Here is a 113,345-nt window from a genome sequence, read left to right as displayed (position 1 = left end):
ATCAGCAAGATCGCAGCCGATTGGCCCGCCACCCGCTGGGACGAACTGCTCCCATGGAATTGGCAGCCACCTGTCGATCAGCCCATCGCTCAAGCCGCCTGAACCGCGGCCTCCAGGCCACGCTTACCGCTCAACGGCAGGCCATTGACGTGCATATTCGTCATTGATGCTGTTGAATGGTCCGCGGACCTTCAAGAGTTGGATCAAATGGCCCAAAACTCGCCTGGCGGTTTCTGGTCGATCGGATCGCAAACTTCGGGCGCCGCCCGCAGCCCTGAACTGACTCGTCGCCTGAGCAATTTCCGGCGTGACGCCTAGACGTGCCTCTGCGACCTTTTCGCAACCTTCACGTGCCTTGCACCTGCCGCAGCGTGTTTCAACAACCCGTCCACGCGCCCAGCGCGCAGGTTCCACACCATGAACGATCCAAGCAATCGGATTGCCAAAGCAAGGCCTGCCGCCGAGGCGTGGCATCCTCGTGACGTTGCCATCGACGATGTTTACGTCTTTTCTAAAGATGATGGTCTCGGGAAGGCTCATCCCGTTCAGGGATTTTCAAGCTGCGCGGCCCATTGCAATTGCTGGTCGTAAGGCAAGTTCTGGAGGCGCTCAATCTTATCGAGCCGGGCGGGGTCCGATTGCGACATTCGTTTGCTCAAGGCGACAGGAGGCGCTTTCCTAACCGTAATCGCGGTGCGCGCAACCCTCATCAGAGCTCTTTAATGCGACGGGCTCTAAGCTCTGCTCTTCCTACAATGGCGCTTCCAACGTCGCCGGCAACGCCGATCGTCGGGACGCAATTGACGATACGTGTAGAGATGCGTTCTATCCTCTGTCTAACGAGACGCATTGACGTTCTACTCGTCTCCGCGAAATTCGCCCATGCATCGTCGTCGATCTCACTGATCGTCCCGGCGCCTCCCAAACGCATGGCCATACGTGGACTGAGGTCCGGCCAGTGGATGGTCGAGAGGAGATCGTAGAAGGGCGCCAGCCTTGGCCCACTATGGTCGAGCAGGAAGGAAAAGTTCTTCCCGTGGGCGTCCGCGTTCCCGATGATCAGATTGAAGATCGTGACATCCAGCAGGTTGAGCACGGCTGGGGCTGGCTGCCGAACATAGTCTCTCACCAGACTAAAAAGATCACGGAACGATGGTCCGCCCTCGGCGGCGTATTTGCGTTCTGGAGGCACGCCAAGCGCCTGGCAGGCATCTTCCTGATGAAGGCGGAAGGTAAGGCCATCCGCACCAGTCAGTCGGTCATAGCGTTCCACCAATAGGTAGCGACGGTCCTCTGCGATCCGCGCCTCGGCGTGTGCAACAGGTAGTCCCACTCGCGCGGCCAAAGCCATGCAGAAGGCTTCGTTCTCGACCGATCCTGGGAAGTGCTCGATCTCGGGCTTGATGATGTGCGTCGTGGGCTGCCCCGGCGATGGTAATGCCGGCTGTCCGTCCAATAGCACGACGGGTAGCTTTGCCTGGGCTCCCGCAAGGCTGAGGCGCAGCCCTTGCTCTCCGGCGAGTAATGGCCGTGCGGGGAGGCGCCGGAGCACGCGAGTCAGGTCACGCTCCGTCAGTGGTCTCGGATCGTATCGCGTTGCGGCCGGTAGTGGCTGCTGACCTTCGGGAAGCAGCGTCAGCGCACCGGCAACATCTCCCCCCAGTCGGTCGAGCAGGGCAAATTCATTGGCCGACGAAACACCGAGCGCTCCGGCGGCCAGTTCACGTTGGCCGGCTTCGGGCAGGAGACCGCCGAAGAAGGGGCGACACTCGGCGCGACTGAACAGCTCCTCACGCAGTGGCAACGAGCGGGAGAGTGCCGGCTTGCCAGCGCGTAGCCATTCGATGTCATACACGAAGCCAAGATCGCCGTGACGATCCTGCGAGAGTGTCCCGGCGATGGTGTCGTCCCACCACACTTTGAGCGTGCGGTCGATCATCTGCTCTCGACGGCGAGTGTGAGGCCGAGCGCAGCGAGCACGGCCATGATCTTGCCGACTTGCATGGTCTGCTTGCCGGCCTCGAGTTCGATGATGAACCGGATGCCGACCCCTGCCACGCCGGCGAGCTCGTCCTGGCGTAAGCCCTGCTGCTTGCGGGTAGCGCGGATGATGGCCCCGAGATCGGCCGGAGAAGTAAGGGCTGTCGTCATATTCCCGACCGGGGTTATTATCAGTTATATGCCGCTTTGTCGATATAAATGTTACCGATCGGGAAATTTAATCCCCTCAGGCCGAAAATAGTGGCGGCAACTTCCCGGTCGGTAATGTCGTGGCCGCCATCCTAGACTTTGTCTCGAACGGGATTACCATTTCGAGACAAGCTTCTATGGGTAATGTAGTCCTGTAACGAAGCCACCCGCGTCCAGGGAATCAAGCTGTCACGGTCACCTCGTCAACAATCAACGAGGTGACCTGATGAAAGCGTTTGAAGCAGCGACGATTGAGGGGTTCGAAGCGACGATATTTGCCGCCAGTATCGACGAGGCTGCGCGCCTCTTCTGCACTCATCACGAGATATACATGGGGCGAATGCCCCCGGAGTTTACCGTCGGAGCAATACGACGACCCCGCGTAGGCATGAAGCGCCGACATCTGGCCGAGGCGATCGAGCGGGGGTTTCCGGGTGTTGGCTATTATCTGGCGGGGAGAGGCTGGTCCGTGATTTCGGCCGACCTGCTGGTGACATTGGTCCCGCAATGGCCTGCTTGATTTCTGCGCTGCGGCGGAGCCGCGTCCTGATTGGACGCGGCTCCAGGAAATTCCGCTATTCACGGCGGGTCTCAAATATCGCGGATTTTGGTCAATCTTGAAAAGAACCAAGGTTGATGGATGTTGCAGCTAAGTTGACGCGAATCGCCCTTTTCAAAGGTTGATATCAAAGCCTCGGATCGACCGGCTCACTCTCCATCGCCAGCACGCCGAACACGCATTGATGCACGCGCGTGAGCGGTGCGTGTTCGACGAAGCGGTGGAGCGCCTCCAGCCCGAGCGCGAACTCACGGAGCGCCATCGAGCGTTTCGTGCCAAGACCGCGCTTCTTCAAGCGCGCGAGGTTCTCCGGTCGGTCGTAATCTGGGCCGTAGATGATCCGCAAATATTCGCGGCCACGGCATTTGATCGCAGGCTGGAGCAGCCCCTTGCGGCCACGTGCAATGAACTGAAGCGGTTTGACCACCATGCCCTCACCCCCCGCCTCGGTGATCTCTTCCCACCAGGCGATTGCATCGGCCGCCTGCTGGGCATCCTCGATATTGATGACGCGATATTGCGTCGCCAACAGCAATGCGGGGTCGGCGGCAGCCAGCCGGTGCGCGGCAACCATGTGCCAGCCATGATCCTTGTCGTCATGCACTTGGCCTTCGCTGGCGAGCAGATGAAAAGGCGCGATGCGGAGGTCATCGATCCCTGCGAACGGCGCGACATAGCGGTTATAGGCGGCACGATAGCGCGTTGCGTCGTCAAGCCGCGCGTCCGTCCTTGCCTTGAGTGCGGCGACATCGAGACCGTGCGTCTTCGCCACGTCGAGGGCCTTAGACAGCGGAGCCAAGCCGCTGATCGCCGCAGCGCCGACGGCTGCATACTGCCCGCGCACGAGACTCCCGGCCTTCATGCTCCATGGAAGGATTTCGGAGTCCCACAAAACCCAGTCGCTGTTGATCTCACCCCAAAGACCAGACGCTTCCATCCCTGCATCCAAGCGACGCAGTGAGGCGGCCTCCAACGCGGGATCGGTGAAGAAGCGACGACCGGTACGCGTGACGATCACCCCGCGTCCGCCATCCTCGATCCCGAAACGCCGCGCGGCGACCTCCTGCGTGCGCGCAAGCAGCACGAGCCCTCGCGAGCCCATATGCTTCTCCTCGGCGACGAGCGTGGTGACTCCCTGCGTCGCATAATAAGCGAACGCTTCTTCGGGACGCTCCAGCCAGCCGTCGAGCGCGCTCGTCTTCGCCGGCGACATGGTCGGAGGCAAGTGGATCAGCCAGCGTGGATCGACGGCGTGCCGGCTCATCACTTCGAGCGCGGCCGCGGCATTGTCCTCGTGTACGATGACCTTGCCGTAGATGCGGGTGTCGATGATCTGCTTGCCCAGCACGTCCGCGATATCGAGCTGGCGCGATGCCGTCTCACCCGTTGCCGGCGACGGCTCGGTCAGTGGCCTGATCGGCTCGTAATAGGTTTTCGCTGCGGGCACCGAGACCAATTCAAGCTCGGGATAGCGTAGCGCGGTCAGCTTGCCGCCGAACACGCAGCCGGTGTCGATATCGATCGTGCCGTTGACCCAATTGGCCTCGATCACCGGCGTGTGCCCGTAAACGACCTTGGCGCGGCCCTTGTAATCGGCCGCCCAATCGAAGCGCACCGGCAGGCCGAACTCGTCGATCTCGCCCGTGGTCTCGCCATACATGCAAAACTCGCGCACGCGGCCCGATGCGCGGCCCTGCATCTCTTCCTTGAGACCGGCGTGCGCGACAACGAGCTTGCCGCCATCGAGGACATAATGACTGATGAGCCGATCGAGCCAGTCGCGCATTGAGGCGACGAACTCCGGCGGCTCCTGCGCGAGCTGTTCGATCGTCTCGGCGAGGCCATGGCCGATCTTGACGTTGCGGCCAGCGAGATGCCGATGCAGCTTGGCATCGTGGTTCCCGACCACGGCGAGGGCGCTTCCATTTTCAACCATGTGCCGCGCGATACGCAGGACATCGGGCGACCGCGGACCACGATCGACCAGATCGCCGATGAACACGGCCTTGCGGCCCTCGGGAGGCGTCACCGACACCTCCTTCCCATCCCAATGCACTTGATAGCCGAGCTCGGCCAGCAATGTCTCGAGCTCATCGGCGCAGCCATGGACGTCGCCGATGATGTCGAACGGGCCCTCGTCCTCGCGCTGGTCATTCCACAGGCGCGTGCGATCGATCGTGACGGCGTCAACGTCCTCGACCGATCGTAGCCGATGAATGTAACGGATGCCCTCACGCCCCATGCTGCCCAGCGAGCGCTTGAGGCTTTGCATCTGTCGGCGCACCGGTCCCGCACCGAACTGGCGATCGGGACGCTCGGCATTCCGCGCGACCGCAAGCGCCTCGGACAGATCGAACACGATAGCGACGGCGAGCGCGTGCCATTTGCGCGCCAGAGCAACCAGGCTGCGGCGCGCCTCGGGTTGCACGTTGGTCGCATCGATTACGGTGAACCGGCGTACCTTGAGCCGCTTCTCGACGACGTAGTGGAGCACATCGAACGCATCGGCCGTGGCGCTCTGATCGGTCTCGTCATCGGCCACCCAGCCGCGCATGCGGTCCGAGGAAATCACCTCGGTCGGCAGGAAATGCTTCGCCGCGAAACTCGACTTGCCAGTGCCTGACGCACCGACCAACAACACAAGCGCGAACTCGGGAATCTCGATCTTCATGCCGCCACCTGCACGTCCTGGACGCGTGTGAACACGACCACCTGGGTGGGGTGCCCGTGGGTCGTATCCTCAATCCCGATACCTTCGAAGCGTACCGTATAGCCGTGCGCTTGAGCGACGCTCTCCGCCCAATGGCGGAACTCGGCGCGAGTCCATTCGAAGCGATGGTCGTGGTGCCGGAAGCGATCTGCGGGGAGCGTTTCGAACAGAGCGTTGAACTCACGATTGGGCGTGGTGACGATCACCGCGCCCGGCTTGGCGAAGCCGAACAATGCCGCCTCGAATGCGGGTAGCCGCTCGGCATCCATATGTTCGATTACTTCGATGACGGCTGCCGCATCGAATCCCTGCAACCGGCTGTCGCGATAGACCAGCGAGCCCTGGAGCAGCTCGACTCGCTGCCGCTTCATGTCGGGCATGTTTTCGAGGCGCAGCTTGTCATCCGCGGCCGCGAGTACGCGCGGCGCCACCTCGACGCCGACGATACGGTTGAGGCCGGGGACCTTGAGCAATTCGCGGATCAGCCGGCCTTCGCCGCAGCCGAGATCAAGCACGGTCTTAGCGCCAAGCTCGCGTAACAACGACGTCACCCGCTCCATGCGCTGATCATTGAGCCGGATCGGTTTTTCGATCGTCTGCTCCTCGGCATCCTGCGCGGCGTGCTCCTCGGCCGGCTCGGCATCGACGCGGTCTTCGAGCGCGGCACGGGCGCGCTGCATCAGGCTGCCGAAGCGGAGATAGCGCCGCACGATCAGCTCGCGATCGGGATGGGTTTCCAGCCAGCCTTCGCCCTTGCGCAGCAGCTTCTCCACCTCGGCCTCGCCGATGTAATAATGCTTCTGGTTGTCGAGTACCGGGATCAGCACGAACAGATGCGTGAGCAATGCGGCCAAGCGCACCTCGCCCTTGATCGTCAGGCTGACATAAGGGCTCTCGCCCCAATCGGGATGCGTGGGGTCGAGCGCGATCGGCTCGGCATGAACTTTGTAGCCGAGTGGCGCGAACAGACGCTCCACGATGTCCGAGCCGCCGCGGGCGGGGAGGGGAGTGATGCTGGCCTCCAGCGGGATGGCGGTGTCAGCGAGCGCTTGCCGATCCCTTGAACGACCAGACATCGCGGTGTTCAGCAGCCGCCCGAGCGCGACGCTCAGCAGCGACGAGGCCGCATAGGGGCGATCGTTGACATATTGCTCCTCGACCGCGCCCTTGCCGCGCACCAGCTCGATCGGATCGACCTCCAGCGTCATCGCCGCCGTGCAGCGCTCCGCCGACGCCTCCGGGTAGAACAGGGTAGCGCGCCCGATGTTGAGATCGACCGTCTGGACGTTCGCCGGGTTCTTCATCAGCAGAAAGCCGAGATCGGTCGCCGGGTGATGGGTCGTTGTGATGGTGAGAAGCATCAAGGGTGTCCAGAAATGAAAAAGCCCCGTCGATCGGGATCGGCGGGGCTGCGGTCATGGTCGGAAGGTGAAGCGATCTGTCATGGCGCAGCTCAAGCGTTAGGGCGCAGCAGCAGGGCGTAAAAGAGCATGGCGCAACGATGCGCACCCGAGAGGGCGTTCGGCATGATGACGCTGGTGGTCGACGCGGTCATGGGCGCTTCATCGGCGCGCAGCCGAAACGAGTCAATTGGGTGCAATAAGTCGAACTCCTCGAAATTGCCCGGAATTTCAAAAGCCGTGAGAAATCTGGATACGGCTGAGCTTGCATATTAAGGTCGCGGTTCAGCCAGCTCGGAAGAGAGAAGTCGTAGGAGCCTGCTATCCGACGCATCCGGGTGATGCTGATTTGGGGCGGGTTCGGATACAGGAGCCATTCACAGGGGCAGAGTTCGCCATCCAGGTGCTCCGCAGCGAATAAATGGGCAATGCCCGCAAACGCTTGCCGCATGGGAACTTGGCGCTAGTGTCGCGCCATGCCGACGCCTGAACAACGCGCGCGAAAATTGATCGATGCCCAGCTCATGGCGTCGGGCTGGGCCATCCAGGATCGCGATCAGCTCGATCGCCGTGCGTCACTCGGCGTGGCGGTGCGGGAATATCCGCTCGCCGCCGGGCCGACCGATTATCTGCTGCTGGTGGATAGCAAAGCGTGCGGCGTGGTCGAGGCCAAGAAGGAAGGGTTCACGCTCTCGGGCGTGACCGATCAGGCGGTGGGCTACAATGCCGGCGCATCCGACGCGCTGGCGAATTGGGGGATGCCGCTGCGGTTCGATTACGAAGCCAGCGGCTCGGAAATTCTTTTCTCGGACCGCCTCGATCCTGACCAGCGTTCGCGGCCGCTATTCGCCTTCCACCGGCCCGAAACCATGCTCGAATGGCTAGAACGCGCATCGAGCGTGCGCGCCCGCCTGACCGGACTGCCGTCGCTCATCGCTGACGGCCTGCGCGAGTGTCAGGTCGAGGCGATCGACGGCATCGAGCATTCGCTGGCGCAGGGGCAGCCGCGCTCGCTGGTCCAGATGGCGACCGGTGCGGGCAAGACCTTTACCGCGGCGACGCTTTGCTACCGGCTGCTGGCGCACGCCGACGCCAAACGCATCCTGTTCCTGGTCGATCGCAACAACCTCGGCCGGCAGACGCTCAAGGAGTTCCAGACTTATCGCCCGCCGGGCACCGGCCGCCTGTTCACCGAGCTTTACAACGTCCAACGGCTCGGCCCCGCCGGGCTCGATCCGCCGGCCAAGGTGGTCATCTCGACGATTCAGCGCGTCTTTTCGCAGCTTGCCGGCACCGAGCTCGACGAGGACGACGAGGAGCAGGGCGATTTTGAGACCGCGCACGCGCCCACGCGCCCGGTAATCTACAATCCCCGCCTCCCGCCGGAGACGTTCGATTTCATCATCGTCGACGAATGTCATCGTTCGATCTACGGCAGCTGGCGTCAGGTGCTCGATTATTTCGACGCGCAGATCATCGGCCTCACCGCGACGCCGTCGCCGGTGACGCTCGGCTTCTTCAACCGCAACCTGGTCGCCGAATATCCTTACGAGCGGTCGGTCGCCGACGGCGTCAACGTGCCGTTCGAGATTTTCCGCATCCGCACCCAGATCGGCGAGCATGGCGGGCGCGTGTCCGCCGGCTACAGCGTGCCGCACCGCGATCGCCACACCCGTCGGCAGCGTTACGAGCAGCTCGACGACGATCTCGTCTATTCGGGCGCCGATCTCGATCGCTCGGTCGTCGTCCCCAACCAGATACGCACCGTGCTGGAAACCTATCGCGACACGCTGTCGACCGAACTGTTCCCCGGCCGCGCCGAGGTGCCCAAGACGCTGATCTTCGCCAAGGACGATCACCACGCCGAGGAGATCGTGATGATCGCGCGCGAGGTGTTCGGCAAGGGCAACGATTTCGCCAAGAAGATCACCTACGCCGCCACCGAGCCCGAGAAGATTCTCGCCCAGTTCCGCACCGAATATCTGCCGCGCATCGCGGTGACGGTGGATATGATCGCCACCGGCACCGACGTGAAGCCGATCGAGGCGCTGATCTTCATGCGCGACGTGCGCTCGGCGATCTATTTCGAGCAGATGCGCGGCCGCGGCGTGCGCTCGATCCCGGCGGGCGACCTCGCGCGCGTGACGCCGGATGCTCCGGCCAAGGAACGCTTCGTGCTGATCGACGCGGTGGGCGTGACCGAAAGCGACAAGACCGTCACGCAGCCGCTCGAGCGCCAGCGCCAGGTCTCGTTCGACAAGCTGCTGGAGAATGTCGCATCGGGCGCCAGCGATGAGGACACCGTCTCCAGCCTCGCGCATCGCCTTTCGGCGCTCGACCGCAAGCTCACGCCCGAAGATCGGCAGAAGGTGATCGAGGCGGCGGAGGGGCGCTCGCTCAACGAGCTCGCCGGCGCGCTGGTCGATGCGCTCGACTATGATTGTATTACCTTCGCGAGCGACCCCGAAGCAGAAGGCCGACGGCAGCGCGAAGAGGCGTTGCGCCCGTTCGACAAGCCGAGTCTGCGCACCCTGCTAATCGAGCTCAAGCGCGCCAGCGAATTGGTGATCGACAATCTGTCGAGCGACGCCGTCATCTCCTCGGCGTTCGATCCCGCCGCGGCGGAGCGCATGACCAGCAGCTTCCGCGCGTTTCTCGACCAGCAGCAGGACGAGATCGTCGCGCTCCAGATTCTGTTCGGCCGCCCGGCGGCGCAGGCGCGGCTCACTTATGCCAGCCTGGAGGAATTGCGCGCCGCGATGCTCCGCCCCCCATGGCTTTTGCAGCCGCTGGAGCTATGGAGCGCGTATCGCAGACTCCAGGGGGACAAGGTGCGCGGCAATCCCGCCAAGGCATTGACGGATATCGTCGCGCTGGTCCGCTTCGCGATCGGCCAGGCGGAGACGCTCGCGCCGCTATCGAGCGAGATGGCCGGCCGCTTCAACCTGTGGCTGGGCCGCGAGAAGCAGGCCGGGCGCGACTACAGCCAGGCGCAGCTCGGCTGGCTGGAGGCGATCCGCGACCACCTCGCCGCCAATATCGAGCTGCCGCTGAGGGACTTGCAGGAGCTGCCGCAATTCGAACGCCGCGGTGGCATCATCGCCGCGCGTGCGGCCTTTCCGGGGCGGCTGGATGCGGTGGTGGATGAGCTGACGACGGCGTTGGTGGCGTAGGTGAAGGGTTCGATTGCGGGCGGCAAGCCATGGGCCTTGCCCGGAGGATGGCGATGGGAGCGCATCGAAGATGTCGCGCCGGTCAATCCCAAACGAAAATTCGGCAGCACCAGCGATGACGAACCAATGGCATTCGTGCCGATGGCGGCGGTTGCCGAAGAGTCCGGTAAGATCGATGTCAGTCAGTCTCGACCCGCTGTCGAGGTGCGCAAGGGATATACGCGGTTTCAGTCCGGTGACGTGATCTTCGCCAAAATCACGCCCTGCATGGAGAATGGCAAAATCGCCGTCATCCCGGAACTCCGGTCGTCCTTCGGCACGGGATCGACGGAGTTTCATGTGCTGGCACCCGAACGCGTCGAGGCGCGGTTTCTGTTCTATTGGCTGTCGCAGCGCCAATTCCGGCAAGAAGCTGAGTTCAACATGACCGGCACGGCGGGCCAGAAGCGTGTGCCGCTGGACTATCTACGCAATGCCTCGATTCCGGTGCCTCCGTCCGAAACCCAGCGCCGCATCGTCGCGCGCATCGACGAGCTGTTTTCCGAACTCGACGATGGCGAGGAGGAACTGGCGCGGGCGCGCGCCGATCTGGAAACCTACCGCAAGGCCCTGCTCAAGGCTGCCGTCACCGGCGAACTGACGGCGGATTGGCGGGAAGGTAACGCCCCGGAAGGCGACGGCACAGCGTTCCTCTCCCAGCTCCGGGCGAACCGCGAACCGCCAGAGGGACGCCGCCGGCCACGTTCTGGCCGAACGTCCTCGGCCGATCCTGCGATACTACCGACATTGTCCGAAAGTTGGGCCTGGGCAACGCTCGGCCAATTGATGACTCACATTGAAGCCGGTCTGAACGTGAAAGCGCAAGGACGCCCGCCAGAACCCGGTGAGACCGGCATCGTCAAAATCAGCGCCGTCACTTGGGATGAATTTGATGAGACGGAGAGCAAAACCCTGTTCGCTGATACGGCGATCCGGGAGGCGAACCTGATCCGACCCGGTGATCTGCTGCTCTCGCGTGCAAACACCTTGGAGCTTGTTGGAGCACCTGCGATCGTCGGACATATCGGCAGGCGCCTGGTGATTAGCGATAAGGTGCTTCGGCTTCATGTGGATGAGACGGTGAAGCGGTGGGTTTATTATGTGCTCAAGTCTCCGCTGGGCCGGAAGCAAATCGAAGCAGCGGCGACGGGAAATCAGCTGTCGATGCGGAATATCTCCCAGGATTCGCTGCGTGCACTGGCTATCCCGCTGCCGCCTCGACTCGAATTGGATGAAATGATGTCGCGAATCGACGCAGGCTGGCTGGGTCATATCGATATGAAGGAGGCGCTGGAGGAAACAGACGCGAGCACCCTCCGCCAATCCATCCTCGCCGCCGCCTTCCGTGGAGAACTCGTCCAGTGAACGAACAGGTGCTCGTCTCGAAGGTCTGGAACTATGCGCACGTGCTGCGTGACGAGGGCGTCTCCTATGGCGATTATCTCGGCCAGATCAGCTTCCTCCTGTTTCTCAAGATGGACAAGGAGCGCGCCGGGGCGCTCGGCGAGCCCTCGGCGATCCCGGTGGATTGCAATTGGGACAGCCTGCGCGCGCTCTCCGGCGCCGCGCTCGACGCGCATTACAAGGAGGTGCTCGCCAAGCTTTCGAAGCGCGACGACATCGTCGGCACCTTGTTCCTCAAGGCCGAGAGCAAGATCGGCGATCCCGCGCGGCTCCAGCGCCTGATTCAGCTGATCGACGCCGAGACCTGGATGGGGCTCGACGTCGATGTGAAGGGCACGATCTACGAGGGGCTGCTCGAGCGCAACGCCGGCGAGGTGAAGTCCGGCGCCGGCCAGTATTTCACCCCGCGCCCGCTGATCGACGCAATCGTCGAGGTGATGGACCCGGAGCCCAACGAGTCGATCCACGACCCCGCCTGCGGCACCGGCGGCTTCCTGCTCTCCGCCTATGAGCATATGCGCGCCAAGCCCGCAGCAAACGACAAACGGACGGCGCGCCGACTCAAGGAAGAGATGCTGTCGGGCAAGGACATCGTGTCCGAGGTCGTGCGGCTGTGCGCGATGAACCTTTATCTGCACGGCATCGGCGGCGCGCACTCGCCTGTGCAGCAGGGCGACGCGCTGATCGCTGACGACGGCGGCCGCTACGATCTGGTGCTAACCAATCCGCCGTTCGGGAAGCGCCAGTCGTTCCGCATCGTCAATGCGGAAGGGGCGATCGAGACCGAGCGGCAGGATTATGTCCGCGAGGATTTCACCGTCACCACGGGCAACAAGCAGCTCAATTTCCTCCAGCACATCATGACGATCACCACATCGTCCGCCGCGGTGGTGTTGCCGGACAACGTGCTGTTCGAAGGCGGGGCGGGCGAGGCGCTGCGCCGCAAGCTGCTCAAGGATTTCGATTTCCACACCCTGCTGCGCCTGCCCACCGGCATCTTCTACAGCCAGGGCGTGAAGGCCAACGTGCTGTTCTTCGACCGCGCGCCGCCGGGCGATCGAGTGAATACCGAGGCGCTGTGGGTCTATGACCTGCGCACCAACCAGCGCTTCACGCTGCGCGAGCGCCCGTTGAAACGCGCTGACCTCGACGATTTCGTTCAGTGCTATGGCGCCAAGCACAAACGCCACGAACGCACCGAGAGCGAGCGCTTCCGCTGCTTCGCCTACGAAGAGCTGGCGAAGCGCGACAAGCTCAACCTCGACATCTTCTGGCTCAAGGACGCCAGCGCCACCGATCCCGACAGCCTGCCCCCGCCTGAGGAAGTCGCGGTGGAGATCGTGGCGAGCCTGGAACTCGCGCTGGAGAAGTTCCGCAACGTCGCGGCAAAACTCGGCGCGGGCGAGCCGGCGGAATAGGCCGTCGCTTCGAGGCGGGAACGTATTATTCTTTGACTTCAATGGACTGTTTATGGTTGCTTCCTAACCGGGGATGCTAAGTTCGCTTGGGGGAAGCGAAGGGTGGACGTGGGGGAGTTCCGGCGCAGAATCGCCGCTGCGGAAGGTGATCCCGCAGAGCTCGGCAGGATTGCCGAGGAGCTGCGCGTCATTGGCACGCCCAAGGCCCTACGGTTGCGGCTGGTGACGATTTCGAGGCTGGTTGTCGCAAAGGCGGCTCAAGGGTGGATTCGGAGCGCCCCGCGCCATCCTGCACCTGTCGCCAGCTGGCTGACGGACCTAAGCATCGAAGCAATCGATGGCCGGCCTCTCTATCGATATGGAATTTCGGAAGACGGCTTTCGTGCGCTCAAAGAGCGGTTGTGCGAGCGCCGCGCGGCGCTTTCGGTAGCGCCAAGCCGCGACCTCGCGGGGCAATTCGTGTTGTGGGCCGCCGAATGGTTCAGGCGCTGCTACAACGGAACGGGGCTGAATTGGGAGGCGCTGAATGCGGAACTCGGCGCTCCCTGCGAATGGCGGCATTGGCGCGACCTGACCGACGAAGGAATGCGGTTCTGGCGCCTCGAGCCCCTGCGTCTCAACGGCACGCATCACCGTCTTGCCGCGATAGCGCGGCAGGGTGGATTCCCTGTCGCGGCACTCGAGCGCACACAGGGCGGCTGGGCGCAACGTTATTTGGAAACCCTGGTGGGGACGCTGGCTGCCAACCCTCTGCCTGACTTCGATGCCGCCAAGGCGGTTGCCGAGCGGCTGATCGAGATGGTGCCGCCGACCTGGCAAAACGAGGGGATGCGGATCGTTTCCGCCGAACTCGCGACGGAGGTCGTGCGCCTTCGGCAACTCGCGGAAGCCGATGGCGTGCCGGCCGGCGCCCTCGTCAGCCCGTGGCTGGATGAGCATCTGCCAGGCTGGCGCGACGAGCTCCCGCTGTCGGTCGGCTCGGAAGCAGGCCGGACACTGATCGACGGCCTCATGCGCACCGTTGTCCTCCGCGGTGGGTATGATGCGGTCAAATGCTATCGTTGGCTTGAGATCGGACCCGATGGCCGGCAGGAGGGCATCACGCTCGAACTTGCAGGGCTGCTGGACGGCAAGGCGATTCCGGGCAATCTGGCGGCGGATTGGAGTCGGCTGCGGCTATATCCCTCCGGCTCGTTCGCCCAGCATGTGGTTGGCGAACTGGCGGTTGCCGATCCAGACGAAGACGGAGCCTGGCGCGCGCGTCCGTCAATCCACAGGACGGACTTCGCCGTGCCCGCAAGTGTCCCGATCGCCGCCGAGCTCCGCGGTGACGGGCAGCGCGTTGGAATGCCCTTTGTGATGGCGGGCGGCGACGCTGTCACTGGTGATCTTCGGGTTTACGTGATCGAGTGCGAGACCGAAGAGGCGATCAGGCTCAGACAGATCGGTTCGGCCAGCGGCGCTTTTCGCGACGAAGCGCTGGTGGTGGATACGCCGGCAAGCTGGTCGGTCGAGGCGCACGGGGATGGCGCTGCCTGCGAGCCGTTTACGGCGGGGAAATCCGCCGAGCGGACAATGGCGAAGGTTTCCGGCGCGGCGGTCGTCACGAACGCGCGTGGCGACTGCTATTTGCTGCGCGCCGGCCAAAAGGCTGCGACCCGCGATCGGCTGATTGTGCATGCAAGCAATTGCTCGTTCGGATTGGCCGATCCGACGAGCGTGTTGATCGTTGGAAAACCATCGGCGCTTGTTGAAGAGCGAGCGCGCTCCAGAAGTGCAGGTCGTGACGAGCTCTTCTGGAGGCCCGCCGGAACCAGCGGCTGGCGGCCGGGGGTTTCCGGCGCGGAACTCGGCCGATGCGAGTTTGCCTGGCGCGATCAACGCACGGGCCACATCCGAGATCGTCGAGATGTAGTGGTGTTACCGGATGGCTTTGATGTTCGCCACGCGGTCGTCGGCAATCAACAGGAGATATCCATTGTCGGCTGGCTTGATGGAGCTTCCGCTCACGACGGCATACCTCACGGCCCAAAGTGTTGGCGCCTTCACGCCAAGGGCGACACGCGTTCGCGCTTCGTCGTAACCCTGCGCACGGCCGGCGGCGATGCCTTCGATATCGTCATTCCCCTGCGCCACCAAGCATGGATCGAAAGCTGGACAGAAGGACCTACAAGGCAGGGAGCGCGTCTCTCTCTGTCGGTAATCAACCGGTATGTCGCGCGAACTGCCCAACGTTGCGAGCTGATGGCTGACCTTCTCGATGAGAACCGCCGCCCGGTGCCTCAGGGGCATGTCCGATGGTGGGTTGATGGCGAAATGCCGCTATCGACGGTTCGCGACGATCTCGCCGCTCTCCTGCGTCCAAGCGGCAAACTGCGGACCACGATTCAGCTGAATTTCAACGACGCGAATGAGGACTATTGGTTTGTCGGCGAGTTCGAGCACGAACTCAGCGACGAGCGCGGTGGCCTGGTTCCCAATCCGGCTGTTGCAGAAGAGGGCGCGCGAATCGTTCGACGAGCGATTCATGACCCAACCCGCGAGCATGACTTGGGACGATATGATCTGCTCGACAGCATCAACCATCATCCGATCGTCCTCCCGCGTCAGTATGGCGATGCGCTGATTTACCTGCGAGCCGACGATCGGGTGCTGAGCGCACCGCGCCTCATGGCCGGTTTAATCGACAATCAGGCGCAAAACCCTCTTGGGCGTGCGATGAGCGTGGCGGCCAAATCCGACCGTCAAGCCGCTTTGGAACTCCTATTCTCCCAAGCGGCGGCAGAGCCGACGAGCGGGAGCGCTCGCGCGCTCATCAGACAGCTCATCGACCTCACCCTTTCGCTGGACGGGCTCCCGCCGGGGACGTTCGACGCGTTGCTCCTGTTGCCCCAATATCCAGAGATCGCGACGCTTATGTTGTTTCAGGCGCGGCGGGACGAGTTGGAGCCGCTGTTGCGACTGGCCGAGGGTTTGCCTTTCGCATGGTGGTTGGTGCCAAAGATGCACTGGAACGCTGCAGCAAAAGCCCAGGCCGACTATCTGTTCGATCGCCTCCCCGACGAGTTTCAGCTCGTTGCAGGAACGATAGGCGAGACACGCACAGAGCTGTCGCTGCTGGAACCCATATTGGCGCCATTGTTGGAGCAGTCGGTGCCGAAATGTCCGCTCGATGTAGCGGTCAATTCATTCTTGAACCGTTCGGGCGATCGTATCGCCGCCAAGAACCCAAATCCTTTTCGCTCGCGGCACGATTCAGACTTACCCGCCTGGCGCTACGACGAGCAATTTTGGCGCTCGCTCGACGCGCCGCTCGTGGCGGCTTTGGCTGCTCGGGGAAAGACCGAACTCGATGCGCCCGAGCTTATGGCTGTCAAGGACATAGCAAGGCGCCATCCTCATTGGTTTCGCGAAGGTTTCGCGGCTGCGCTCAAGGAGATGTAAATGGCCGAGGCGGATCCAGCGCAAATTCATCGTCCCACGCCGCTCGATATCGACGCACGATTGCGCTCGCGCGTGACGGAAGCGGTGATCGCGCAAGGAGGCATCCGGCATGAAGCTCTTAACGCTTTTCTGCGCGAGCGGCTGGCGGGAACCGATGTGGCCGGGGGTTCGCTATTCGCCGAACCCACCATAGAAGCCGCATCGGGCTATGAAACATCGGGAAAGACGCCGCGCGACTTGGAGGGTTCTCTCCTTCATTCCCGACTTGTCGCCGCCCTCACTGACGGCGAAGAAGGCGATGATTATCGATTTACACACCCTGCCTATCAACATCAGTTAGAATCATGGCGGGCGTTGAGTAGACCCGAGCGCCGCTCGGTGCTGGTCTCCAGCGGCACCGGTTCAGGCAAAACGGAATGTTTCCTCGTGCCTATGCTTGATGATCTCGCCCGCGAGGTGGATCGGAAAGGGGGCAGGCTCACCGGTGTGCATGCGCTCATGCTTTATCCGCTCAATGCCCTGATCGCCAGCCAGGAGGAGCGGCTCAAACGCTGGGTGCGGCCCTTCCACGGCGATATTCGGTTCGCCCTCTACAACGGGCTCATGGGGGACGCGCGCGAATCAGAATGTGAACAGGCCGTCCGCGATAGGCCCGAGCAGGTGATCTATCGCACGACGCTTAGGGACGATCCGCCGCCCATTCTGGTCACCAACAATACGATGCTCGAATATATGACGATCCGCCGGGCGGATCGGCCTATTGTCGAAGCGTCGCAAGGTAAGCTGCGATGGATCATCATCGACGAGGCGCATAGCTATGTCGGGTCCGCAGCAGCAGAAGTCGCCCTGCTTCTGCGACGTGTGATGGAGGCGTTCAGCGTCGATCCTGCTCAGGTCCGCTTTGTGGCTACGTCGGCCACGATCGGCGAAGGCGAAGGGGCAGAACTCGATCTTCGTAAATTCCTGGCGGACCTTGCTGGCGTTGCGGAATCGCAAGTTGAAGTCATCATGGGCAAACCCGCCACGGTGACGTTTGACGGTTCGGGCTCGACATCTGATCCGTTGATCCAGAGGATCATTCGCACGCTCGAAGAAAAACCTGCGACGGTAAGTGAAGTCGAGAAGCTCGCTGCAAACGATAAACGTGACGCCGTAGAGTTGCTCGGTTCAATGGCTGCTTCGCGGTCGGACGACCGCGGGCCATTGCTGCCCATGCGCGTGCACAAGTTCATTCGGGCCATTCCCGGACTTTGGTCTTGTCTCAACCCCGAGTGCGCCGGAGGAAAACCGGATGGGTGGCCCTATGGCGCGATCCTATTTGAAGACGAGGACCGATGCCCCCACTGCCACTCACCTCAATTCGAGATTGTATCCTGCCGGGAATGTGGCGAGCCCTGGTTGCAAGCGATCAACGGAGGCAATGCGCTGCTGCCGGTTTCGAGCAAGCAAGATCGGGACGAGTTTGCGGCCGCCAGTGCCCGCGAATTGGACTCGGAAGAGGATGGAGAGCCGGACGAGCAAGTGCCGGCTGTTTCGAGTGGGCCTCTGCGTCTTATCGCTACTCGACCTTGCGACAGTAATAGCCTACTCACGCTTTCGGTCGACTTGAAGACCGGCACTTTGCCCGAGCGACGAGATGCGGGAAGCCCGATTCAGGCCAGCAAAGCTGATGCCGATGATGGGTGCCCCCGCTGCGGCGCCGCCCACCATAAAGACCGTCCTTCGCCGATCTGGCCCTTTCGCTTTGGCGCCCCCTTTTTGATCCAGAATGCAGCCCCGACGATGCTCGAGGGGGTCGCAGGGGTGTCGAGCACTGCTGAGGAGCTGCCGGCCGACGGGCGACGCCTGCTGTCGTTCACTGACAGCCGCCAAGGCACGGCTCGATTTGCGGCTAATATCGAGACGATGGCCGAGCGGGGATTTGTCCGGGCGTGGGTTTATCATGCTGTTCAACAGGGCGCGGGTTCCGCCGAAACAGATCTGGAGCAGCGAGCCGAACTTGAGCGCCGACTTGCCAAACTTAAGCCACACGCGGGCGATCCGACATTCGATCAGCTCATTTCGGAAACCGAGGTTGCGTTGGAAGGCACTTCTGCGGTCGCCCCGATCCCTTGGCGCAAAGCAGTGCGGGGGCTCGCCGCCGAGCCGATGGTGAAGAACTGGATCGGCGCCGTGTGGGATGAGGATCGCGACGCCCGCTTTGCCAAAGACCGCGAGTCGCTTGCGAATTTCCTGCTTCTCCGCGAACTCGCCCGCCGCCCGCGGCGAGCGAACGCAATCGAGACTCTTGGTCTCGCCAAACTGATTTTTCCCCCGATTGAGACGCTGCGCGAGACACAGGTCCCGGAGCAACTACGACGCGTGGGGCGAACGCTATCGGATTGGAAGGACTTCCAATATTTCTTGATCGATACCATCATCAGGAACTACTTTGTTCTGACCATCGATCGTGCCGACCAGCGTTGGCTGCTTCCTCGGCATTCGCGCGTGAGAGAGATCGTTGGGCCAAATGAGGATCGCCGTAATCTCACTGATCGCGTTTGGCCGTTCCTCAGGGGGGCAGATCTGCATGGAGCCAAGTCCAATGCAGTTTTGGCGATCGAGACCGGGCTCAACTTGGATGCGGGGCAGCCGCAGGATCGCGCCGATATCAATGAAATACTGCAAAAAGCGTGGGACCAACTGCGGCCGCTGCTGAAAGGCGCCGGCTCGACCTACCAGTTGAGCCTCGATCGAGCGGCTCTGTCGCCCGTTCGAGAAGCCTGGTTATGCCCAGTGACCAATCGCATTTTGCCACGGCTGGTATTCGGCCGAACTCCTTATTCACTGCGAGGTTTTGGTAGAGCCGCAGGCTTGCCTCAGCAGATTTTGTTGCCGCGGCTGCCCCTGTCATTTCCCTCAAATGACGCTGAACGAAACGAACTCGCCGCATTCGTGGAACGAGACGCCGAAATCGCGGCCCTTCGCGCGCGGGGCGTGTGGGGAAATCTCCATGATCGCGCGGCCACGTTTGCTCCCTATATTCGAGCCGAAGAACATTCGGCGCAGCAACCACCGTATCGGCTTCGGGCGTTCGAGAACGAGTTCAAGACCGGAAAGATTAACCTGCTGGCCTGTTCGACTACGATGGAAATGGGCGTTGACATCGGCTCGATTGAATCGGTGCTCAACACGAACGTTCCACCCTCGATTGCCAATTATCGCCAGCGAGTGGGCCGCGCTGGCCGTCGTGGGCAAGGATTTGCTTCGTCATTAACATTCGCGCGCAACACGCCGCTCGAACGAGAAGCGTTTCGCGATCCGGCTGGCTATCTTATCCGCAAACTGCGCGCTCCCAAGATCAAGCTTGATTCGGAGCGGATTGTTCAACGTCACGTCAACGCGCTGTTACTGGCGCGCTGGTTCGCTGAAGCAGCGGGCGAACTTACGAAGACCCGCGCTGGCGATTTTTTCGGCTTCCCGCAAGGGTTGGGAATCGAACCCGATCCCAATGCCCCCGGAATCCAATTTTGCAGATGGCTCAAGCAACCGAGCACTAGGAAGGCCGTATCGGGTGCGATCTCTCGACTGGTCCGTGGAACTGCTCTCGAGAGCATGCCGGGCTTGCCGGACGAAACCGCGCGGATGTTTGAAGTCGCTCGTGACGATTTCGGACGACAATGGCAGGCGTTACGCGACCAAGCGAAGGATGTTGCGGAGGCCGCACGCAAGAGCATCGAAAACACTGTAAGGCGAATGTGCCGCGAGTTTTTGCTGCGAGAGCTTGCCAATCGCTCTTTATTGCCGGGGCACGGATTTCCCACGGCGGTCGTTCCGTTCATCACTGATTGTCGGGAAGCTCAGACGCGCGAACGGAAACGCGACGATGAAGAGGGCGGCGAGACGAGAAGAAATCGCCGATACGATTACCCGAGCCGTAACGCCGACATCGCCATCCGTGAGTATGCTCCCGGCGCCGAAGTGGTCGTCGATGGATTGGTTTGGACCTCGGCGGGAGTTCAACTCAACTGGCAGCGGCCGGCGAATGAAAAGGCCAGCGACATCGAGGACATCCGCTGGTCGTGGCTCTGCGGCGACTGCGGCGAGGCGGGCTGCGACAGGCGCATGGCGAATGAATGCCCGGCTTGTGGTTCTGCAAAAATCACTTCTCTTCAATTCCTTGAGCCAGCCGGTTTTCGCGTAGATTGGAACAGTCAACCCCACGCTGAAACCGATCAGGTGCGCTATATTGAACCACAGCCACCGCGTGTGTCCGCCCATCTTGCCCGCTGGGAGCCATTGCTCGATCCCGCCTTGGGTAGGGTTCGGGCAACTGGTGACGGCCTGGTGTTCCACTATTCCTTGGGAACTTCCGGCAGCGGCTATCGCGTGTGTCTGGATTGCGGGCGCGCGGCGGAAGAGAACGAAGACGCATTGTCCGGTCATACGGCGCTGATGCCGCCGAAAGGCGAAGCTGGTCGTTGTGCGGGAAATGACAAAACCTACGCAATCACCCGCCCGCTGGCGCTCGGCCATGAAGTGCTTACCGATGTGGCTGAATTGCAACCGGCAGATCTGGAAGATCCTGGAGCCGCGTGGGCGCTCGCCTCTGCGTTGCGCGAAGCCTTGTCGCGCCGGCTGGGCGTTGAAACGCGCGAACTTGGGCTTTCCGTTGCCCCACGGCAGACCGCGTTGGGAACGTTTACGCACTCGATCTTTCTTTATGATCTGGCTTCTGGCGGAGCTGGATATTCGCCCCGGATACTTGATGATCTAACGGGTTTGCTGCGTGAGGCAAATGGGGTGCTCACATGCAAGCTCGACTGTCAGCGAGGGTGCTCCGCCTGTGTATTGGTCACTGATCTCTATGCCCAACAGGAAATCATCGACCGGCAAGCTGCTCGCGCATTTCTCGCTCCGCTTTTGGCAGCGCTGGCAAACCCCGAAGACGGCGACGTTGTCGCGCCGGACTCTGCACTCAGCCCGCCTGTCGCGGACGCGCTGGCTCGCCGTCTCGGCCCCGGATCAGTCGCCACGATATTCGCTAACGACGTCCCCGATCTCAGCGCCTTAGCGAAGCATCCGTTTGTCGCACTTTTCGCCGACGCGGAAAGAAAGGGCAGCACAGTCCGAATTGCCCTACCTGCACCGGTCATTGGCGATCTCGATGAGGCGCAGCGATTTGGTCTTCGTAACCTGGCGCAGCGCCATCGTTTCGAGCTTGGAATAGGCGCTGTTTCCCCGATGCCAAACGGCGCCAGTCTGATCGCAGCGATCGAGAATCCCAATGGGGTCGTTGGTTGGTTTTCGCGTGATCAGTCAGCGACGCTTCTTCGCGAAGGATGGGGTATCGGCAGCCTCCACCCGGTCGTCAGCGCTCCATTGACCACGCAGCCGATCGTGGAAGCAGTTGATCCTGAACTACTCGAACGCAAACCTCGGATCGGCGATCGGGTAAAGATACTTACGAATGATCCCGGACGGCCCCTGCGGCAATTTGGGGTCGGGCTTGTGAACAGGGTTCTCAAGGACGAGCTCGACGCCATTGGATTATGGAAGCCGGGTAAGCTTGTCGAGCTTACCTATTCCGATCGTTATCTCAAAGCGCCCCTGCCGCTGACCTTGTTGATGCGAACGGTGGTCGGGCTGCGCGATGCCCTCGCTCCAAAAGATGCCGTGCTTCGTCTATCGATTGCGACATCTCGCATCGGAGAGGACCGTTATCGAAACGGATGCCATCGACTTCGCGATAATTGGCCGGATGACGATGCTCGCGCCGATATCGTTTTTGCCGTGGCCGATTACTTTGGATTTGATATTCAATACGACGACGGCGGGGCTCCGCATGCTCGCAAGTTGACTATCATCTATGATGACGGATCGAGCGCCGTTCTGCTGTTCGATCAAGGCTTTGGATATTGGCGCGCGCAGGGCAACGACCAACACAATTTTCGAGAGGGCGCTTCTGCCCAAGCGAAATCGCTGGTGGACAGCTCGGCGTTCATAATTGGAAATGGAGAAACGTATATAGCTATAAAGCAAGGGTAACTTGCGGAGCAGTTTTGGAGTGCTAAGGCAACCGAATGGGCTGGTGGACCTGTCTGCATTTGAACTCGAATACGGCCAACCTAACCCACTCAGCTACGTCACGAGATGGTAGCGCGTCGCTTTTCGCTCACCTTCACGGCGTAGCGCGCCGAGAGTTACAAGTTCCGTCAGATCGCGTGGCGCCGGTAATCGTGCGATAATTGTGCGCGCTCAGGCCGCCTTCAAAACCGTCGGGTCCCTCGGCGAACATGCGGATCAGCGCTTTTTGCTGCCGTTCGTTGATCCGGCCTCGCAGGCCCTCGAGCAGGCGGGTCTTGTCGATCAGGAAACGGATGCGAGCGAGAGTCCGTTGCTGTGCTTCCAGAACGATATCCGCGAACCACGCCAGCCAACCGTCGATGTGGTTGGAGTGGCTGGCGTGCTGCAATTGAGCGTAATAATCCTTGCGGGGCGGTTGATCGTTTCGGCGAGCGCCCTGAGCGTCGGTGCTTCGATGGTCTGTGCGAGCGCCTTCTCCGCGATCGCGCGGCCGATGCGTCCGTTCCCGTCCTCGAAGGGATGGACCGACCCGAACCAGAGGTGGGCGTTCCGGCTCGGGTGATCGCCGGTAGCGGCTTCGACCCGCCGGGTGTCGTGGCGTTGAACCACTCGACGAAAGTCCGCATTTCCCGCGGCACGCGTTCGGAAGGCGGCGCTTCATAATGGATGCGCGGCGCGTACAGTGCGCCGACACGATCTGCATGGGATCGGCGTGGGTGCGATAGCCGCTGATCGTTCCCAAGTCGCGCCTGCCGGCCATCAGCATGGTGTGCCAGTCGAAAAGCGCCTGATCGGACAAGTGTTCGGCCCATGTCTGTAGAGGTTTGCCATGAGTTCGGCGGCACCGGCCTCGGCCGCACTGGCGCGCCGGCGGTCGGCTTGCAGACCCAAGTGTTTGGCTAGCGAGGATTGGACGCTTGCGCGATCGAGCACTTCGCCTTCGATCGCCGAGCTGTCGACCGTCTCCTGAGCGATCAATTCGATCGTCAGTGATTGCTTCTGCTCACCTTCCGCGTGGAGCATCGCTCCGACAACGATGCCGGCGCCTTTCAGGAATTGTGTTTCGGCTGCTTGCAACGCGGCGGGGGCGTAGGCGAAATCAGGCCAATCAGGTTGTTGCCAGTTCCAGCGCATGATCGATAAATGCTCTCTTTATCGATTATCGTACGCGAAATTATGATTTATAAAATGTCCGGTTATTGATCGCACGGGCCGGGGATAAGCACCGAATCGCTTCGCGACGGTAGGTGGAGTAGTTTACAGTGAAAATCTAAGCTGTTGATTTATATCGATCTCTTTGGATTGAAGTTTACAGCGAAAACCGTAGAAAACCGCCAAAATCGTAAGCTTGGGAAGCTTCTGCTCTACCATTGAGCTACACCCGCGCGGCGGCGGAAATCCTATGTTCCTTGCCGCCTGTCAAGCCGCATTCCGATATTGTTTTGCGGCCTATTCCGCCGCTGGCCGCCATGGCGGGCGTGGGCGTGGTCGTCGCCCGCTGCCGTTACGCGCCTGCCTCGATCAAATATGCAAGGTTGCATCCCGTCTCGAGATGAGGCGATTCGTGTCGCGCGCTGGCAAGAAAACCGCCTCTCCCCGATGGTTCGGGCCTTGCCTCAGCGCCAGTCGAATGCGCCGACGGTCTCGCGCTTGCCGAGCATGAAGGCGTCGGCAACGAGGCGGAACGGCGAGAAATCCACGTCGCTCGTACGCGTCGTGACGAGGTGGTGGAAGCGGCGATAGAGCCGCGCATATTCGGGATCGTCGGCGACTGCGACCGCCGTGCCGTCGACCGCCATCTTCGAGGCACCCGCGCTCAGCGTCAGCGTGCCGCGGTCGGTCTCGATCACGATATCCCAGGTCTGCGGCCCGCGCTGATCGAAATCGAACGCGACCTCGATCGGGATCGGGCCCGCCGCCAGCGTCAGATCGGCCGCGATCGGGGCGTCGCGATTGCTCGGGAAGCGCAGCGCGGCGGTCTCGAGCAACACCGCACTGCCGAGCAATTTGGTCAGCACCGACAGCGCGTTGATGCCGGGATCGAACACGCCGATCCCGCTTTCCCAGATCCATTCCTGCCCCGGATGCCAGACGCGCACGTCTTCCTTCCACGCGATCGAGACCTTGTGGATCGTGCGATCGGCGAGCCATGCCATCGCGGGTTCGACCGCCGCGGCCTCGCGCGAATGCCAGGTGGCATGGAGCACGACGTCGCTGGCGGCGGCGAGATCGGCGAGCGCCTGCGCTTCGCCGATCGTGGCGGCGGGTGGCTTTTCGAGCATGATGTCGAGCCCGGCCGCGATCGCCTCACGAACCAGCTCGAGCCGCCCGCGCGGCGGCGTGCAGATCGCGATTGCTTTCACCTCGGGCATTGCCTTGGCCATTTCGGTGATCGTCGCGAACCGGGGCACGTCGTCGGGTTGATCGCGGCGGGTGACGAAGGCGGCGAGCCGGAAATTCGGATCGGCGGCGATCGTGGGCATGTGCTGATCACGGGCAATCTTGCCGATGCCGATGATGGCGATCGGAATGGGGGTAGAGGACATGGCGGTTCCTGTCGTTGAGGGCATCAGGCGGGATCGTTGGCGACCACCTGTTCGATGAGAACAAGGACGTCGTCGATGAGGTGGCGCATGGCTTTTTCGGCGCGCGCGGCTTTGCCGGCGGCGATCGCATCGTACACCGCGGCGTGGCTGTCGATACTGGCGGCGCGCCCCGCGATCCGGTTGGTGAAGCGGATCGAGGTGCGCAGCGCGGTATCGACGACGTCGCGGAACTGCGCGTAAAACGGGTTCCCCGACGCGTAGAGCACCGCGACGTGGAAGGCGATATCGGCATCGAGCGTGTCTTCATGCCCCAGTTCGGCGTCGCGCATCCGTTGCAAGGCGGTGCCGATCGCGGCGACATCGGCGGGCGCAGCGCGGGTCGCAGCGAGCTTGGCGGCCTGCGGTTCCACCGCGATACGCAATTCGTTGAACTGGCGCAGCAGGCCGATCGACGACCGCCGCTCGAGCAGCCAGCGCAGCACATCGGTATCGAACAGATTCCAATGGCTTTCGGGTTGGAGAAAAGTGCCCTGTTTGGGGCGCGCGCCGAGCAGCCCCTTGGCGGTGAGCATCTTGACGGCTTCGCGCGTCACCGATCGGCTGACGTCATGTGCCTTGGCCAGCTCGGCCTCGGTGGGGAAGGCGCGGTCGCTATACTCGCCGACGACGATCGAGCGCCCCAGTGCTTCGAGCAGGCCGTAGGTCAGGTTCCGGCCAAGCTGGTTGCGCGCCAGCCCCGCGTCTTGCGGATGCGGAACCGAACCTGTCACCGAACCTCTCCCAGCCCAACCTCAGGCCCGGCGTTTTTGCAGATCAGAAGCGCCTCGACAAGTCCGATCGATCATATAAAAGGCGCTCGGCTGTTGATGGTTTGGATGGCGTCGCATGGGTCTCGGGACGATCGATATCGTGGTGGTCGCGGTCTATGCGATCGCGATCTTCGGCCTTGCGCAATGGGTGTCGCGCGAGAAAGCGGGGCATCAGAAGGACAGCGCCGATTATTTCCTCGCCTCGAAGAACCTTCCTTGGTGGGCGATCGGCGCGTCGCTGATCGCGGCCAATATCTCGGCCGAACAGATCGTCGGCATGTCGGGATCGGGCTATGCGATCGGGCTGGCGATCGCGTCGTACGAATGGATGGCGGCGCTGACGCTCCTGATCGTCGGCAAGTTCTTCCTGCCGATCTTCCTGCGCAACGAAATCTACACGATGCCGCAGTTCCTCGAACGGCGGTACGGCAAGTCGATCCGCACGCTGATGGCGATCTTCTGGCTCGCGCTCTACGTGTTCGTGAACCTGACCTCGATCATCTGGCTCGGTTCGATCGCGGTGACCAAGGTGGCGGGGGTCGATCAGATGCTCGCGCTGGTCATCCTTGGCGCATTCGCGCTGCTCTATCAGTTGCGCGGTGGGCTGAAGGCGGTGGCGCTCACCGATATCGTCCAGGTCACCTTGCTCGTGATGGGCGGGCTGATCATCGCCGGGCTGACGCTGGGCGAGCTTGGTGACGGGCAGGGCGTCATCGCCGGCTGGACGCGGCTGACCGCCGAGATCCCCGATCACTTCCACATGATCCTCGAGAAGGGCAATCCGCATTATATGGATCTGCCCGGCCTGTCGGTGCTGATCGGCGGGATGTGGATCGCCAACCTCAGTTATTGGGGGTTCAACCAATATATCATCCAGCGCGCGTTGGCCGCCAAGAGCATCAGCGAGGCGCAGAAGGGTGTGCTGTTCGCGGCCTTCCTCAAGCTGCTGATGCCGATCATCATCGTCGTGCCCGGGATCGCCGCGGTGGTGCTTGCGCCCGATCTGGCCAAGCCCGACGAGGCCTATCCGATGATGATGCGGCTGCTGCCGACCGGGCTGCTCGGGCTGGTGTTCGCCGCGCTGATCGCCGCGATCATCGCGTCCACCGCCTCCAAGATCAATTCGATCGCGACGATCTTCACGCTCGATGTCTACGCCAAATATCGCGGCGACCGGACGATGGCGGAGGATGGGGTCGCGGAGGACGGCGCGGGCAAGCAGAAAGAGGAGCGCCACCTCGTATTCGTCGGCCGCGTCGCGGCGACGGTCGCGATTCTGATCGCCATCCTCGCCGCCAAGCCGCTGATCGGCAGTTCCGAACAGGCGTTCCAGTTCATCCAGGAATTCACCGGCTTCTTCACGCCGGGGATCACCGTGATCTTCCTGCTTGGCCTGTTCTGGAAGCGCGCGAACGAGGCGGGTGCGATCGCCGCGGCAGTCACGTCGGTGGTGCTGTCATGGGCGCTCAAGCTGTTCTGGGTGTCGCTGCCGTTCATGGATCGGATGGGGATCGTCTTCCTGGCCTCGCTGGCGCTGGCGGTGGTGATCTCGCTGCTCGTCCCCGCGCGCGCCGGCACCGATACGATCGAAACCGCTGACGTGCGCTACGCGACGCACACCAGCTTCAACATCGGCGCGCTGGGCGTGATCCTGATCCTCATCGTGCTGTACGCGACCTTCTGGTGAGCCGCTTTCTCGCCATCGATTGGGGCACCACCAATCGCCGCGCCTATCTGATCGAGCAGGGCGCGGTGATGGCGACGACGCGCGACGATCGCGGCATCCTTGCGATCGCGCCCGGCGGGTTCGACGCCGAGATCGCGGCGTTGCGCGAACGCTATAGCGATGTGCCGATCGTGCTCGCCGGAATGGTGGGATCGAACCGGGGCTGGGTCGATGCCGGCTATGTCGCCGCGCCCGCGACGATCGAGGCGCTTGCCGCGAATGTCGTGCGGCCGATTGCGGGGGTCGCGATCGTGCCCGGCGTCAGCCGCGCGGTGGAAGGGCGCGGCGATGTGATGCGCGGCGAGGAGGTACAATTGCTCGGTGCGGTCGCGGCGGGGATGGTGCCGCGCGACAGCCTGCTCTGCCAGCCCGGCACACATTGCAAATGGGCGTGGATGAAGCACGGCGCGCTCGCCGATTTCGTCACCGCGATGACCGGCGAATTGTTTGCATTGCTCAAGACGCATGCGCTGATCGGGCAGGAAATGACGGGCGCGGTCGTCAATGACGATGCGTTCGGCGAGGGCGTGGCCGATGCCGGGCGCGGCGACCTGCTTGGTGCGCTGTTCGGGGTGCGCGCGGCGGGCGTGCTGGGGTTACGCGCGCCCGGCACCGCGACCTCCTATGTCAGCGGGCTGTTGATCGGCACCGATGTGCGCGCGCATGTCCGCGCCGGCGAGACAGTGTACCTGCTTGCCGACGAGGCGTTGGGCGCGCTCTATGCCCGCGCGATCGAGATCGTCGGCGCGTCGGCCGCGCGGATCGACAGCCACGCGACCTTCGTCGCGGGCATTACCCGAATCGAGGAGCTTCTTGGATGACCGCCGTTCGTGATTTCGCCGCCGCGTTCGCGCGCTGCCCGCTGGTCGCCATCCTGCGTGGCGTGCGGCCCGACGAGGTCGCGCCGATCGGCGTGGCACTGGTCGAGGCCGGCTTCACGCTGATCGAGGTGCCGCTCAACTCGCCCGACCCGCTGGAGAGCATCGCGCGGCTGGTGCAGACGGTCGGCGATCGCGCGATGATCGGCGCGGGCACCGTGCTGACCACCGATGCCGTTGCCGGGGTGGCGGCGGCCGGCGGGCGGATGGTGGTGTCGCCCAACACCAACCCGGACGTGATCCGTGCAACGGTGGCCGCCGACATGGCGTCGCTGCCGGGCTATTTCACGCCCAGCGAAGCCTTCGCCGCGCTCGATGCGGGGGCCACCGCGCTCAAGCTGTTCCCCGCCGAGGGCGCGTCGCCCGCCGTGCTCAAGGCACACCGCGCGGTGTTGCCGAAGGAGGCATTGATGCTCGCGGTCGGCGGCGTCACGCCCGCCACGATGCAGCCGTGGCGCGCGGCGGGCGCCAACGGCTTCGGCCTCGGCTCGGCGCTTTACCGCATGGGCGACGATGCCGACACCGTCGCCCGCCAGGCCAAGGATTTCGTTGCCAGTCTTGGCTGAGCAGAGGCGATTTTACAGGGGCAGCGCGCTATCGCTGGTTCTGGCTCGTTGAGCTGCTAACCCCGCTCTCTGATCGCACAGAGCGCACCGGAGTTGCGGTTGGCCCTCGATCTCTGAGCTGCTAACCCGCGGCGATCGTGAGCGTTTCGCCCGTGCGGTTGCGGTTGGCCCTCGATCTCTGAGCTGCTAACCCACGCTTCCGGCCATCGGCAAGCCGAAGGCCGTTGCGGTTGGCCCTCGATCTCTGAGCTGCTAACCCCATCGACCAGCGCGGCCGGCTGCGCAGCGAGTTGCGGTTGGCCCTCGATCTCTGAGCTGCTAACCCCACCGGCCTTTCGACGGTGACGGTGCTTCGGTTGCGGTTGGCCCTCGATCTCTGAGCTGCTAACCCCGTCCCACAAACGCGATGAGGGCCGGGACGGTTGCGGTTGGCCCTCGATCTCTGAGCTGCTAACCCCGAGCCGCGCCTCGGGCAGCGATCGCTGGAGTTGCGGTTGGCCCTCGATCTCTGAGCTGCTAACCCTGTTTTCACCGGCTTGCGGTAGTCCTCTCGTTGCGGTTGGCCCTCGATCTCTGAGCTGCTAACCCTTCTACATGACGCGCACCGGCTTCGCATGGGTTGCGGTTGGCCCTCGATCTCTGAGCTGCTAACCCGGATGTGCTGGCAACGCCTTGATTAACAAGGAGAAGCTGGCACATTCGGGTGGCGCATTCTGTCGCTCGATATCAGAACATGGCCAGTTGATCGGGATTCTGTCGGGGTCGCTGGCGGCGCTGGCTCGAAAATCTGACGATATTTTCATATTGCCGGTCCGTGAAGGTCAGGATGTGAATATCGCCTTTCTCGGGCAGGTTGCGCTCGATCCGGGCGAGATGCGACTCGAAACTGTCCTTGCCGTTGCAGAAGCGGGCATAGACCGAAAACTGGCTCATCTCGAACCCTTCGTCGAGCAGAAACTCGCGGAATTTGGTGGCGTCGCGTGCTTCTTTCTTCGTGCCAACCGGCAGATCGAACATGACGAAAATCCACATCAGACGATACCCGCTCAGATAGGAGGTGTCGCTCACGCTGCCGGCGCATCCTTGTCGTCTTTCCGGGTCAGCGTCGACCATTCGATCGGCGTCGGCGGATCGAACAGCGCCAGCGATGGCCGGCCGGTCTCGAACGATCGCGCCAGCGATTGGGCGAGTTGCACCGCGGCAAGCGATACCGGGGAAAGCTCGTCGCCGACCCGCAGATCGAACGCGATCAGTCGCGCGAAACGGCGCTTGAGTGGGGGATCGAGCGTTTCGATGCCTCGCGTCGACATCGTGACGACGAGCGCGTCGACCAGCGGGCGGAACGGCTCGATAAGGTCGTCGGCCAGCGCCATCGCATTGCCGCGGTTGGCGTGGTTGATGCCGATCGTCGGGTGCAGGCCGGCCGCGACCACGGCGCGGGCGACGGTGGCCCGCATGATGCCATAACCATAATTGAGCAGGGCGTTGGCGCCAGGGCTGTCGCGGCTGCGCCGGAACGCGGGGCCCATCAGCAGCGGCCAGTAACGGCGCGCGGCCTGCGCTTCGAGGTTCCCGGCATCGCCCGATTTCACCCGTCGCGCCATCAGCGCGAAGGCGCTCGCATCGGGGACAGCGCGTGCTGCCAACAATGATCCCTGCATCAGGATCTTGGCCGCGACAATCCGGCGCCAGAGCTGTTTACACAGCGGTTTGGATGCCTCCCATTGGGCGCGGAAGCGGGCATTCTGGGCGTGGTGGCCCGCGACCGGCAAGGTGACCGCGATCGGGGCGTGGTTCGCGCCGCAAAACACCAGCGGCGCGCCCCGTTCGGCCAGCGCGGCGACCAGATTGGCACTCCAGGTCGTGCCATAGGCGTGGACGATCACCGCATGGACATCGTCGAGCGCGATGCGTCCCACTTCCTCGCGCTGTTCTTCGACGATCAGGAAACCGCGGTAGAGCGACAGGTGACGCCCATCGGTCGCGATATCGACGATTCGGTCCATCAAGCCTCCCCCAGCACAGCGCTATCGGCCCCCATGCACGCCGATCATCGGGGGCCGGGGTCGAAAATCCTCCCCAATGGATCAATCCGCACCTGCCGCGCTTTCATTTTTTGCAGCGCGCTGGCGCCCGGACCGTAGAATTTGAACGGATCGTCGGGGTTCTTGTCGCGTTCGGCCATCTTGCCGGCTTCGTTGTGGGCGATCAGGAAGACTTGTCCATTCTGGCCGTATTTCTGTACGCGCATGATCTCGCGCGGGCCGCCGTCGCGTTCGATCGCGATCAGATCGTTCTGGCGCAGCATCAGCACCTTCTTCGCGGCCGGATGCGGGCGGTGCTCGACATAATCCTTCTGGTGATAATCGAAGGTCGAGACGATGCCCGATCGGGCGATCCCGTCCGCGTCGGTCCAATGCGTCACCCATTTGCCGTCGGGCAGGCGCCACACGGTGTAGAGCGCGTTCGAATCGCCCTGATAACCCTTGTACGCGCGGCCCGTGGCGTCGCGGATCGGAATCACCTGCAACGGCTTGCGCACGCGCACCCGCCGGATGCCCTGCCACGGGCCGGGCGCTTTGGAAAAATCGGCGAGCGCTTTCTGGAACGCGCTGCCGGTTGCCCCGCGCGTCGCCGCATACAGCGCATTCTGGAGCGCATGATCGGTCATCCGCTCGGGATCGGTCAGATCCTTGGGCTGGAGGTTAGCCAGCGCGATCCGGTAGACGACCAGGCTGTCGCCCTTGCGGTTGACGTCGCCGGTCAGCCCATAAGCGGTCTCGTTGTGCAATTGCCCCGAGGTGACGTCGCGATCGCGCGCCGGCCGGCCCTTGCGGCCGTGATCGGGTTTGTGGCTGATCGTCACGCGCTCAAGCGCCGCGCCGAGCTGTTCACGAAACCCCTCCCACGGCTGATCGAGCCCCTCGAACAGCCGGTCGAGATCCTTGTCCTCGGCCTGGCCGGCGACGCGTGCGATCCGCTGGAGTAGGCTGCGGGTGGTGACCGCGGTCACCGCCGCATCGATCGCATGGTGGCGGTGATCGAGCCGGTTCTTGGGCGCGCTGCTGTGCGCGTTCTCGACGTAATTGTGATCGCTCAACAGGCTGTTGAGCCCCCACAGGCGGCGGAGCATCGCGGTCATCCGGCCGGGGATGACATAGACGCTGCCATCTTCCTTGGTCGGATAGAGGCTGCGGAGATATTTGCCGGCGAGCCGCGAGAGATATTGCGTGTCGGTAAGCTGGCGCGCGAGAAAGCCGCCATCCTTTGCGACGCGTTCCATAGCATCGGGGCCGAAGCGCCATTGCTTGGACCGGTGCAGCCGCGCCACCTGCCCGGCGATCTTGTCCCAGGTTCCGGCGTCATGCCCCCAGCGCTCATGGGGCGTCCGGTTGCCCTTGCTGCGGTTGCAATGGCGATGCGCGACGACCTTGTTCGAGGCGCTGTCGTCGAGCGAGCGTGAATAAGGGATGATGTGATCGACATCCGCCTCGCCCGAGAAGAGCTGGCGCATCCCGATCGGCTCGGCGCAATACGGGCAGCGGCGATCGAGCGGGTTGGCGGGGTTGAGCTGCTCCCACAGTTTGAACAGCGCCCGGTTGGCGCCGGTATTGGCGATCCCTTCGCGCTCGAGATACTCGCCGCGCGCGATCGCGGCGACGGTATCGCGGTGGATGCGGCGATCGTGCTCGGCGCGGTCTTTCTCGTTGAGCTTCAATTCGCGCGCGAGTTCGACAACGATCTGGTCGGGTTTGCCGTGGATGGCGATGATCGCATTGACCAGTTTTTCGAGCTGCCGCAGCCCGATATGCACCGTGGGGTTGGTGATCTTGCCGAACCGCTTCTCGGGCGGATCGGTGGCGAGTTGGCTGCCCGGCGGAATGTCGCGCGCCAGCAACTCGCCATAATAAGGCAGGCAGTCCAGACTCTTACTGGTGCGGTCGTCCGAATGATGCCAGCCGGCGCGCCGCACCGCCTCGTCATAGGTGATGACCTCACGCCGCAATTCGTCGAGGATGCGCCGCGTCGCGGTCTCGCCCAGCCGCCCATGGCCCTCGGGCAGCGGCGCCTTGGCGGTGTTGCGCGCGGCCTCGTCGTCCAGCCCGCATTCCTCGGTCAGGAACATATGGAGCGCGTCGGGGTCTTCCTCGTCGATCAGTCGCGCGATGATCGTCCATTGGCGCTCGGCGGGCAGATGCGCCCAGGCTTTGCCGAAGCGCTTCTTGTCGGCAAGCACGGCATGGACCTCGTCACCCGCCAGATCGGTGCGCGTCTCGCTCGCCTTGTTGAAGCTCTCGCCCGGCTGGAGCTTGAGGCGGCGTGCGAGCGTGGAGAACGCCACCTTCCGCTTGCCGCGTAGTTCGAGGATCAACGCATCGCGCTGGTCGAGCGTCAGCTTGCGCGGGGCCTCGCCCGGTGTGGTGATCTCGAGCTGGTTGACCTCTTCATAGAGCCGCCGTTGCTGGAACAGCGGATGCGCCTTGGGCAGCCGGCGTTCGGTCTGGACGAAGGTGCACACGCCGACCACCGCTTCCTTGAGCGGGCGCTGGAAGAACAGGATGCGGTGCAGCGCGGCGCGCGCCTCGTCGGTCAGCAGGGCAGGATGGTGCGTCGCTTGCTCTTCCCAGATGCGGCCGAATTCATAGTCGATATGGCGGCGTTGCGGGTAGAAATCATAGCCTTGGGCGTCGCTGTCGAGCCGGACGCGCTTCTGGTCGCGGCCGGCCAGAAACTGGCCGAGCGTGTCGGCGCCGCTCTCGGCCATCGCCTGATCGAGCGCCTTGGCGCCGCTCGCGATCTTGCCGTCCTCATTGTCTTTGACGCGCCGATCGGCCTTGCGGTTCGATTTGAACCCGCGCCGCTGGTTGAGGTGGAACAGCGCCCGGCCGATCTCATACGGCTCCAGCCGTTCGGTCAGCGCGCGGGCGCGGATCGCATAGGGATCGCGCTCGGCGACCAATTTGGCCTCGTCGCTGTCGGCGGGCATCAACCCATAATCGACAAGGCTGTCGAGAAACGCCGAGCGCCGCCCGATATAGCGATCGCGGCGCCGCCGCATCGCCCGCGCCTCGCGGCGATCGACCGCAAGGCTGGCGCCCGATTTGGGATCGCGCCCATCGCTGAAGATGCGCACGCCGATGTCGATGATCCGCTCATCGTCTTCGATGAGACACCAGCCGATGCTGTTGGTGCCGATGTCGAGTCCGAGTCTCCGCATATTGTTCTCCCCCGCGAACAGACTATTATTCAATCGTATTTGCGCAAGCTTCTCGCCCCTCCCTAGCAGATTGACCACCATGCGCTGCTTCCCATCAGATTGATCACCATGTAGTGGTTGAGGCTCATAAAATATTGACTCTTGGAGATTGACAATCGGCATATATCGGTTGATAAGGGGTGCAACACAAGGATGCGTAGCCTGACCGCGAGCCCATACCGCGGATGAGGCCGCTAGTAGCCGGAAAGCTATGAATCATCATTGTGCAGGAGGCGGAAAATCCAACCCCGCATCCGGCTCAAGGGCATGCGTAACTGCTTCGGCGATTGCCATTGACTCTTGGTTGCGGCTGGCTCTTGACTTCGTTTCATTCGCGTGAGACGAGTTTGATCTCAGAGATCGCGGGCCAGCTGTTAACAAGCAGCTTGACTGCACCAAATAAGGGCGGGGCTGCGGCCCCGCCTTTTCATTTCCGGCATGTTCGTTTCGGCGCGGGGCGCGCCGGTGGGAAATGCGTCGGGCATCTGCTAGACGCCGCGATGGGCCTGGCTGGCAGGTCATGGCGGCGGATGACCTGCGATGGTGCGCAATTCCTTCCTCTTCGATCTCGACGGTACGCTGGTCGACAGCGTGTATCAGCATGTGCTGGCGTGGCACGAGGCGCTGCGGTCGGAGGACATCGCGCTCTCGGTCTGGCGCATCCATCGCAAAATCGGGATGAGCGGCGGGCTGTTCGCCGATCAATTGCTACGCGAGATCGACCGGCCGATCGAAGCGACCATGATCCAGCGGCTGCGCGCGCGTCATGCCGAGGCATATCATCGCCTCGCCGGTGATGTCGTTCCGCTGCCGGGCGCCAAGGAATTGCTCGACACGCTGACCGGCATGGGTGTGCCCTGGGCGATCGCGACCAGCGGGCGGATCGAGACCGCCAGCGTCAATCTGCGTGCGCTCGGGGTCGATTCCGACAAGAATGTGGTGGTGACGCGCGATCAGGTGCGCTTCGCCAAGCCCGACCCCGACCTGTTCGTCGAGGCCGCGCGGCGGCTCGGGGTGCCGATTGATCATGCGATCGTCGTCGGCGACAGCGTGTGGGATATGCTTGCGGCGGCGCGGTGCCGCGCGCTCGGGGTGGGATTGCTCTCGGGCGGTTATGGCCGCGAGGAACTCGAACGAAGCTGGGCGCTGCGCGTCTATGACGATCCGGCCGATCTGCTCCACCATCTCGATGAGGTGTCGTCGCGTGCCTATGCGGCTGACCATCCGGCGGGAGGAGCGTAAGCGCGGACCATGCACGATCCGCTGGCGCAATTGCTCGACGACATTCGCGCGTGCCGCGTGTGCGCGGCCGATCTGCCATGTGGCCCACGGCCGGTGGTGCAGGCGGGGCGCACCGCGCGGCTGTGCATCATCAGCCAGGCGCCGGGGCGCAAGGTGCACGACACCGGAGTGCCGTGGAACGATCCCTCGGGCGATCGGCTGCGCGGCTGGCTGGGGCTGAGCCCGGCGCAATTCTACGATCCCGCCAAGGTCGCGATCGTGCCGATGGGGTTCTGCTATCCGGGCAAGGCGGCCTCGGGCGACAATCCGCCGCGCCCCGAATGCGCGCCGCTGTGGCACGCCAAGCTGCTCGCCCAACTGCCCGATATCGCGCTGTCGCTGCTCGTCGGAAGCTATGCGCAAGCCTATTATCTGCGCGCGCGCCGCAAGCCGACGCTGACCGCCACGGTGGCCGCGTGGCGCGAGTATCTGCCACTGGGCTATCTGCCGCTGCCGCATCCGTCGCCGCGCAACCAGCCGTGGTTCGCCAAGCACCCGTGGTTCGAGGCTGATTTGCTGCCGAGTGTCCGCGCGGCACTGCGCGAATTGGGGCTGTAGCGGCCTCCCGGAGCCAATGCGGGTCGCCAACGTTGGCATACCGTGCTTTATCATGATCCTGTTCGGTAACGTTTCGGAGTCTGATCATGGCTGGAGACCGGCCCCGCTACAAAACCTACGATCGCCCCGCGGGCGGTTGGGGCGCGGCGGCGGCGACCGCGAAGGTGCTGCTCGAACAAAGCGTCGTCACCAAGGGTTCGCGCGCGCTGGTCTCGATGAACCAGCCGGGCGGCTTCAAATGCCCAAGCTGTGCCTTCCCCGATGCGGACCGCAAGAAGACGCTCGATTTCTGTGAGAATGGCGCCAAGGCGCTCGCGCATGAGGCGACCAAATTCCGCGTCACGCGCGAATTCTTCGCGCAGCATACCGTCACCGAATTGATGGAAAAGTCCGATTACTGGCTCGAAATCCAGGGCCGGCTGACCGAACCAATGCGCTACGACGCGGCGACCGATCACTATGTCCCGTGCGATTGGGACAGCGCCTTCGCGCTGATCGGTGCGCATCTGCGCGCGCTCGACAGCCCGCATGAGGCGGAGTTCTACACCTCGGGCCGCACGCCCAACGAAGCGGCGTTCCTCTATTCGATCTTCGTGCGCGAATTCGGGACCAACAATTTCCCCGATTGCTCGAACATGTGCCACGAGCCGACCAGCCGCGGGCTGCCCCATGCGATCGGCGTCGGCAAGGGCACCGTCATCATGGAGGATTTCGAACACGCCGAGGCGATCTTCGTGATCGGCCAGAATACCGGCACCAACGCGCCGCGGATGATGACCAACCTCGTCGAGGCCAGCAAGCGCGGGGTGCCGATCGTCGTCGTCAACCCGATGCCCGAACGCGCGCTGATGCGCTTCACCGAGCCGCAGGATATCGTCCAGATGGCGACCTTCGGATCGACCCCGATCGCGAGCGAGTTCGTCCATATCGGGATCGGCGGCGATCTTGCCTTCCTCAAGGGGCTGATGCGCGTGATCTTCGAGCGCGAGGCCGAAGGCGAGGCGATTATCGATCACGATTTCGTCGCCGAGCACACCGCCGGGCTCGAGGCGCTGCGCGCCGATATCATGGCGCAGGATTGGGCGGAGATCGTCGCGGTCTCGGGGGTCGCCGAGGAGCAGATCCGCCGCTGTGCCGCGATCTACATCGCCTCGCGCGCGACGATCATCTGCTATGGCATGGGCATCACCCAGCACCGGAAAAGCTCACAATTGGTGCAGCAGATCGCCAATCTGCTGCTGCTCAAGGGGAATTTCGGCAAGCTCGGCGCGGGTATCTCGCCGATCCGTGGGCATTCGAACGTGCAGGGCGATCGCACCGTCGGCATCGATGAAAAACCGACCCCGGCCTATCTCGATCGGGTGCGTGAGGTGTTCGGGTTCGAGCCGCCGCGCGAACATGGCCATCACACGGTGGAATCGATCGCGGCGATGCTCGACGGGACGGCGAAGGTGTTCATCGGCCTCGGCGGCAATTTCGTCCGCGCGGTGCCCGATACCGAGCGCGCTTATGCCGCGATGCGCGGGCTCGCGCTGACGGTCGCGATCACCACCAAGCTCAACCGCGGCCATGTGGTCCACGGCCGCGACGCGCTGATCCTGCCGGTGGTCGCGCGGTCGGAGGAAATCCGCACCGCGGCCGGCGAGCAGTTCATCACGATCGAGGATTCGTTCTCGAACGTCACCGCCTCGCGCGGGGTGCTCGCACCCGCCAGCCCCGATCTGCTGCCCGAGGTCGAGATCGTGTGCCGGATGGCGCGCGCGACCTTGCCCGACAGCAAGGTGCGGTGGGAAAGCTATAGCGACGATTACGACCTGATCCGCGAGGCGATCGCCCAGGTCTATCCCGCGATCTACACCGGCTTTTCGGAACGGATCAAAGCCCCGCGCGGCTTCCATCTCGATATCCCGCCGCGCCGCCGCGTCTGGTCGACCCCCAACGGCAAGGCGAATTTCCTGATCCTGCCGGGGCTCGAGGTGAACCCGAGCGTGGCCGATCCGGCGATGCTGCGGCTGGCGACGGTGCGCTCGCACGATCAGTTCAACACCACGATCTACAGCTACAGCGATCGCTATCGCGGGGTGTATAACGATCGCATGGTGCTGTTCATGAACGCTGAGGATCGCGCCGAACGGGGGCTGGCCCCCAAGGCGCGCGTGGTCGCCGAAACGATCAGCGACGACGGGGTGTCGCGGCGCGTCGAGGGGCTGACGGTGATCGATTATCCGATGCCGCGCGGGTCGCTCGCGGGCTATTTCCCCGAACTCAATCCGCTGCTGCCGCTCGACCATTACGACCGGACCAGCGGCACGCCCGCCGCCAAGGCGATCCCCGTGCGCGTGATGGCCGCTTAGGGTCAGGACCCATTGATTGCGAGGATCGTGATGTCGCCCTGCGGGTTCGTGGTGAGGAGAAGCGTCGAAGGCGGGGGTTTTCCCCCGTCGAGACGCTTCGACGCTGCCACGGGCCCGCAGGGGGACACCCGAAGGGCGGGGCGGGAAAGCGCCGCGAGCGCGTTGCTCGATTGGTCCATAGCGCTGCTATGGACCGCACGCGCGCCTTCTCGCGCCATCTTTCCCGCCTCCGTCACGACCGCGCAATCAATGGGTCCTGACCCTAGGCGCGCGCGATGAACGCGCGGTCCCGCACCGCGGCCGACGCCGCGATCGCCAAACGGATCGCGCCCGCGCGCTTTGTTCTGTTCGGGGTGGTGCTCGTCGCCGGAACGATGGTCGCGAGCGTGCTCGGCGCGTCCGCGCGGATCGCGCCGCTGATCGGGTTCGATGCCGCGGCGCTCGCCTTTCTCGCCGCGTTGGCGTCGCTGTTCAACGACGATGCCGCGACGATGCGGCGCACGGCGGCGGCCAACGATGCCCGGCGTGGCGGGTTGCTTGTGCTCACGGTGCTGATCTCGCTGGTGGTCCTGGTCGCGGTGGGCACGCTGATCGCCGGCAAATCGACGCTCGACTGGCCCGCGATCGCGCTGATCGTGATCACGCTGGCGCTGGCATGGCTGTTCGCCAACAGCGTGTTCATGCTGCACTATGCGCATCTTTATTATCTTGGCGGCGATGGCGGCGGAGATCGAGGCGGGCTGGACATGCCCAAAACGCCGACCCCCGATTATTGGGATTTCCTCTATTTCAGCTTCACGCTGGGGATGACGTTCCAGACCTCGGATATCGCGATCACCGGCGCGCATATCCGCCGTGTCGCGCTGATCCAGTCGATGGCCGCGTTCGTGTTCAACATGGGCATCCTGGCCTTCTCGGTGAACGCGCTCGGCGGAATGGGCTGATCCCCTCAGCTTTTTTCGGTCAACACCTCGCGGAGTACCACCGCATCGTTATGCGCCGCGTCATGCGCGCTGTAGACCAGCGTCACGACGTGCTTTTCGGCGAGTGCGCGCAGGCGATCCAGCGCCTCGGCGTGGGCTTGAAGCTCGGCGCGGTAGCGGCGCTGGAATTCTTCCCAGCGCGCGGAATCGTGGCCGAACCATTTGCGCAATTCGGTACTCGGCGCGATCTCCTTCATCCATTCGTCGAGCGCGGCGCTGGCCTTGCTCACCCCACGCGGCCAGAGCCGGTCGATCAGGACGCGCACGCCGTCTTCGGGCACGGCGGGCTCGTAGGCGCGTTTGAGCTTGAGATGCGCGGGCGGGAAAGCGGGGGTCGTCATGCCGATACCTCCTTCTCGAACGCCGCTTCGGCGTCGAGCGAGGCGATGTCGCGCCCGATCGTCGCCACCGCGCGCCGGGTGCCGCTTTGCCAATAAGTGACGGTGCAATCGTGCGCGGCGGGATCGCCGTCGATCTCGATCCGGTCCCAGCCCTCGGCATGACCGGCGTAGTTGATCGTCGTGTCGTAATGTTGCGACCAGAAGAACGGCACCGCCGCGAAGCGCTCGTGCCGGCCGAGCATATTGCGGGCGGCGGTGGCGCCCTGCCGTTCGGCGACCGCCCAATGTTCGACGCGGATATTGTCGCCGGTGCGCGCATCGGGCCAGCGCGCGATATCGCCCGCGGCGTAGATGCCCGGCGCGCTTGTTGTGAGAAAGGCATCGACCGATACGCCGCGATCGGTGGCGAGCCCGGCCGCCTCGGCGAGCGCGATATCGGGGCGCACGCCGATCCCGGTGACGACCAGATCGGCGGCGAGATCGGTGCCGGTCGACAGCGTCACCCGATCGGGGTGGATCGCGGTGAGCGTGGTTTCGAGATGGAACACCACCCCATGCGCTTCGTGGAGCGCCTTCACCGCGTCACCGATCGCCGCGCCAAGCACGCGTTCCATCGGCCGCTTGTCGGGTGCGACGACATGCACCTCGATCCCGCGTGTGCTGAGCGCGGCCGCCGCTTCGAGGCCGATGAAGCTCGCGCCGACGATCACGCAGCGCGTCGCCCCGTCGAGCCCGGCGATCAGCGCGTCGGCGTCGGCCAGCGTCCGCAAGACGTGGACATGCGGCAAATCGGCGCCGGGGATCGTCAGCCGGACCGGGGAGGCACCGGTCGCGAGCAACAACGCGCCGTAATCGAGCGTGCTGCCGTCGTCGAGCGTCAGCCTGTTCCGCCCCGGATCGATCGCGGTGACGCGGCACGCCAGCCGAACGTCGATCCGCTGTTCGGCGTAGAAATCGGCTGAACGCAGCGGAATCCATTCGGGTGCGGCCGATCCGGCGAGATAGTCTTTCGACAGATTGGGCCGGTCGCACGGCAAAGCGGCGTCGGCGCTGATCAGCGTGATCGGTCCCTGATAGCCTTCTCGCCGCAGCGTTTCGATCGCGGCATTGCCTGCCGCGCCACCCCCGACGACGACGATCGATGCGGGCAGCGCGGTGTCGGCCAATGCAGAAGGCCGGTGTTCGGGCAGTTCCTCGCGCACGAAAGCGGTGCCGTCGCGCGTCTCCACCCGCCAGCGTTTGAGGGCGTCGAGCGCGGGCGCGTGCGGGTGGCCGGTGCGCAGGTTGAAGCAGGCGTGGTGCCACGGGCATCGGATCGTCTCGCCGACCAGCAGCCCTTCGGCGAGCGGCCCGCCATAATGCGTGCAGGTGGCGGCAACCGCGAACAGATCGTCGCCCCGCGCGATTAGCAATGCGGCCTCACCGCCGACATGGCCCGCCACCATGCCGCCGTCCGCGATCTCGGCAAGAGGGATGCCTTGCGTGAAATCGGGTCCGGTCGGTGCCGAGGAATCGTGCCCCATTGGCTGTCTCCTTGCTCGTGCGCGCGGATGATCTCGCGCGGCGCGGGCAAGTGTCGTTGAGGCCCTCGTGGCCGGCGGCCCCGCGTCAGATCACCATATAGGGTCTGGCGCCCGCGTGCGCGAGCGCCCGCCCTGCTCGATCAGATGCGTGCCGCCGCCGGAGGTTCCCGCGTCAGGCGTCGAGCGTCGCATTGTCGATGACGAAGCGGTATTTCACATCGCTGCGCTGCATCCGGTCGTAGGCCTCGTCGATCTGCTCGATACGGATCATCTCGATGTCCGAGACGATTCCGTGTTCGGCGCAGAAGTCGAGCATTTCCTGCGTCTCGGCGATACCCCCGATCAGCGACCCGGCGATCGCGCGGCGCTTGAAAATCAGTGGCGCGATATTGGGCGAGGGGTGCGGGTGTTCGGGCACGCCGACCAGCACCAGCGTCCCGTCGCGAGCGAGCAGCTTGGCGAAGGCGTCGAGATCGTGGCTCGCGGCGACGGTATCGAGGATCATGTCGAAACTGCCGGCATGTGCGTCCATCTCCGCGGCGTTGCGTGCGTTGACGACCTCATCGGCGCCAAGCGAACGGGCGCTGTCGCGCTTGCTCTCGGAGGTGGTGAAGGCGACGACATGCGCGCCCATCGCGTGCGCGATCTTGATCCCCATATGGCCGAGCCCGCCGATCCCGACGATTCCGATCTTCCTGCCCGGCCCAGCCTGCCAGTGCCTCAGCGGCGAATAGGTGGTGATCCCGGCGCACAGCAGCGGCGCGACCGCGGCAAGCTGTGCCTCGGGGTGGCGGATCTTGAGCACGAACCTGTCATTGACCACGATCGCCTGCGAATAACCACCGAGCGTATGGCCCGGCGCGTCGGATGTCGGGCCGTTATACGTGCCGACGAAGCCCGATCCGGTGCAATATTGTTCGAGCCCCTCATCGCACGACGGGCATGCCTGGCAGCTATCGACCATACAGCCGACACCGACCGTTTCTCCCACCGCGAAATCGGTCACCTCGTCGCCCACCGCGCGGACATGGCCGACGATCTCATGGCCGGGGACGCACGGGTAATGCGTGCCGCCCCATTCGCTGCGGACCTGATGCAGGTCCGAATGGCAGACACCGCAATAAGCGATCTCGATGACGACATCGTGCGGGCCGGGCGCGCGGCGGGTGATCGTCAACGGTTCGAGACGACGATCGGCGGCGTAGGCGCCATAGGCTTTGGTGGTCATGCGGATCTCCTCGGAAGCAAGAGAACGCCTCTGCGGGCGCCCGGACGTGCTGAAGATAGGCGTCGTGGCGCCTCAATATTAGGGTTAGGATCCATGAATTGCGCGGTCGTGACGGAAGCGGGAAAGATGGTGCGAGGGTTGGCGAGACGCGGCGCGCTAGTGTGCGTTGGACGCCGCGTCAGCTGGATCGACAAAGAACAGCACGCTGATGGCATCGTCGCGCGTGACATTGGTGGCCGTCCAACTGAAGGTCGTCGGCGAGGTCTTGGTTGCCGACGCCGGGCAGAACGCAACCATATTGCTGACCGAGTTCTTGTCGACCACCAGACGATAATGACCAACCGGGCCGTGCCACCCGCCCGATCGTGTCACGCCATGGGTGACGGTATAGAGTTCGTAATTGGGGTTGCGGAGAAAGGCGCGACGAAGCGCATCGTCGATACAATAGGCCCGCGTCGCCGAGCCGCCGGGGGCGATCTCGGGGAAGTGGTTCGATGTGATGTCGCTCCAATAATCGGCGACCGGAATATAGCCGATCTCGATCCGGGTTTCGCCCGGCTCGAATGCCTGATCCCATTCAAAAATGGTCTGAAACTGCCATTGCGCCGCATCGGTGTCGATCAGGCCGTCTGCCTTGAGCATCGCCTGCGTTTGTGGCGGAAGGTGGCGCCACGGCGCCTCGCCGTCGAGTGGGTACAGCAGGGGCACGCGGGCATCGCGCAAGCGTCGCGTCACGTCGTGGCCCTTGAACAGCGCACGACCATGGCCGGCGAGTGTCCGCGGGGTGCCGTTCACGCGCACCGCAAGGTTCAGGTAATTGGGCGGTCGAACATCGGCGTCGAGGCCTGTCGCCGCCGTCGCGTCCCCAAGTCCGATGGCATCGGGGCTGGCATCCACCGGCATGGCGGGCAGGGGGAAACTGAAATGCACCGTCCGGTGGGTGGTGGCCCTGAACACATAGAGCAGCCGCACCGAATGCAGCGCGACGTGCACCTCCTGCCGATCCACGCTCATCCCGGCGGGCAAGTCGAACACCGGGCCTGCGGCAGCATAACCGGGCGCGCGTTCCGCCCCGGCCACCAGCGCGGGCAAGGAGGGTGTCGACAAGAGGAGGATGCCGCAGATCGCGACCAGTCTGGCGCCCGTCATTCGCTCTCCTCGGGTGTCGATCGACCCATCTGGTTTGTCCTGAAAGGGGTTGGCCAGACGAACACCGACCAATTGCATATAAGCGATTATCGCCTTGTTGTCGAAGCAGTTGCGATCTCTGCGCTCTTGTGCCGGCTCGTCCGTATTGTGTTCCGCTCCGTCCAAGACGCGGCGGCGTCGGCGATGGCAACCACAGGCGATACAAGCGTGCGGTTTATCTGGGGGGAGATCGAGATGCGTCATGGTCGGTATCGCAAAACGTCGCGCCGGGGGACCGCGCTCGGCATATCGGCCGCTGCGAGCCTGATCCTCAGCGGGTGCGGCGCCGCCGAGATCACGCTCCCGGCCGACATGGAGGAGAGCGCCGCGCTTTGTTACGGCGCCACGCTGGCGCTCGCGCAGGAACAGGATGGCACGGGCCCGCTCACGGTCGACCAGGCTGGCCATGCCGCGCATTTCATCCTGCTCGGCGCGTCGCTCAACGGCGTGGGCGAGCCGACCAAAGTGGAACAGATCGGCGCGCGCGGCAAAACCCTGCAAAGCAAATTCGTCGCCGAAAAGAATGCCGCGCCTTATGCCGCCGCGTGCGCGAAAGCCTTTCCGGAAACGCAGGCGGGTACGTTCAAGGCGCTTCCCCCCGACAACCGCGATACGCGCATGATGTGCTACACGCTGTCGACCGTGCTGCTTCAGATTTTCGCAGGGAGTGAGGTGGCGCCCGACGCGCGTGCTGAAACATACATCAAGCTCAACAGCCAGCTCGATCAATCGGTGCTGGAGGAATTGCAGGCGGGCAGCGATATCAATCCCGCTGAATTGGCCGGGCGCGCGATGCGCGGAATGGCGCAGGCGGTGCGGCTGGGCCCACCGATCGACGTGATGAAGGCGTGCGGCGATCGTTATTTGAAATCCTGATGGCGATGCCGGCGGAGGCCGCGCCGCTGTGATCGACGGCGGCGGTCTCTTGTTTCTGATCGGCGGCGTGGGGTTGATCCTGTTCGGCGCGGTGATGAAACGCGGGTTCGGAAAGGCGGAACTGCTCTGCTATCCGCTCATCGCCATCGGAGCCTTCGCGATCGTTGCCGCAGGCGCCTTGCATTGGCGCGGCACGCATCAGGGCGGGCAATGGGCGGCCGAGAGTGGTGCCCAACCGGCCGATAGCCTTGGTAATCGGGTTGCGCCGCCGACACCGGTCGCGCCGTCGCCGGATATCGTCGCGGTCACCGCGACACCGGTACAATCGGCTGCGGCGTTGCAGCCCATGCAGGGCCGCGTCACCGATGCCGCCGCTATTCTGTCCGTTGCGGACAAGGTGCACTCGAGACCCGGCTCGCCGCGTTCGAACGGATGAGCGGGCACCAGTTTGTCGTCGTCACGGTGCCTACGCTCGGCGGCGAAGACATCGCGGCATATACCACCGCTTTGGCGAATGGATGGGCATCGGGCGGCGCGCGCACAACGACGGCATCGTGCTGCTGGTCGCACCGGCCGAACGCAAGGCGCGGATCGCGGTGGGGCGCGGGCTCGAAAGCGCGTTGCCCGATGCCACCTGCACCGAGATCATGGAAGGTGCGATTTTGCCGCTGTTCCGGCGCGGCGATCTCCGCGGCGGGATCGATGCGGGCGTCGCCGCGATCATCGCCAAGCTGCGGCACAAGGGGAGCGGATAAGCCCGTCTTTCCAGCGCGGATGGGGTGGCGTTTAGGCGGCGCCCATTCCCCCGCGCAGATCCGATGGGGTCATCGCGAAGCGCTGGCGGAAGGTGCGGTTGAAATAGGACAGGTCGCCAAAGCCGCACGCATAGGCAATCGCCGCGATCGTCCGCGGCGCGGGGCCGGGATGCAGGATCAGGCGATGCGCGCGTTCGAGCCGCTGGCCGAGAATATACGCCGAAAAGCTGCTGCCCTCGTCCTGAAACAGACGGCGGACATAGCGCGGGCTGATCCCGGCCTTGGCCGCAACCGCGGTGATATTGAGCCGGGAGTCGCACAACCGCGCCGCGATGTCGGCCTTGATCGCGCGCCGCCGTGCGGCCTTTACGCCGGCTTCCTCTATCCCCGCGCCGTCGTCCTGGGCGGCGATGGCGCCGATCAGGTCGCGGATATGCCCGGCGGCGAGAGGTTCGGCGCCCTTCAGGGCTGCATCGCCGCGCATCCGCAGCATGTCGACATAGCCGTGGAGCAGCCCCAGCAGATCGCTTTGACGGGGGACAACGCGCATCGCCAGATCGTCGGCACCCGCATAGAGCGCGCGAAGGTCGTTGAGCGCGACGGCGATGTTGGTGAAGCGGTTTGGTCCATCGGACAGAATGCTGGAGACCTCGCCGCCGCGCAGGAAGATCGCATCGCCGGTCGCGAGCACCCGTTCCTGTCCGTTCTGGACGACCTCCACCGGCGCATCGGCGGTGATGAGATAGATCATTTCGGCGCTGTCCGCTGCAATCAGGCCGCGTGTCCGCGCGACCCGAACCGGCGACGCGAGCACCGAGGCATAGGCCGCGCCGGGCAGCGCGCATAAGGTGCCTTCGGCATGAAAGGGTGCATCCCCAACGGCTTCGATATCGAGCCGGGCCATCGCTTGCCCGAACACTTCGCGCCACATTGACAGACGGTCGCGCATCGGCACCGAGGCGGTGGACAATCGGTGCGATAGGTAAGCCGAGTTCATGCTCTTTTTCCGTTCTGTGCCGCGATGTCCGACGCGATAGTACGGTGTCGTTCCGGCACCCTATCGATCGAGTGCCGTCTGGTCCATCTCGCGTGCCGTCTGGTCCGAGACAGGCTTCCGCGCCCCGTGGCATCACCGCTGCAAAGGGGAGAGTCTCATGCGTCAGCGTCGATTGTTGTGCCCGATACCGGACAGCCCGGGGTGCGCGCTCGGCTTCTGATACGGGGACGGATGCGTCGCTAGCGACCCGACGATCCATCCGTCGACCGACACAGAGAGAACGGGCCACCCTGGCTTCCCTCCATCTCTGTCCGGTTGCCCCGTTCGGCCTGTCCATGTGCGCGAGACATCTCGTGAGGCATGGGCAGGCCGTTAATCACCATCGCGGCTGGAGACAGACAAGATGATTGTGCGATTCACGAACGATTGCAGGGTTTCAGCATCGGGCGCGTTGCTCGCCATGGCCACGGCGCTGTGGGCAGCGCCCGCCTTGGCACAGGACGATCAGCCACGCTGGTACGGCGTCGATGGCGCCGAACAGTCACGCCTCGTGTACGGCGTGCCCGACAGCGATGATACATCACTGGTGTTCATTTGCGACCGCCGCGCCGCGATCGTATCGGCCTATCTGGTCCACCCACCGGTGCGCGCGGCTACCGGGGCAAAATTGTCCGTCAGCTTGAGCGCCGGGCGCGCGACGGTAACCTTCCCGGCCCGTGTTCAGGCACAGGAAATGGACGATCTCCTGCACCTCAAGGGCCAGGTGACGCTCGATGCGCCGCTCGAAGCGATCCTGGCGTCGACGGGGCAATTGACCGTCAGCGTCGGCGGTGTCGCGGCCCGTTATCCGCTCGACGGGGTGGCCGCGGCCGCTGCGCCGTTGCTCGCATTGTGCGGCACCGCCGCGCGGGCCGCGCCCGCCGACGACCTGAAAGTGGCGGTGACCAACAAGACCCGCCGCCGCCTCGTGCAGCTTGCACTGCGCGACCTCGATTCCATCGAACTCGATTCGGACACGTTCGGTTATGGCGGGCTGGCGCCGGGGCGCCAGCGGACCATGACCATCCCCGGCGGCGCCGGGATCTGCGCCTATGAAATCTCGGTGCTTTTCGCAGAGAAAGAAGAGGATTGCTGCAGCGATCCGCTTCCGATCGCGATCCAGAATTTGTGCGACGATCCGCGGATCATCGTCCATGATTAGCAGGGCGGGCATGGGGTTGGGTGGTTTGCTGCTCGCGGTGTTTGCCATGGCCGGGGTGGGGGGCGTCTCGTCCGCCGCACCGCCACCGGCCACGGTCCCGGCCGGGTTCGATTGCGGCAAGGCCACACGCGCGATCGATCGCTTCATCTGCGCCGATGCGACGCTGCGCTGGCAGGATCTGGCGCTCTCGCGAACCTATCGCGCGGCGCGCGATGCGGCCTCGGGCCCCGCGCGCGCCGCGCTGCTGGCCACCCAGCGCGATTGGCTGGTCGAGCGCGACTGCCGCTGCGTCGGTGATCGGACCTTCGCCCAACTGACCGCACCTTCGGCCGGATTGCGCGAACCGGCCCGCCTCTGCCTGATGACCGTCTATCTCGATCGTCGTCGCGCATTGGTGGACGGGGTTGCCGCGCCGATTGCGACGCAGGCGGTGCGCGAGATCGACCTGCGGCCGATCGTCCGCGCGCGTCCCGAACTCGTCGCGGACGATCAGGTGCCGATCACGGCGATGCGGCTCGCGCCCGATGGCAAGCATGTCGCCATCCTGCTGCCCAGTCAGGACCTCGATCTGCCCGATCAATTGTGGCTGTACCGGGTCGCCGACGGCAAGCTGGTGCCGGCAACCCCGCGACCGCATCGAGGCGCGCCGCCTTATCCCGATGGCGCTGTCGCCGCGATCAAGGCGCTGGCGTGGCAGGGCGACACGATCTTCGTCCGCGTCGCTTTGTGGGGCGGAAGCGGCGATGGCGAGGAAGGCACGACCGCCATCTACAAGGCGTCGATCAAGGGTAGCCAGCGCGTGCGCGATCCGTCGGGTGCCCTCGACGGGCGCTTCCAACCTATCAGCACCGATCTGGCGGTGGATGACGAGGCGCTTGCCACCGACGATGCCGTCATCGAACCCGTGCAGGGCAATGACGCCTTTCTCGTCTGGGCGGCCGATCACGGCCACGCCACGATCGATCTCCACGTCCGCCCGCGCGCGCCGGGCGCTGTCTCCTATCTGGTCGGATGGGGCGGGTGGGAACTGGCGCATTTCGTGATCGACGATCCGCGCTCGCGGCTGGTCTATGCCGCCGATACCGGCGTCTCGTTGCTCGATATGGCGACGCGGGTGGAACGCCGCATCGCCGGTACCGCGCGGGGCGACCGCCCTTATGCCATGGCCGCCGATCGCGGGACGATTCTGTGGTCGACGCACAACCGCTGCGGCGATGAAACGCTGTCGGGGCCGGATATTGCGGCGCCCGAACGTTTCTGCATTGCCGCCATCGCCGACAACAGGTGATTCATGGGCTTTTTCGGAAATCTGATCGACGCGCTTGGCAAGCCAAACCTTGCCGATCCGGTGGAGGGTACAGCGCAGGTCGTATCGGCCAGCATGCCACCCCATAAGAGCGGCGGCGGCGGCATGTGCGTGATGCATCTCGTCGTCACGATTCCCGGCCAGCCCAGTGTGGCGGTCCGAAAGGCGAGCATCGTTCGCTTGGCCCAATGGCCGATGCCCGGCGTCGTGCTGCCGGTTCTCGCCGAACGCGACGATCCTCACAAATATGTGATCCTGTGGGATCGGGTCCCTTCGGGTTCGGAGCGCGGCGCCCAGCAGGCGGCGCAGGTCGCGAGCCGGCTCAATGGTGCTGATCAGCGGGCCGCGTCAACCGGTGCCGGCGCGCACGCGCCGCGATCTGGGGTTGTGTTCGGAATGCCGGCAAGCATCAGCGTCAACGGGCAGCCCGCAACGGACGAGGCGATTGTCGCTTTTGAAGCCATGACCGGGATCGACCTGAACGGCGACGGGATGGTCGGCGGGCGGGCGACGGCGAGCACCGGTGCGGACCCTGCAGACGATGCGGCAGCCACCGGTGCCGAGGACAGGCTTCGTCGGCTTCAATCGTTACGCGACGACGGTCTGGTTTCCGAAACCGAATATCAGGCCAAGCGCGCCGAGATATTGTCGGGTCTGTGACCGGCGCGATCCGATGAGCGGCAGGTCTGGGGGCGGCAGGCGATGAACGATGCGACGATCTTCACGCTGGCGATGTTCATCGCCGGCTGGCTGCCGTTTCTGATCATCCCGCTGGTCGTGGTGCTGATCGCGCGCGTGGTGCGACGCGGCGGGGGCGGCGGGGGTGCGCTTCACAGCCTGCCCCGGCCCGTCGCGCGGTTCGGATGTGCGATGCTGCTCGTGGTGCCGGTCTGCGCCTTCTGCGGACTGATGGTGGCGACCGCGGGCGGCGCGATCCATCCGCCGCTGGTGACGGTCGCTGCGCCCTATGTCTGCGACGGGACGGTCGAGGCCCTGTCGCACAATTATTCCTACAAACCGGGGCAGCAGGGCGTCGCGCGCGTCATCTTCTGCCTCGGTGCGGACGGTAGCTCGCGCGATATCACCTTGCGGACGATCGGCGCCGCGACCGTCTATTACACGTTGATCTTCCTGGCTGCGGCACTGGTGCTGATGGTTCTCCGCCGGCTGCTGAAGCCGCGCAGGGCCACCGGTGGGCACGTCGGCGCCGATGCGCGAACGGCGGATGCGCGCGGAAGCGCGCTTGCCGATCGGCTGCGCGTCGATGCCGATATCGTGCGCCGCCCCATGCGGACACCGGACCCGCGCCGGGGGCAGGTCGAGGAGCGGCTCCGCCACCTTGTGTCGCTGCGCGATGCCGGGCTGATCTCGGAGACCGAATATCAAGCCAGCCGGGCGGCGATATTGTCGGACCTATGACCGGAACCATGGGGCTCGCGGGGGAGGCGATGCAATGAGCACGTTTCGATTTCGTGTCGCGGCCAGGCCCCGCCCGCGCCGTTTGCGCAAGGAGCGTCGCGGGGTGGCGGGTCGTCGGTCGGGAGGCATGCTGGCGATCGCGGCCGCGATGGTTGTCGCGGCCTGTGCGAGCCATGAAGAGGCAGCGCGCGACACGCTGGCCAGGGCCGTCACGTGCCCGATCGAGCGGGTGACGGCGACGCAGATCGACGGCGTGCGCTGGAGCGAGGTGCGCAAGCGCGAACACCCGATCCCCGATCCACCCGCGGATATTCTCGCCGATCCGCAGCGTCTGGCGCTGTGGCAGGCGAAACATGCGCCTTATTCGGAAGGATTCGACTGGTATTATAAAGCCTTCCACGTCGCCGGATGCGGGCACGAGGCCGAATATCTCTGCCAATGCCCGATCGACGCTCCGGCCTGGCGACAATATGCCTGCCATTGTGAAACCGCGACCGTGCCGCTGGTGGCCGGGACGCGGCGGCCCGGCCCCGATCGATGACGGCGGGTGACAACAGCATTCTCTTGCGCGCGCTGATCGGGCCGGGAATCGTGATCGCAATCCTGGGCCTTGTCTGGTTGCAGGCCAGGCTGGAGGGGTTGCGCAGCGGGGACCTGTTGGCCAGTGCGCTGGGCTGGGGCTTGGTTGCCATGATGTTGGCCATCGCGGGTGGCGCGGTTTATCCGCCGATCGTGGCGATCGTTGCCCAGCCGTTCGTCTGCGGCAGCGGCATCGAGATCGTTTCGAACAGCTATTCCTACAAACCGGGCCAGCAGGGCGTTTCGCGCTTCTTGCTGTGCGCAGGCGAGGATGGTGCGGTGCGCGACGTCACGATCGTGTCGATCGTCGTTGCCACGCTGGTCTATACACTGGCGGGACTGGCGTTTTCGAGGTTGCGATCGTTGCTACGCAGGCTGCGTGGGTAAATGACCCGACGGGCACCGATCGGGGCCAGTGCGGTCGCTGCGTCGGGGACGCCATAGCGTATCCTGCGTGGAACGGCTCCCGCGCCCTTGACGTTGAAGAGGCCCCCCAAAGGAGATCCTCCATGAAGGAACGTCAACACGACAACCCTGCCACACCCGACGAGATCATCGATCGCGTGTGGGAATTGGCGGCCAAGATCGACATCTGCATGTTGACGACCTGGAATGGCGAACAGCAGCGCAGCCGGCCGATGTCGGCCCGGCCCAACCGCGACGAAAACGCCATCTACTTCCTCACCGACGTCAGCGGCGAGAAAAACGCCGAGCTCGAAGCGTTTCCCACCGTGTCTCTCGCCTGGGCCGATACCGGAAACTACCGTTTTGCGGTGGTTTCGGGTCGAGCCAAGGTGACCGATGATCGCGCCAAGATCACGGAACTGTGGTCGAAAATGGATAAGATGTGGTGGGAGGGCAAGGACGATCCGACGATCCGGCTTCTGACGGTCACGCCCGAACGCGGTGAGATTTGGGACAGCCCCGGCGCGCTGGTTTCGGGTGCAAAGATGTTGGTCGCGGCGGTGACCGGCGGTGCCCCTGAACTGGGAGATAATGCCGCCGTCAACATGTAAAGATCGGGTAGGGTTGGGGTCGTGATGGCCTCGGCCCTATGCCGAAATCGGACTATTCGGCAGACCGCTGCTGGACGCCCTGATCCGGGCAGCGCCAATATCCGCGACGAGGTCTCGGCGCAAGCGGTCACGCATGGCCGGATCGGTGGTGCGCAGAATGTAGGCGGGGTGCCATGTCATCAGTACCGGGCCACGATGCAGGCCGGTTTCGACGCCCCCGCGTCGCTCCGCGATAGGGCGCGCGTCGTTGGTCAACGCGAACGCCGCCGATGCCCCGAGCGCCAGCGTGATCTGCGGTTGGATAAAGGCCAGTTCCAGGCCGAGCCACCAGCGGCAATGCGCGATCTCATCGCGATCGGGCGTCCGGTGCAGCCGCCTTTTGCCGCGCGGCGTGAATTTGAAATGTTTGACCGCATTGGTGAGCCATGTTCGTTCGGGTGCCAGGCCGGCATCGCGCATCGCCGACCGAAGCAATTGTCCGGCGGGGCCGATGAAAGGGCGCCCCGCAAGGTCCTCCTGATCGCCTGCTTGTTCGCCGACGATCATGATCCGCGCGGTGGCATCGCCTTCGCCCCACACCGTTTGCGTCGCGGCTTCGCAGAGGCCGCAGCGCCGGCATTGCCGCGCGGCCCGTCGCGCTTGTTCGAGCGTTTCCGGTGTATCGGCCGCGATGGGCAAGGTCGCGCGATAGCGCGTCGAAACCGCGGCCGCGCCGGGGCGTGGCGCGCTGGCGCCGGCCGCGCGCATCCGCTCGACGCGTGCCTCGGCATCGGCCAGCATCGCGGGGATCAAGCGGGTCTCGGGCAGATTGTGCCAGTATTTCTTCGGCATTTCGGCGCGCATCGCCGCCAGCTTGACCCGCGCCGGATTGAAGATATTGGCGAAATAGGTGGCCCAGAGCGCTTCGGTCGCGTCGTCGGGCAAGTCGGGCCGTTCGCCCCCGGTGTCGAAGTCGAGCACGCCATCGGTAAAGCGCGCCGTCAGGGCAGGGGTGGCGATCAGCCAATCCATATCGGCGAAGCGCTCGACGAAAAACGCGGCGCCCGGCTCCAGCGTGTGATGCGCCGGCTCGAACCAGGCGCCGAAGCTGCGTCGGGGGCCAGCCGCGGGGAGTTCACGGAAACGGACGAACGCGTGCATCTTGTGGATGTCGCGCTTTACCGATGCGGCCATCAGCGCGAGCCTGCGGCCCAATGGGTCGGCGGGCGATAGCGGTGTGCCGTCATGTTGGTCGAGGCGCCACAGCGCCTGATAGAGCAGGGGGAAACGGTCCGGCGCCGAATGCCAGATCACCGCGCCTGCCAGCGCGATGAAGTCGGCCGGCACGCGGGCCGCGTGGCCCGCGGCCGGTTCGGGCAGCGCCGCGCTCGCGAACAGCGCGCCTTGCCCGTTCCAGTCGATATCGTCGGGCGCGATGCGGTGGCTGATCGCCTGCCGGGCTGCTGTACGCCAGGCGGCAAAGACGTCGCGTTGCGGCAGGGAGACGGCATATCTCATAGCAACGTCAATTGTTGCGGGGGCGGCGCGAAGCGCGCCCGAAGGTCGGTGCTGTCGATCAGGTGGCGCGGCGACCAATCGGCCAGGTGAATAAAGGCCTTCGCCTTTTTCATCGAGGCCCCCATGCGGATCAGATCGTCGAACCGCAACCGCGCATGGCGGCGTGCGCCGATGATCCGGTCAACGATACGCACGCCGAACCCCGGTACGCGCAGCAATTGCTCACGCGAGGCCCGATTGACGTCCAGCGGAAACTGGGCGCGATGCCGGAGCGCCCACGCCAGCTTGGGATCGAGATCGAGGTCGAGATGCCCCTGATGGGTGCCGGTCGCGATTTCCTCGGCCGAAAAGCCGTAGAAACGCATCAGCCAATCGGCCTGATAGAGCCGATGCTCTCGCAGCAGCGGCGGCATGATCAGGGGCAGCGCCGACGAGGCATCCGGAATCGGGCTGAAAGCGGAATAATAGACGCGCTTCAGCCGATAGCCGTTGTAAAGGCGCGTGGCGGTGTTGAGGATGGTCACATCGTCGGCCCCATCGGCGCCGACGATCATTTGGGTGCTCTGGCCGGCCGGGGCAAAGCGCGGCGGCGTGCGACCGGTATGGGTTCGATCCCCGGCGGCCTCATGCTCCAGCCGCACCTGCGCCATGGCCGCGCGAATGGTTTCGGGCCGCTTTTCGGGCGCGAGTTTGCGCACGCTTGCATCCTGCGGCAGTTCGACGTTGATCGACAGCCGATCGGCCCACCGCCCGGCTTCCCGGATCAATTCCGGTGCGGCATCCGGAATCGTCTTAAGGTGGATATAGCCTCTGAAGTCGTGCGTCTCGCGCAAGGTTTGCGCGATGCGCGCCATGTCCGCCATGGTCCGATCGGGGGATCGGATGATGCCCGAGGACAGGAACAGGCCCTCGATATAGTTCCGGCGATAGAATTCGAGGGTAAGCGACACCACGTCGTCGACGGAAAAGCGTGCCCGTTCGACATTGCTCGACACGCGGTTGATACAATAGGCGCAGTCGAAAATGCAGAAATTGGTCATCAGGATCTTGAGCAACGAGATGCAGCGGCCGTCGGGCGTATAGGCATGGCAGATGCCGGTCCCGCCCGATGAGCCGATACCGCCCGTGGTCGCATCGCGTTTTTTGCCACCGCTCGACGCGCAGGAAGCATCGTATTTTGCGGCATCCGACAGAATCGCCAACCGGTCACGCAGAGATTTTCTCATAACAATGTTCACTATATGTTCTTTTTGCGCTTTGCCACCCGCGTCGCGCGGCGCGCGCTCTCGATCGACGAATTTGCGAGATTGGCGCACCCGAGAGGATTCGAACCTCTGGCCTCTGCCTTCGGAGGGCAGCGCTCTATCCAGCTGAGCTACGGGTGCCGGCCGGGCACGCGCCTAGCAAAGCATCCACGCGGGCGCCAGCGCTTTCATGCGCCGGGCGGCGGGGTCTTGGGCTTGTAGGCGCACAGGTCGGCGACGGTGCATCGCCAGCACTCCGGTTTGCGTGCCTTGCAGACATAGCGGCCGTGCAAAATCAGCCAATGGTGCGCGTGCAGTCGGAAGGGCTGGGGGACGATTCGGTCGAGCTTCTTTTCGACCGCGAGCGGGGTCTTGCCCGGCGCGAGCCCGGTGCGGTTGGCGATGCGGAACAGATGCGTATCGACCGCGAAGGTTTCCGCCCCGAAGGCGACGTTCATCACCACGTTCGCGGTTTTGCGCCCCACCCCTGGAAGCGCCTCCAGCGCATCGCGGTCCGCCGGCACCTGCCCGTCATGGTCGGCGATCAGCGCCTTCGACAGCGCGATGACGTTTTTCGCCTTGGTGTTGAACAGCCCGATCGTCTTGATGTGCTGCTTGAGCGCGTCCTCGCCCAGCGCCACCATCTTTTCGGGCGTATCGACCACGGCGAACAGCCGCCGGGTCGCCTTGTTGACGCCTGCGTCGGTCGCCTGCGCGGACAGCACGACCGCGACGAGCAGCGTGTAATCATTGACCGATTCGAGTTCGGTTTCGGGGTGTGGATTATCCTCGGCCAGCCGCGCGAAGAACGAAACGACGTCCGCCTTCTTCATAGGCCGAGCACCTGCTGCATCGTGTAGCGCCCCGCGGGCTTGTCGGCGAGCCACAGCGCGGCACGCACCGCGCCGCGCGCAAAGATGTCGCGATTTTCGGCGCGGTGGCCGATCTCGATCCGCTCGCCGGGGGCGGCGAAGATCACCTGATGGTCGCCCGCGACCGACCCGCCGCGCAGGCTCGCGAAGCCGATCGTGCCCTCGCTGCGCTGGCCGACCAGCCCGCCGCGCCCGATGACGCTGACGTCGGTCAGCGTCTCGCCGCGCCCGCTCGCCGCCGCCTCGCCGAGCAGCAAGGCAGTGCCCGACGGCGCGTCGACCTTGTAGCGATGGTGCATCTCGACGATCTCGACATCCCAATCGGGGCCGAGCCGCGCTGCTGCCTCGCGCACCAGCGTCGCGAGCAAGGTCACGCCGAGCGAGGTATTGCCCGTCTGGAGCACGGCGATTTCGGTGGCGGCGGCGTCGATCAGCGCATGGTGCGTCTCGTTCAACCCGGTGGTGCCGACGACGATCGGGGTGCGCGCGGCGCGCGCGGCGACCAGATTGGCCTCCAGCGCGGCGGGGCTCGAAAAATCGACCAGGGCGTCGGCCGCTTCGGCGACCGGCCCCGGCGCGTCGCCAATGTCGGTGCCCCCGGCCAGCGTGAGGCCTTCGGTGGCGAGAAGGTCCGCGATCGCCCGGCCCATCCGCCCGGCGCTGCCGAAAATCCCGATGCTCGTCATCCGCCTGCTATCCTTTTATCCGATCTTCGTGCGACGCCATGCCAGATGCGCGGCTGCCGTGACAGCCCGTCGCGGCGCTTGTGCGTCCCGGCCGCGCGGTTCAGTCGCGCCGCTTGCGCAGCCGCAGGATCGCCCAGTCGCCCAGATCGAGTTGTTCGGCCAGCCGATACCCTTGCCGGCGATAGGCGCGCGCGACCGCCGCGGCCTGCGTCCGCAGCAGCCCGGCGAGCACCAATTGCCCGCGCGGTGTCGCGATCGCGGCGATGTCGGGGGCGAGATCGATCAGCGGCCCGGCGAGGATATTGGCGATGATCAGGTCATAAGAGGCGCGGCGCTGCACCAGTGCGTTGGCGGTGCCATCGGCGACGGCAAGCGCGAGCCTGCCCATGCCGAGCCCCAGCGGCACGCCGTTGACGTCGGCGTTTTCGGCCGTGACGTCGATCGCGATCGGATCGATATCGGTCGCGGTCGCATAAGCGCGCGGCCACAAATGCATCCCCGCAAAGGCGAGCAGCCCGGTGCCGGTGCCGAGGTCGATCAGATTGTCGACTCGCGTGCCGCGGCGGCGGATGCGGTCGAGCATGTTCAGGCAACCGGTGGTGGTCTCGTGATGCCCGGTGCCGAACGCCTGGCTGGCCTCGATCATATAGCGCCGCACGCCCGGCGCGTCGGCAATGTCGTGCGCCGAGGTGTGGACGACGAAGCGCCCCGCGCGCACCGGTTCCAGCCCCGATTGGCTCAGCGTCACCCAATCGGCGTCGGGTATCTTTTCGGGCGTCGCCTTGGTCGCGCCGGCGCTCGGCACCAGCGCGCGAACCGCGGCGATCGTCGCTTTGTCGGGTTTGCCTTCGAAATAGGCTTCGAGCCGCCAGCTCTCGGGATCGTCGAGCACGGCTTCGCTCGTCATCAGCACCGGCGGTGGGTCGAGCGCGGCGAGCGCGCCCAGATCGATTTCGATCGCTTCGGCCTCGGCGCGGGTGCACGGCAAGGTCAGCTTCCAGCTAGCGGACATAGCTTGCTCCATTGATGTCGATGACCGCGCCGGTCATCGATGCAGGGGCCTCGAGCGCGAGGTAATGGGCGGTATCGGCGATCTCGGCGGGCGCGGCAACGCGGCCGAGCGGGATGTCGGCGAGCAAGGCGTCGCCACCGCGGCTCTCCAGATAGTCGTCGGCCATCCCCGTCATCGTGAAGCCGGGGCAGATCGCGAAGGCGAGAATGCCGTCGCGGGCATAGCCCCGCGCGATCGTCTTGGTCATCGCGACCATACCGGCTTTCGACGCGGCATAATGCCAATGCGCGGGGCTGTCGCCGCGATAGGCGGCGCGGCTGGCGATGTTGACGATACGGCCGCCGTGGACCGCCTCCTGCCAGTGGCGTATTGCGAGCCGGCACAGTTCGGCCGCAGCGGTCAGGTTGATCCGCATCGTCCGCTCCCAGCCAGCGACCCAGTCCGTATGCGGCTGGTCGATCGGCGCGGCCTCGAAAATCCCGGCATTGTTGATCAGCACGTCGATCCGGCCATCGAGCGCGTCGAGCGCTTGCGCCCACAAGGTTTGCGGGGCGTCGGGATCGCTGAAATCGGCGGCGATGCCGCTGCGCGTGCCGTGGCCGATCAACCGCACGTCATCGCGCGCGCCAAGCGTCTCGGCGATCGCGGCGCCGATTCCACGGCTCGATCCGGTAAGGAGGATGTTGGGCATGGCCGCGGCTTAGCCGTTCCGTCACCCCAGCGAAAGCGGAGGCTCGCTCGTCATAATCCGATGCCTGTTTCCGGTCGCTGGAACGCGGCGGCTATGCCGCGACGCTGGTCGAAAAGCGGTCGGCGGCGGTGTTGAGGTTGCCCAGACGATCATCGACCTCGCCGAAATCGCGCTGGAGCGTGTCGATCTCGCTGGCGACGGTTTCGGTATCCTCGCGGATTGCGGCGATGGTGTTGGACATGGAATCGGCAGCGAGGGCGGTCTCGTCGACGGCGGCGGTGATCGCGGTGACGGTCTGCGCCTGCGTTTCCATGGCGGTGCGGATGCGGTCAGCCGATTCCTGGACCTCGGCGACGGTGTCGCGGATCGAGGCATTGGTCTCGACGGTCGAATGGGTGGCGGACTGGATCGCGGCGATCTTGGCGGCGATATCGTCGGTGGCGCGCGCGGTCTGGTTGGCGAGGCTCTTCACCTCTTGCGCGACAACCGCGAAGCCACGCCCGGCATCGCCCGCACGCGCCGCCTCGATGGTCGCGTTGAGCGCGAGCAGGTTGGTCTGCCCGGCAATGTCGCGGATCAGCCCGAGGATCGATTCGATCGACTTGGCATGGTCGGACAGCGTCTCGGACATGCCGACTGCTGCACCTGCCTGGCCCGAGGCGCGGGTCGCGATCTCGGCGGCGGCCTCGACCTCGTTGCGGGCGTCCTCGATCGCGCGGATCAACCCGGCGGCGGTTTGCGCCGCTTCGCGCATCGCGATCGCGGACTGTTCGGATGCGGCGGCGACTTCCGATGCCTTGCCCAGCATCCCGCGCACCGATGTCGCGGTGTTCTGCGCCTGCATCCGGGCGCGCGTGCCCAGTTCGGCGGTGGCCATCAGCGTGACGCCGATCGTGTCGCGAAATTCGGCGGATTGCGCGGCGCGTTCGCGGCGCGCGCGTTCCTGTTCGCGGCGGCCGTAATGTTCGGCCATCACCGCGGCCTCGACCATCGCCAGCCGCTGGATGACGTCGGTCAACCGGCACGCGTCGGCGACGCTCGGGCTCGATGCACGGATCAACTCGATGACGCGCGTGTGCCCCGCCGACAGCGCCGACAGATAGGCGTGCATCGGCACCCCCGCCTTGTGGCAGCGCGCCGCGTTGCGCAGCGCCATGCCGACCCATTCGGTGCTCAGCGGTTGCGCGTATTTCTGGCGAACATAAGCGGTCGAATCGGCGCGCTGGCGATCGTACGCGTCGGCCGACATCGTGCTGGCGCGCTGGGTGAGATCGGGATCGCTCAGGAACAGGCTCAGAAAGATATCGGCAATATCCTCGCAATGGTCGGCGATCAGCGCGCTGATCTCGCCGCTCGCCGCGGCAATCGCGCCGTCGCGATCATAAGCGTGCAGCCGTTTGCGGATGGCCTCGACCGCCGCTGCCCGCTGAACCTGTATCTGGTTCGCCTCATCCATTCCCGTTTACTCCTTACGCGCTCAGGCGGCGACCTTGGCGACGAAATCGCCCGTGCTGTGTTTGAGGTTCCCGAGCCGCTCGTCGAGCGCATCGAAGCCGTGGCCGACATTGTCGATCTCGCTGGCGACGGTTTCGGTATCCTCGCGGATGGCGGCGATTGTGTTGGACATGGAATCGGCAGCGAGGGCGGTCTCGTCGACGGCGGCGGTGATCGCGGTGACGGTCTGCGCCTGCGTTTCCATGGCGGTGCGGATGCGGTCAGCCGATTCCTGGACCTCGGCGACGGTGTCGCGGATCGAGGCATTGGTCTCGACGGTCGAATGGGTGGCGGACTGGATCGCGGCGATCTTGGCGGCGATATCGTCGGTCGCGCGCGCGGTCTGGTTGGCGAGGCTCTTCACCTCTTGCGCGACAACCGCGAAGCCACGCCCGGCATCGCCCGCACGCGCCGCCTCGATGGTCGCGTTGAGCGCGAGCAGGTTGGTCTGCCCGGCAATGTCGCGGATCAGCCCGAGGATCGATTCGATCGACTTGGCATGGTCGGACAGCGTCTCGGACATGCCGACTGCTGCACCTGCCTGGCCCGAGGCGCGGGTCGCGATCTCGGCGGCGGCTTCGACCTCGTTGCGGGCGTCCTCGATCGCGCGGATCAGCCCGGCGGCGGTTTGCGCCGCTTCGCGCATCGCCACCGCCGATTGCTCGGCGGCCGCCGCGACTTCGGAGGCCTTGCCCAGCATCCCGCGTGCGACCACCGAGGCGCGGCCGCGCTGCTCACGCAGCACCTCGCCTTCGGTCAGCGCGTTGTCGACCATGGTGACGATGCCGTCACGGAATTCGGCGGTAAGGCGATCACGGCCGTTCTGCGCGCTATGCTCGCGATAGGCGTTGTAGAGCGCGACGGTGACTTCGCCCTCGAGCGCGGAGAGCCGCATCACCGTATCGATCAGCGTCGGCAGCCGGGGATCGCTGCGATCGACGCGGCGCATCAGCGAATCGAGCACGGCGCGATCGCTGGCGTTGATCATCGACAGCAGCGCCATCGGCGATACGTCCGCGCCATAGGCGGCCGCCACCGATCGTTCGACCGACTCGATCCAGGCGCGCCCATAGGTGTCGAGGCACCGGTGTTTGAGAAAGACGACGCCGAGATCCACCATTTTCTCGGTTTCGTGCGGCGCCCACACGCGATCATCGGCGAAGCAGCGCAGCCATTGCTGCCAATAAGCGTCGGAAATCGTGCGGATGTCGGGTTCGATCAACGCCCACACCTGCTTGCCCGCCGCGGCCAGCGAGCCATCATAATCGAACACCCTCAATCGCGCGGCCAGATCGATCCTGGCGGCAAGCGTTCCGGGGGCCGGGAGATTGCTTTTATCCACGCGCGAGGTCTCCGAAGAATCAGATATCCCGCCTGGTGGCGGGGTGCTTCGGCAGGTTTAGGGCGATTTGGTTAAGGCAGGGTTAGGGTGTGGGGCCATGCGCGGGCCAGCCGGACAATCGCGCTCGCGGGTTGCATCGGCGACCGCGAAGACTAATACGGCGCCATCTATCGAACGAGGGGACCAGGGTCTTGGCCACGCAGCTTGAGCGAACGCGCCCGTTATCACCGCATTTGCAGATCTGGAAATGGGGGCCGCATATGCTGGTCTCGATCCTGCATCGCGCGACGGGTGACGGGATGGCGCTGGTGGGCACCTGCCTGTTCGTCTGGTGGCTCGCCGCGCTGGCGGCCGGGGCCAAGGCCTATGCGATCTTTGTCGATACGTTCACTTATGCCGACGGCAGCCTCAACGCGCTCGGCTATATCTTCGGAATCGGGCTGAGCTGGGCGTTCTTCCAGCACATGGCGAGCGGTATCCGCCACCTCGTGCTCGATACCGGCGCGGGGTTCGAACTGCGCACCAATCGCCGGTATGCGTTGCTGACGATGGTGTTCGCCGCGCTCACGACGATCGCCTTCTGGGCATATCTGCTGGTGGGGAAGTAAGCATGGGCGACGGAACGCCGATCGGCCGCGTGCGCGGTCTGGGCAGCGCCAAGCAGGGCACGCATCATTGGTGGCACCAGCGGCTGACCGCGGGCGGCAATCTGCTGCTCGTCCTCTGGTTCATCTTCTCGATCGCGCGGATGCCCGCTTATGATCATGCGACGGTCACCGAGTGGATGACGTCGCCGTTGGTGGCGGTCCCGCTCGTGCTGCTTGTCGCGTCGGTCTTCTATCATTTCCGTCTCGGGCTTCAGGTGCTGATCGAGGATTATCAGCACGGCCCCGGCCGGATCGCGTCGATCGTCCTGCTCAACCTGTTCACCCTGGTGGCGGCTGCGATCGCCATCGTCTCGATCCTCAAGATCGCCTTCACCGGAGCGCCAGCCTGATGCCCGCCGCCTATAAGATCATCGATCATACCTACGATGCCGTGGTGGTCGGCGCCGGTGGTTCGGGGCTGCGCGCGACGATGGAATGCGCGCAGAACGGCCTCAAGACCGCGTGCATCACTAAGGTGTTCCCGACGCGCAGCCATACCGTGGCGGCGCAGGGCGGGATCGCGGCCAGCCTCGGCAACATGGGCCCCGATCACTGGACCTGGCACATGTACGATACCGTCAAGGGATCGGACTGGCTGGGCGATCAGGACGCGATCGAATATCTCTGCCGCGAGGCACCCGCGGCGGTCTATGAACTCGAGCACGCCGGCGTGCCGTTCAGCCGCACCGAAGAGGGCACGATCTATCAGCGCCCGTTCGGCGGCATGATGCAGAACATGGGCGAAGGCCCGCCCGCGCAGCGCACCTGCGCCGCGGCCGACCGCACCGGTCATGCGATGCTCCATGCGCTCTACCAGCAGAGCCTGAAGTACGACGCCGATTTTTACGTCGAATATTTCGCGCTCGATCTGATCATGGAAGACGGCGCGTGCCGCGGCGTGATCGCTTTGTGCCTTGAGGACGGGTCGATCCACCGCTTCCGCGCGCATTCGGTGGTGCTCGCGACCGGCGGCTACGGGCGTTGCTATTTCTCGGCGACCTCGGCGCATACCTGCACCGGCGATGGCGGCGGCATGGTGCTGCGCGCCGGGCTTCCGCTCCAGGACATGGAATTCGTCCAGTTCCACCCGACCGGCATTTACGGCGCGGGCGTGCTGATCACCGAAGGCGCGCGCGGCGAGGGCGGCTACCTCACCAATTCCGAGGGCGAGCGCTTCATGGAACGCTATGCCCCCTCGGCCAAGGACCTTGCCAGCCGCGACGTCGTGTCGCGCGCGATGGCGATGGAAATCCGCGAGGGCCGTGGTGTCGGCAAGGACAAGGATCACATCTTCCTGCACCTCGATCACATCGACCCCAAGGTGCTCCACGAACGCCTGCCCGGCATCACCGAGACGGGCAAGGTTTTCGCCGGCGTCGATCTGACGCGCCAGCCGCTGCCGGTCACGCCGACGGTGCATTACAATATGGGCGGCATCCCGACCAATTATCACGGTGAAGTCGTCCATCTGAAGGATGGCGATGCTGATGCGGTCGTCCCCGGCCTGTTCGCGGTGGGCGAGGCGGCGTGCGTCTCGGTCCACGGCGCCAACCGGCTCGGCTCGAACTCGCTGATCGATCTCGTGGTGTTCGGCCGCGCGACCGGCAAGCGTATCGCCGAGATCGTCAAGCCCAACACCCCGCACGCGCCGCTGCCCGAGGGATCGGAGAGGCTGGCGCTCGACCGGCTCGATCATTTCCGCAATGCGAACGGCACATCGCCGACCGCGGAAATCCGCGTCGAGATGCAAAAGACGATGCAGCGCCACGCGGCGGTGTTCCGCAACGATGAACTGCTCGGCGAGGGCGTCACCGAAATCGCCAAGGTCTATCAGCGGATGCAGGACGTGCACGTCACCGATCGCAGCCTGATCTGGAACACCGATCTGGTCGAGACGCTCGAACTCGACAATCTGATCGCACAGGCGGTGGCGACGATGAATTCGGCCGCCAACCGCAAGGAAAGCCGCGGCGCACACGTCAACGAGGATTATCCCGATCGCGACGACGCGCACTGGATGAAGCACACGATCATCACCTTCGATGGCTGGGGCGGCAAGGGCGGTGCGACCAGCATCGATTACCGGCCGGTCCACGATTACACGCTCACCGACGACGTCGCGTATATCGAGCCGAAGAAGCGGGTCTATTGATGCGCGCGGGCGCACTTTTTCTTATTTCACGGGAAATCTGACATGGCCAAGTTCACTCTGCCCAAGAACAGCGTCATCAAGAAGGGCAAGGAGCACAAGGCGAGCGGCGATGCGGCGCGCGTCAAGCGCTTCAAAATCTATCGCTACGATCCCGACACCGCCGAAAATCCGCGCTACGATATTTTCGAGATCGATCTCGACGATTGCGGGCCGATGGTTCTCGACGCGCTGATCAAGATCAAGGCCGATCAGGATGCGTCGCTGACCTTCCGCCGGTCGTGCCGCGAGGGGATTTGCGGATCGTGTTCGATGAACATGGACGGCAAGAACGGGCTCGCCTGCACGACTGCGATCGAGGATTTCAAGGGTGAGATCCGCATCACGCCGCTGCCCGCGATGGACGTGATCAAGGATCTGGTCCCCGATTTCACGCATTTCTACGCGCAATATGCCTCGATCCAGCCGTGGTTGCAGACGGTGACGCCGCCGCCCTCGGGCAAGGAGCGGCTCCAGACGCCCGCGCAACGCGAACAACTCGACGGGCTGTACGAATGCATCCTGTGCGCGTGCTGCTCGACCTCATGCCCCAGCTATTGGTGGAACCAGGACAAGTTCCTGGGCCCGGCGATCCTGCTCCAGGCGTATCGCTGGCTTGCCGACAGCCGCGACGAGATGACCGGCGAGCGGCTCGACGCGCTTGAGGATCCGTTCCGCCTCTATCGCTGCCACACGATCATGAATTGCGCGAACGTCTGCCCCAAGGGCCTCAATCCCGCCAAGGCGATCGCCGAGATCAAGAAGATGGAAGCCGAGCGGGTTCTGTAATTCAACCGTTCGCGTCGAGCGGTGTCGAGAAGCGACTCTAACCGTATCTCGGCGTCGCTCGATACGGACGGGGGCTTGAGTGTCCGATAATTCGCCTTCCTTCTTGCAGCAGGAATCGCCCGACCATCCTGGCTGGGTGACGTGGGAATTGTCCGACCCCACCCGCTTCAACAGCCTGCTCGGCCCGCTCCTGCTCAGGGTGGAAGGCGATGTCGCGCGCGTGCAGATGACGCCGCGCCACGAACATTCGAATCTTCAGGACAACCTCCACGGCGGCGCGCTGCTCGCGTTTATCGACATCGCCTTGTTCGCCGCCTCGCGCGGGTTCGGGGTGATCGAGGCAGGCACCGCGGTGACGCTCGATCTCGCGGTCCAGTTCATCGGCGCGGGCAAGGTCGGCGCGCCGCTCGAAGCGCGGGTCGAATTGCTGCGTGAAACCGGGCGGCTGCTGTTCCTGCGCGGGCTCGTGGTGCAGGGCGACGGCACGGTCGCGAGCTTTTCGGGCACGATCAGAAAGCCGACGCGGCGATGACCACCGTCCTCGCGCGTTACGAAGCGCTCGTCGCTGCGGGCGAATTGCGCCCCGATGCCGAACAGGCCGCCGCTGCCAGCCGGCTCGATGCGCTCGCCGCCGAGCTGGAGGCGAGCCCGCGCAGGGGCAGCGTCTTGTGGCGCGCGCTCGGCCGCCGGCCCGAGGCGCCGAAAGGGGTCTATCTGTGGGGCGGGGTAGGGCGCGGCAAATCGATGCTGATGGACCTGTTCTTCGGCTGCCTGACGATCCAGCGCAAACGCCGCGTCCATTTCCACGAATTCATGCTCGAGGTGCATGCCCGCCTTGCCGAGGAGCGCAAGAAAGAGGCGGGCGATCCGATCGCCCCGGTCGCCGCGGCGATGACCGAGGATGCGCGCGTGCTCGCCTTCGACGAAATGGTGGTCACCAATTCGGCCGATGCGATGATCCTGTCGCGGCTGTTCGCGGCGATGTGGGAACGCGGCATGACGATCGTCGCGACCTCGAATCGTCCACCGCGCGATCTCTACAAGAACGGACTCAACCGCGAGCATTTCCTGCCCTTCATCGCCTTGCTCGAAACCAGGGCCGATGTGCTGCCGCTCAACGGCCCGGTCGATTACCGGCTCGATCGGCTGGGCCGGATCGACACCTGGCTCGTCCCCAACGGGCCCGAGGCGACGCAGGCGCTGTCGGCCGCCTTCTTCCGGCTGACCGACTATCCGGTCGAGGATCGTGCGCATGTGCCGACCGAGGATATTCCGGTCTCCGGCGGCCGCACCTTGCACGTCCCCAAAAGCCTGAAGGGGGTCGCGGTGTTCTCGTTCAAGCGGCTGTGCGGCGAGGCGCGCGGGGCCGCCGATTATCTCGCGATCGCGCGGCGTTTCCACACCGTCATCCTCGTCGGCATCCCCCGGATGGGGCCGGAAAGCCGCAACGAAGCCGCGCGCTTCGTGACGCTGATCGACGCGCTGTACGAACATAAGGTGAAGCTGCTCGCTGCCGCCGATGCCGAGCCCGCCGCGCTCTACACCGCGGGCGACGGCGCATTCGAATTCGAGCGCACCGTCTCGCGGCTCGAGGAGATGCGCTCCGAAGACTATCTCGCGCAGGGCCACGGCGTCGGTTGAGGCTGGACGCGGCCGCCGTCGCCGCATAGCGTTCGGGATAACGACAAGGAGGGGCCGATGCGCGCATCGATGCAGCGATTTTTGTTAGCGCTAACGTTTATGCTGGCGCCGGCATTGGCGCAGGCGCAGCCGGTCGCACCGGTTCATCCCGTGCTCGCCAGCGGCGACCTGCGGACCAGCCTCGACCTCTCGGGCCAGTGGCATTATTCGATCGATCCGTATCGCGACGGCATGGCGGGGTTCCACGGCGGCGATCCGGGGCTCGGCCACCGCCGCTACGACACCATTGATGTCGCCGCCGCGATGCGCGGCGATCCCGCCGCGCTCTACGAATATGATATGGCGCGTACGCCCACCGCGACGCTGCCGTCCTCGTGGCTGACCCACGACGCGACGATGCGCCATTATCGCGGGCTGGTCTGGTATCAGCGCAGCTTCACCGCCGATCCCAAACCCGGCGAGCGCCAGTTCCTCCGTTTCGGCGCGGTCAATTATCGCGCGCGCATCTACCTCAACGGTAAAAGCGTCGGCGCGCATGAGGGCGGGTTCACGACCTTCGCCTTCGAGGTGACGGGGCTGCTCCAGTCGGGCGAAAACCAGATCACCATCGGCGTCGATTCGGAACGCAGCGACACCGATCTGCCGCCGCCGGTCACCGATTGGGAAACCTATGGCGGCATCACCCGCGCGATCACGCTGGTGACGACGCCCGCCACCTATGTCGACGATGCCTGGGTACGGTTGACCCGCGACGGGCGGATCGCGGTCGATGTGGCGGTTGACGGCAAAGGCGCCGCCGGCCGCGCGTTGGTGCTGGCGATCCCCGCGCTCGGCCTCACGCTTGAGGGCAAGGCCGACGCCGCCGGGCATTGGGCGGCAAGCGTGCCCATGCCCAGTGCGCTCGAACGCTGGTCGCCTGATACGCCGCGGCTCTACGATGTCACGATCAGCGCGGGCGATGATGTCTGGAAAGATCGGATCGGATTCCGCACGATCGCGGTCGAGGGCGATCGGATCCTGCTCAACGGCAAGCCGATCTATCTTGCGGGCATCGCGCTCCATGAGGAGGAATTCGGTGCCAACCCCGCGCGCACGATCACCCCGCCGGCGGCACGCGCGCTCCTCACCGAGATCAAGCAGGGGCTCCACGGCAATTACGTCCGCCTCGCGCATTATCCGCATTCGGAGGTGATGACGCGGATGGCCGACGAACTCGGGCTGCTTGTGTGGAGCGAAATCCCGATCTACTGGCGCGTCGCGTTCGATAATCCGCAGACGCTGGCCACCGCGCGTCACATGCTCGCCGAGGAAATCTTGCGCGATCGCAACCGCGCCGCGATCGTGATCTGGAGCGTCGGCAACGAAACCCCCGTCAGCGCCGCGCGCAATGCCTTCCTCACCACGCTCGCCAACGACGCGCACACGCTCGACGATAGCCGTCTGGTCTCGGCAGCATTGCTCGTCGGGCGGAAGGAAGAGAGCGGGCGAAGCGTGTTCACCATCGACGATCCGCTGATTCCGGCGCTCGATGTGATGGCGGTCAACGCCTATAACGGCTGGTACACGCCCGATAAATTGAGTGATCTGGCAGCATTCGTGTGGCGCTCGCCGTACAAGAAACCGCTCGTCCTGTCGGAATTCGGCGCGGGCGCACTCGCGGGTGAGCATGATGCGACCGGCACGCACAAATTCTCCGAGGAATTTCAGGCCGATTATTACCGCGCGACGCTCGACATGGCGTCCAGAATCCCCTTTCTGCGTGGCATGTCGCCGTGGATTTTCAAAGACTTCCGGTCCCCGCGGCGGCAGCATCCGGTCTATCAGCAGGGGTGGAATCGCAAGGGGTTGGTGTCGGAAACCGGCGTGCGCAAACAGGCCTTCGCCGTGCTGGCCGATTATTATGCGCATCGCTTGGCAGGCGATTGATTATCGCTATTGCGAATGATGTGCAATATGAACCTGTCGGAACCCGCTTTAGAGGTTGCCCCAGCGCAGCAAAACGCCTAAGTCGCGCTCGATTTCGCGCGGGCTAAAGGTGTGCCGGCGCACTGCCCGGAGGAGATTTATGGCTCGCAAGAAGATCGCGCTGATCGGCGCCGGCATGATCGGCGGCACGCTCGCCCACCTCGCCGCGATGAAGGAATTGGGCGACATCGTCCTGTTCGACATTGCCGATGGTGTCCCCCAGGGCAAGGCGCTCGATCTCGCGCAAGCGGGGCCGCCCGAGGGTTTCGACGCCCGGCTCAAGGGCACCAACGATTATGCCGACATCGCCGATGCCGACGTGTGCATCGTCACCGCCGGTGTCCCGCGCAAGCCCGGCATGAGCCGCGACGACCTGCTCGGCATCAATTTGAAGGTGATGAAGTCGGTCGGCGAGGGCATCAAGGCCCACGCACCGAACGCGTTCGTCATCTGCATCACCAATCCGCTCGATGCGATGGTATGGGCATTGCGCGAGTTCTCGGGCGTGCCGCACGACAAGATCGTCGGCATGGCGGGCGTGCTCGATAGCGCGCGCTTCCGCCATTTCCTCGCCGAGGAATTCGACGTGTCGGTCGAGGATGTCACCGCCTTCGTACTCGGCGGCCATGGCGACACGATGGTGCCGGTGGTCGAATATTCGACCGTCGCGGGCATCCCCGTTCCCGATCTCATCAAGATGGGCTGGTCGACCCAGGAAAAGATCGACGCGATCGTCCAGCGCACGCGCTCGGGCGGCGGCGAGATCGTCGGCCTCTTGAAGACCGGCAGCGCCTTCTACGCGCCGGCGACCAGCGCGATCGTGATGGCCGAGAGCTATCTCAAGGACAAGAAGCGGTTGCTGCCGTGCGCGGCGCATCTCGACGGTCAGTACGGCGTCGACGATCTCTATGTCGGCGTGCCGGTGGTGATCGGTGCGGGCGGCGTCGAGCGCGTGGTCGAGATCGAGCTGAAGGGCGACGCCAGGATCGGCTTCGACAAGTCGGTCGCCGCGGTCAAGGAACTGCTGGTCGCCTGCAAGGGTATCGACTCAAGCCTGAACTGAGGAACTGGGCCAGGGCAGGTCCTCGGCGCAGGCCGGGGGCCGCCATGGTGAGTGCGCGGCGGCGGCACCCCGCACTCGGGCCGATAGCAAGCCTGCCGAGGCGTGCCCCGCCGGGGTGGTAGAATTGGAGAACCGATGAGCATTCTCGTCAACAAGAACACCAAGGTCATCACCCAGGGCATGACCGGGGAGACCGGGAGCTTCCACACCCAGGCCGCGCTCGATTACGGCACGCAGATGGTCGGCGGCGTCACGCCGGGCAAGGGCGGGCAGCAGCATCTCGGGCTGCCGGTGTTCGATACCGTCGCCGAGGCGCGCGAAAAGACCGGCGCCGATGCCAGCGTGATCTACGTGCCGCCGCCCTTCGCCGCCGATTCGATCCTCGAGGCGATCGACGCCGAGGTGCCGCTGATCGTGTGCATCACGGAAGGCATTCCGGTGCTCGACATGGTCAAGGTCAAGCGCGCGCTGTCGGGCTCGAAATCGCGGCTGATCGGCCCGAACTGCCCGGGCGTGCTGACGCCGGGCGAGTGCAAGATCGGCATCATGCCGGGGTCGATCTTCTCGAAGGGCTCGGTCGGCGTGGTCTCGCGGTCGGGCACGCTCACCTATGAGGCGGTGTTCCAGACCACCAATGCCGGACTGGGTCAGACGACCGCGGTCGGCATCGGCGGCGATCCCGTCAACGGCACCAATTTCATCGACGTGCTCGAGTTGTTCCTTGCCGATGAGGCGACCCAGTCGATCATCATGATCGGCGAGATCGGCGGTTCGGCCGAAGAAGAAGCGGCGCAGTTCCTCCGCGACGAAGCCAGGCGCGGCCGCAGCAAGCCGATGGCGGGCTTCATCGCGGGGCGCACCGCGCCGCCGGGGCGGCGGATGGGCCATGCCGGGGCGATCGTCTCGGGCGGCCAGGGCGGCGCCGACGACAAGATCGCGGCGATGGAGGCGGCCGGGATCAAGGTCGCCGACAGCCCCAGCGAGCTGGGGTCGACGCTGGTCGAGGTATTGCAGCGATAAAGTGGGCGCCCGGCGATGTAGGCCGGGCGCAACCTTCCGGCCTTGCCGGGCATTGGAGACGGGCCATGGGTTACGAAGGTCAGGATTTCAGCGAGATTGCAGGCGGGGTCAGCCCCGCCTTCGTCGAGACGCTTTACCGGCGCTTCAAGGCCGACCCCGCGAGCGTCGAATCGGGCTGGCGCGGTTGGTTCGAAGGGCTGGAGGCGACGGTCAGCGGGCCGAGCTGGCAGCAGGCCAACTGGCCGCTCGCCACCACCGACGATCTGACGGCGGCGCTCGATCCCACCCAGAGCGAGCCTGCGCCCAAGCCCGCCAAGGGCGGTGGGTCGGCTCCGGCGGTGGCGCCGGCCAGCCGCGATGCGATCGCCCGCGCCGCCGATGCGTCGATCCGCGCGATGATGCTGATCCGCACCTATCGCGTGCGCGGCCATCTCGCCGCCGATCTCGATCCGCTCGGGCTTTCGACGCACGAAATGCCCGACGATCTGCGGATCGACTATCACGGCTTTGCTGAAAGCGAACTCGACGAGAATATCTATCTCGGCGGCTATCTCGGGCTGCAATATGCGACGCTGCGCGAGATCGTCGAGATTTTACGCCGCAATTATTGCGGGCATGTCGGCCTCGAATATATGCACATCGCTGATGTCGAGGAGCGCCGCTTCCTTCAGGAACGGCTCGAAGGCAAGAACAAGGAAATCGAGTTCACCCGAGAGGGCAAGGAAGCGATCCTCAACAAGGTGATCGAGGCCGAGCAATACGAGAAGTTCCTCGGCAAGAAATATGTCGGCACCAAGCGCTTCGGGCTCGACGGCGGCGAGAGCATGATCCCCGCGCTCGAAAGCGTGATCAAATATGGCGGCCAGTACGGCGTGCGCGAGATCGTGTTCGGGATGGCGCATCGCGGCCGTCTCAACGTGCTCGCCAACGTCATGGGCAAACCGTTCCACGTCATCTTCCACGAATTTTCGGGCGGGTCGTCCAACCCTGAGGATGTCGGCGGCTCGGGTGACGTCAAATACCATCTCGGCACGAGCACCGATCGCGAGTTCGACGGCATCAGCGTCCATATGTCGCTGGTCGCCAACCCGTCGCATCTCGAGGCCGAGGACCCGGTCGTGCTCGGCAAGGCGCGCGCGATCCAGACGCTTCAGGGCGATCTGCGCGATCATATCGCGACGCTGCCGGTTCTGATCCATGGCGATGCCGCCTTCGCGGGGCAGGGGATCGTGTGGGAGTGTTTCGGTTTTTCAGGACTGCCCGGCTACAATACCGGCGGCTGCATCCATTTCGTCATCAACAACCAGATCGGGTTCACGACGAGCCCCAAATTCGCGCGCTCGTCGCCCTATCCCTCGGATGTCGCCAAGGGCGTCCAGGCGCCGATCCTCCACGTCAATGGCGACGATCCCGAGGCGGTGACCTTCGCGTGCAAGCTGGCGATCGAATTCCGCCAGAAATTCCACCGCGACATCGTCATCGACATGTGGTGCTACCGGCGTTTCGGCCACAATGAAGGCGACGAACCCGGCTTCACCCAGCCGCTGATGTATAAGGCGATCCGCAAGCATCCCGGCGTCGCCGAGATCTACAGCAAGCGGCTGATCGAGGAAGGCGTGGTCGATCAGGCATGGGTCGACGATCACATCAACCAGTTCACCACGCTGCTCGAAAGCGAGTTCCAGGCGGGCCAATCCTATCTGCCCAACAAGGCGGATTGGTTTGCGGGGCGCTGGTCGGGGCTGCACGCCCCCGCCGATGCCGAAAGCGCGCGCCGCAACGTCGAAACCGGCATCGACAAGAAGCTGTTCGATGCGCTGGGCCGTACGCTGACGACGGTTCCCGACAGCATCCAGATTCACAAGACGCTGGGGCGCGTGCTCGATGCCAAGCGCGAGATGTTCAATTCGGGCGAGCATTTCGATTGGGCGACCGGCGAGGCGCTGGCGTTCGGGTCGTTGCTGTCGGAAGGCTATGGCGTCCGCTTGTCGGGGCAGGATTCGGGCCGCGGGACTTTCTCGCAGCGCCACGCCGTCTGGGTCGATCAGACCGACGAGCACGAATATATCCCGCTCGCACAGGTCGAGCATGGCCATTTCGAGGTGCTCGACAGCCCGCTTTCCGAATATGGCGTGCTCGGCTTCGAATATGGTTATGCGCTTGCCGATCCCAAGACGCTGGTCTTGTGGGAGGCGCAGTTCGGCGATTTCGCCAACGGTGCGCAGATCATGATCGATCAGTTCATTGCTTCGGGTGAGGCGAAGTGGCTGCGCGCCAACGGGCTCGTGATGCTGCTGCCGCACGGCTATGAAGGGCAGGGGCCGGAGCACAGTTCGGCGCGGCTCGAGCGCTATCTGCAATTGTGCGCGCAGGATAATATGCAGGTCGCCAATTGCACCACGCCGGCGAACTATTTCCACCTGCTGCGCCGGCAGATGCATCGGTCGTTCCGCAAGCCGCTGGTCATCATGACCCCCAAGTCGCTGCTGCGGCACAAGATGGCGGTGTCGAAGACGGCCGATTTCGTCGGCGAAAGCCACTTCCGCCGCATTTTGTCCGATCCGTCGGCGCCGGCGGACAAGGATACGAAGCGGCTGGTGCTGTGTTCGGGCAAGGTCGCCTACGATCTGATCGAGGCGCGCGACGCCGCGGGGGACACCGACACCCAGATCGTCCGTATCGAACAGCTCTATCCGTTCCCGGGAGAGCCGCTTGCGGTGCGGTTGAAGACGATGTCCAATCTCGAAGACGTCGTCTGGGCGCAGGAAGAACCGAAGAACAACGGGGCGTGGTTCTTTGCCGAGCCGCTGATCGAGGAAGCGCTTGCCGAGGCCGGGGCGCCGGTCAAGCGTGCGCGCTACGCCGGTCGCGCGGCGGCGGCATCGCCCGCAACCGGGCTGATGAAGCGCCACCAGATGGAACAGAGCGCATTGATTGCCGATGCGCTGGGCCACAATGTCCGCGAGGAAATCCGGCGCAAGCGCAAGGGTTGAGTTTCACGTCCCCCCGGCGGAAGCTGGGGGACCCGATTATGGCAAAATTTCAGCGCTCGCTGGAATGACGAGGTAGCAATATGACCGAAGTCAAAGTCCCCACTCTGGGCGAATCGATCACCGAAGCGACGCTGGGCGAATGGCTCAAGCAGCCCGGCGATCCGGTTGCCGTCGACGAAGCGATCGCGAGCCTTGAAACCGACAAGGTGTCGGTCGAAGTGCCCTCGCCGATCGCAGGCGTGATGGGCGCGCACCGGGTTGCGGTGGGCGACACGGTTGAAGTCGGCGCGGTGATCGGGTCGGTTGAGCCAAGCACGGCCAGGATCAGCCCGGCGGCTCCCGCCGGAAGCCAGGCACCCGCGCCCGCCCCGGCACCGGCGCCCAAGGCAGAGGTCGCTGCACCGGCGGCGCCTGCGGGCAATGTCGATGCGGCTGCGTTGTCGCCGTCGGTGCGGCGTGCGGTGCTCGAATTCGGCGTCGATCCGGCGACCATCACCGGCACCGGCAAGGATGGCCGCATCACCAAGGATGATGTCGTCGCCGCCGCGCAGAAGGGCGGCTCGACTGCCCCGGTCGCAAGCCCGGCCCCTGCCGCTCTGGCCACCGCAGGTGCGGCGCCCGCGCGCAAGGAAGAACGCGTCCGCATGACGCGCCTGCGCCAGACGATCGCCAAGCGCCTCAAGGAAGCGCAGAACAGCGCGGCGATGCTCACCACCTTCAACGACGTCGACATGACGGCGGTGATGGCGGCGCGCGCCAAATACAAGGATCTGTTCGAGAAGAAGCACGGCGTCCGGCTGGGCTTTATGGGCTTCTTCGCCAAGGCGGCGTGCCTCGCGCTCAAGGATGTGCCGAGCGTCAACGCGTCGATCGACGGCGAGGAAATTGTCTATCACGATTATGCCGACATCTCGGTCGCGGTTTCCGCGCCGCAGGGGCTCGTGGTGCCGGTGGTGCGTGATGCCGATCAGCTTTCGGTCGCCGAGATCGAGCGCACGATCGGCGATTTCGGCCGCCGCGCCAAGGACGGCACGCTCAAGATGGAAGAGATGAAGGGCGGTACCTTCACGATTTCCAACGGCGGCGTGTTCGGTTCGCTGATGTCGACCCCGATCATCAACCCGCCGCAATCCGCGGTGCTCGGCCTCCACCGGATCGAGGATCGCGCGGTGGTGGTGAACGGCGAGATCGTGATCCGCCCGATGATGTATCTCGCGCTCAGCTACGACCACCGTCTGGTCGATGGCCGCGAGGCCGTGACCTTCCTCGTCGCGCTCAAGAACGCGATCGAGGACCCGACGCGGATTTTGATCGACCTGTAATTTCCCCACGAACACCCCATCTTCCGTTCGTGCTGAGCTTGTCGAAGCACCGTTCTTTTCTCGACCGGAAGAAAGCACGCCCTGCGGCAAGCTCAGAGCGAACGGAGTTTGGAATGGCTGACCAGCAATACGATTATGATGTCCTCGTGATCGGCGCCGGGCCGGGCGGCTATGTCGCTGCGATCCGCGCGGCGCAACTCGGCCTCAAGGTGGCGTGCGCGGAAAGCGGCGAGACGCTGGGCGGCACCTGCCTCAACGTTGGCTGCATCCCCTCCAAGGCGATGCTCCACGCCTCCGAATATTTCGAGGCGGCGGCGGGCGGCGCGATGGCCAAGCTGGGTATCAAGGTCACCCCCGAGCTCGATCTCGATGCGATGCACGGCCAGCGCAAGGATGCGGTCAAGCAGCTTACGGCGGGCATCGAATATCTGTTCAAGAAGAACAAGGTGACGTGGCTCAAGGGCAAGGCGTCCTTCGAGGACGCTCACACTGTCACGGTCGGTAAGGATAAGGTCAGCGCGAAGAACATCGTCATCGCCACCGGCTCGTCGGTCACCCCGCTGCCCGGCGTGACGATCGACCAGAAGGTCGTGGTCGATTCGACCGGCGCGCTCGAATTGCCGGAGGTGCCGAAGCATCTGGTGGTGATCGGCGGCGGCGTGATCGGGCTCGAACTCGGCAGCGTGTGGCGCCGGCTCGGCGCCAAGGTGACGTGCGTCGAATTCCTCGATCAGATCCTGCCCGGCTTCGACGGCGAGGTCCGCAAGGAAGCCAACAAGATTTTCAAAAAACAGGGCGTCGAGTTCAAGCTCGGCACCAGGGTCACCGGCGTCGCGGTCAAGGGCAAGAAGGCCATGGTCACGATCGAACCCGCGCAGGGCGGTGCCGCCGAGACGATCGAGGCGAGCCATGTGCTCGTGTCGATCGGCCGCAAGCCCAACACCGATGGCCTCGGCCTCGACAAGATCGGGCTGGCGACCAACCAGCGCGGCCAGATCGAAACCGCGTCGGATTTCGGCACCAGCGTTCCCGGCGTCTGGGCGATCGGCGATGTCACGCCGGGGCCGATGCTCGCCCACAAGGCCGAGGACGAAGGGATCGCGGTGGCCGAGAATATCGCCGGGCTCACCGGCATCGTGAACCACGATGTGATCCCCAGCGTGGTCTATACCTGGCCCGAGATTTCCGGCGTCGGCCTCACCGAGGAGGCGGCGAAGGAGCGCGGTGCGGTCAAGGTCGGTAAATTCCCGATGCTCGCCAACAGCCGTGCCAAGACCAACCACGAGCCCGACGGCTTCGTCAAGGTGATCGCCGACGCCAACACCGATCGCGTGCTCGGCGTGTGGTGTGTCGCCAGCGTTGCGGGCACGATGATCGCGCAGGCCGCGCAGGCGATGGAATTCGGCGCGACGAGCGAAGACATCGCCTATACCTGCCACGCCCACCCGACGCATTCGGAAGCGATCAAGGAAGCCGCGATGGCGGTGACGGGGAAGGCGATACACGTCTAGCCGGCGCAGGATTTAGCGACGCTAAATCCGCGCGAACGAGGCTAGACCGGCCGGCGGGGCGCCAGGCCCCGACCGACGGCGCGGCTTTGCCGCGCCGCTGGCACTGGCGTCACTTAGGTGGGCCGGTGCGGTCTCTGTTTCAATCTATCTGAAACAGACTATAGCCCCCGCTACGCCGCATCCCCATGCCGCGTCAGCACCGCGAGCAACGCCGCCAGCGCCAGCGCGCCCCCGGCGGCGAACCACAAGGCCTCCAGCCCGCGATCGCCCAGCGTCGTCCCGCCCAGCACGACCCCGCCGGCAAACCCCAGCCACAGCAGCAAATGCGGCACCCATCCCAGTGCATCGCCGCGCCCCAGCAGCGCATCGGCGAGCTTCTGTCCGGTGCGCACCAGCGTGCCGGTCATATAGGTGACGCCGATACTCACCTCGCGGTCGCGCAGGAACACGCCGTTCTCGGCCCCCATCGCGGCGGCGAGCAGCAGCAGCGGGAAGGATGAAAAGGTGAAATGCGCTGCCCCCGCCGCGATCGCAAGGCACGCGGCGACCGCGGTCATCACCACCGGCTTGCGCCACCGCGCGAACCGGGCGGACAGGATCGACGCGCCCATCACGCCGCACACGAACGCAAGGATCAACGCGCCCGCATTCCAGGCATCGGCGGCGGCGCCGGTGGCGAGCCCCACGCCCAGCCGCGTGGTGTTGCCGCTCATGAACGACGCGAAGAACCCGCCAAGGCTGATATAGGCGATCGCATCGACGAAGCCGGCCAGTATTGCGAGCAGGACGGCCGCGGTGATCATCGGAGTTTGATAGCGCTGCATCCTTGCCTTTTGCCGGGCCGGAGGCGTCGTTGCCACCCCGAAAATCATGCGGCCCGTCGCGATCGGCCTGCTTCCACGTCGGCGCAATAAGCCCTAGCAAGGCACGATGGATCAGGCATTTTGGCAGATTGGCCCCATTCTCCCCTGGCTCGACCTGTTCGGAGTCGCCGTTTTCGCCGCCACCGGCGCGCTGGCGGCGACGCACCGCGGGCAGACCTTCGTCACGCTCGCCTTTTTTGCGCTGGTCACCGGGGTAGGCGGCGGCACGGTGCGCGATCTGCTCATCGGTGCCCCGGTATTCTGGGTGCAGGATCGCTTGTACGCGCTGGTGTGCCTCGCGGTCGCGCTCGCCATCTGGGTGACGCCGCAGCGCTGGTGGAATGGGGCCGCGCTCGTCTGGCTCGATGCGGTGGGGCTCGGTGCTTATGCGGTGTACGGTGCGGCCAAGGCGCTGAGCTTCGGCGTGCCGCTGCTACCGGCCGCAGTGATGGGCGTGTTCACCGCCTGCGTCGGCGGCATCATCCGCGATACGCTCGCGGGCGAGCCGTCCATCCTGATGCGGCCCGAACTCTATGTCACCGCCGCCGCGCTCGCCGCGACGCTGTATGTCGGCCTCAGGTGGCTGGGGCTGCCGTCGTTCGAGGTGGCGCTGATCGCTGCTGCCGCAGGCTTCGGGTTGCGCGCCGCCGCGATCCACTGGAAGCTCGGGCTCCCTACCTATCGCGGCCGCCCGAACGAGAGCTAGGGTGGGGGAGCGGGGCGGTGCGGCACTAAAGGGCCGTTCTAGCTCCGCACGACCCCCACGTCGGCGAACGGCTTGGGCTCGATCGGTGGCACCGCCGAATCGTTGAGCTCGCATTGCCACAGCCCGACATCGATCCATTGGCCATGCTTGTAGCCAACCTCGCGATACACGCCCGCGCGCCGGAACCCGGTTGCCTCGTGGAGCGCAATCGAATGGTCGTTGGGCAGCGCGATCGCGCTGATCGCCTGCGTGAAGCCTTGCGTGCGCAGCGTATCGATCAGCGCGCGATAGAGCAGCCGCCCGGTGCCCTGGCCCTGCACCGGCCCGGCGACGTAGATCGAGGTTTCGACGACATAGCGATAGGCGGGCCGGTCGCGGAATCGTGTCGCATAGGCATAAGCGACGATGCCGGCTTCCTCGCCCTCGCCATTGGTCACCACCAGCCAGGGATAGAGCCCGTCGGAAGCCGCCATCCGGTTGCGCATCGCGCGCGCATCGGGAGCCTCGATCTCGAACGAAGCGGTGCCGCTGGTGACGTGCGGCGCGTAGATCGCGGCGATCGCGGCGGCGTCCTCGGGGCGGGCGGCGCGGATCGCGATCACAGCGCGAGCCGCGCCAGCACGGCGCCCATCAGGCTGGTGTCGGCGGGGGAGGGCGTCGTCGGCCCCATGCCGGTACATTCAAGGCAGCGCGCCTGGATCGCGGCACCGCTCGACAGCCGCCGCATATCGCCCAGCGCCTGCGCGAACACCGCGCGGCGCTCGCGCGCGAGCCGGCTGAACAGGTCGCCCGCGGCGTCGGCATCCTCGCCGCGCTGCTTGCGCGCGAATTGCGCGGCCAGCGTGGCGATCCAGCTCGGCTTCTTTTCGAGGAACACCGGATGGACCTTGGCGGGATCGAGCTTGGCACGGCGCGCGGCCTCGGCGATCGCGTCGTTCATATTGCCGAACCGGTCGACCAGCTTGATCTGGTGCGCGCTGCCGCCATCCCACACCCGGCCCTGCGCGATCTCGTCGACGCGTGCGGGCGTCAGCTTGCGTGCCTCGCTGACGCGGGTGATGAACTGGCGATAACCGTGCTCGATCCCGGCCTGGAAGATCGCGCCGACCTCGGGCGTGATGCCGCCGGTGATATCGGGCTGGCCCGACAGCGGAGTGGTCTTCACCCCGTCGCTGGTGACGCCGATCTTTTTGAGCGTGTTCTCGAAGGTCGGGATGACGCCGAAAATGCCGATCGATCCGGTGATCGTATTGGGTTCGGCAAAGATCGTGTCGCCCGCGGTCGACACCCAATAGCCGCCCGACGCGGCAAGGCTCCCCATCGAGATCACGACCGGCAGCCCCTTGGCCTTGGCCTGCAGGATCGCCAGCCGGATCTGCTCGGAGGCGAAGGCCGATCCGCCCGGCGAATCGACCCGCACCACCAGCGCCTTCAGATCGTTCTTGGCGAGCCCGTCGAGCATCGCCTTGGCGATCGTGTCGCCCGCCGCGGTGCCGGGGCCGGCCTCGCCGTCGACGATCTCACCGGCCACCGTCAGCACGCCGATCGCGGCGCCGCCCGATTTGGCCGGATGCGCCTCAACATAAGCGTCGTAATCGATCGTCTGGAAATTGCCCGCGCTCTTCTTGTCGTCGGCGCCCGCGATTTGGGCGACGTGCGTGCCGAACGCGATCCGGTCGGCGAGCTTGTCGACCAGCCCCGCATTGAGATTGGCCTGCGCGATGTCGCCCTGGGTGGCCGCGATCACCGCGCCGGGCTGGGTCAGCAGCGGGGCGATCTGCGCCTTGGGCCGCGCCTTCTTCACCGCCTCCTGCCACTGGCCGAAGATCGCGCCGTAAAGCGCGCGATCGGCCTCGGCCGCCTCGGGCGATTTGTCGGTGCGGGTATAAGGTTCGACGAACGATTTGAACTTGCCGACGCGGAAGACGTGGACGTCGACCCCGAGCTTGTCGATCAGCCCCTTGTAATAAAGCTGCGATCCGCCCGGCCCCATGAACAGCGTGCCGCCCATCGGGTTCATCCAGATCTCGCTCGCTTCGGCGGCGAGGCGATAGCCCGCATCGGTATAAGCGGTGGCATAAGCGAGCACCGGCTTGCCGCTTGCGCGCACCCGGCCCAACGCATCGCCGACTTCGGCAAGCGCGGCGGGGTAGCCGCCCTGGAAATGATCGAGATCGAGCACGATCGCCTTGACCTTGCTGTCGTCCCTGGCGGCGTCGATCGCGCGTACCAGATCGCGCAACCGGTATTCGCGCGTCACTTGCTGCCCGCTCGCGATCGCGAAGGCATCGACCTCGGCGGGCTGTTCGACGATCGTGCCGTTGAGATCGAGCAGCAACGCCCCGTCGCCGATCGCGGTCGGGGCCGGCCGCGCCGACAGCGCCGCCCACAGCAACCCGAAGAACAACAGCATCGCGACCAGGACCAATGCGTCCTTGATCCCCACCAGCAATTTCCAGGCGCCTCGAACCAGCTTCACCGCGTCGATCCTTCGTGTTGCCACATCGCTCTTGCCCTGGTGCTAGGGCAATGCGACCCCTGAGGCAACGCCGTCTTACGCGGGCAATACAGGGGCCTGCGACCGGTCACCGGCGTTGCGAAAAAATCCTCGCCGCTACCCGTTGACGAGTCGCGGGGCGGTTCGCATATGACGTGCTGCTGGCACTCTCCGCCGGGGAGTGCCAAAGCTGTTATCATCGCTCAACCCAAGGAAAGGATGGCGCATGAATTTTCGTCCGTTGCACGATCGTGTGCTGGTTCGTCGTGTCGAGGCCGAGGAAAAGACGGCCGGCGGGATCATCATTCCCGACACCGCGAAGGAAAAGCCCCAGGAGGGCGAGGTCGTCGCTGCTGGCGCTGGTGCCAAGGCCGAGGACGGCAAGGTGACGCCGCTCGACGTCAAGGCCGGTGACAAGATCCTGTTCGGCAAATGGTCGGGCACCGAGGTCAAGGTCGATGGCGAAGACCTGCTGATCATGAAGGAAAGCGACATCCTCGGCATCGTCGAGGGCTGATCCTACCCCCTTCAGACTGTCAATTTTGTCAACTTAGCGAAATCAGGAGCCAATCAACATGGCAGCCAAGGACGTAAAATTCTCGCGCGATGCGCGTGAGCGCATTCTGCGCGGCGTCGATATCCTCGCCGATGCGGTCAAGGTCACGCTCGGCCCGAAGGGGCGCAACGTCGTCATCGACAAGAGCTTCGGTGCCCCGCGCATCACCAAGGACGGCGTCACCGTCGCCAAGGAAATCGAGCTCAAGGACAAGTTCGAGAACATGGGTGCGCAGATGCTGCGCGAAGTCGCCTCGAAGACCAACGACAACGCCGGTGACGGCACCACCACGGCCACCGTGCTCGCTCAGGCGATCGTGCGCGAGGGCATGAAGTCGGTCGCGGCCGGCATGAACCCGATGGACCTGAAGCGCGGCATCGATCTCGCCGTCGGCAAGGTCATCGACGACATCAAGAGCCGCTCGAAGCCCGTGTCGGGGTCGAACGAGATCGCCCAGGTCGGCATCATCTCGGCCAATGGCGACACCGTCGTCGGCGAGAAGATCGCCGAGGCGATGGAAAAGGTCGGCAAGGAAGGCGTCATCACCGTCGAGGAGGCCAAGGGCCTCGAGTTCGAGCTTGATGTCGTCGAAGGCATGCAGTTCGATCGCGGCTATCTGTCGCCGTACTTCATCACCAACCCGGAAAAGATGACGGTCGAGCTTCAGGATCCCTACATCCTGATCCACGAGAAGAAGCTGTCGAACCTCCAGGCGATTCTTCCGATTCTGGAAGCCGTCGTCCAGTCGGGGCGTCCGCTGCTCATCATCGCCGAGGATATCGAGGGCGAGGCGCTGGCCACGCTCGTCGTCAACAAGCTGCGTGGCGGGCTCAAGGTCGCCGCGGTCAAGGCGCCGGGCTTCGGCGATCGCCGCAAGGCGATGCTCGAGGACATCGCGATCCTGACCAAGGGCGAAGTCATCTCCGAGGATCTCGGGATCAAGCTCGAAAACGTCACGCTCGGCATGCTCGGCACCGCCAAGCGCGTCACGATCGACAAGGACAACACCACGCTCGTCGACGGCGCCGGTGATGCCGAGGCGATCAAGGGCCGCACCGAAGCGATCCGCGCTCAGATCGAAAACACCACCAGTGATTACGATCGTGAGAAGCTCCAGGAGCGTCTCGCCAAGCTCGCCGGCGGTGTGGCCGTGATCAAGGTTGGCGGCGCGTCCGAGGTCGAGGTCAAGGAGCGCAAGGATCGTGTCGATGATGCGCTGCACGCGACCCGCGCGGCGGTCGAAGAAGGCATCGTCCCCGGTGGCGGCACCGCGCTTCTCTATGCCACCCGCGCGATCGAAGGCCTCAAGGGCGCCAATGACGACCAGACCCGCGGCATCGATATCGTCCGCAAGTCGCTGACGGCGCTGGTGCGCCAGATCGCCAGCAACGCCGGTCACGACGGTGCGGTGGTCTCGGGCAAGCTGCTCGAGAGCAACGATCCGACGCAGGGCTTCAACGCCCAGACCGACAAGTACGAGAACCTCGTCGAAGCCGGCGTGATCGACCCGACCAAGGTCGTGCGCACCGCGCTCCAGAACGCAGCCTCGGTTGCCGGCCTGCTCATCACCACCGAAGCGGCGGTGAGCGAGCTGCCTGAAGACAAGCCCGCGCCGATGGGCATGCCTGGCGGTGGCATGGGCGGCATGGGCGGCATGGACTTCTAAGCCGCAGGGCCATCGCCAGCCTCGGCTGGCGGTGGTTTTGCCCAAGGCCGGCCGGCGGCTCGGCGGCATTGCCGTCGATGCCGTTCGACGCAGCGCCGGCTTTGCCGGTGCTGGCCTGAGCCAGAAGATTTGGGGCCGGGAGAGCATGTCTCCCGGCCCCTTTTCTATGATGGCCGCTTGCACATCGCCCTCGGGCTTCTCACCTTGTCGTTCAGAACAAGGGAGAAAATGGATGAAGCTCTATTATGCCCCCGGTGCGTGCAGCCTCGCCGATCACATCGCGCTCCACGAAGCCGGCCTGTCGTTCGAGCATGAACGCGTCGATCTCAAGACCAAGATCACCGCCCATGGCGCCGATTATCGCGCGATCACGCCCAAGGGCTATGTCCCTGCGCTCGCGTTCGATGGCGGCCCGGTGCTGACCGAGAATATCGCGATCCTCTACTGGATCGCCGAACAGACCCCCGCGCTGATGCCCGAAGGCCCGCTGGGCCGTGCCCGCCTGCTCGAAGCGATGGCCTATATCTCGTCGGAGATTCACAAGAGCTTCAAGCCCTTCTTCCAGCGCCGCGGCGAGGACGAAACCAGGCCCGCCGGCGATGCCATCACGCGCCAGTTCACGCTGCTCGCGGAGACGATGAAGGGCGATTATCTGTTCGGCGCGTTCAGCGTCGCCGATCCGTTCCTGTTCGTCATGCTGCGCTGGGCGTTCGCGTTCGGCATCGAGGTGCCCGAGCCGCTGGTCGCCTATTTCGAGCGGATCAAGGCGCGCCCCGCGGTTGCCAGGGCAATGGCCGAAGAAGGGATCGCCTGACTTCGCGACCAGCCCGATGGGCGGGTGCTCTACTCTGGTCAAACACTCCGGCGCATGGCAGGAAGCGATCATTCCGCCGCGCCGGAGTCCTTCCGGTGCCGAGCATCGGGGGACCGATATGACCGATTTTAGCCGCCGTGAAACTCTGGCCGCGTCCGCGCTTGCCGCGCTTGTGGTCGCCATGCCCGCCTGGGCACAGGATACAAAAATGCCAGCCGATACCGCCCAATGGGATCTTGCCGAAATCTACCCCAACGACGCCGCGTGGGATGCCGCGCGCAAGCAGGCGCTTGCCGCGATTCCGGGGATGAAGGCCTATCAGGGCACGCTCGGCACCAGTGCCGACGCGCTGGCCAAGGCGCTGGTTGCCCAATCCGATCTCGGCCGCACGATCGCGCGCATCTACACCTATGTCTCGCTCAAGGCCGATGAGGATGTCCGCATCGCCGCCAATCAGGAACGACAGGCACAGGCGATCGACCTCTACACCGCGTTCGGCGAGGCGGTATCGTGGATCGCGCCCGAGATCCTCACCGTGGGTGAGGCGAAGGTCACCGGCTTCATCGCCGCCAACGACACGCTCAAGAAGCGTTTCGATTTCTACCTCGCCAATGTGCTGCGTGAGGCGCCGCACACGCTGTCACCCGAAGGCGAGGTGCTGCTCGCGGGCACCGCGGCGCCGTTTTCGGGGCCCAGCGATATCCGTGGGCAACTCGTCGCCTCGGATATCGAATGGCCGACGATCACGCTGTCGACGGGGGCCGAGGTGCGGCTCGACGATCAGGGCTATACGCTCCACCGCGACGCGCCCGACCGCGCCGATCGCAAGGCGGTGTTCGACGCCTTCTGGAAGCAATACGGCCAGTTCAAGAGTTCGTTCGGCGCGGCCTATCTGTCGCATCTCAAGGCCGATGTGTTCGAGATGAAGGCGCGCAAATACCCGACATCGCTCGCTGCCTCGCTGTCGTCGAACAACATTCCCGAAACCGTTTATCGCACGCTGGTCAAGGAGACCAACGCCGGCCTGCCGCAGCTCCACCGTTATTTCGAGCTGCGCCGCAAGCTGCTCAAGCTGCCGGATATGCATTATTACGACATCTATCCGCCGCTCGTAGAACTGGACAAACCCGTCGGTCTGGCGGCGATGCGCACCATTGTGCTCGATGCGCTCAAGCCGCTCGGCCCCGATTATGTGAACGAATTCGGCAGGGCGAGCGCGGCGAAATGGATGGACCCGCTCCCGCGTGAGGGCAAGCGTTCGGGGGCGTATATGAACCCCGGCGCGTATGACGTGCACCCCTATCTCCTGCTCAATCTGAAGGAGGATTATTCGGGGATGACGACCTATGCGCACGAATGGGGGCACGCGATGCATTCGCTGCTCGCCAACAAGGCGCAGGTCTACGAAAAGGCGGATTATCCGCTGTTCATCGCCGAGATCGCCTCGACCTGCAACGAGCAATTGCTGGTCGCGTACATGGTCGAAAAGGCCAGGACGAAGCAGGAAAAGCTCTATTATCTCGGCCAGCAGCTCGAGAATATCCGCGGCACCTTCTACCGTCAGGCGATGTTCGCCGAGTTCGAGCTTGCCGCGCACGACAAGGCCGAGGCGGGCGAGGGGCTGTCAGGCGAGACCTTCACCGCAATGTATCTCGATCTGCTGAAGCGCTACCACGGCCCCAGGGTCGAGATCGCCCCGGCCTATGCGGCCGAATGGGCGTTCATCCCGCACTTCTATTCGAGCTTCTACGTCTACCAATATGCGACCTGCATCGCGGCGGCGTCCTATTTCGCGAAGTCGATCCTGTCGGGCGGCGCCAGGGAGCGCGACAATTACCTCGGCGTGCTCAAGGCGGGCGGCTCGGCCTATCCCACCGACGTGCTCAAGCGCGCCGGGCTCGATATGGCCTCGGCGGCGCCGTATCAGGCGGTGGTCGCGGTGTTCAAGGACACGCTCGATCAGGCCGAAGCGCTGATGGGGTAACGCGTCATGCCGGACTCGTTCCGGCATCCAACCATCCGCGAGCGCTTTGGCTTGCGGCTGGTTGGTGACGTTTACCGGCGCATCACCTCGGCGGTGATCGACAGGCTCCGCTTGCGCGCGTCGTGATCGAAGATCGCGCTGGCGATCATCAGTTCGTCGACCTGCGTGCGCTCGACGAACGCGGCGATTCCACGCGCGACGGTCTCGGGGCCGCCGACCGCCGAACATTGCAGCACGTGATCGAGGATCGACCGGCCCTGCTCGCCCAGACTGTCGCGATACCCCGCGACCGGCGGCGGCAATTGGCGCGGGTGGCCGGTGCGCAGCGCCACGAACGCCTGCTGCTGCGAACTCGCGATCAATTCCCCCTCGGCATCGCTGTCGGCGGCGAAGACGTTGAACCCGGCCATCGCATAGGGCCGGTCGAGTTGCGCCGAAGGCCGGAAGTCGCGGCGATAGATCTCGAGCGCCTGATCGAGCGCGTCGGGCGCGAAATGCGAGGCGAAGGCGTAGGGCAGCCCCAGCATCGCCGCGAGTTGTGCGCCGAACAGGCTCGATCCGAGAATCCAGATCGGCACCCTCGCGCCCGCGCCGGGCACCGCGCGGATGCCGGTCTGGCCGTCATCGGCGAAATAGCTTTGCAGCTCGATCACGTCGCGCGGGAAGGCGTTGGGGTCGCTGTCGAGCGTCCGCCGGAGCGCGCGAGCGACGCGCTGGTCCGATCCCGGCGCACGCCCGAGGCCGAGGTCGATGCGGCCGGGGAATAGTGCATCGAGTGTCCCGAATTGCTCGGCGATCACGATCGGCGCGTGGTTGGGCAGCATGATCCCGCCCGCACCGACGCGGATGCGGCTGGTCGCCGCCGCGATATGCCCGATCACCACCGCGGTCGCGGCAGAGGCGATCCCCGCCATCCCGTGATGCTCGGCGACCCAATAACGGGTGAAGCCCAGCGCCTCGGCATGGCGCGCGAGATCGGCCGAATTGGCAAGCGCCTCGGCAGCGGTGCCGCCATCGACGATGGGGGCGAGATCGAGCAGTGAAAAAGCGGTCATCGCGGCAAGATGGGGCGGCCCGGCCGCGTTTGCCACTCCCTGCCTTGCCCGCGTGCGCCCGCCCGCCTAAGCGTGCGCCCGCCATGCGCGCCGATCTTGCCCATATCGACACCTGGATCTTCGATCTCGATAACACGCTCTATCCGGCGTCGACCAATCTGTTCGCGCGGATCGACGAGCGGATCGGCGCCTATGTCGCGCGCTATTTCGGTTGCGATCCGGTCGAGGCGCGACGAATCCAGAAGGATTATTTTCACCACCACGGCACCACGCTCGCCGGGCTGATGGCCGAACATGCGATCGACCCGACCGATTATCTCGACGATGTTCACGACATCGCGCTCGACCAGCTCGAACACGATGCGCCGCTGGTCGCCGGGATCGCCGCGCTGCCGGGGCGCAAGCTGGTCTTCACCAATGCCGATGCGCCTTATGCGCGCCGCGTGCTTGCCCGGCTGGGGCTTGGCGACAGTTTCGAGGCGCTGTTCGATCTGCGCGCGACCAATTACGTCCCTAAGCCGCACCCCGATGCCTATGCCGGGCTGTGCGCGGCCTATGATCTCGATCCGACGCGCTGCCTGTTCGCCGACGACATGGCGCGCAACCTTGCGCCCGCCAAAGCGATCGGGATGACGACACTGTGGGTCGACAACGGCTCCGAACAGGGTATCGGCGAGGATCGCAGTTTCGTCGACCACAAGGTGGCCGATATCGCAGCCTGGCTGCACACACTTCAGGAGGAAGAATGAGCGAGAACCTTCAAGCGACGATCGACGCCGCCTGGGAGGACCGCGATTCGATCGGCGGCGACACCAAGGGGGCGGTGCGTCAGGCGGTCGATCAGGCGCTGGCGCAACTCGATACCGGCGCGGTGCGCGTGGCCGAGCCCGATGGCGCGGGCGGCTGGCGCGTCAACCAATGGCTCAAGAAGGCCGTGCTGCTGTCGTTCCGCCTCAACGATATGGTTGAGATTTCGGGCGGCCCGGGCGGCGCGAATTGGTGGGACAAGGTGCCCTCCAAATTCTCCGGCTGGGCCGCGAGCGAATTCCGTGAGGCGGGCTTCCGTGCGGTGCCCGGCGCGATCGTCCGGCGCGGCGCTTTCATCGGCAAGGGCGCGGTGCTGATGCCGAGCTTCGTCAATATCGGCGCGCATGTGGGGGCAGGCGCGATGATAGATACCTGGGCGACCGTCGGCAGCTGCGCGCAGATCGGCAGGAACGTCCATATCTCGGGCGGTGCCGGCATCGGCGGCGTGCTCGAACCGCTTCAGGCCGATCCGGTCATCATCGGTGACGGCGCGTTCATCGGCGCCCGCGCCGAAGTGGCAGAGGGCGTGCGCGTGGGTGAAGGCGCTGTGCTTTCGATGGGCGTCTATCTCGGCGCCTCGACCAAGATCGTCGATCGCGCGACCGGCGAAATCCATCGCGGGCAGGTACCGCCGTATTCGGTGGTCGTCCCCGGCTCGATGGGGGGCGGCGACGGCAAGCCCGCGCTGTATTGCGCGGTGATCGTCAAGCAGGTCGATGCCCAGACGCGCTCCAAGACCAGCATCAACGAATTGCTGCGCGATTGATTCACGCCCCTTTTCCTCTCCCTGCGGGGAGAGGGAAGGGCAAGGGAAACGTCGACCGGGTTTCGTGCGCGCGCGTCAGCCGCTATCGGCGTGGCGCATGAAGCGCTTCACGATTCTCGTCGCCGCGTTGCTCGCGCTGATGCTGGCCGCGCCTGCCTCGGCCCAATCGGCGATCCGCGCCACGCCCGGCTTCGTACGGGTCGCGATCGAGACCTCGGCGGGCCGCATCGTCGTCGCGCTCGATCAGCGCCATGCGCCCGAGACTACCGCCAATTTCCTCGCTTATGTCGATGACGGGCGGCTCGACGGCACGACCTTCTATCGCGCGTCGCGGCGCAAGGGCGCGGCCGCGTTCGGTTTCATCCAGGGCGGGATCGCGATGGACGCGCGCCGCCGCTTGCCCCCGCTCGCGCTCGAACCGACCGACCGGACCGGGCTCAAGCATCTCGATGGCACGCTTTCGATGGCGCACGGCGCCGACGACGATTCGGCCAATGGCAATTTCTCGATCATGGTCGGCGCCAATCCGTCGCTCGACGCGCGCGGCAGCTATCGCGGCTATGCGGCGTTCGGCAAGGTCGTCGCCGGGATGGATGTGGTCAGGCGCATCCTCGCGCTTCCCACCGGGGGCGGGCGCGGGCCGATGCGCGGCCAGATGATCCTCCAGCCCGTTCGTCTGATTCGCGCGGTCCGCCTCGACGGCGTGCCCAAGCCCACCGGTCGCCCCAAGCCGTGGATGCTGTTCGCGCCGCGCTAGGTTCCGCCCCTAGCTCAGCCGGTCGATCGCGGCGTTGTCCAGGCTACCCGGTACGATCATCAGCGGTACCGGCAGCCCGCCGTCGGAGCTGGCGAAATAGCTCACGAGCGGCCCCGGCGCGCCGCTTTTGGTGGTCGCGAGCACCAGCGCGGCGATGTCGGGGGTCTGCGCGATGATCTCACGGATCACCTTGCGCGCCTCGCCCTGGCGCACCGTGATCGAGGGCTTGAGCCCCGATTCCTCGACCAGCGTGCCCGCCGCCGCGGCGACCAGCCCTTCGGCCTTGAGTCGCGCCTCTTCCTCGATCGTCGCCTGCACGCCGCCCCATTGGACGAATTCGGGGGGCGGCAGCAGCGCGAGAATCTCCACCGCGCCGCCGGTTTTCACGGCGCGCCGGGCGGCAAAGCGCAATGCGACGCTCGCTTCGGGTGATTCGTCGATCACGACCAGATAGATGCGCATATCGCCACTTTCCCCCCTTGCGGGGGCGAAGGTGGCGCCCAAATCGGCTTCGCGCAAGGGCACGGTCTTGACGCGTGCGCGTTGATGACGAAGGAAGCCCCGGCGCCCATTGTCAGACCAGCGCGTGACACAAGGATTCCCCATTCGATGCCGATCGAGATCAAGATGCCCGCCCTCTCGCCCACCATGGAGGAGGGCACGCTTGCCAAGTGGCTGGTCAAGGAAGGTGACACGGTGTCGGCCGGTGACCTGATGGCCGAGATCGAGACCGACAAGGCGACGATGGAGTTCGAAGCGGTCGACGAGGGCGTGATCGCGCAGATTCTGGTTGCTGAAGGTGCCGAGGGCGTGCCCGTCGGCACGGTGATCGCGGTCCTCGCCGCGGAAGGCGAAGACGCATCGGCGGTCTCGGCGCCGAAGGCTGCGCCCGCCGCCGCGCCGACGCCCGCTCCCGCTCCCGCTGCCGACGCGGCGCCCAAGGCCGAGGCCCCGGCACCCGCCGCCAGCCCCGCGCCGGCGGCTCAGCCCGCCGCGACCCCGGATGGCGACCGCGTCAAGGCGAGCCCGCTCGCGCGTCGCATCGCGGCCGACAAGGGGATCGATCTGTCCGCCGTTGCGGGTACCGGCCCCGGCGGCCGGATCGTCAAGGCCGATATCGAGGGCGCGACCCCCGGCGCCGCGCCCGCGCGTGCGGCTGCACCGGCCGCCACGCCCACGCCCACGCCCACGCCCGCGGCGGCGTCTGCCGAGGCCAAGGCGATCTGGTTTGACGATTCGATCCCGCACGAGGCAGAAAAGCTCAGCAATATCCGCAAGACGATCGCGCGCCGCCTCACCGAGGCGAAGCAGACGATCCCGCACATCTATCTGACGGTCGATGTCCGGCTCGATGCGCTACTTAAGCTGCGCAGCGATCTCAACGCGGCGCTCGGCGGTCGCGGTATCAAGCTCTCGGTCAACGATCTGCTGATCAAGGCGCTCGGCGTCACGCTCGAAGCGAGCCCGAAGTGCAACGTCACCTATGCGGGCGACAAGCTCATCAGCTACAAGCGTGCCGACGTGTCGGTGGCGGTCTCGACGCCGTCGGGGCTGATCACCCCGATCATCCGCGATGCCGCCAACAAGAGCGTGTCGGCGATCTCGGTCGAGATGAAGGAACTCGCCGGCCGCGCCAAGGAGAACAAGCTCAAGCCGGAAGAATATCAGGGCGGTACCGCGAGCATCTCGAACATGGGCATGTTCGGCATCAAGCAGTTCGATGCCGTCATCAACCCGCCGCAGGGCATGATCCTCGCGGTCGGCGCGGGTGAGAAGCGGCCCTATATCGTCGATGACGCGCTCGGCGTGGCGACGGTGATGAGCGTCACCGGCAGCTTCGATCATCGCGCGATCGACGGTGCCGATGGCGCGCAGATGCTCAAGCTGTTCAAGGAACTGGTCGAGCGCCCGCTGGGCATGATCGCGTAACATGCGCGTCCTGGCCGAACTCCTTCACATCGTCGCGGGGCTCGCCGCCGCGCTGGCGGTGACGTGGGTATCGGCCTGGGCTTATCCGCTGGGGGCAAAGACGATCTGGACGATCGGCGGGGTCGCGATGGTGTTGACGGTGTTGATGGGGATCAACCCGTTGCGCCGCGCGATCCGCATCACGCGCGCGAGAAGGCGGGCGCATGGCTGAGGATATGGCTGGCGATGAGGTGATGCCGGCGACCGCGCCCGCGATCCGGATTACCGCGATGCCCGCCGACGCCAATCCCTATGGCGACATTTTCGGCGGCTGGCTGATGGGCCATATGGATATGGCCGCGGGCGTGGTCGCCTCGCGCCATTCGAAGGGGCGCGCGGTCACCGTGGCGGTCGAGGGCATGAAGTTCCATCATCCGGTGTTCGTCGGGGACGACGTATCGGTGTTCGCGCATCTGGTGCGTGTCGGCACCACCTCGATGACGATCGACGTCGAAACCTGGCGCCGTGCCCGCCACAGCGAGGAATCGCACCGGGTGACGCAGGCCAAATTCGTTTTCGTGGCGGTCGACGAGGATCGCAATCCACGCCGCGTCCCGCCGATGGCCGATGCGGTCTGAAAATTTGAAATAGCGCCGGTGGCGATGCCGCCGGCTGGTACGTTCGAGGAGTATATCGTGGCTGAATCTTACGACGTCATCGTTCTCGGCTCTGGCCCCGGCGGCTATGTCGCGGCCATCCGTGCCGCGCAGCTCGGGCTCAAGACCGCGATCGTCGAGCGCGAGAATCTGGGCGGCATCTGCCTCAACTGGGGCTGCATCCCCACCAAGGCGCTGCTGCGATCGGCCGAGATTTTCCATTATATGAATCACGCCAAGGATTACGGGCTGGTCGCCGAGAAGATCAGCGCGGACATCGATGCCGTGGTCAAGCGCTCGCGCGGGGTTGCCAAACAGCTCAATCAGGGCGTCACGCACCTGATGAAGAAGAACAAGATCGCGGTCCATATGGGCGAGGGCGTGCTGACGGGTAAGGGCAAGCTGTCGGTCACCGACAAGGACGGCAAGAAGACCGAGCTGTCGGCCAAGCACATCATCGTCGCCACCGGCGCGCGCGCGCGCGATCTGCCGTTCGCGCCCGCGGACGGCAAGCGCGTATGGACCTATCGCCACGCGATGGTGCCGGGCGAAGTGCCCAGCAAGCTGCTCGTCATCGGCTCGGGCGCGATCGGGATCGAGTTCGCCAGCTTCTATAACGATATGGGCGCCGACGTGACGGTGGTCGAAATGCTCGATCGCGTCGTGCCGGTCGAGGATGCGGATGTGTCGGCCTTCCTCGAAAAGGCGCTCAAGAAGCAGGGCATGACGATCATGACCGGCGCGGGCGTCGAGAAGCTCGACGTCGGCGACAAGGGCGTCAAGGCCTCGATCAAGGGCAAGGACGGCAAGGTCGTCACCACCGAGTTCAGCCATGTCATCGTCGCGATCGGCATCGTCCCCAACACCGAGAAGATCGGGCTGGAGGCACTCAAGGTCGCAACCGAGCGCGGCCATATCAAGACCGATGGCCTGTGCCGCACCAATGTCGAGGGGCTATGGGCGATCGGCGACGTCACCGCACCGCCCTGGCTCGCGCACAAGGCGAGCCACGAGGGCGTCATCGCCGCCGAGGCGATCGCGCAGGCGCTGGGCAACAAGCACGTCCACCCGCACGCGATGGACGTGCGCAACATTCCGGGCTGCACCTATTGCCACCCGCAGATCGCCAGCGTCGGCCTCACCGAGGCCAAGGCGAAGGAAGCAGGCTATGAGGTGAAGGTCGGCAATTTCCCCTTCATCGGCAACGGCAAGGCGATCGCGCTGGGTGAGGCCGAAGGCTTCGTCAAGACGGTGTTCGACGCCAAGACCGGCGAGTTGCTTGGTGCGCACATGATCGGCGCCGAGGTGACCGAGCTGATCCAGGGCTACACCGTCGGCAAGACGCTCGAGACCACCGAGGTCGAACTGATGAACACCGTCTTCCCGCACCCGACGCTGAGCGAAATGATGCACGAGAGCGTCCTCGCCGCTTATGGGCGGGCGCTGCATATCTGAGATGATATGCCACCCCGGCAAGCGCCGGGGTGGCTCAAAGTGCTGCCGCGAACGCGGCCAATAGCGGCTGATATTGGTCGATCGGCGGAAATTCGGGGAAGCTGTGCGGCGCCCCGGTGTTCGCCCAGGGCAGCGCCTCGCTGGTATAGCTTTCGACGAACGGCGCGAACCAGTGCGGATCATCGAGCGCGCCCGCCCGCACATTGACGAACCCCATGTCGGGCGCGATTCGCGTGAACACCCAGCTCTTGCACCAGTCGCAATGATGGTGGCGGCTCTGCGCGCCGTGGAGCCCGCCGATCACCGGCGTGCCCGCGGTTACCTCGAAGCCGTTGCTCGGCGCCATCACCGTGGTCGAAAAGGCGCTGCCGCTCATTTTCTGGCAACCGGTGCAATGGCACGCCATCGTCAGCAGCGGCGGCCGGGTGATGCGGAAGCGCAGCTTGCCGCACCGGCATCCCCCGTCCATCGGCAGCGTCCATCCGGTCATCGCGTGCGCCTCCTCGAACAGCGCCGGGGCGTCACTCGGCCGCGGTGATCAGCCGCACCGGCCCGCTGGCGGTGTCGTCATTGCCGTCGATCCGTGAGAGTCGGCCGTCCACGGTCGCGCCGCCCTCGATCGTCACGGTCTTATACGCGATGTCGCCGCTGATTCGCGCGCTCGCTTCGATCGTCAGCGCGTCGACCGTGACGCTGCCCTCGATCGTGCCGCCGATGCGCGCCGATTGCGCGCGCACCGCGCCGGTGATGCGGCTGTCCGCGGTCTGGATCAGGCTCGCGCAGACGAGGTCGCCCGCGACGATGCCGTCGATATGCAGATCCGAATCGGCTTCGATATCGCCCGTCACCGTCACGTCCGGCCCCAGCACCGAAAAGCCGTTGCGCTTCGCGGCCGCGCTTCCCACATCCTTCTTGCCGAACATCGTGCCCCCCGGTGCGATTATGGTTAAATGCTAACGATGGCGCGGCGGCGCGTCCACCCGGCAGGGATTCGCGCCGGTCGCGCATGTGGCGCCGCCGATGCTGTTGACCCCAACCGGGCGCCCCAGTATAGGCCGCGCCTGCTTGCGGAAGGGCTGGCGGTGATGGAGCCGAGTCTCCGGTGCCGCCCATTCGACTGAGAGCATTGAACATTGCCGGCAAAGCACGGGGCCAGGGCCGGTCAAGCGGCCCACGGGCCGTTCGTGCTGTTTCGTGTTTGCGGCAAAGTAACCGCCAGGATTTCTGGTAACATAAGGTGAAGGGCTTCATGCCAACGATTAACCAGTTGGTCCGCAAGGGCCGTGACCAGCAGAAGGCCAAATCCAAGGTCCCTGCGATGGATCAGAACCCGCAGAAGCGCGGTGTCTGCACGCGCGTGTATACGACGACTCCGAAGAAGCCGAACTCGGCGCTGCGCAAGGTGGCCAAGGTCCGCCTCACCAACCAGCGTGAAGTGATCAGCTATATTCCGGGCGAAGGCCACAACCTTCAGGAGCACTCGGTGGTCCTGATCCGCGGTGGCCGCGTGCGCGACCTTCCGGGTGTGCGTTATCACATTCTGCGCGGCGTTCTCGATACCCAGGGTGTCAAGGATCGCAGGCAGTCCCGCTCGAAGTACGGCGCCAAGCGTCCGAAGTGATCCTGCCGGGGGCATGATATTCCGGGAAAAATCGTCCTGAACGATTTTCTTCGGGATCAATGCCCCGCACGATCCGATCGCAGGTTTTGAAAGGCTTTCAATATGTCTCGTCGTCGTCGTCCCGAAAAGCGGGAAATCCTGCCTGATCCCAAATTTGGTGATGAGGTTCTGTCGAAATTCATGAACTCGGTGATGCTGGACGGCAAGAAGGCCGTCGCCGAAGGCATCGTCTATGGCGCGCTCGACACCGTCGAAGCAAAGGCCAAGAAAGACCCGCTGGGCGTGTTCCATGAGGCGCTCAACAACATCAAGCCGGGCATCGAGGTGCGCAGCCGCCGCGTCGGTGGTGCGACCTATCAGGTGCCGGTCGAGGTGCGCCCCGAGCGCGCGCAGGCGCTGGCGATCCGCTGGCTGATCGCGGCCGCGCGGGCCCGCAGCGAGCACACGATGGCGGGGCGCCTGTCGGGCGAGCTGCTCGATGCGTCGAACAATCGCGGCAACGCGGTCAAGAAGCGCGAAGATACGCACCGTATGGCGGAAGCCAACCGCGCCTTCTCGCACTACCGCTGGTAAGCATTCAGGAAACTGCCGGGGCGTCGATGGCGCCCCGGCCACGGAGATAAGATCATGGCCCGCAGCCATCCGCTCGAAAAATATCGTAATATCGGCATCATGGCGCACATCGACGCCGGTAAGACGACCACCACCGAGCGCATCCTTTTCTATACCGGCAAGAACTACAAGATCGGCGAGACCCATGAGGGGACCGCGACGATGGACTGGATGGAGCAGGAGCAGGAGCGCGGGATCACGATCACGTCGGCCGCGACGACCTGTTTCTGGAACGATCACCGGATCAACATCATCGATACGCCGGGCCACGTCGACTTCACGATCGAGGTCGAGCGGTCGCTGCGCGTGCTCGACGGCGCGATCACCGCGTTCGATGGCGTTGCCGGCGTCGAGCCGCAGTCGGAGACGGTGTGGCGGCAGGCCGACAAATATCACGTGCCGCGCATGTGCTATGTCAACAAGCTCGATCGGACCGGCGCGAACTTCCGGCGCTGCGTGGACATGATCAAGGATCGTCTGGGTTCGCGCCCGGCGGTGCTCTATCTCCCGATCGGCATCGAGAGCAGCTTCATCGGCCTCGTCGACTTGGTGGAAAACCGTGCGATCGTCTGGCTCGAGGAGAGCCTGGGCGCGAAGTACGAGATCCAGGACATCCCCGAGGATATGAAGGAAGAGGCGGCGATCGCGCGCCAGGAACTGATCGAGCTTGCCGTCGAGCAGGACGAGGCCGCGATGGAGGCCTATCTCGAAGGCAATGAGCCCGATGTCGCGACGCTGAAGGCGCTGATCCGCAAGGGGACGCTGGCGTTCGATTTCGTGCCGGTGCTGTGCGGGTCGTCGTTCAAGAACAAGGGCGTCCAGCCGCTGCTCGACGCGATCGTTGATTATCTGCCGAGCCCGCTCGACGTGCCGGCGATCAAGGGCGTCAAGCTCGACGGCGAGACCGAGGATTCGCGGCCGGCCGACGACAAGGCGCCGTTCTCGGCGCTGGCGTTCAAGATCATGAACGATCCCTTCGTGGGCAGCCTCACCTTCGCGCGTGTCTATTCGGGCAAGCTCGAAAAGGGCAGCTACATGAACTCGGTGAAGGACAAGAAGGAAAAGATCGGCCGCATGCTCCTCATGCACGCCAATGCGCGTGAGGACATCGACGAGGCCTTCGCCGGTGATATCGTCGCGATCGCGGGGCTCAAGGAAACCACGACCGGCGATACTCTGTGCGACGCGCAGCACCCGATCATCCTCGAGCGGATGGAGTTCCCGGACCCCGTCATCGAGCTGAGCGTGGAGCCCAAGACCAAGGCCGACCAGGAACGGATGGGCATCGCGCTCAATCGTCTCGCGGCCGAAGACCCCTCGTTCCGCGTCTCGTCCGATCAGGAATCGGGCCAGACCATCATCAAGGGGATGGGCGAGCTTCACCTCGAGATTCTCGTCGACCGCATGCGGCGTGAGTTCAAGGTCGACGCCAATGTCGGCGCGCCGCAGGTGGCGTATCGCGAATATCTCGCCAAGCCGGTCGAACTGACCTACACCCACAAGAAGCAGTCGGGCGGGTCGGGCCAGTTCGGTGAGGTCAAGGTCAAGGTCATCCCCGGCGAGCGTGGGTCGGGCTTCCAGTTCTTCGACGAGATCAAGGGCGGCAATATCCCGCGCGAATATATCCCGTCGGTTGAAAAGGGCTTCCGTGAGACCGCCGAGACCGGATCGCTGATCGGCTTCCCGATCATCGATTTCGAGGTCCACCTGATCGACGGTAAGTATCACGACGTCGATTCGTCGGCGCTGGCGTTCGAAATCTGCGCGCGCGGTGCGATGCGTGAGGCCGCGCAGAAGGCGGGCATCAAGCTGCTCGAGCCGATCATGAAGGTCGAAGTCGTCAGCCCCGAGGAATATCTGGGCGACGTCATCGGCGATCTGAACTCGCGTCGCGGGCAGATCCAGGGCACCGATAGCCGCGGCAACGCGCAAACCGTCGATGCCGTGGTGCCGCTGGCGAACATGTTCGGCTACGTCAATCAGTTGCGCTCGTTCACCCAGGGTCGCGCGCAATATTCGATGCAGTTCTCGCACTATGATGAAGTGCCGCAGAACGTCGCCGACGAAGTGAAGGCTAAACTGGCCTGATGCGTTAAGGCGCGTTGGGCTGGCGTAATCGCGAATCAGTCGCTATGGGGCCGCGTTCGCGCGTGGCCCGCAGCGGCGCGGAAATTGATCAAAAGGTAGGAAAGCAATGGCCAAGTCTAAGTTCGAGCGGACCAAACCGCACCTCAACATCGGCACCATCGGTCACGTCGACCATGGCAAGACCTCGCTGACGGCCGCGATCACCAAGGTGCTCGCCGAAACCGGGGGCGCCACGTTCACCGCGTACGACAATATCGACAAGGCGCCCGAAGAGCGCGAGCGTGGCATCACGATCGCGACCAGCCACGTCGAGTATGAAACCGAAAAGCGCCACTATGCGCACGTCGATTGCCCGGGTCACGCCGACTATGTGAAGAACATGATCACCGGCGCCGCGCAGATGGACGGGGCGATCCTCGTCGTGTCGGCGACCGACGGCCCGATGCCGCAGACCCGTGAGCACATCCTGCTCGCGCGTCAGGTCGGCGTGCCGGCGATGGTCGTGTTCATGAACAAGGTCGATCAGGTCGACGATCCGGAAATCCTCGAGCTCGTCGAGCTGGAAATCCGTGAGCTGCTGTCGTCCTACGAATTCCCGGGCGACGATATTCCGATCATCAAGGGGTCGGCGCTCGCCGCGCTTGAGGATTCGAACGACGAAATCGGCAAGAAGGCCGTGCTTGAGCTGATGGCGCAGGTCGATGCCTACATCCCCGAGCCGGAGCGTCCGCTCGACAAGCCGTTCATGATGCCGATCGAAGACGTGTTCTCGATCTCGGGTCGTGGCACCGTCGTCACCGGCCGTGTCGAAACCGGCATCATCAAGGTTGGTGAGGAAGTCGAGATCGTCGGCATCCACGACACCCGCAAGACCACGGTCACGGGCGTCGAGATGTTCCGCAAGCTGCTCGATCAGGGCCAGGCCGGCGACAACGTCGGTGCGCTGATCCGCGGCGTCGGCCGTGAAGAGGTCGAGCGCGGCCAGGTGCTCTGCAAGCCGGGTTCGATCAAGCCGCACACCGATTTCAAGTCGGAAGTGTATGTGCTGTCGAAGGACGAAGGTGGCCGTCACACGCCGTTCTTCGCCAACTACCGGCCGCAGTTCTACTTCCGCACCACCGACGTCACCGGCACCGTCGAGCTGCCCGAGGGCACCGAGATGGTCATGCCCGGCGACAACGTTGCGCTCGGCATCAAGCTGATCGCACCGATCGCGATGGACGTCGGCCAGCGTTTCACCATTCGCGAGGGCGGTCGTACCGTCGGCGCGGGGGTTGTCAGCGGCATCGACAAGTAATATAGACGCGCGTCCGGCCGATTCCCCGGTTTCACAGGGGGTCGGCCGGTTGCCGTTTTGGTGGTCTAACAAGCAAGAGCCGCGCAAGCGGCCCGCTCTTTCGCATCGGTAGGGTTATGGAAACGCAGAATATTCGCATTCGTCTGAAGGCGTTCGATCATCGTGTGCTCGATCAGGCGACCGGCGACATCGCCGATACGGCCCGCCGCACCGGCGCGCTCATTCGCGGCCCCATTCCCATGCCGACGCGCATCGAGAAGTTCACGGTCAACCGTGGCCCGCACATCGACAAGAAGTCGCGCGAGCAGTTCGAGGTGCGTACCTACAAGCGGATGCTCGATATCGTGCAGCCTACCCCGCAGACGGTCGATGCGCTGATGAAGCTCGATCTCGCGGCGGGTGTGGACGTAGAGATCAAACTGGCCTAAGGGCCGTGCATCCGCGGTCGATCGCTCGATTCGAGCGATCCTGCGGACGCAACGACATTTAGAGATACCGCCAGCGGCTTCGGCCGCTGGGCCAGCGTCTCCCGTCACGTCCGGCACGCCGGACACCCAGCCCGGGACGGGGGCACGCTTCGCTTTTTCCGGGCTGGACCTGGGCTCGACGAGACGTCGGGTCTGCAAGCACCTTTGGGATAGGCCCGGGGTGCCTCTGTTGAGGAGCACTGGATCATGCGCACTGGCGTGATCGCGAAGAAAATGGGGATGACCCGCCTGTTCCAGGACGACGGCCGCCATGTGCCGGTCACCGTTCTGGCGCTCGAAGGCGTTCAGGTTGTTTCCGTTCGCGACAAGGATAGGGACGGCTACACCGCCGTTCAGGTCGGCGCGGGTACCGCGAAGACCAAGAACGTTGCCAAGCCGCAGCGTGGCCATTTCGGCAAGGCCGAGGTCGAGCCCAAGGCGGTTCTCTGCGAATTTCGCGTGGACGAAGACGGTCTGCTCGATGTCGGTGCCGAAATTTCCGCCGATCATTTCGTTGCCGGCCAGATGGTTGATGTCTCGGGGCGTACCCAGGGCAAGGGCTTTGCCGGCGCGATGAAGCGTTGGGGGTTCGGCGGTCTGAACGCGTCGCACGGCGTGTCGATCTCGCACCGCTCGCACGGCTCGACCGGCCAGCGTCAGGATCCGGGCCGCGTGTTCAAGAACAAGAAGATGGCGGGGCACATGGGTGACCGCAATCGGACCCAGCAGAATCTCGAGATCGTCCGCACGGACGCCGAGCGTGGCCTGCTGTTCGTCAAGGGTTCGGTCCCCGGCTCCAAGGGTGGCTGGCTGATCGTCAAGGATGCGGTCAAGCTGCCGCGCCATGCCGATGCGCCGTTCCCCGCCGGCCTCAAGGCCGTCGCCAACAGCAACAATGTCGCCGCCGAGGCGCCCGCTGATGCAGCGCCGGCGCCCGAGGCGACCGAAGGCCAGGAGGGCTGAACGTGAAGGTCAAACTTTCCTCCTTTGACGCCAAGGCGAAGGCCGCGGACGTGGAGCTCAACGAGGCCGTGTTCGGCGTCGAGCCGCGTGCCGACATTCTCCACCGCGTCGTTACCTGGCAGCTCGAGAAGCGTCGCGGCACCGCCCGCGCGGCCCGTGAGCGTGGCGATGTCGCTCGTACCGGCAAGAAGTTCGGTCGCCAGAAGGGCGGCGGTACCGCGCGTCACGGCGATCGCCGCGCCCCGATCTTCATCGGCGGCGGCAAGGCGCACGGCCCGCGGGTTCGTGATTTCAATCCGTCGCTGAACAAGAAGGTTCGCGCGCTCGGCCTCAAGATGGCGCTCAGCAGCCACGCCAAGGCCGGCTCGCTGATCGTCATGGACTCGATCGCGGTCAAGGACGGCAAGACCAAGGCGCTCAGCGCCGATCTCGCCAGGCTGGGCTTCGGCCGGACGGCGCTGGTGATCGATGGCGATGCGGTCGAGAACAGCTTCGCGCTCGCCGCGGGCAATCTGTTCAACGTGAACGTGCTGCCGGCGATCGGCGCCAATGTTTACGACATCCTCAGGGCTGATACGCTGGTTCTTACCCGCGCGGCGGTCGAGAAGCTGGAGGCGCGCTTCAATGGCTAAGAAGCAGAAGGAAGCGGTCGACAATCGTCATTATGACGTGCTCGTCGCGCCGCACATCACCGAAAAGTCGACGCTGATGAGCGAGAACAACGCGGTGGTGTTCAAGGTCGCGCGCGACGCGACCAAGCCCGAGATCAAGGCGGCCGTCGAGGCGATCTTCGACGTCAACGTGACCGGCGTGAACACGATCACGCAGAAGGGCAAGACCAAGCGCTGGAAGGGTAAGCCCTACACGCGCTCCGACATGAAGAAGGCGATCGTCACGCTCAAGGACGGGCAGTCGATCGACGTGACGCAGGGGGTCAACTGACCATGGCGCTCAAACATTACAATCCGACGAGCCCGTCGCGTCGCGGCCTGATCCTGATCGACCGCACCGGCCTGCACAAGGGTGGCCCCGTCAAGGCGCTCACCGAAGGCAAGCGCAAGACCGGCGGCCGGAACAACAAGGGCCACATCACGTCGCGCGGCATCGCCGGCGGCCACAAGCAGCGCTATCGCTTCGTCGATTTCAAGCGCCGGAAGTGGGACGTTGAAGGTACGGTCGAGCGGATCGAATACGATCCCAATCGCACCGCGTTCATCGCGCTGGTGAAATATGCCGATGATGAATTGGCCTATATCATCGCGCCGCAGCGTCTTGCGGTCGGCGACAAGGTGGTCGCGGGCAAGAAGACCGACGTGAAGCCAGGCAACGCGATGGAACTTGGCCAGATGCCGGTCGGCACCATCGTCCACAATGTGGAGATGAAGCCGGGCAAGGGCGGTCAGATCGCGCGCTCGGCGGGCACCTATGTGCAGGTGGTCGGTCGTGATCGCGGGATGGTGATGGTGCGGCTCAATTCGGGCGAGCAGCGGTACATCCGGTCGGACTGCATGGCGACGATCGGTGCGGTGTCGAACCCCGACAACCAGAACCAGAACCTCGCCAAGGCGGGGCGCAACCGCTGGCTGGGCAAGCGCCCGCTGACACGCGGCGTCGCCAAGAACCCGGTCGACCATCCGCACGGCGGTGGTGAAGGCCGGACCTCGGGCGGCCGTCATCCGGTCACGCCGTGGGGCAAGCCGACCAAGGGTGCGCGCACGCGCCACAACAAGCAGACCGACAAGATGATCATCCGGTCGCGTCACGCGAAGAAGAAGAGGTAATCATGGCCCGCTCCGTATGGAAAGGTCCGTTCGTTGACCTGCACCTGCTGAAGAAGGCGCAAGTTGCGCAGGAAACCAGCGCGCGCGCGCCGATCAAGACCTGGTCGCGCCGTTCGACGATCCTGCCCGATTTCGTCGGTCTCACGTTCAACGTCTATAACGGCCGCAAGTTCGTGCCGGTGACGGTGAACGAGGACATGGTCGGCATGAAGCTGGGCGAGTTCGCGCCGACGCGTTACTTCCCCGGCCACGCCGCAGACAAGAAGGGCAAGCGCTGATGTCGAAGCCGGCAGCTCCCCGCCGCGTTGCGGATAACGAGGCCCTTGCGGTCGCGACCCAGATCCGTGGCTCGGCCCAGAAGCTCAATCTCGTTGCGGGCCTGATCCGTGGCAAGAAGGCGAGCGACGCGATGAACATCCTGGCCTTCTCGACGAAGGGCATGGCGGTCGACGCGCGCAAGGTGCTGGCCTCGGCCATCGCCAATGCCGAAAACAACCACAATCTCGATGTCGACGCCCTCGTCGTCGCCGAGGCGTCGGTCGGCAAGTCGATCACCATGAAGCGGTTCGCCACGCGCGGCCGCGGCAAATCGACGCGCATTCTGAAGCCGTTCAGCCGGCTGCGTATCGTCGTCCGTGAGCAGGAAGAAGCATAATGGGTCAGAAGAGCAATCCGATCGGCCTGCGTCTCCAGATCAACCGGACGTGGGATAGCCGCTGGTTCGCCGAGGGTGCCGATTACGGTCGTCTCCTTCTCGAGGATCTCAAAATCCGCAAGTACATCATCGAATCGCTGCCGCAGGCCGCGATCTCGAAGGTGGTGATCGAGCGGCCGGCCAAGCTGTGCCGGGTGTCGATCTATGCGGCCCGCCCCGGTGTGATCATCGGCAAGAAGGGCGCGGACATCGAGAAGCTTCGGCGCAAGATCGGCGAGATGACCTCGTCGGACGTGTCGCTGAACATCGTCGAGATCCGCAAGCCAGAGGTCGACGCCAAGCTCGTCGCGCAGGGCGTTGCCGATCAGCTCGAGCGCCGCATCGCCTTCCGTCGCGCGATGAAGCGCGCGGTGCAATCGGCGCTGCGTCTGGGCGCCGAGGGTATCCGGATCACCTGCGGCGGCCGTTTGGGCGGCGCGGAAATCGCGCGGACCGAATGGTATCGCGAGGGTCGGGTGCCGCTGCACACGCTGCGCGCCAACGTCGATTACGCCGAAGCGTCGGCGCACACCGCTTATGGCGTGTGCGGCGTCAAGGTGTGGATCTTCAAGGGCGAGATCCTCGGGCACGATCCGATGGCGCAAGACCGGCTCATGATGGAGGCCCAGACCTCCGGCGTGCGCCCGGCGCGCGACGATCGTCGATAATTGGCGCCGCTAAGGCTGGGATAAAAGACAATGTTGCAACCAAAACGCACAAAGTTCCGCAAGGCGTTCAAGGGCCGGATCCATGGCGATGCCAAGGGCGGCGCTGCGCTCAACTTCGGCTCCTACGGGCTGAAGGCGATGGAGCCCGAACGGATCACCGCGCGCCAGATCGAGGCGGCTCGCCGCGCGATCACGCGTCACATCAAGCGCCAGGGGCGTTTGTGGATTCGCATTTTCCCGGACGTGCCCGTGTCGGGCAAGCCTGCCGAAGTCCGCATGGGCAAGGGCAAGGGCTCGCCGGAATTCTGGGCGGCGCGTGTCAAGCCCGGCCGCATCCTGTTCGAGCTCGACGGCGTTCCCGGCCCGCTTGCGGCCGAAGCGTTCGAGCGGGCGGCGATGAAGCTGCCGATCAAGACCAAGGTGGTGGCGCGTCTCGGCGACACCTCGCACCTGGGAGCATAATCATGGCCCGGATCGACGATCTCAAGGCGAAGACCGACGACCAGCTCGGGGAAGAGCTGGGCAATTTGAAGCGCGAGGCGTTCAACCTGCGCTTCCAGGCCGCGACCAACCAGCTCGAAAAGCCGAGCCGGATCCGCGAAGTGCGTCGCGACATCGCCCGCATCAAGACGCTGCAGGGCGCTCGCGTCCGCGCGGCCAGCAAGTAAGGAAGACGAAGCTATGCCGAAGCGCGTGCTGACGGGACAGGTCGTCTCGGACAAGACCGACAAGACGGTGGTGGTGAGTGTCGAGCGCCGGGTGAAGCACCCGCTCTACGGCAAGATCATCCGTCGCTCGAAAAAGTACCACGCCCATGATGAGGCGAACGAGTACAAGCAGGGTGAAACGGTGCGGATCGAAGAGACCGCCCCGATCTCCAAGCTGAAGACGTGGAAGGTGGTCGAGCGGGTCAATGCCCATGCGACGCCCGAGCGCGCGACGGCCGAAGGTTAAGGCAGGCTCCTACGGGGCTTCGATAGGCTCAGCCCGCAGGGGTGAGCGGCAATTTTGGGTGGAACTTCCGGGCGTGTCCCGGAAAGCCAGGTGAGAAGGAACCGGATCGATGATCCAGATGCAATCCAATCTCGACGTCGCGGATAACAGCGGCGCCAAGCGGGTGCAGTGCATCAAGGTGCTGGGCGGCTCGAAGCGTCGCACGGCCGGCGTCGGCGACATCATCGTCGTCAGCGTCAAGGAAGCGCAGCCGCGCGGCAAGGTGAAGAAGGGCGATGTGCATCGCGCCGTCATCGTGCGCACGGCGAAGGACATTCGCCGCGCCGACGGCTCGGTGATCCGCTTCGACGGCAATGCCGCGGTGCTGGTCAACAAGAACGAGGAGCCGATCGGCACCCGTATCTTCGGCCCGGTGGTGCGCGAGCTGCGTGCCAAGAAGCACATGAAGATCATTTCGCTCGCGCCGGAGGTGCTGTGATGGCTGCCGCCAGGATCAAGAAGGGCGATCGCGTGATCGTCCTGTCCGGCAAGGACAAGGGCAAGACGGGTGATGTCACCCAGGCGCTGCCCAAGGAAGGCAAGGTCATCGTGTCGGGCGTCAATATCGCCGTCCGCCACGTCAAGCCGAGCCAGGGCGACCCGCAGGGTGGCCTCAAGCGCGCGGAAGCGCCGCTCCATGTGTGCAAGGTTGCGCACGTGACCAAGGACGGCAAGCCGACCCGCGTTCGTTTCGAGACCGGCAAGGACGGCAAGAAGGTCCGTGTCGCGGTCAAGTCCGGGGAGACAATCGATGGCTGATGCCAAGTATACGCCCCGCATGAAGGGCATCTATGACGAGCGTATCGTCAAGGCGATGACCGACAAGTTCGGCTACAAGAACGCGCTCGAAGTCCCGCGGCTCGACAAGATCGTCCTCAACATGGGCGTGGGCGAGGCGACGCAGGACAAGAAGAAGGTCGATCAGGCAGCCCAGGAAATGGAGCTGATCGCCGGCCAGAAGCCCGTCGTCACCAAGGCGAAGAAGTCGATCGCGCAGTTCAAGCTGCGCGAAGGCATGCCGATCGGCTGCAAGGTCACCCTGCGCCGCACGCGGATGTACGAATTCCTCGATCGCCTGATCACGATCGCGATGCCCCGCATCCGCGATTTCCGCGGGCTCAACCCGAATTCGTTCGACGGCCGCGGCAATTACGCGATGGGCCTCAAGGAACAGCTCGTGTTCCCCGAGATCAGCTACGACCGGATCGACAAGGTCCGTGGGCTCGACATCATTGTTACCACCACGGCGAAGACCGACGAGGAAGCGCGCGAGCTGCTCCGTCTGTTTGGTTTCCCGTTCCCGCAGGCCGACGCTGACCAGCGTCAGGCCGCGTAAGAGAGGAAGAACTTAAGTCATGGCGAAACTGAGTTCGATCAATAAGAACGAGCGTCGCAAGAAGCTGGTGAAGAAATATGCCGGCCGGTATGCGAAGCTGAAGGCGCAGGCGAACGACAAGACGCTCGACGATAGCGAGCGGCTGATCGCGCGCCTCAAGATGGCGGAAATTCCGCGCAACGGTAACCCGACGCGCGTCCGCAACCGCTGTGAGGTAACGGGCCGTCCGCGCGCTTATTACCGCAAGTTCCGCCTCTGCCGCGTGCAGCTGCGCGATCTGGCCAACAAGGGCCTGATCCCGGGCGTCACGAAGTCGAGCTGGTAAGGATCTAGAGATGGCAGTGACCGATCCCCTGGGTGATATGCTCACCCGCATCCGCAACGGCCAGCGCGCGCGCAAGGACTCCGTCCTGACGCCGGGCTCCAAATTGCGTGTCCGCGTGCTCGACGTGCTCCAGCGTGAAGGCTATATCCGCGGCTATACCGAGGAAGAAATGGGGCCCGCCAAGGGCATCCGGATCGAACTCAAATATTTCGAGGGGCAGCCCGCGATCAAGCATGTCGCGCGCGTCTCGAAGCCGGGCCGGCGCGTCTATTCGGGCTCGAAGGAGCTCCCGCGCGTCCAGAATGGCCTGGGCATCACCATCGTCTCGACGCCGCGTGGCGTGCTCTCGGATGCCGAAGCACGCGACCAGAATGTCGGCGGCGAAGTGCTGGCGGAGGTATTCTGATGAGCCGCATCGGCAAAAAGCTGGTCGCGATCCCCAGCGGGGTGACGGCCAATATCGGCGACGGGAAACTCAGCGTGAAGGGCCCCAAGGGGACGCTCGCGATCGCGCTCGCGGATGAGATCACCTACGCGCTCGAAGACGGCAGCATCTCGGTGCAGCCGGCCAATGACAGCAAGCGTGCGCGCGCCTTCTGGGGGATGCAGCGCACGCTGGTGCAGAACCTCGTCACCGGCGTCACCGAGGGTTTCTCCACGGTGCTCGAGATCACCGGTGTCGGCTATCGTGCGACGGCGCAGGGCAAGAACCTGAAGCTCCAGCTCGGCTTCAGCCACGACGTCAATTTCGCGGTGCCCGAGGGGATCGAGATCAAGACGCCCGATCAGACCACGGTCGAGATCACGGGGATGGACAAGCAGCGGGTGGGTCAGGTTGCGGCCGAGATCCGTCGCTGGCGCAAGCCCGAGCCGTATAAGGGCAAGGGCATCAAATATCGCGGCGAGTACATCTTCCGCAAGGAAGGGAAGAAGAAGTAATGGCCAAGGGTCTTTCTCTTTTCGAAAAGCGCCGTCGGCGCAACCGCACCGCGCTTCGCGCCCGCGCTGGCACGCGCCCGCGGCTGTCGGTGCATCGCTCGGGCCGGCATATCTATGCCCAGGTGATCGACGATGCCGAGGGCAAGACGCTCGCATCGGCGTCGACGCTCGAAGAAGGCGCGCGCGCCAAATCGGGCGCCAATGTCGAGGCGGCCGCCGAAGTCGGCAAGCGCGTCGCTGCGGCCGCCAAGAAGGCGGGCGTCACCCAGGTGGTGTTCGATCGCGGTGGTTTCCTGTTCCACGGCCGCGTCAAGGCGCTGGCGGATGCCGCGCGTGAAGGCGGATTGGAGTTCTGATGATGGCTGAAGAGAACACGACCGGCGAAGGCACGCAGCCCGAGGCGAATGCGGCGGCCGATACCGCTTCTCACCCCGGCGCCGGCGGGCCCGGTGGCGGCCGCGGCCGCGGTCCGCGCGGTGGACGTGGTGCCGGTGGCGGCGATCGTGGCGGGCGGGGCCGTGACGGCCGCGGTCGGCGCGACGATCGGCGCGGTGGCGCGGACGATGGCGGCGAGGAACTGATCGAAAAGCTGGTGCATATCAACCGCGTCTCGAAGACGGTGAAGGGCGGCAAGCGCTTCGGCTTTGCGGCACTGGTCATCGTCGGCGACGGCAAGGGCCGTGCAGGCTTCGGCCACGGCAAGGCGCGCGAAGTGCCGGAAGCGATTTCGAAGGCGACCGCCGCGGCCAAGAAGGCAATGGTCCGCGTGCCGCTCAAGGAAGGCCGCACGCTGCATCACGATGGCAACGGCCGGTTCGGCGCGGGCCGCGTGACGCTGCGCTCGGCGCCGGCGGGAACGGGCATCATCGCGGGTGGCCCGATGCGCGCCATCTTCGAATCGCTCGGCGTTGCCGATGTCGTCACCAAGTCGGTGGGGACGTCGAACCCCTACAACATGATCCGCGCGACCTTCGAAGCGCTGGTGTCGCAGACCTCGCCGAAGAGCGTGGCGCAGCGCCGTGGCAAGAAGATCGCCGACCTGCTTGGTCGCGGTGGATCGCAGACCGCCGAGGCTGATGCCGCGGCCGTCACGGAGTAAGCCAGCATGGCGAAGAAGGAAGCAACCGGCACGGTCAAGGTGACGCAGATCGCGTCGCCGATCCGCCGCAGCAAGGATCAGCTTGCAACGCTCAAGGGCCTCGGCCTGGGCAAGATGCACCGCACGGTCGAGCTTGGCGACACCCCCGAGGTGCGCGGCATGATCCGCAAGGTGCAGCACATGGTGTCGGTCGAGGGCTGAGGCCGCCGATCACCCCGTGACAAATCAGGGGCAGGGGGCTAATGGCCCCCTTCCTCATTTCAGCGCGAACATAGCGAAAGCGAGTGCACAATCATGAATCTCAACGATCTCCGCGATAATCAGGGCGCCCGCCACCGCAAGATGCGGATCGGGCGCGGCATCGGCTCGGGCAAGGGCAAGACCGGCGGCCGCGGCCAGAAGGGCCAGACGAGCCGTTCGGGCGTCTCGATCAAGGGTTTCGAGGGCGGCCAGATGCCGCTCCACATGCGGTTGCCGAAGCGCGGCTTCAACAACATCTTCGCCAAGGATTATGCCGAGGTGAACCTCGGCGCGATCCAGAAGGTGATCGACGCCAAGAAGCTCGACACCAAGGCCGTGATCGATCACGCAGCGCTCAAGGCCGCCGGGCTCGCGCGCGGCGGCAAGGATGGCGTCCGCCTGCTTGCCAAGGGTGAACTGACCACCAAGGTGGCGTTCGCGGTTGCCGGCGCGTCGAAGGCGGCGATTGCCGCGGTCGAAAAGATCGGCGGCACGGTCGAGGTGGCCAAGGTCGTTCCGGCCGCGGAAAAGGCGGCCGCCAAGAAGAATTCGGTCAAGAAGATCGCCAAGCAAGGCTGAGGCGGGTTAGACAAGCCGCCAGGCACGACTATATGAGCGGCGGGGGGCGGCATAACGCTTACCCGCCGCCTTCAGTTTTCGGGACATTCACATGGCATCGCGCGCCGATCAGATGGCAACCAATATCAGCCTCGCCAATTTCTCGAAGGCGACCGAGCTAAAAAAGCGCCTGTGGTTCACGCTCGGCGTGCTCATCGTGTTCCGGATGCTCAGCTTCGTGCCGCTGCCGGGGGTCGATCCTACCGCGCTTGGGCTGCTTTCGCAGCAGACGCAGGGCGGCGTGCTCGATTTCTTCAACACCTTCTCGGGCGGGTCGCTCAAGCGCATGTCGCTGACCGCGCTCGGGGTGATGCCCTATATCACCGCCTCGATCGTGGTGCAGCTCGCGACCTCGCTGTCGCCGACGCTCGCCGCGATCAAGAAGGAAGGCGAATCGGGGCGCAAGAAGCTCAACCAATATACCCGCTACGGCACCGTCGGGCTGACGGCGGTGCAGGGCTATTTCATCGCGGTGGGGCTCGAGGCATTCGGCGCCAATAACGGCGTCCAGGCGATCGTGATGCCCGGCATGCTGTTCCGCGTCGCCGCGGTGATCAGCCTCGTCGGCGGCACGATGTTCCTGATGTGGCTGGGTGAGCAGATCACCAGCCGCGGCGTCGGCAACGGCGTGTCGCTGATCATCATGGCCGGCATCGTCGCCGACATGCCGACCTCGCTGTTCAATCTGCTTCAGGGCGGACGCAGCGGCTCGATCAACGCGATCAGCCTGATCCTGATCGTCGCCGCGGTGCTCGGTCTGACGCTGTTCATCTGCTACATGGAGCTGGCCCAGCGCCGCATCCTGATCCAGTATCCCAAGCGCGCCACCCAGCGCGGGATGCAGGCCGAGCGCAGCCACCTGCCGCTCAAGCTCAACACCGCCAACGTCATTCCGCCGATTTTCGCGTCGTCGCTGCTGCTGCTTCCGCTCACGGTCAGCCAGTTCGCGGGCCAGCGTGCGGAGGGTGAAAGCTGGTGGGGGGATCTTATTCTCACGCTCAACCAGTATCTCCAGCACGGGTCGGCGCTCTACATGGCGCTGTACGGCGCGGGCATCATCTTCTTCACCTTCTTCTACACCGCGGTGGTGTTCAATCCCGAGGAGACGGCGGAGAATCTGAAGCGTCACGGCGGCTTTATTCCGGGGATCCGGCCAGGCAAGAATACCGAGACCTATCTCGATTATGTGCTCACGCGCATCACCGTGGTGGGTGCGGCGTATCTGACGGGCATCTGCCTCGTGCCCGAATATCTGGTCTCGGCGCTGGCCATCCCCTTCTATCTCGGGGGCACCAGCCTGCTGATCGTCGTCAATGTGACGATGGATACGGTGACGCAGATCCAAAGCCATCTGCTCGCGCATCAATATGGCGATCTGATCAAGAAGGCGAAACTCAAGGGCGCGCGCCTGCGCTGACATGCCTGAATTTGCATCGCGTGGCGGGTTCGTGCTGAATGGCCGGACGGGGGCCGCCGCGCGGATGCGCTGACGACGAAGGGGAACGTTGCCGTGGATATCATCCTGCTCGGACCGCCAGGAGCGGGCAAGGGCACGCAAGCCGAGCGGCTGGTCGCCGATCGCGGCATGGTCCAGCTCTCGACGGGCGATATGCTGCGCGCCGCGGTCAAGGCCGGCACCGAGGTCGGGCGCCAGGCCAAGGCCGTGATGGACGCGGGCGAACTGGTGTCCGACGCGATCGTCTCGGCGATCATCGGCGAACGGCTCGATCAGCTCGGCAACGATGTCGGGCTGATCTTCGACGGCTATCCCCGCACCGCGGCGCAGGCCGAATCGCTCGACGCGCTGCTCGCCGCGCGGGACCGCAAGCTCGATTATGTGATCGAGCTCGGGGTCGATGAGGATGCGCTCGTCGATCGCATCGTCGGCCGCTATACCTGCGCGGTGTGCGGCGCGGGCTATCACGAGCGCTACAAGCAGCCCAAGGTCGAGGGCACGTGCGACGTGTGCGGCAACCACGACTTCAAGCGCCGCCCTGACGACAATGCCGAAACGGTGCGCACGCGGATGGTCGAATATCGCGCCAAGACCGCGCCGATCCTGCCGATCTACGACGCCCGCGGGCTCGTCCGCCGGGTCGACGGGATGGCCGACATCGGCCACGTCACGCAGGCGATCGAAGCGATCCTCGACGGCAAGGCGTAACCGCGCACCACGGTTTCTCGGATTGTAGAAGTGCGATAGGCTCGTCCCCTGATGGGGGAGGGGCAGGATGAGGCACGCATCATGGGCCATCGCGCTCGCGGTCGCGCTGGCGGGCGGCAGCACCGTCGCGTCGGCGGAGGTCGTCTCGGTCGCGACCGACAGTTTCGAGCTGAAGACCGAGCTGACGATCGCCGCGCCGCTCGACACCGTCTGGGCGACGCTCGGCGCGCCGCAGACTTGGTGGGACAAGGATCACACCTATTCGGGTGACTCCGCCAACCTCTATCTCGATCGGCAGGCGACAGGTTGCCTGTGCGAGCGCCTGCCCGGCAAGGGCAGCGTCGAACACGCGCGGATCGTGTTCAGCCAGCCGCCGCGCGTGCTCCGGCTCGTCGGCGGACTGGGGCCGCTCCAGCGCGAGGCCGTCACCGCAACGCTCACCTTCACGCTCGAACCGGACGGCGATGGCACGCGCGCAACGCTGGAATATGTGGTCGGCGGCTATATGCGGGGTGGGGGAGAAACGCTCGCGCCCGCGGTCGATCAGGTGCTCGTGCACCAGCTCGATCTGATGAAGGCCGCCGCCGAGGCGACCGCCGCGCGTCCCGCCGAATAAGGCCCGGTCGCCCCGGCCTTGTTCCGGCGGCCAGCGTGCCGGGCTCAGCTCGCCGCGGGCAACCGCAACCGCACGAGCAGCCCGCCCAGATCCTCGCTCTCTTCGAGGCCGACGGTGCCGTCGTATATCTCGGCCACGTCGCGTACGATCGCGAGGCCCAGCCCGGTGCCCGGCTTGGTGCTGTCGAGCCGCGCGCCGCGATCGAACAGCCGTGATCGGTCCTCCAGCGCGATGCCGGGGCCGTCATCCTCGATCAGGAACTCGACATAACCGGCCTCGCCCCGCACCGTCGCGAACACGCTGCCGCCGCCATATTTGGCCGCATTCTCGATCAAATTGCCGAGCATCTCGTCGAGATCCTGCCGCTCGACATGGACCTGGAGATCCTTGGGGCCGTCGAGATCGAACCGCACCTCGGGGTAGAGCCGCGACACCGCGCGCTCGACCGCTTCGAGGCTCGGCCACACGTCCGCGCGGCTATGCGCGTGGCCGCGTCGGCCGACTGCGCGCGCGCGCGCGAGGTGATGATCGACCTGCCGCCGCATCGTCCGCGCCTCGCGCACCACGGTTTCACCCAGGTCCTCGGCGTCTGCGGTCGCGGCGTTCATGATAACGGTGAGCGGGGTCTTGAGCGCGTGCGCAAGGTTGCCCGCATGGCGCCGCGCTTCTTCGGCCTGCCGCTCGTTATGCGCGATCAGCGCGTTGAGCTCCTCGACCATCGGCACAACCTCGATCGGCATGGCTCCCTCGACGCGCTGGAGCTTGCCCGCGCGCATCTTGGCGATCTCCTGTTGCACCCGGCGCAGCGGCATCAGCCCGTAAACGGTCTGGAGCGCGGCCATCACGATCAGCCCCAGCGCGAGCAGCAGGAACGATCGCACCAGCGTCCGCCGCAGCACCGCGATCTCGGCATCGAGCGTGGCGCGGCTCTCGGCGACCTGAAACCGCCACCACGTCGCCGATCCGGGCAGCTTGACGTCGCGTTCGACGATCCGCAGCCGCTCGCGCGCGAATTGATTGCTGTCGTAAGCGTGGATGTCGACGTCGTGATGCGCGGGATTATAGTCCAGCCGCCGATCCCACAGCGATCGCGAGGGGAAATCCTCGTGCGCCTGCGCGCTCACCTGCCAGTAGAGCCCCGAATAAGGCTCCAGCGTGCGCTGGTCGGCCAGTTCGCGGTTGAAGACGACCTCGCCGTCGGGGCCGATCTCGGCCGAGACGATCAGCGAGGTCAGCATATATTCGATGCCGTTGTCGAAATTGCGCGTGACGGCGGCGGTCAGCACGCGATCGAGCGCGAACCCGCCGCCGGCGAGCATCAACGCGATCCACACCGCCGCGATCAGGATCATCCGCCGGCTCAGTGAGCCCGAGACGCGGACGTCGGCTTGCTCCGGCGGTTCGGTGGCGGTTGCCATCAGCCCGTCGCCGACAGGCTATTCCGTTCGTGCCGAGCTTGTCGAAGCACCGTTTTTCCTTTCCCGGATGACAGAAGAACAGCCCTTCGACAGGCTGAGGGCGAACGGAGGGGGTTTATGCTTCCCGGCGATCGTCGGGATCTTCGAGGCTGTAACCGAGGCCGCGGATCGTGGTGATCACGTCCTGTCCCAGCTTCTTGCGGATGCGCGTGACGAACACCTCGATCGTGTTCGAATCGCGGTCGAAATCCTGATCGTAAATATGCTCGATCAGCTCGGTACGGCTGACGACCTTGCCCTTGTGGTGGAGCAGATAGCTCAGCAATTTATATTCCTGCGCGGTCAGCTTCACCGGCTCGCCGGCGCGCGAGACCTTGCCCGACCGCGTGTCGAGCCGCACGTCGCCTGCGGTCAGCTCGGACGAGGCATTGCCCGAGGCGCGGCGGATCAGCGCGCGCAGCCGGGCGATCAGTTCCTCGGTCTGGAACGGCTTGGCGAGATAGTCGTCGGCCCCGGCATCGAGCCCGGCGACCTTGTCCGACCAGCTGTCGCGCGCGGTGAGCACCAGCACGGGCATCACGCGTTCGTCCTTGCGCCAGCGGTCGAGCACGGTCAGCCCGTCGATCTCGGGCAGGCCGAGGTCGAGTACCACCGCGTCATAGGTTTCGGTCGAGCCCAGAAAATGGCCTTCCTCGCCATCGGTGGCGAGGTCGATCGCATAGCCGGCGCCCTCGAGCGTGCTTTTGAGCTGCTGGCCCAGGCTCGGCTCATCCTCGACGATCAGAACGCGCACGTGCAGTCTCCCTGTTATGCCGTCGGCGGGGTGGTCAGCGATCGGTCCGGCCGATGATGCGGCCTGTCCGCCCATCGACGTCCACCCAGATCACGACTCCATTGCGCAGGAACTTGAGCGTGTAAATGGCGCTCGCCGAATCGAACACAAAGCCAAGATAGCGCGAATCCTTCATCGCCGGCACGATCCGCTGCTCGATCTCGCGCAAAGGCAGGATTCGACCGTCGCGGCGTGCCTCAAAGGCTTCCTGCTGATCGCCACGGCGATGCTGTGCCGCTTCCGCGGGCTGCGCGGAACCGGTCACGGCGAGTGCCGCAAGGGCGCAGAACGCAGAGACGACAGCCATTCTCATGGCG

109 protein-coding genes, 1 tRNA gene, 1 pseudogene and 1 CRISPR repeat array (1 of these 112 cut by a window edge) are annotated in these 113,345 nt (G+C 64.8%); of the genes and pseudogenes, 75 read left to right on the top strand and 36 right to left on the bottom strand.

What is annotated here, in order from left to right; all coding sequences use genetic code 11:
* Positions 1-709: 709 nt before the first annotated feature.
* Together NFE57_RS08045 and NFE57_RS08040 are read right to left on the bottom strand one after the other, a co-directional pair.
* Entirely contained in the window at positions 710-1,939 is a 1,230-nt protein-coding gene (locus NFE57_RS08045) for a type II toxin-antitoxin system HipA family toxin (RefSeq protein WP_252135054.1), read from the bottom strand.
* Positions 1,936-2,151, bottom strand: a complete 216-nt coding sequence (locus NFE57_RS08040; RefSeq protein ID WP_252135053.1) for a type II toxin-antitoxin system Y4mF family antitoxin — start codon at positions 2,149-2,151, stop codon at positions 1,936-1,938. Before NFE57_RS08040 ends, NFE57_RS08045 begins: the two co-directional genes overlap by 4 nt.
* A gap of 265 nt (positions 2,152-2,416) precedes the next feature.
* Here NFE57_RS08040 and NFE57_RS08035 point away from each other — a divergent pair, with 265 nt between their 5' ends.
* Positions 2,417-2,710, top strand: a complete 294-nt coding sequence (locus NFE57_RS08035) for a hypothetical protein (protein ID WP_252135052.1) — start codon at positions 2,417-2,419, stop codon at positions 2,708-2,710.
* A 166-nt stretch (positions 2,711-2,876) separates the two neighbouring features.
* Here the strand turns inward: NFE57_RS08035 and NFE57_RS08030 are convergent, their stop codons facing one another.
* Both NFE57_RS08030 and NFE57_RS08025 read right to left on the bottom strand, forming a co-directional pair.
* The gene (locus tag NFE57_RS08030; RefSeq protein ID WP_252135051.1) at positions 2,877-5,420 is read right to left on the bottom strand and encodes a polynucleotide kinase-phosphatase; all 2,544 of its coding nucleotides are present in this window, start codon (positions 5,418-5,420) and stop codon (positions 2,877-2,879) included.
* Complete coding sequence (locus tag NFE57_RS08025; RefSeq protein WP_252135050.1) at positions 5,417-6,820, bottom strand: 3' terminal RNA ribose 2'-O-methyltransferase Hen1; 1,404 nt, start codon at positions 6,818-6,820, stop codon at positions 5,417-5,419. Before NFE57_RS08025 ends, NFE57_RS08030 begins: the two co-directional genes overlap by 4 nt.
* Before the next feature lie 515 nt (positions 6,821-7,335).
* On the opposite strand from NFE57_RS08025, the gene NFE57_RS08020 reads away from it, so the two are divergent.
* The 5 genes from NFE57_RS08020 to NFE57_RS08000 all read left to right on the top strand — a co-directional run bounded on the left by NFE57_RS08020 (position 7,336) and on the right by NFE57_RS08000 (position 22,364).
* Positions 7,336-10,032 carry a type I restriction endonuclease subunit R gene (locus NFE57_RS08020; protein WP_252135049.1) on the top strand — a complete coding sequence of 899 codons (2,697 nt, stop codon included), beginning with the start codon at positions 7,336-7,338 and terminating at the stop codon, positions 10,030-10,032.
* The gene (locus NFE57_RS08015) at positions 10,033-11,436 is read left to right on the top strand and encodes a restriction endonuclease subunit S (RefSeq protein ID WP_252135048.1); all 1,404 of its coding nucleotides are present in this window, start codon (positions 10,033-10,035) and stop codon (positions 11,434-11,436) included. It begins immediately after the preceding gene.
* Positions 11,433-12,893, top strand: coding sequence for a class I SAM-dependent DNA methyltransferase (locus NFE57_RS08010; protein ID WP_252135047.1), 1,461 nt, complete (start codon positions 11,433-11,435; stop codon positions 12,891-12,893). The genes NFE57_RS08015 and NFE57_RS08010 overlap by 4 nt, the downstream gene beginning before the upstream one ends.
* 102 nt (positions 12,894-12,995) lie before the next feature.
* Positions 12,996-16,337 carry an STY4851/ECs_5259 family protein gene (locus tag NFE57_RS08005; RefSeq protein ID WP_252135046.1) on the top strand — a complete coding sequence of 1,114 codons (3,342 nt, stop codon included), beginning with the start codon at positions 12,996-12,998 and terminating at the stop codon, positions 16,335-16,337.
* Entirely contained in the window at positions 16,338-22,364 is a 6,027-nt protein-coding gene (locus NFE57_RS08000; protein WP_252135045.1) for a DEAD/DEAH box helicase, read from the top strand.
* Positions 22,365-22,497: 133 nt separating this feature from the next.
* Here NFE57_RS08000 and NFE57_RS16760 read toward each other — a convergent pair whose 3' ends face one another.
* The 5 genes from NFE57_RS16760 to NFE57_RS07985 form a co-directional block, all read right to left on the bottom strand.
* The gene (locus tag NFE57_RS16760; RefSeq protein ID WP_353653881.1) at positions 22,498-22,791 is read right to left on the bottom strand and encodes a hypothetical protein; all 294 of its coding nucleotides are present in this window, start codon (positions 22,789-22,791) and stop codon (positions 22,498-22,500) included.
* Positions 22,686-23,012, bottom strand: coding sequence for a Fic family protein (locus NFE57_RS16755; protein WP_353653880.1), 327 nt, complete (start codon positions 23,010-23,012; stop codon positions 22,686-22,688). The genes NFE57_RS16760 and NFE57_RS16755 overlap by 106 nt, the downstream gene beginning before the upstream one ends.
* A 150-nt stretch (positions 23,013-23,162) precedes the next feature.
* Positions 23,163-23,537 (bottom strand): DUF4172 domain-containing protein, encoded by a 375-nt coding sequence (locus NFE57_RS16750; protein WP_353653879.1) that lies wholly within the window; start codon positions 23,535-23,537, stop codon positions 23,163-23,165.
* 482 nt (positions 23,538-24,019) lie between these two features.
* On the bottom strand, positions 24,020-24,949 hold the full coding sequence (locus NFE57_RS07990) for a Gfo/Idh/MocA family protein (RefSeq protein WP_252135044.1): 930 nt from the start codon (positions 24,947-24,949) through the stop codon (positions 24,020-24,022).
* A 23-nt stretch (positions 24,950-24,972) separates the two neighbouring features.
* Positions 24,973-25,719, bottom strand: a complete 747-nt coding sequence (locus NFE57_RS07985; RefSeq protein ID WP_252135043.1) for a FadR/GntR family transcriptional regulator — start codon at positions 25,717-25,719, stop codon at positions 24,973-24,975.
* A 115-nt stretch (positions 25,720-25,834) separates the two neighbouring features.
* On the opposite strand from NFE57_RS07985, the gene NFE57_RS07980 reads away from it, so the two are divergent.
* From NFE57_RS07980 to NFE57_RS07970, 3 genes are read left to right on the top strand one after another with little or no spacing between them, the layout of a single operon-like run.
* Positions 25,835-27,445 carry a sodium/sugar symporter gene (locus tag NFE57_RS07980; RefSeq protein ID WP_252135042.1) on the top strand — a complete coding sequence of 537 codons (1,611 nt, stop codon included), beginning with the start codon at positions 25,835-25,837 and terminating at the stop codon, positions 27,443-27,445.
* The gene (locus tag NFE57_RS07975; RefSeq protein ID WP_382279967.1) at positions 27,442-28,305 is read left to right on the top strand and encodes a 2-dehydro-3-deoxygalactonokinase; all 864 of its coding nucleotides are present in this window, start codon (positions 27,442-27,444) and stop codon (positions 28,303-28,305) included. Before NFE57_RS07980 ends, NFE57_RS07975 begins: the two co-directional genes overlap by 4 nt.
* Complete coding sequence (locus NFE57_RS07970; RefSeq protein ID WP_252135041.1) at positions 28,302-28,928, top strand: 2-dehydro-3-deoxy-6-phosphogalactonate aldolase; 627 nt, start codon at positions 28,302-28,304, stop codon at positions 28,926-28,928. Before NFE57_RS07975 ends, NFE57_RS07970 begins: the two co-directional genes overlap by 4 nt.
* A 92-nt stretch (positions 28,929-29,020) precedes the next feature.
* Positions 29,021-29,582: direct repeats of the CRISPR family, unit length 36 nt; unit sequence GTTGCGGTTGGCCCTCGATCTCTGAGCTGCTAACCC.
* A 72-nt stretch (positions 29,583-29,654) separates the two neighbouring features.
* Here the strand turns inward: NFE57_RS07970 and cas2 are convergent.
* The 3 genes from cas2 to cas9 are packed head-to-tail and all read right to left on the bottom strand — an operon-like array spanning position 29,655 to position 34,146.
* On the bottom strand, positions 29,655-29,996 hold the full coding sequence (cas2, locus tag NFE57_RS07965; protein WP_252135040.1) for a CRISPR-associated endonuclease Cas2: 342 nt from the start codon (positions 29,994-29,996) through the stop codon (positions 29,655-29,657).
* Positions 29,993-30,934 carry a type II CRISPR-associated endonuclease Cas1 gene (gene cas1, locus NFE57_RS07960; protein WP_252135039.1) on the bottom strand — a complete coding sequence of 314 codons (942 nt, stop codon included), beginning with the start codon at positions 30,932-30,934 and terminating at the stop codon, positions 29,993-29,995. Before cas1 ends, cas2 begins: the two co-directional genes overlap by 4 nt.
* Before the next feature lie 44 nt (positions 30,935-30,978).
* Positions 30,979-34,146, bottom strand: a complete 3,168-nt coding sequence (gene cas9, locus NFE57_RS07955; protein WP_252135038.1) for a type II CRISPR RNA-guided endonuclease Cas9 — start codon at positions 34,144-34,146, stop codon at positions 30,979-30,981.
* Positions 34,147-34,725: 579 nt separating this feature from the next.
* Between cas9 and NFE57_RS07950 the strand changes: the two genes are divergently transcribed.
* The 4 genes from NFE57_RS07950 to NFE57_RS07935 all read left to right on the top strand — a co-directional run bounded on the left by NFE57_RS07950 (position 34,726) and on the right by NFE57_RS07935 (position 39,322).
* Positions 34,726-35,427, top strand: a complete 702-nt coding sequence (locus NFE57_RS07950; RefSeq protein ID WP_252135037.1) for an HAD family hydrolase — start codon at positions 34,726-34,728, stop codon at positions 35,425-35,427.
* A gap of 9 nt (positions 35,428-35,436) precedes the next feature.
* Positions 35,437-36,024, top strand: coding sequence for a uracil-DNA glycosylase family protein (locus NFE57_RS07945; RefSeq protein ID WP_252135036.1), 588 nt, complete (start codon positions 35,437-35,439; stop codon positions 36,022-36,024).
* 86 nt (positions 36,025-36,110) lie between these two features.
* Positions 36,111-38,378 carry an FdhF/YdeP family oxidoreductase gene (locus NFE57_RS07940; protein WP_252135035.1) on the top strand — a complete coding sequence of 756 codons (2,268 nt, stop codon included), beginning with the start codon at positions 36,111-36,113 and terminating at the stop codon, positions 38,376-38,378.
* 275 nt (positions 38,379-38,653) lie between these two features.
* Positions 38,654-39,322, top strand: coding sequence for a DUF1345 domain-containing protein (locus NFE57_RS07935; RefSeq protein ID WP_252135034.1), 669 nt, complete (start codon positions 38,654-38,656; stop codon positions 39,320-39,322).
* A gap of 5 nt (positions 39,323-39,327) precedes the next feature.
* Here the strand turns inward: NFE57_RS07935 and NFE57_RS07930 are convergent, their stop codons facing one another.
* From NFE57_RS07930 to NFE57_RS07915, 4 genes are all read right to left on the bottom strand, one after another.
* Positions 39,328-39,702: a DUF488 domain-containing protein gene (locus NFE57_RS07930; protein ID WP_252135033.1), complete on the bottom strand. Its 375-nt coding sequence runs from the start codon at positions 39,700-39,702 to the stop codon at positions 39,328-39,330.
* The gene (locus NFE57_RS07925; RefSeq protein ID WP_252135032.1) at positions 39,699-41,225 is read right to left on the bottom strand and encodes an FAD-dependent oxidoreductase; all 1,527 of its coding nucleotides are present in this window, start codon (positions 41,223-41,225) and stop codon (positions 39,699-39,701) included. Before NFE57_RS07925 ends, NFE57_RS07930 begins: the two co-directional genes overlap by 4 nt.
* 172 nt (positions 41,226-41,397) lie before the next feature.
* Complete coding sequence (locus NFE57_RS07920; protein WP_252135031.1) at positions 41,398-42,453, bottom strand: NAD(P)-dependent alcohol dehydrogenase; 1,056 nt, start codon at positions 42,451-42,453, stop codon at positions 41,398-41,400.
* A 156-nt stretch (positions 42,454-42,609) separates the two neighbouring features.
* Complete coding sequence (locus tag NFE57_RS07915; RefSeq protein ID WP_252135030.1) at positions 42,610-43,446, bottom strand: DUF4424 family protein; 837 nt, start codon at positions 43,444-43,446, stop codon at positions 42,610-42,612.
* Between NFE57_RS07915 and NFE57_RS07910 the strand changes: the two genes are divergently transcribed.
* The 3 genes and pseudogenes from NFE57_RS07910 (at position 43,429) to NFE57_RS16665 (ending at position 45,272) form a co-directional block, all read left to right on the top strand.
* A complete protein-coding gene (locus tag NFE57_RS07910) occupies positions 43,429-44,517 on the top strand; it encodes a hypothetical protein (protein WP_252135029.1) in 1,089 nt (362 codons plus the stop codon). The two genes, NFE57_RS07915 and NFE57_RS07910, sit on opposite strands and share 18 nt — an antisense overlap.
* A 28-nt stretch (positions 44,518-44,545) precedes the next feature.
* Positions 44,546-44,953 carry a hypothetical protein gene (locus tag NFE57_RS07905; RefSeq protein WP_252135028.1) on the top strand — a complete coding sequence of 136 codons (408 nt, stop codon included), beginning with the start codon at positions 44,546-44,548 and terminating at the stop codon, positions 44,951-44,953.
* Positions 44,950-45,272: pseudogene (locus NFE57_RS16665) on the top strand (TPM domain-containing protein). Before NFE57_RS07905 ends, NFE57_RS16665 begins: the two are co-directional and overlap by 4 nt.
* Before the next feature lie 31 nt (positions 45,273-45,303).
* On the opposite strand, the gene NFE57_RS07895 reads toward NFE57_RS16665, so the two are convergent.
* Positions 45,304-46,269, bottom strand: a complete 966-nt coding sequence (locus NFE57_RS07895; protein ID WP_252135026.1) for a helix-turn-helix transcriptional regulator — start codon at positions 46,267-46,269, stop codon at positions 45,304-45,306.
* A gap of 460 nt (positions 46,270-46,729) precedes the next feature.
* Between NFE57_RS07895 and NFE57_RS07890 the strand changes: the two genes are divergently transcribed.
* The 7 genes from NFE57_RS07890 (at position 46,730) to NFE57_RS07860 (ending at position 51,790) form a co-directional block, all read left to right on the top strand.
* Positions 46,730-47,470 (top strand): hypothetical protein, encoded by a 741-nt coding sequence (locus tag NFE57_RS07890; protein WP_252135025.1) that lies wholly within the window; start codon positions 46,730-46,732, stop codon positions 47,468-47,470.
* Positions 47,463-48,758, top strand: coding sequence for a lysozyme inhibitor LprI family protein (locus NFE57_RS07885; protein ID WP_252135024.1), 1,296 nt, complete (start codon positions 47,463-47,465; stop codon positions 48,756-48,758). The genes NFE57_RS07890 and NFE57_RS07885 overlap by 8 nt, the downstream gene beginning before the upstream one ends.
* 132 nt (positions 48,759-48,890) lie before the next feature.
* Positions 48,891-49,436, top strand: a complete 546-nt coding sequence (locus tag NFE57_RS07880; RefSeq protein WP_252135023.1) for an SHOCT domain-containing protein — start codon at positions 48,891-48,893, stop codon at positions 49,434-49,436.
* A gap of 42 nt (positions 49,437-49,478) precedes the next feature.
* Positions 49,479-50,195: an SHOCT domain-containing protein gene (locus tag NFE57_RS07875; protein WP_252135022.1), complete on the top strand. Its 717-nt coding sequence runs from the start codon at positions 49,479-49,481 to the stop codon at positions 50,193-50,195.
* A gap of 127 nt (positions 50,196-50,322) precedes the next feature.
* The gene (locus tag NFE57_RS07870; RefSeq protein WP_252135021.1) at positions 50,323-50,736 is read left to right on the top strand and encodes a hypothetical protein; all 414 of its coding nucleotides are present in this window, start codon (positions 50,323-50,325) and stop codon (positions 50,734-50,736) included.
* Positions 50,733-51,161, top strand: a complete 429-nt coding sequence (locus NFE57_RS07865) for a hypothetical protein (RefSeq protein ID WP_252135020.1) — start codon at positions 50,733-50,735, stop codon at positions 51,159-51,161. Before NFE57_RS07870 ends, NFE57_RS07865 begins: the two co-directional genes overlap by 4 nt.
* A gap of 122 nt (positions 51,162-51,283) precedes the next feature.
* Positions 51,284-51,790 carry a pyridoxamine 5'-phosphate oxidase family protein gene (locus NFE57_RS07860; RefSeq protein ID WP_252135019.1) on the top strand — a complete coding sequence of 169 codons (507 nt, stop codon included), beginning with the start codon at positions 51,284-51,286 and terminating at the stop codon, positions 51,788-51,790.
* Positions 51,791-51,826: 36 nt separating this feature from the next.
* Here the strand turns inward: NFE57_RS07860 and NFE57_RS07855 are convergent, their stop codons facing one another.
* The 9 genes from NFE57_RS07855 to NFE57_RS07815 all read right to left on the bottom strand — a co-directional run bounded on the left by NFE57_RS07855 (position 51,827) and on the right by NFE57_RS07815 (position 60,628).
* Positions 51,827-53,287 carry a UdgX family uracil-DNA binding protein gene (locus tag NFE57_RS07855; protein WP_252135018.1) on the bottom strand — a complete coding sequence of 487 codons (1,461 nt, stop codon included), beginning with the start codon at positions 53,285-53,287 and terminating at the stop codon, positions 51,827-51,829.
* Positions 53,284-54,513: a putative DNA modification/repair radical SAM protein gene (locus NFE57_RS07850; protein WP_252135017.1), complete on the bottom strand. Its 1,230-nt coding sequence runs from the start codon at positions 54,511-54,513 to the stop codon at positions 53,284-53,286. Before NFE57_RS07850 ends, NFE57_RS07855 begins: the two co-directional genes overlap by 4 nt.
* Positions 54,514-54,595: 82 nt before the next feature.
* Positions 54,596-54,672: transfer RNA gene (locus tag NFE57_RS07845), tRNA-Arg, on the bottom strand.
* 47 nt (positions 54,673-54,719) lie between these two features.
* A complete protein-coding gene (nth, locus tag NFE57_RS07840; protein ID WP_252135016.1) occupies positions 54,720-55,364 on the bottom strand; it encodes an endonuclease III in 645 nt (214 codons plus the stop codon).
* Complete coding sequence (gene dapB / locus NFE57_RS07835; RefSeq protein WP_252135015.1) at positions 55,361-56,089, bottom strand: 4-hydroxy-tetrahydrodipicolinate reductase; 729 nt, start codon at positions 56,087-56,089, stop codon at positions 55,361-55,363. The genes nth and dapB overlap by 4 nt, the downstream gene beginning before the upstream one ends.
* 100 nt (positions 56,090-56,189) lie before the next feature.
* Positions 56,190-57,101: a 50S ribosomal protein L11 methyltransferase gene (locus NFE57_RS07830; RefSeq protein WP_252135014.1), complete on the bottom strand. Its 912-nt coding sequence runs from the start codon at positions 57,099-57,101 to the stop codon at positions 56,190-56,192.
* Entirely contained in the window at positions 57,091-57,792 is a 702-nt protein-coding gene (locus tag NFE57_RS07825; protein ID WP_252135013.1) for an SDR family NAD(P)-dependent oxidoreductase, read from the bottom strand. The genes NFE57_RS07830 and NFE57_RS07825 overlap by 11 nt, the downstream gene beginning before the upstream one ends.
* Positions 57,793-57,883: 91 nt before the next feature.
* Complete coding sequence (locus NFE57_RS07820) at positions 57,884-59,248, bottom strand: methyl-accepting chemotaxis protein (RefSeq protein WP_252135012.1); 1,365 nt, start codon at positions 59,246-59,248, stop codon at positions 57,884-57,886.
* Positions 59,249-59,269: 21 nt separating this feature from the next.
* Complete coding sequence (locus tag NFE57_RS07815; protein ID WP_252135011.1) at positions 59,270-60,628, bottom strand: methyl-accepting chemotaxis protein; 1,359 nt, start codon at positions 60,626-60,628, stop codon at positions 59,270-59,272.
* Positions 60,629-60,819: 191 nt separating this feature from the next.
* On the opposite strand from NFE57_RS07815, the gene sdhC reads away from it, so the two are divergent.
* From sdhC to lpdA (NFE57_RS07755), 12 genes are all read left to right on the top strand, one after another.
* Positions 60,820-61,236: a succinate dehydrogenase, cytochrome b556 subunit gene (gene sdhC / locus NFE57_RS07810; RefSeq protein WP_286207711.1), complete on the top strand. Its 417-nt coding sequence runs from the start codon at positions 60,820-60,822 to the stop codon at positions 61,234-61,236.
* A gap of 2 nt (positions 61,237-61,238) precedes the next feature.
* Positions 61,239-61,625, top strand: a complete 387-nt coding sequence (sdhD, locus tag NFE57_RS07805; RefSeq protein ID WP_252135010.1) for a succinate dehydrogenase, hydrophobic membrane anchor protein — start codon at positions 61,239-61,241, stop codon at positions 61,623-61,625.
* Positions 61,625-63,427 carry a succinate dehydrogenase flavoprotein subunit gene (gene sdhA / locus NFE57_RS07800; RefSeq protein WP_252135009.1) on the top strand — a complete coding sequence of 601 codons (1,803 nt, stop codon included), beginning with the start codon at positions 61,625-61,627 and terminating at the stop codon, positions 63,425-63,427. The genes sdhD and sdhA overlap by 1 nt, the downstream gene beginning before the upstream one ends.
* 42 nt (positions 63,428-63,469) lie before the next feature.
* Positions 63,470-64,252, top strand: a complete 783-nt coding sequence (locus NFE57_RS07795) for a succinate dehydrogenase iron-sulfur subunit (protein WP_252135008.1) — start codon at positions 63,470-63,472, stop codon at positions 64,250-64,252.
* Between the two features lie 79 nt (positions 64,253-64,331).
* Positions 64,332-64,784 carry a PaaI family thioesterase gene (locus NFE57_RS07790; protein ID WP_252135007.1) on the top strand — a complete coding sequence of 151 codons (453 nt, stop codon included), beginning with the start codon at positions 64,332-64,334 and terminating at the stop codon, positions 64,782-64,784.
* Positions 64,781-65,893: a cell division protein ZapE gene (zapE, locus tag NFE57_RS07785; protein ID WP_252135006.1), complete on the top strand. Its 1,113-nt coding sequence runs from the start codon at positions 64,781-64,783 to the stop codon at positions 65,891-65,893. The genes NFE57_RS07790 and zapE overlap by 4 nt, the downstream gene beginning before the upstream one ends.
* A 99-nt stretch (positions 65,894-65,992) precedes the next feature.
* Complete coding sequence (locus NFE57_RS07780; protein WP_252135005.1) at positions 65,993-67,819, top strand: glycoside hydrolase family 2 protein; 1,827 nt, start codon at positions 65,993-65,995, stop codon at positions 67,817-67,819.
* Between the two features lie 139 nt (positions 67,820-67,958).
* Positions 67,959-68,921: a malate dehydrogenase gene (gene mdh / locus NFE57_RS07775; protein WP_252135004.1), complete on the top strand. Its 963-nt coding sequence runs from the start codon at positions 67,959-67,961 to the stop codon at positions 68,919-68,921.
* Positions 68,922-69,056: 135 nt separating this feature from the next.
* Positions 69,057-69,941 carry a succinate--CoA ligase subunit alpha gene (sucD, locus tag NFE57_RS07770; RefSeq protein ID WP_252135003.1) on the top strand — a complete coding sequence of 295 codons (885 nt, stop codon included), beginning with the start codon at positions 69,057-69,059 and terminating at the stop codon, positions 69,939-69,941.
* A 65-nt stretch (positions 69,942-70,006) separates the two neighbouring features.
* A complete protein-coding gene (locus NFE57_RS07765) occupies positions 70,007-72,934 on the top strand; it encodes a 2-oxoglutarate dehydrogenase E1 component (RefSeq protein WP_252135002.1) in 2,928 nt (975 codons plus the stop codon).
* Between the two features lie 80 nt (positions 72,935-73,014).
* Complete coding sequence (gene odhB / locus NFE57_RS07760; protein WP_252135001.1) at positions 73,015-74,256, top strand: 2-oxoglutarate dehydrogenase complex dihydrolipoyllysine-residue succinyltransferase; 1,242 nt, start codon at positions 73,015-73,017, stop codon at positions 74,254-74,256.
* Between the two features lie 113 nt (positions 74,257-74,369).
* Complete coding sequence (lpdA, locus tag NFE57_RS07755; protein WP_252135000.1) at positions 74,370-75,767, top strand: dihydrolipoyl dehydrogenase; 1,398 nt, start codon at positions 74,370-74,372, stop codon at positions 75,765-75,767.
* Between the two features lie 170 nt (positions 75,768-75,937).
* On the opposite strand, the gene NFE57_RS07750 is transcribed toward lpdA (NFE57_RS07755), so the two are convergent.
* Positions 75,938-76,591 carry a YoaK family protein gene (locus tag NFE57_RS07750; RefSeq protein ID WP_252134999.1) on the bottom strand — a complete coding sequence of 218 codons (654 nt, stop codon included), beginning with the start codon at positions 76,589-76,591 and terminating at the stop codon, positions 75,938-75,940.
* A 106-nt stretch (positions 76,592-76,697) separates the two neighbouring features.
* Between NFE57_RS07750 and NFE57_RS07745 the strand changes: the two genes are divergently transcribed.
* A complete protein-coding gene (locus tag NFE57_RS07745; RefSeq protein ID WP_252134998.1) occupies positions 76,698-77,336 on the top strand; it encodes a trimeric intracellular cation channel family protein in 639 nt (212 codons plus the stop codon).
* 38 nt (positions 77,337-77,374) lie between these two features.
* Here NFE57_RS07745 and NFE57_RS07740 read toward each other — a convergent pair whose 3' ends face one another.
* The gene (locus NFE57_RS07740) at positions 77,375-77,938 is read right to left on the bottom strand and encodes a GNAT family N-acetyltransferase (protein ID WP_252134997.1); all 564 of its coding nucleotides are present in this window, start codon (positions 77,936-77,938) and stop codon (positions 77,375-77,377) included.
* Positions 77,935-79,815, bottom strand: coding sequence for a signal peptide peptidase SppA (gene sppA / locus NFE57_RS07735; protein WP_252134996.1), 1,881 nt, complete (start codon positions 79,813-79,815; stop codon positions 77,935-77,937). The genes NFE57_RS07740 and sppA overlap by 4 nt, the downstream gene beginning before the upstream one ends.
* Before the next feature lie 244 nt (positions 79,816-80,059).
* On the opposite strand from sppA, the gene groES reads away from it, so the two are divergent.
* The 4 genes from groES to pepF all read left to right on the top strand — a co-directional run bounded on the left by groES (position 80,060) and on the right by pepF (position 84,853).
* The gene (gene groES / locus NFE57_RS07730; protein WP_252134995.1) at positions 80,060-80,350 is read left to right on the top strand and encodes a co-chaperone GroES; all 291 of its coding nucleotides are present in this window, start codon (positions 80,060-80,062) and stop codon (positions 80,348-80,350) included.
* A 58-nt stretch (positions 80,351-80,408) separates the two neighbouring features.
* The gene (gene groL, locus NFE57_RS07725; protein ID WP_252134994.1) at positions 80,409-82,055 is read left to right on the top strand and encodes a chaperonin GroEL; all 1,647 of its coding nucleotides are present in this window, start codon (positions 80,409-80,411) and stop codon (positions 82,053-82,055) included.
* A gap of 232 nt (positions 82,056-82,287) precedes the next feature.
* Positions 82,288-82,869: a glutathione S-transferase N-terminal domain-containing protein gene (locus NFE57_RS07720; protein ID WP_252134993.1), complete on the top strand. Its 582-nt coding sequence runs from the start codon at positions 82,288-82,290 to the stop codon at positions 82,867-82,869.
* 118 nt (positions 82,870-82,987) lie between these two features.
* Positions 82,988-84,853 carry an oligoendopeptidase F gene (gene pepF / locus NFE57_RS07715; RefSeq protein ID WP_252134992.1) on the top strand — a complete coding sequence of 622 codons (1,866 nt, stop codon included), beginning with the start codon at positions 82,988-82,990 and terminating at the stop codon, positions 84,851-84,853.
* A gap of 71 nt (positions 84,854-84,924) precedes the next feature.
* Here pepF and NFE57_RS07710 read toward each other — a convergent pair whose 3' ends face one another.
* Entirely contained in the window at positions 84,925-85,908 is a 984-nt protein-coding gene (locus NFE57_RS07710; RefSeq protein WP_252135066.1) for an LLM class flavin-dependent oxidoreductase, read from the bottom strand.
* 83 nt (positions 85,909-85,991) lie between these two features.
* On the opposite strand from NFE57_RS07710, the gene NFE57_RS07705 reads away from it, so the two are divergent.
* The 3 genes from NFE57_RS07705 (at position 85,992) to NFE57_RS07695 (ending at position 88,238) form a co-directional block, all read left to right on the top strand.
* Positions 85,992-86,657 (top strand): pyrimidine 5'-nucleotidase, encoded by a 666-nt coding sequence (locus NFE57_RS07705; protein ID WP_252134991.1) that lies wholly within the window; start codon positions 85,992-85,994, stop codon positions 86,655-86,657.
* The gene (dapD, locus tag NFE57_RS07700) at positions 86,654-87,481 is read left to right on the top strand and encodes a 2,3,4,5-tetrahydropyridine-2,6-dicarboxylate N-succinyltransferase (RefSeq protein WP_252134990.1); all 828 of its coding nucleotides are present in this window, start codon (positions 86,654-86,656) and stop codon (positions 87,479-87,481) included. Before NFE57_RS07705 ends, dapD begins: the two co-directional genes overlap by 4 nt.
* 97 nt (positions 87,482-87,578) lie before the next feature.
* Complete coding sequence (locus NFE57_RS07695; RefSeq protein ID WP_252134989.1) at positions 87,579-88,238, top strand: peptidylprolyl isomerase; 660 nt, start codon at positions 87,579-87,581, stop codon at positions 88,236-88,238.
* 9 nt (positions 88,239-88,247) lie between these two features.
* Here NFE57_RS07695 and NFE57_RS07690 read toward each other — a convergent pair whose 3' ends face one another.
* Positions 88,248-88,700, bottom strand: coding sequence for a universal stress protein (locus NFE57_RS07690; protein ID WP_252134988.1), 453 nt, complete (start codon positions 88,698-88,700; stop codon positions 88,248-88,250).
* 147 nt (positions 88,701-88,847) lie between these two features.
* Here NFE57_RS07690 and NFE57_RS07685 point away from each other — a divergent pair, with 147 nt between their 5' ends.
* From NFE57_RS07685 to lpdA (NFE57_RS07670), 4 genes are read left to right on the top strand one after another with little or no spacing between them, the layout of a single operon-like run.
* Positions 88,848-90,167 (top strand): pyruvate dehydrogenase complex dihydrolipoamide acetyltransferase, encoded by a 1,320-nt coding sequence (locus NFE57_RS07685; protein ID WP_252134987.1) that lies wholly within the window; start codon positions 88,848-88,850, stop codon positions 90,165-90,167.
* A 1-nt stretch (position 90,168) separates the two neighbouring features.
* On the top strand, positions 90,169-90,378 hold the full coding sequence (locus NFE57_RS07680) for a hypothetical protein (RefSeq protein WP_252134986.1): 210 nt from the start codon (positions 90,169-90,171) through the stop codon (positions 90,376-90,378).
* Positions 90,371-90,784, top strand: coding sequence for an acyl-CoA thioesterase (locus NFE57_RS07675; RefSeq protein ID WP_252134985.1), 414 nt, complete (start codon positions 90,371-90,373; stop codon positions 90,782-90,784). The genes NFE57_RS07680 and NFE57_RS07675 overlap by 8 nt, the downstream gene beginning before the upstream one ends.
* Positions 90,785-90,841: 57 nt before the next feature.
* On the top strand, positions 90,842-92,257 hold the full coding sequence (gene lpdA / locus NFE57_RS07670) for a dihydrolipoyl dehydrogenase (protein ID WP_252134984.1): 1,416 nt from the start codon (positions 90,842-90,844) through the stop codon (positions 92,255-92,257).
* A gap of 34 nt (positions 92,258-92,291) precedes the next feature.
* On the opposite strand, the gene NFE57_RS07665 is transcribed toward lpdA (NFE57_RS07670), so the two are convergent.
* Together NFE57_RS07665 and NFE57_RS07660 are read right to left on the bottom strand one after the other, a co-directional pair.
* Positions 92,292-92,747 carry a GFA family protein gene (locus NFE57_RS07665; protein ID WP_252134983.1) on the bottom strand — a complete coding sequence of 152 codons (456 nt, stop codon included), beginning with the start codon at positions 92,745-92,747 and terminating at the stop codon, positions 92,292-92,294.
* A 31-nt stretch (positions 92,748-92,778) separates the two neighbouring features.
* A complete protein-coding gene (locus NFE57_RS07660; RefSeq protein ID WP_252134982.1) occupies positions 92,779-93,180 on the bottom strand; it encodes a bactofilin family protein in 402 nt (133 codons plus the stop codon).
* A 326-nt stretch (positions 93,181-93,506) separates the two neighbouring features.
* Here NFE57_RS07660 and rpsL point away from each other — a divergent pair, with 326 nt between their 5' ends.
* The 28 genes from rpsL to NFE57_RS07520 all read left to right on the top strand — a co-directional run bounded on the left by rpsL (position 93,507) and on the right by NFE57_RS07520 (position 110,778).
* A complete protein-coding gene (gene rpsL / locus NFE57_RS07655) occupies positions 93,507-93,878 on the top strand; it encodes a 30S ribosomal protein S12 (RefSeq protein WP_252135065.1) in 372 nt (123 codons plus the stop codon).
* 102 nt (positions 93,879-93,980) lie between these two features.
* On the top strand, positions 93,981-94,451 hold the full coding sequence (gene rpsG / locus NFE57_RS07650) for a 30S ribosomal protein S7 (protein WP_119037647.1): 471 nt from the start codon (positions 93,981-93,983) through the stop codon (positions 94,449-94,451).
* 54 nt (positions 94,452-94,505) lie between these two features.
* Positions 94,506-96,578: an elongation factor G gene (fusA, locus tag NFE57_RS07645; protein WP_252134981.1), complete on the top strand. Its 2,073-nt coding sequence runs from the start codon at positions 94,506-94,508 to the stop codon at positions 96,576-96,578.
* Between the two features lie 106 nt (positions 96,579-96,684).
* Entirely contained in the window at positions 96,685-97,875 is a 1,191-nt protein-coding gene (gene tuf / locus NFE57_RS07640; protein ID WP_252134980.1) for an elongation factor Tu, read from the top strand.
* 116 nt (positions 97,876-97,991) lie between these two features.
* Positions 97,992-98,303 (top strand): 30S ribosomal protein S10, encoded by a 312-nt coding sequence (rpsJ, locus tag NFE57_RS07635; RefSeq protein WP_119037652.1) that lies wholly within the window; start codon positions 97,992-97,994, stop codon positions 98,301-98,303.
* A gap of 246 nt (positions 98,304-98,549) precedes the next feature.
* The gene (gene rplC, locus NFE57_RS07630) at positions 98,550-99,305 is read left to right on the top strand and encodes a 50S ribosomal protein L3 (protein WP_252134979.1); all 756 of its coding nucleotides are present in this window, start codon (positions 98,550-98,552) and stop codon (positions 99,303-99,305) included.
* A 2-nt stretch (positions 99,306-99,307) separates the two neighbouring features.
* Positions 99,308-99,937 carry a 50S ribosomal protein L4 gene (rplD, locus tag NFE57_RS07625; protein WP_252134978.1) on the top strand — a complete coding sequence of 210 codons (630 nt, stop codon included), beginning with the start codon at positions 99,308-99,310 and terminating at the stop codon, positions 99,935-99,937.
* Complete coding sequence (locus NFE57_RS07620) at positions 99,930-100,247, top strand: 50S ribosomal protein L23 (protein ID WP_252134977.1); 318 nt, start codon at positions 99,930-99,932, stop codon at positions 100,245-100,247. The genes rplD and NFE57_RS07620 overlap by 8 nt, the downstream gene beginning before the upstream one ends.
* Before the next feature lie 2 nt (positions 100,248-100,249).
* Entirely contained in the window at positions 100,250-101,086 is an 837-nt protein-coding gene (gene rplB, locus NFE57_RS07615; RefSeq protein WP_252134976.1) for a 50S ribosomal protein L2, read from the top strand.
* Between the two features lie 2 nt (positions 101,087-101,088).
* Positions 101,089-101,364, top strand: coding sequence for a 30S ribosomal protein S19 (gene rpsS / locus NFE57_RS07610; RefSeq protein ID WP_252134975.1), 276 nt, complete (start codon positions 101,089-101,091; stop codon positions 101,362-101,364).
* Positions 101,364-101,741: a 50S ribosomal protein L22 gene (gene rplV, locus NFE57_RS07605; RefSeq protein ID WP_252134974.1), complete on the top strand. Its 378-nt coding sequence runs from the start codon at positions 101,364-101,366 to the stop codon at positions 101,739-101,741. The genes rpsS and rplV overlap by 1 nt, the downstream gene beginning before the upstream one ends.
* Positions 101,741-102,448 (top strand): 30S ribosomal protein S3, encoded by a 708-nt coding sequence (gene rpsC / locus NFE57_RS07600; protein ID WP_252134973.1) that lies wholly within the window; start codon positions 101,741-101,743, stop codon positions 102,446-102,448. The genes rplV and rpsC overlap by 1 nt, the downstream gene beginning before the upstream one ends.
* A gap of 30 nt (positions 102,449-102,478) precedes the next feature.
* Positions 102,479-102,910, top strand: a complete 432-nt coding sequence (rplP, locus tag NFE57_RS07595) for a 50S ribosomal protein L16 (RefSeq protein WP_252134972.1) — start codon at positions 102,479-102,481, stop codon at positions 102,908-102,910.
* Between the two features lie 2 nt (positions 102,911-102,912).
* Positions 102,913-103,116 carry a 50S ribosomal protein L29 gene (rpmC, locus tag NFE57_RS07590; protein ID WP_252134971.1) on the top strand — a complete coding sequence of 68 codons (204 nt, stop codon included), beginning with the start codon at positions 102,913-102,915 and terminating at the stop codon, positions 103,114-103,116.
* A gap of 13 nt (positions 103,117-103,129) precedes the next feature.
* Positions 103,130-103,402 (top strand): 30S ribosomal protein S17, encoded by a 273-nt coding sequence (gene rpsQ, locus NFE57_RS07585; protein WP_252134970.1) that lies wholly within the window; start codon positions 103,130-103,132, stop codon positions 103,400-103,402.
* 109 nt (positions 103,403-103,511) lie between these two features.
* Positions 103,512-103,880: a 50S ribosomal protein L14 gene (rplN, locus tag NFE57_RS07580; RefSeq protein ID WP_252134969.1), complete on the top strand. Its 369-nt coding sequence runs from the start codon at positions 103,512-103,514 to the stop codon at positions 103,878-103,880.
* Positions 103,880-104,200, top strand: coding sequence for a 50S ribosomal protein L24 (rplX, locus tag NFE57_RS07575; RefSeq protein WP_252134968.1), 321 nt, complete (start codon positions 103,880-103,882; stop codon positions 104,198-104,200). The genes rplN and rplX overlap by 1 nt, the downstream gene beginning before the upstream one ends.
* Positions 104,193-104,777: a 50S ribosomal protein L5 gene (rplE, locus tag NFE57_RS07570; RefSeq protein WP_252134967.1), complete on the top strand. Its 585-nt coding sequence runs from the start codon at positions 104,193-104,195 to the stop codon at positions 104,775-104,777. Before rplX ends, rplE begins: the two co-directional genes overlap by 8 nt.
* Before the next feature lie 19 nt (positions 104,778-104,796).
* Positions 104,797-105,102, top strand: coding sequence for a 30S ribosomal protein S14 (rpsN, locus tag NFE57_RS07565; protein WP_252134966.1), 306 nt, complete (start codon positions 104,797-104,799; stop codon positions 105,100-105,102).
* 10 nt (positions 105,103-105,112) lie between these two features.
* The gene (gene rpsH, locus NFE57_RS07560; RefSeq protein ID WP_252134965.1) at positions 105,113-105,508 is read left to right on the top strand and encodes a 30S ribosomal protein S8; all 396 of its coding nucleotides are present in this window, start codon (positions 105,113-105,115) and stop codon (positions 105,506-105,508) included.
* Complete coding sequence (gene rplF, locus NFE57_RS07555) at positions 105,508-106,041, top strand: 50S ribosomal protein L6 (RefSeq protein WP_252134964.1); 534 nt, start codon at positions 105,508-105,510, stop codon at positions 106,039-106,041. The genes rpsH and rplF overlap by 1 nt, the downstream gene beginning before the upstream one ends.
* A complete protein-coding gene (gene rplR / locus NFE57_RS07550) occupies positions 106,041-106,397 on the top strand; it encodes a 50S ribosomal protein L18 (protein WP_252134963.1) in 357 nt (118 codons plus the stop codon). Before rplF ends, rplR begins: the two co-directional genes overlap by 1 nt.
* 2 nt (positions 106,398-106,399) lie before the next feature.
* On the top strand, positions 106,400-107,140 hold the full coding sequence (gene rpsE / locus NFE57_RS07545; RefSeq protein ID WP_252134962.1) for a 30S ribosomal protein S5: 741 nt from the start codon (positions 106,400-106,402) through the stop codon (positions 107,138-107,140).
* 6 nt (positions 107,141-107,146) lie between these two features.
* Positions 107,147-107,341 carry a 50S ribosomal protein L30 gene (gene rpmD, locus NFE57_RS07540; RefSeq protein ID WP_252134961.1) on the top strand — a complete coding sequence of 65 codons (195 nt, stop codon included), beginning with the start codon at positions 107,147-107,149 and terminating at the stop codon, positions 107,339-107,341.
* A gap of 93 nt (positions 107,342-107,434) precedes the next feature.
* Positions 107,435-107,959 carry a 50S ribosomal protein L15 gene (rplO, locus tag NFE57_RS07535; RefSeq protein WP_252134960.1) on the top strand — a complete coding sequence of 175 codons (525 nt, stop codon included), beginning with the start codon at positions 107,435-107,437 and terminating at the stop codon, positions 107,957-107,959.
* A gap of 91 nt (positions 107,960-108,050) precedes the next feature.
* On the top strand, positions 108,051-109,415 hold the full coding sequence (gene secY / locus NFE57_RS07530; protein ID WP_252134959.1) for a preprotein translocase subunit SecY: 1,365 nt from the start codon (positions 108,051-108,053) through the stop codon (positions 109,413-109,415).
* A 93-nt stretch (positions 109,416-109,508) separates the two neighbouring features.
* Entirely contained in the window at positions 109,509-110,162 is a 654-nt protein-coding gene (locus NFE57_RS07525) for an adenylate kinase (RefSeq protein WP_252134958.1), read from the top strand.
* A 67-nt stretch (positions 110,163-110,229) separates the two neighbouring features.
* Positions 110,230-110,778, top strand: a complete 549-nt coding sequence (locus NFE57_RS07520; protein WP_252134957.1) for an SRPBCC family protein — start codon at positions 110,230-110,232, stop codon at positions 110,776-110,778.
* 44 nt (positions 110,779-110,822) lie between these two features.
* On the opposite strand, the gene NFE57_RS07515 is transcribed toward NFE57_RS07520, so the two are convergent.
* The 3 genes from NFE57_RS07515 to NFE57_RS07505 all read right to left on the bottom strand — a co-directional run.
* Positions 110,823-112,130, bottom strand: coding sequence for a sensor histidine kinase (locus tag NFE57_RS07515; protein ID WP_382279989.1), 1,308 nt, complete (start codon positions 112,128-112,130; stop codon positions 110,823-110,825).
* A gap of 181 nt (positions 112,131-112,311) precedes the next feature.
* Positions 112,312-112,989 (bottom strand): response regulator transcription factor, encoded by a 678-nt coding sequence (locus tag NFE57_RS07510; protein WP_252134955.1) that lies wholly within the window; start codon positions 112,987-112,989, stop codon positions 112,312-112,314.
* A 34-nt stretch (positions 112,990-113,023) separates the two neighbouring features.
* On the bottom strand, positions 113,024-113,345 hold the 3' portion of the coding sequence (locus NFE57_RS07505; protein ID WP_252134954.1) for a hypothetical protein. The gene runs 8 nt beyond the window's last position; 322 of the gene's 330 nt are visible here — the last part of the coding sequence; the start codon falls outside the window, past its right edge; it ends in the stop codon at positions 113,024-113,026.

It is taken from the genome of Hephaestia sp. MAHUQ-44 (assembly GCF_023806085.1).
Taxonomy (GTDB): Bacteria; Pseudomonadota; Alphaproteobacteria; order Sphingomonadales; family Sphingomonadaceae; genus Sphingomonas.
This window is presented reverse-complemented; position numbering and strand designations above follow the sequence as displayed.

Coding starts and splice junctions, on each gene's coding strand:
- NFE57_RS08045 (WP_252135054.1), bottom strand. CDS start 1,939: ATGATCGACCGCACGCTCAAAGTGTGGTGGGACGACACCATCGCCGGG.
- NFE57_RS08040 (WP_252135053.1), bottom strand. CDS start 2,151: ATGACGACAGCCCTTACTTCTCCGGCCGATCTCGGGGCCATCATCCGC.
- NFE57_RS08035 (WP_252135052.1), top strand. CDS start 2,417: ATGAAAGCGTTTGAAGCAGCGACGATTGAGGGGTTCGAAGCGACGATA.
- NFE57_RS08030 (WP_252135051.1), bottom strand. CDS start 5,420: ATGAAGATCGAGATTCCCGAGTTCGCGCTTGTGTTGTTGGTCGGTGCG.
- NFE57_RS08025 (WP_252135050.1), bottom strand. CDS start 6,820: ATGCTTCTCACCATCACAACGACCCATCACCCGGCGACCGATCTCGGC.
- NFE57_RS08020 (WP_252135049.1), top strand. CDS start 7,336: ATGCCGACGCCTGAACAACGCGCGCGAAAATTGATCGATGCCCAGCTC.
- NFE57_RS08000 (WP_252135045.1), top strand. CDS start 16,338: ATGGCCGAGGCGGATCCAGCGCAAATTCATCGTCCCACGCCGCTCGAT.
- NFE57_RS16750 (WP_353653879.1), bottom strand. CDS start 23,537: ATGCGCTGGAACTGGCAACAACCTGATTGGCCTGATTTCGCCTACGCC.
- NFE57_RS07990 (WP_252135044.1), bottom strand. CDS start 24,949: ATGTCCTCTACCCCCATTCCGATCGCCATCATCGGCATCGGCAAGATT.
- NFE57_RS07980 (WP_252135042.1), top strand. CDS start 25,835: ATGGGTCTCGGGACGATCGATATCGTGGTGGTCGCGGTCTATGCGATC.
- NFE57_RS07970 (WP_252135041.1), top strand. CDS start 28,302: ATGACCGCCGTTCGTGATTTCGCCGCCGCGTTCGCGCGCTGCCCGCTG.
- cas1 (WP_252135039.1), bottom strand. CDS start 30,934: ATGGACCGAATCGTCGATATCGCGACCGATGGGCGTCACCTGTCGCTC.
- cas9 (WP_252135038.1), bottom strand. CDS start 34,146: ATGCGGAGACTCGGACTCGACATCGGCACCAACAGCATCGGCTGGTGT.
- NFE57_RS07950 (WP_252135037.1), top strand. CDS start 34,726: ATGGTGCGCAATTCCTTCCTCTTCGATCTCGACGGTACGCTGGTCGAC.
- NFE57_RS07945 (WP_252135036.1), top strand. CDS start 35,437: ATGCACGATCCGCTGGCGCAATTGCTCGACGACATTCGCGCGTGCCGC.
- NFE57_RS07940 (WP_252135035.1), top strand. CDS start 36,111: ATGGCTGGAGACCGGCCCCGCTACAAAACCTACGATCGCCCCGCGGGC.
- NFE57_RS07935 (WP_252135034.1), top strand. CDS start 38,654: ATGAACGCGCGGTCCCGCACCGCGGCCGACGCCGCGATCGCCAAACGG.
- NFE57_RS07930 (WP_252135033.1), bottom strand. CDS start 39,702: ATGACGACCCCCGCTTTCCCGCCCGCGCATCTCAAGCTCAAACGCGCC.
- NFE57_RS07925 (WP_252135032.1), bottom strand. CDS start 41,225: ATGGGGCACGATTCCTCGGCACCGACCGGACCCGATTTCACGCAAGGC.
- NFE57_RS07920 (WP_252135031.1), bottom strand. CDS start 42,453: ATGACCACCAAAGCCTATGGCGCCTACGCCGCCGATCGTCGTCTCGAA.
- NFE57_RS07910 (WP_252135029.1), top strand. CDS start 43,429: ATGCAGCGCGACGTGCACCTCCTGCCGATCCACGCTCATCCCGGCGGG.
- NFE57_RS07895 (WP_252135026.1), bottom strand. CDS start 46,269: ATGAACTCGGCTTACCTATCGCACCGATTGTCCACCGCCTCGGTGCCG.
- NFE57_RS07890 (WP_252135025.1), top strand. CDS start 46,730: ATGGCCACGGCGCTGTGGGCAGCGCCCGCCTTGGCACAGGACGATCAG.
- NFE57_RS07885 (WP_252135024.1), top strand. CDS start 47,463: ATGATTAGCAGGGCGGGCATGGGGTTGGGTGGTTTGCTGCTCGCGGTG.
- NFE57_RS07880 (WP_252135023.1), top strand. CDS start 48,891: ATGCATCTCGTCGTCACGATTCCCGGCCAGCCCAGTGTGGCGGTCCGA.
- NFE57_RS07875 (WP_252135022.1), top strand. CDS start 49,479: ATGAACGATGCGACGATCTTCACGCTGGCGATGTTCATCGCCGGCTGG.
- NFE57_RS07870 (WP_252135021.1), top strand. CDS start 50,323: ATGCTGGCGATCGCGGCCGCGATGGTTGTCGCGGCCTGTGCGAGCCAT.
- NFE57_RS07865 (WP_252135020.1), top strand. CDS start 50,733: ATGACGGCGGGTGACAACAGCATTCTCTTGCGCGCGCTGATCGGGCCG.
- NFE57_RS07860 (WP_252135019.1), top strand. CDS start 51,284: ATGAAGGAACGTCAACACGACAACCCTGCCACACCCGACGAGATCATC.
- NFE57_RS07855 (WP_252135018.1), bottom strand. CDS start 53,287: ATGAGATATGCCGTCTCCCTGCCGCAACGCGACGTCTTTGCCGCCTGG.
- NFE57_RS07850 (WP_252135017.1), bottom strand. CDS start 54,513: ATGAGAAAATCTCTGCGTGACCGGTTGGCGATTCTGTCGGATGCCGCA.
- nth (WP_252135016.1), bottom strand. CDS start 55,364: ATGAAGAAGGCGGACGTCGTTTCGTTCTTCGCGCGGCTGGCCGAGGAT.
- dapB (WP_252135015.1), bottom strand. CDS start 56,089: ATGACGAGCATCGGGATTTTCGGCAGCGCCGGGCGGATGGGCCGGGCG.
- NFE57_RS07830 (WP_252135014.1), bottom strand. CDS start 57,101: ATGTCCGCTAGCTGGAAGCTGACCTTGCCGTGCACCCGCGCCGAGGCC.
- NFE57_RS07825 (WP_252135013.1), bottom strand. CDS start 57,792: ATGCCCAACATCCTCCTTACCGGATCGAGCCGTGGAATCGGCGCCGCG.
- NFE57_RS07820 (WP_252135012.1), bottom strand. CDS start 59,248: ATGGATGAGGCGAACCAGATACAGGTTCAGCGGGCAGCGGCGGTCGAG.
- sdhD (WP_252135010.1), top strand. CDS start 61,239: ATGGGCGACGGAACGCCGATCGGCCGCGTGCGCGGTCTGGGCAGCGCC.
- sdhA (WP_252135009.1), top strand. CDS start 61,625: ATGCCCGCCGCCTATAAGATCATCGATCATACCTACGATGCCGTGGTG.
- NFE57_RS07795 (WP_252135008.1), top strand. CDS start 63,470: ATGGCCAAGTTCACTCTGCCCAAGAACAGCGTCATCAAGAAGGGCAAG.
- zapE (WP_252135006.1), top strand. CDS start 64,781: ATGACCACCGTCCTCGCGCGTTACGAAGCGCTCGTCGCTGCGGGCGAA.
- NFE57_RS07780 (WP_252135005.1), top strand. CDS start 65,993: ATGCTGGCGCCGGCATTGGCGCAGGCGCAGCCGGTCGCACCGGTTCAT.
- mdh (WP_252135004.1), top strand. CDS start 67,959: ATGGCTCGCAAGAAGATCGCGCTGATCGGCGCCGGCATGATCGGCGGC.
- sucD (WP_252135003.1), top strand. CDS start 69,057: ATGAGCATTCTCGTCAACAAGAACACCAAGGTCATCACCCAGGGCATG.
- NFE57_RS07765 (WP_252135002.1), top strand. CDS start 70,007: ATGGGTTACGAAGGTCAGGATTTCAGCGAGATTGCAGGCGGGGTCAGC.
- odhB (WP_252135001.1), top strand. CDS start 73,015: ATGACCGAAGTCAAAGTCCCCACTCTGGGCGAATCGATCACCGAAGCG.
- lpdA (WP_252135000.1), top strand. CDS start 74,370: ATGGCTGACCAGCAATACGATTATGATGTCCTCGTGATCGGCGCCGGG.
- NFE57_RS07750 (WP_252134999.1), bottom strand. CDS start 76,591: ATGCAGCGCTATCAAACTCCGATGATCACCGCGGCCGTCCTGCTCGCA.
- NFE57_RS07745 (WP_252134998.1), top strand. CDS start 76,698: ATGGATCAGGCATTTTGGCAGATTGGCCCCATTCTCCCCTGGCTCGAC.
- groES (WP_252134995.1), top strand. CDS start 80,060: ATGAATTTTCGTCCGTTGCACGATCGTGTGCTGGTTCGTCGTGTCGAG.
- groL (WP_252134994.1), top strand. CDS start 80,409: ATGGCAGCCAAGGACGTAAAATTCTCGCGCGATGCGCGTGAGCGCATT.
- NFE57_RS07720 (WP_252134993.1), top strand. CDS start 82,288: ATGAAGCTCTATTATGCCCCCGGTGCGTGCAGCCTCGCCGATCACATC.
- pepF (WP_252134992.1), top strand. CDS start 82,988: ATGACCGATTTTAGCCGCCGTGAAACTCTGGCCGCGTCCGCGCTTGCC.
- NFE57_RS07710 (WP_252135066.1), bottom strand. CDS start 85,908: ATGACCGCTTTTTCACTGCTCGATCTCGCCCCCATCGTCGATGGCGGC.
- NFE57_RS07705 (WP_252134991.1), top strand. CDS start 85,992: ATGCGCGCCGATCTTGCCCATATCGACACCTGGATCTTCGATCTCGAT.
- dapD (WP_252134990.1), top strand. CDS start 86,654: ATGAGCGAGAACCTTCAAGCGACGATCGACGCCGCCTGGGAGGACCGC.
- NFE57_RS07695 (WP_252134989.1), top strand. CDS start 87,579: ATGAAGCGCTTCACGATTCTCGTCGCCGCGTTGCTCGCGCTGATGCTG.
- NFE57_RS07690 (WP_252134988.1), bottom strand. CDS start 88,700: ATGCGCATCTATCTGGTCGTGATCGACGAATCACCCGAAGCGAGCGTC.
- NFE57_RS07685 (WP_252134987.1), top strand. CDS start 88,848: ATGCCGATCGAGATCAAGATGCCCGCCCTCTCGCCCACCATGGAGGAG.
- NFE57_RS07680 (WP_252134986.1), top strand. CDS start 90,169: ATGCGCGTCCTGGCCGAACTCCTTCACATCGTCGCGGGGCTCGCCGCC.
- NFE57_RS07675 (WP_252134985.1), top strand. CDS start 90,371: ATGGCTGAGGATATGGCTGGCGATGAGGTGATGCCGGCGACCGCGCCC.
- NFE57_RS07665 (WP_252134983.1), bottom strand. CDS start 92,747: ATGACCGGATGGACGCTGCCGATGGACGGGGGATGCCGGTGCGGCAAG.
- NFE57_RS07660 (WP_252134982.1), bottom strand. CDS start 93,180: ATGTTCGGCAAGAAGGATGTGGGAAGCGCGGCCGCGAAGCGCAACGGC.
- rpsL (WP_252135065.1), top strand. CDS start 93,507: ATGCCAACGATTAACCAGTTGGTCCGCAAGGGCCGTGACCAGCAGAAG.
- rpsG (WP_119037647.1), top strand. CDS start 93,981: ATGTCTCGTCGTCGTCGTCCCGAAAAGCGGGAAATCCTGCCTGATCCC.
- fusA (WP_252134981.1), top strand. CDS start 94,506: ATGGCCCGCAGCCATCCGCTCGAAAAATATCGTAATATCGGCATCATG.
- tuf (WP_252134980.1), top strand. CDS start 96,685: ATGGCCAAGTCTAAGTTCGAGCGGACCAAACCGCACCTCAACATCGGC.
- rpsJ (WP_119037652.1), top strand. CDS start 97,992: ATGGAAACGCAGAATATTCGCATTCGTCTGAAGGCGTTCGATCATCGT.
- rplC (WP_252134979.1), top strand. CDS start 98,550: ATGCGCACTGGCGTGATCGCGAAGAAAATGGGGATGACCCGCCTGTTC.
- NFE57_RS07620 (WP_252134977.1), top strand. CDS start 99,930: ATGGCTAAGAAGCAGAAGGAAGCGGTCGACAATCGTCATTATGACGTG.
- rplB (WP_252134976.1), top strand. CDS start 100,250: ATGGCGCTCAAACATTACAATCCGACGAGCCCGTCGCGTCGCGGCCTG.
- rpsS (WP_252134975.1), top strand. CDS start 101,089: ATGGCCCGCTCCGTATGGAAAGGTCCGTTCGTTGACCTGCACCTGCTG.
- rplV (WP_252134974.1), top strand. CDS start 101,364: ATGTCGAAGCCGGCAGCTCCCCGCCGCGTTGCGGATAACGAGGCCCTT.
- rpsC (WP_252134973.1), top strand. CDS start 101,741: ATGGGTCAGAAGAGCAATCCGATCGGCCTGCGTCTCCAGATCAACCGG.
- rplP (WP_252134972.1), top strand. CDS start 102,479: ATGTTGCAACCAAAACGCACAAAGTTCCGCAAGGCGTTCAAGGGCCGG.
- rpmC (WP_252134971.1), top strand. CDS start 102,913: ATGGCCCGGATCGACGATCTCAAGGCGAAGACCGACGACCAGCTCGGG.
- rpsQ (WP_252134970.1), top strand. CDS start 103,130: ATGCCGAAGCGCGTGCTGACGGGACAGGTCGTCTCGGACAAGACCGAC.
- rplN (WP_252134969.1), top strand. CDS start 103,512: ATGATCCAGATGCAATCCAATCTCGACGTCGCGGATAACAGCGGCGCC.
- rplX (WP_252134968.1), top strand. CDS start 103,880: ATGGCTGCCGCCAGGATCAAGAAGGGCGATCGCGTGATCGTCCTGTCC.
- rplE (WP_252134967.1), top strand. CDS start 104,193: ATGGCTGATGCCAAGTATACGCCCCGCATGAAGGGCATCTATGACGAG.
- rpsN (WP_252134966.1), top strand. CDS start 104,797: ATGGCGAAACTGAGTTCGATCAATAAGAACGAGCGTCGCAAGAAGCTG.
- rpsH (WP_252134965.1), top strand. CDS start 105,113: ATGGCAGTGACCGATCCCCTGGGTGATATGCTCACCCGCATCCGCAAC.
- rplF (WP_252134964.1), top strand. CDS start 105,508: ATGAGCCGCATCGGCAAAAAGCTGGTCGCGATCCCCAGCGGGGTGACG.
- rplR (WP_252134963.1), top strand. CDS start 106,041: ATGGCCAAGGGTCTTTCTCTTTTCGAAAAGCGCCGTCGGCGCAACCGC.
- rpsE (WP_252134962.1), top strand. CDS start 106,400: ATGGCTGAAGAGAACACGACCGGCGAAGGCACGCAGCCCGAGGCGAAT.
- rpmD (WP_252134961.1), top strand. CDS start 107,147: ATGGCGAAGAAGGAAGCAACCGGCACGGTCAAGGTGACGCAGATCGCG.
- rplO (WP_252134960.1), top strand. CDS start 107,435: ATGAATCTCAACGATCTCCGCGATAATCAGGGCGCCCGCCACCGCAAG.
- secY (WP_252134959.1), top strand. CDS start 108,051: ATGGCATCGCGCGCCGATCAGATGGCAACCAATATCAGCCTCGCCAAT.
- NFE57_RS07520 (WP_252134957.1), top strand. CDS start 110,230: ATGAGGCACGCATCATGGGCCATCGCGCTCGCGGTCGCGCTGGCGGGC.
- NFE57_RS07515 (WP_382279989.1), bottom strand. CDS start 112,130: ATGATCCTGATCGCGGCGGTGTGGATCGCGTTGATGCTCGCCGGCGGC.